Source organism: Pseudomonas sp. KU43P, from assembly GCF_033095865.1.
Taxonomy (GTDB): Bacteria; Pseudomonadota; Gammaproteobacteria; order Pseudomonadales; family Pseudomonadaceae; genus Aquipseudomonas.
The window spans coordinates 943,877-1,059,219 of sequence record NZ_AP019365.1; the positions used below are offsets into that span (position 1 = coordinate 943,877).

Sequence of the window (115,343 nt, forward strand, 5' to 3'; positions counted from 1 at the left end):
AGGTGCCCAGTTGCAACTGACGCGAATCGGCCGGGCGCGCCTGCAGGGTGTCGAACACGCCTTGCAGCAGCACATAGGAGGTGGTCACCAGGGCATCCGGCAGCCCGCCCAGTTCGTCGATCAGTTGCTGCATCAGGCGCTGGCCGCATTCACGGCTGAAGGCTTCGCCCTGGTAGCGCCGCACGTCACCGGAAAAACCTTGCAGTGCCTCGTCGAAACCACCGGCGCGGGCCTGGCTGACCGACAGTTCGGGGCGTGCGCCGATCAGGGCGATGCTGTGTGGGGCAGTGGACAGCAGGCTGTCGGCGAGCTGGCGGCTGGCATCGCGATCATCACTGATGACCGAGCAGAAGTGTGCCGGGTCCAGGCGCCGGTCGATGGCGATCACCGGTAGGCCTTTGTCTTGAAGCTCGCGGTAGCTGTCGTCTTCTGGCGGCAGGCAGCTGGCAACGAACAGCGCATCGCAGCGTCGGGCACGGAACAGTTGCTGCAGTTGGCGCTCGCTGTCTGGCTGGTCGTCGCTGCTGGCAATCAGCAACTGGTAACCACGGGCGCGGGCGCCTTGTTCCAGTTGTTTGGCGATGCGGGCGTAGCTGGGGTTCTCCAGATCCGGGAGAATGAAGCCCAGGGTCCGGGTGTGCCGACTACGCAGGCCGGCGGCCTGCGGATTGGGGGTGAAGCCGTGGGCCTCGACCACCGCGCGCACGCGCTCGACAGTGCTGTTGCTGATGCGCTGCTGTTCGGCCTTGCCATTGATGACGTAACTGGCTGTGGTCACGGACACACCGGCCAGACGGGCGATATCGCTGAGTTTCACCGAATTTTCCTTGTTATTACCGGGGCTGGTCGTGGGGCAGGACCGGTTAGTTTGACCCGCTCAGGCTGCCACGCGCAGACGACCATTGTCGCAATTGTCCGACAGGATGGGGCTTTTTCCCCGGAAGATTATCGAGTAACGTGGCCGCTTGGTCAGGTTAAACGTTTCAGCTAGCTATTTTTCTGCCGCGGCTACCGCCCATGCGGGGCTGTTGAACTGGCTGAAATCGTGAATTTCACAACAATACCTCAGTACCCGGCACTTATCGCAAGGGGCTGCAAAAGGAGAAGGTCATGCTCGAGCTCGCCAAAGAGCAGATAGCCATGGGCCAGACGGCCGTCGACAAGCCCCAGGCGTTGCGCCTGCTGGCGCAGCGGCTGGTCGCCGATGGGCTGGTCGCCGAAGGCTACCTGCAAGGCCTCGAGGCGCGTGAGGCACAAGGTTCCACCTTCCTTGGCCAGGGCATCGCCATCCCCCACGGCACCCCGCAGACCCGTGACCTGGTGTTCGCTACCGGCGTGCGCCTGCTGCAGTTTCCCGAAGGCGTCGATTGGGGCGACGGCCAGATCGTCTACCTGGCCATCGGCATCGCCGCCCGCTCCGACGAGCACCTGCGCCTGCTGCAATTGCTGACCCGTGCCCTGGGCGAAACCGACCTGGCCGAAGCCCTGCGCCGCGCCAGCTCCGCCGAAGCGCTGCTCAAGCTGCTGCAAAGCGCACCGCAGGAGCTGGCGCTGGACGCGCAACTGGTCGGCCTGAACCTGCCAGCCGACGACTTCGACGAGCTGGCCTGGCGTGGCGCGCGTCTGCTGCAACGTGCCGGGTGCGTGGACAGCGGTTTTGCCGCTGTGCTGCAGCAGGCCGCCCCCTTGCCCTTGGGCGAGGGCCTGTGGTGGCTGCACAGCGAGCGCCAGGTGCGCCAGCCGGGCCTGGCCTTCGTCACCCCTCAACAACCACTGCGCTATCGCGACCAGCCGCTCAATGGGCTGTTCTGCCTGGCCAGCCTCGGTGCGGCGCACCAGGCGTTGCTCGAACGCCTTTGCGAGGTGCTGATCGAGGGCCGTGGGCAGACGCTGTACCAGGCCACCAGCAGCCGCGCGGTGCTCGAAGTGCTGGGTGGCGAGGCGCCGATGGACTGGCCCAGTGCCCGCATCGCCCTTGCCAACCCCCACGGCCTGCATGCCCGCCCGGCGAAGATCCTGGCGCAGTTGGCCAAAGGCTTCGAAGGCGAAATTCACCTGCGCATGGTGGACAGCGCGCAGCCGGCAGTGTCGGTCAAAAGCCTCAGCAAGCTGCTCAGTTTGGGGGCTCGGCGTGGGCAGATGCTGGAGCTGATCGCCGAGCCGTCCATCGCCGGCGATGCCTTGCCGATACTGCTGGCAGCTATCGAAGAAGGTCTGGGCGAGGAGGTGGAGCCACTGCCCGCTACCGCCAGTCAGGCTTCGTCGATGCCGCCCGAACGCCTCCAGCCACCGGCAGCCGGCACCCGCATCCAGGCGGTGGGCGCGGCACCTGGTATCGCCAGCGGGCCGGCGCATGTCTGCGTCGAACGTGAAATCGACTACCCGTTGCGAGGCGAATCGCCCACCCAAGAGCGGCTGAAGCTGCAGCAGGCCGTGGCAGCGGTAAATGCAGACTTGCAGACGCTGGTGCGGCGCAGCGACAAAGCCATTGGCGAAATATTCGTTACCCACCAGGAAATGCTCGCCGACCCGGCCCTGACCGACGATGTCGAGCTGCGCCTGGCCCAGGGCGAGAGCGCACCGGCTGCGTGGATGGCGGTGATCGATGCCGCCGCACGCCAGCAGGAGGCACTGCACGATGCACTGCTCGCCGAGCGTGCTGCTGACCTGCGGGATGTCGGTCGTCGCGTATTGGCGCAGCTGTGTGGTGTGCAGACCCAGGCCGAGCCCGAGCAAGCTTATGTCCTGGTGATGGCCGAAGTGGGCCCCTCCGATGTCGCTCGCCTGGATCCGTCGCGGGTCGCCGGCATCGTGACCGCCTACGGCGGCGCCACCGCCCACAGCGCGATCGTCGCCAGAGCGCTGGGCATTCCAGCAGTGGTCGGTGTGGGGGCAGCGATCCTGCAGCTCGAAGCCGGCACCTCGCTGCTGCTCGATGGCCAGCGCGGCACCCTCAGCGTGGCGCCCCCTGCCGATGAGTTGCAACGTGCGCTGGCCGAACGCGACCAGCGCGAGCAGCGCCTGCGTGCGGCCTGGGCCGATCGCCACGCCCCGGCAGTCACCCGCGACGGCCATGCGGTCGAGGTATTCGCCAACATCGGCGAGAGCAGCGGTATCGACAAGGTGGTGGAGCAGGGCGCCGAAGGCATCGGCTTGCTGCGCACCGAACTGCTGTTCATGGCCCACCCACAGGCGCCGGACATCGTCACCCAGGAAGCCGAGTATCGCCGCGTGCTCGACGGCCTGGGCGGCCGGCCACTGGTGGTGCGCACCCTCGATGTGGGCGGCGACAAGCCGTTGCCCTATTGGCCGATCCCAGCCGAGGACAACCCGTTCCTCGGTGTGCGCGGGGTGCGCCTGACCCTGCAGCGGCCACAGATCATGGAAGACCAGTTGCGCGCCCTGCTGCGCGCCGCCGATCAACGCCCGCTGCGGATCATGTTCCCCATGGTCGGGCAGGTGCACGAATGGCGCGAGGCGCGGGCGATGGTCGAACGCCTGCGCGTGGAAATCCCGGTCGCCGACCTGCAGCTCGGGATCATGGTCGAGGTGCCGTCCGCAGCGTTGCTGGCGCCACAGCTCGCGCGCGAAGTGGACTTCTTCAGCATTGGTACCAACGACCTGACCCAGTACACCCTGGCCATTGACCGTGGCCACCCAAGCCTGTCGGCCCAGGCCGACGGCCTGCACCCGGCGGTGCTGAGCCTGATCGACATGACCGTGCGCGCCGCCCATGCCGAGGGCAAGTGGGTAGGGGTGTGCGGAGAGCTGGCCGCCGACCCGCAGGCCGTGGCAGTGCTGCTGGGGCTGGATGTCGACGAGCTGAGCGTGGCGGCGCGCAGCGTTGCCGAAGTCAAGGCACTGGTTCGCCAGGCCGATCACCAGACGGCCCGAGCACTGGCGCGCGAGGCCCTGCAACAAGACAGCGCCGCGGCGGTTCGCGCGCTGGTGGAGCGTTACTGAATGGCCAAGATCCTCACCCTGACCCTGAACCCGGCGCTGGACATCACCGTCAGCCTCGACACCCTGCGCCCGGGGCTCGTCAACCGTGCCCAGGACCAGCACAGCCATGCCGCCGGGAAAGGGCTGAACGTCGCCCAGGTGCTTGCCGACCTGGGGCACAGCGTGACCGTGGGTGGTTTCCTTGGCCAGGACAACCTGCAGCCGTTCGAGGCGTTGATCGAACGCCGTGGCTTCGTCGACTGCTTCGTCCGTGTACCGGGCGAAACCCGCAGCAACCTCAAGTTGGTCGAGGCCGATGGCCGCGTTACCGATATCAATGGCCAGGGGCCGCAGGTCGATGATGCGGCCTGCGCGGCCTTGTTACGTCGACTGGAGGCGGTGGCGCCGGGGCATGATGCGGTGGTGGTAGCCGGCAGCCTGCCGCGTGGCATCAGCCCCGAGTGGTTTCGCCTGTTGCTTGAGCAACTGAAGGCGCAAGGGCTGAAGGTCGCCCTCGACAGCAGCGGCGAAGCCCTGCGCGCCGGGTTGCAGAGTGCCCCGTGGCTGGTCAAGCCCAATACCGAAGAGCTTGGCGAGGTGCTGGGCGTCGGGGTGCACAGTGACGCCGAACAGCGTGCTGCTGCCAAGCAGCTGCTGGCCAGTGGTGTCGAGCATGTGGTGGTGTCGGCGGGTGAGCAGGGGGTCAGTTGGTTCGCCGCTGGCCTGGCGCTGCATGCCCAGCCACCACAGGTACGTGTGGCCAGCACCGTGGGTGCGGGTGACTCGCTGGTGGCGGGCATGGTGCATGGCCTGCTGCTTGGCGAGGCCACGGCGCAGACCCTGCGCCGCGCCACGGCCATTGCCGCCCAGGCGGTGACCCAAGTCGGCTTCGGGATCGGCGACCACGATCAACTGGCGCGCCTGCAAGCCGCCGTGCAACTGACAGAACAACAAGAGGGTTGCCGATGAACATTGCCATTGTCACCGCCTGCCCCAACGGCCAGGTGTCCAGCGTGCTCAGTGCGCGCCTGCTGGCGGCCGCCGCCCAGCGTCGCGGATGGAAAACCTGCGTCGAAGTGGTGGATGCCGAGCATCCAGAGCGGCAGTTGAGCGCCGCGCAGATCGCTGAGGCTGATTGGGTACTGGTGGTCAGCACCGGCCCGGTTGACCTGGCTCGGTTCAACGGCAAACGTTTGTACCAGAGCACGCCGGCCCAAGCGCTGGCCGACCGAGAAGGCTTTCTCGACCAGGCGGCCGCAAAGGCTCAGCTTCAGGTTGATGCGCCCGCTGCTGCGCAAACGTCGGGGGGCGTGCGCTTGGTTGCCGTTACCGCCTGCCCGACGGGCGTCGCGCACACCTTCATGGCTGCCGAGGCCCTGCAACAGGCTGCGCAGCAGCTTGGCTACTCGCTGACCGTGGAAACCCAGGGCTCGGTCGGTGCGCGCAACCCGCTTTCGGCCCAGGCCATCGCCGAGGCGGATGTGGTGCTGTTGGCCGCCGACATCGAGGTGCCCACTGACCGGTTTGCGGGTAAGCGGATCTACCGCTGCGGCACCGGTATTGCGCTCAAGCAGGCCCAGGCCACACTGGACAAGGCCCTGGCAGAGGCCAAGGTGGAAAGCGCAGGCGATGCCGCATCCGCGGTGGCCAAGGCCGAAAAGACAGGGGTGTACAAGCACCTGCTGACCGGCGTGTCGTTCATGCTGCCGATGGTGGTGGCCGGCGGCTTGTTGATCGCCTTGTCATTCGTGTTCGGTATCGAGGCATACAAGGAGCCAGGCACGCTCCCGGCTGCCTTGATGCAGATTGGCGGCGAGGCAGCATTCAAGCTGATGGTGCCGCTGCTGGCGGGCTATATCGCCTGGTCCATCGCCGACCGCCCGGGCCTTGCACCCGGCATGATCGGCGGCCTGCTGGCCAGCACCCTGGGCGCCGGTTTCATCGGCGGTATCGTTGCCGGTTTTCTTGCCGGCTACAGCGCCAAGGCCATCGCCCGCTGGGCACGGCTGCCGAGCAGCCTGGATGCGCTCAAGCCGATCCTGATCATTCCGCTGCTGGCCAGCCTGTTCACCGGCCTGGTGATGATCTATGTGGTGGGCCAGCCGGTAGCGGCCATGCTCGAAGGGCTGACGCACTTTCTCGACAGCATGGGCACTACCAATGCCATCCTGCTTGGCCTGTTGCTGGGCGGCATGATGTGCGTCGACCTGGGTGGGCCGATCAACAAGGCGGCCTATGCCTTCTCGGTGGGGCTACTGGCTTCGTCGAGCTACGCGCCGATGGCGGCGACCATGGCCGCTGGCATGGTGCCCCCGATCGGCCTGGGCATCGCCACCTTCCTGGCCCGGCGCAAGTTTGCGCAGAGCGAGCGCGAGGCGGGCAAGGCGGCGCTGGCGCTGGGCCTGTGCTTCATCTCCGAAGGGGCGATTCCGTTCGCGGCCAAGGATCCGTTACGGGTGATCCCGGCGAGCGTGGCGGGTGGAGCGTTGACCGGTGCGCTGTCGATGTATTTCGGCTGCAAGCTGATGGCGCCGCATGGCGGGCTGTTCGTGTTGCTGATCCCCAATGCGATCAACCATGCGTTGTTGTATCTGCTGGCGATCGTGGCGGGAAGCCTGCTGACGGCGGTGGTGTATGCCGTGATCAAGAAGAGTGAGCGGGTGGAGCTGGCAGTGGCGCCGGTCAAGGGCTGAGCCCTCGGCTGTTGCGACGGGCCTCATCGCCGGCAAGCCGGCTCCCACAGGAGTGCCACTGGCTGCAGGGCAGTGCAGATCCCTGTGGGAGCCGACTTGCCGGCGATAGGGCCTGCGCAGGCTAGCGCCGATGTTTCTGCCGCAACGGCACCAGCAAATCCCCTAGGCCGTTATGGTCGACTTCGTGCATCAACGCCAACAACCCACCCAATTCCCCTGCCGGGAAACCCTTGCGCGCAAACCACGCCAGGTAATCACCTGGCAGGTCGGCAATGATCCGACCCTGGTATTTACCAAACGGCATCGTGCGCGTGACCAGCAGTTCGAGGGTTTCCGGTTTCATGGTGATGCCTGCAAGTAGAGTGCGCCGACGATACTGCAATCTGCACGAGCGCCCAAGCGGCAATCATGCATAACGCCGTTTAACGTGTTTCTTGATCTAAGCCTAATTACTTGATTTTATTGGCTTTTATTTTAGAAGAAAGCTTGGCACGAAGGCTGCTCCTGTTTACATGACTATCACCTGCCAAGGAGTTCTGCCATGAGCAACCCCAACAAAGACGTGATCGACGTACTCAACGACCTGATCGAGTACAGCAAGGACGGCGAAAAGGGTTTCAAGACCTCGGCCGATGATGTGAAGAACCCGGAACTGAGGGCTTTCTTCGTGCAGCGTGCGGGTGAATGCGCCAGTGCTGCGGCTGAACTGCAAAGCGAAGTCCGCCGCCTGGGTGGCGACCCGGAAACCTCCACCAGCATCAGCGGTGACATGCATCGCGGCTGGGTCAATCTCAAGTCGATGGTCACTGGCAAGGACGAAGAAGCCGTGCTCAACGAAGTCGAGCGTGGCGAAGACCATGCCCTCAAGGCCTACAAGGAAGCCCGTGAAAAACTGGTCAAACTGGGCCGTGCTGCCAGCGACGAGAGCTACGCACTGGTCGAGAAGCAGCTGCAAGGCGTGCAACGCAACCATGACCAGGTGAAAGCCCTGCGTAACGCCGCACGCGCCCGCTCCTAAGCGACAGGCCCCTCTACTCGGTTACGGCCATTGGCCTTGGCCCGGTAGAGGGCTTCGTCCGCATCGCCCAACACCTGGGTAAGGTCGTGCTGGGTGCCTGGGATGTAGACGCCGATGCCGATGCTGACCGTCACCGAGCGCAGATCATCGGCAAACGGCGCCAACTCTTCCACGCAAGTTCGAATCCGTTCTGCCAACAGCAGCGCACCTGGCAGCTCGGTCTCTGGCAAGATCACCTGAAACTCCTCCCCCCCATAGCGTGCTGCCAGATCGGCAGGGCGCCTCAGGCATTGCTCGATGGCCTTGGCCACCTCGCGTAGCGCGTGGTCGCCGCCGGCATGGCCATGGCGCTGGTTGAATGCCTTGAAGTGGTCCACATCCACCATCATCACGGCCAGGGGCCTGCGATTGCGCTGAGCCCGCGCCCACTCCAGGCGCAGCACCTGGTCCAGCCGGCGACGGTTGGCAAGCCCGGTAAGGCTATCGGTGGCGGCGAGGGTCGCCAGGCTCTGTTCTGCCTCATGACGGCGCTGCAGCTCGCGGCCGAGCAGCAAGGTCAACCACAAGATGCCGACGCACAGTACGCCGGTGGCCACACTGACCAATATTGCCGTGCGTCGCCAGGACTCGAACACCTCGTCGGCCGAGTGCACCACCATCACGATCAAGGGCAGATCGGCCACCCGAGCGAAGGTGTACATGCGCTGCGCACCAGTAGTGCCCGAGCGGGCGGTGAAGCTGCCGCTGTGTTCACCGAGCACGCGCTTGAAGTTGGGCCGATCGCTGTAATTGCTGCCGATCAGCGGGTCCTGCGGGCGCGAAGGTTGCCGAGCGAGCAGCTGGCCGTGGGTATTGAACAGGTTGATGCTGCTGTCGTCGCCGATATCCAGGCGTTGGAACAGTTCGTTGAAATAGGAAAGGCGCAAGGCGCCAGCGGCCAATCCGGCGAACTCGCCGTCGGGCCCGGAGATGCGCCGGCTGAAACTGATGCACCAGTCCAGGTCGCCCAGGCGGGCCTTGAACGGCGGGCCTACCAGCAGGCCGAGGTTAGGGTTGTGCAGGTGGGCCTGGAACACGCCGGTGTCGGCGAAGTTGGCCTTGCGCGGCACCATGCTGGTGGAATCGCCCACCACATTGCCGGCTTTGTCGAGCCACAGCACATCGCCGCGTTTCTTGTCGACGAAGGCTTCGTTGAACAGCAGGCGCTGGCGCAGGGGGCCAGGGATCCCGGGCAGTTCCTTGCGATTGACCGCCCAGATCAGGCCCTGCAGGGACTGGTCGTACAGTTCGGCGTTGCGCAGGATGTCGCTTTCGATCAGTTGCACGATGTTGTTCGAGGCGCGGATGGCCGATTGCTCGACGCTGTCGCGCTCGCGGGCCAGCAGATAGCTGACGATGGCCACGATGGCGAGCACGGCAAGGCAACTGCCCAGGTTGAGGATCAGCTCGGGGTGCGACCTGTAGAGTGCGAGACGCGGTAATCGAGTGGGCATGCGCGCTACTGCTGAGGCAGGGCCATTTGCGGCGGCGACATTTTAGGGAAGCATGGATTGTCGGACAAGATTTGTCCGACGGAATCTGCCGTGCGGCCTATCGCCGGCAAGCCGGCTCCCACAGGTATCTCACCGTTTTCCGCTCGGTGGGGTACCTGTAGGAGCCGGCTTGCCGGCGAAACGGGGGCAAAGCCCCCGCCTGCGGTCCTGGATCAGAACACGTTCAATGGATAATCCACGATCACCCGCAGTTCGTCGTTGTCGCTGTTGTCGTCGATCGACGCATAGCCCTGGCTGCCGCGGTGGGTGGCGTAGCGCACCAGCACCGACAGGTCCTTGAAGTCGCCTTCCTGGAACACATACTTCACGTCCAGGTCACGCTCCCAGTGCGTGGCGTTCTTGCCATCGGCGCGGTAGTAGTCGTAGTGGCTGCGGTCCTGGGTGGCCTTGGTCAGGTCCGCCTCGCCGCGCGAGTACGATACGGTGGTGCTCAGGCCAGGGATGCCGACGCCGGCAAAGTTGTAGCCGTACTGCAACTTCCACGAACGCTCGTTGGGGGCGTTGAAGTCGGAATACATGCGCGAGTTGTCCAGGTACACGCTGTCGCCCAGGTTGATGTAGTCGAACGGGGTGTTGCCGTTGACCCGCTGGTAGGCGGCCGTGACGCTGTGGTAACCGGCGTTGACCGTGAAGTGCAGGCTGTAGGTGTTGTTGTCGATCTTGCCCAGCAGCGCCTGGCCAGTGTCCTGGGTGTGGTAGAAGTGCACGCCTGGGTTCAGGCTGACCAGGTCGTTGACCACGTAGGTGTAGTCGAAGTCGGCGTAGTACTGGTTCCAGATGTCCTTCAGCTCGGCGGCGTAAAGGTTGGCGGTGATGTTTTCGGTACCGCTCCAGGAAGCGCCGGCCCAGTTCAGGTGCTTGCTCTTGTCGTGCTCGTCCAGCGCACCGTAGTAGGTGTCGATGCGGCGGTGGCCGCTCTGGTTGTACGGGTGGGTGAAGCTGACTTGGCCACCTTCGAGCAGCAGCCCGTCGATGCTGGTGTTGGTCAGGCTCACGCCGCGGAAGGTCTGCGGCAGCATGCGAGTTTCGCCGCCGGCGATCACCGGGTTGGTGAGGAACAGGTCACCGGCCTTGAGCTCGGTATCGAACGCCTTGAGCTTGACCGCTGCGCCCGCCGTGGAGAAGGAGTGCGGCGCTGCGCCCAGCTCTCCGTCATCCTTGACGTGCGTAGGCAGGATGCTGGTGCCGGCATGGCCGCCACCGCCGTCGAGCTTCAGGCCCAGCATGGCATGGGCGTCGAGGCCGAAGCCGACCACCCCAGGGGTATAGCCGGACTCGAAGCGGGCGACTGCGCCCTGGCCCCACTCGCGCTTGTCGCGCACGCCTGGGTTGAGGTTGTTGCGGTTGAAGTAGGCATTACGAAAATGCAGGTTGAACGACGAGCCTTCGATGAAGCCATCAGCCTTGTCTTCATTTGCCTGGGCGGCGAGAGGCATCGTTGCAGTCAATGCAATGAACAGCGGGGTGAAACGAAACGCGGAAGGCACCGGTACTAGCTCCTTTGGTCTGACGGTGGGGCAGTTTTTATTTTTGAATGTGCAACTTTCTTGTTAGGGACATAACAACCGGGCTGATCGTTAAAGCACATAAAAAAAGCCGCTGATTGGCAGCGGCTTTAAAAGGCTAACATATCGGCACCGGTGGTGCCCATGGCGTAGCCGAGGGAAATCTGGGGCGTTAGCGAACAGCGATCAGCTGTCGGCGTTGGTATCGATGGAAACTTTCGAGGCTGTCTGTTCCGAGGCTTTTACGGCGTCTGCCTGGTGGGCAACGGCTTCGCGGGCGTCTTGGTGAACAGCGGCAAGTTCTGCTTTACGGGCGACGAAGGCCTGGGATTCTTCAGCCATGGCCAGGGGCGACAACAACAGGGAAGACAGAACGAAAACGCTGGCAATACCCATACTGTTGGACATTTGAAACTACCTTCTTGCGGTGCAAGTGCTAATGAGGACAGGGCTAAAGTTAGTCGTTTAATAGCCTGGGAAACAGCGTCCACGCTGATAAGCACTGTTGCGCAAAAGGTAACGATGATGCTGAAAAGCAATTAGACTTTCGCCCCAAACCCGCGTGGTTGAGCGGCTGGGAGGCGAATGCCGAAGGTGTTGGCGCCGGCCTCGCTCTGCACGAAAACGTCGCCGCCATGCATCAGTGCAATGGCCTTGACGATCGCCAGCCCCAAGCCGTGGTTGCCACCGCCACTGTTGCTGCGCGCCGCGTCCACCCGGTAGAAGCGCTCGAACAGCAGCGGCAGGTGGGTATCCTCGATCGCCGGCCCCGGGTTGCTCACGGCGATGCTCACCTGTTCCTGCCCGCCCTCGATATGCACACGGATCACCTCATCCGGCGCGGTGTGCTGCACGGCATTGTTCAGCAGGTTGATCAGCGCCCGACGCAACTGGGCTTTCTCGATGGGGGCCTGCGCATCGCCGCTGACCTGCACGCTGACCTGGGCGTCTTCGAGGATGTAGTCCAGGTAATCGAGTGTGGTGGCGACCTCTTCGGCCAGCGACACCTGGGTCAGGGCCGTGGCCTTGCTGCCCTGGTCGGCGCTGGCGAGGAACAGCATGTCGTTGATGATGCTGCGCAGGCGTTCGAGCTCTTCGAGGTTCGATTGCAGCACCTCGAAGTAATGCTCGGCGCTGCGCCCGCGAGTGAGTGCGACCTGGGTCTGGCCGATCAGGTTGGTCAGTGGCGAGCGCAGTTCGTGGGCCACGTCGGCGTTGAATGCCTCCAGCCGTGAGTAGGCCTGGCTTACTCGGTCGAGGGCTGCATTGAACGCGCCGGCAAACTGCGCCAGTTCTGGGGCAAGGTCGCTGGTTTGCAGGCGACCATCCAGGCGTGGCGGCGCCAGTGCCTGGGCCTCGTTGGACAGCGCCAGCAGCGGACGCAGGCCGATACGCGCTACCCAGTAACCGAGCACCGAGGCCAGCAGAACGCCCAGCACTGCCAGGCCGACGATGGCCACCAGCAGGCTGTGCTGGGCTTGCCAGAAGGTTTCCGTGTCGATGGCGATCAGAAAGCGCAGCGGCGGGCGGTCGGCCAGGGCCGGCATTTCGCTGACCAGCACCTTGTACGGGTAGGGGCGGTCTGGCAGGCGCAGGTCGCGCATGCCTTGCGCGCCCTCGGCGAACGCGCGCACCAGCTCGCTGGGGTGGCCGTATTCGAATGCAGGGTTGCTGCTCACCACCCAGAAGCGGATGCGTTTGTCTTCCTCGCTGAGCAGGTTGAGCTTGTTGCTGATCTTGGCCCAGTGCTCGGGTGTTCCGAAGCGGTTGAGGGTGGATTCGAGCACGCTGTAGCGGGCGTCCAGCTCGGCCGCCGGCAGCAGGTCGAGGCTGCGGTCGACCTGGCGATACAGCGCCGAGCCGATCAGCACGAACACACCCAGGGCCACCAGGATGAACAGCCCCGACAGGCGCAGTGCGATGGAATTAAACGGCACGGTTTTCCAGGACATAACCCATGCCTCGGATGGTATGCAGCAGCTTGTTGTCGAATGGCCCGTCGAGCTTGGCGCGCAGGCGCTTGATCGCCACTTCGACGACGTTGGCATCGCTGTCGAAGTTGATGTCCCAGACCAGCTCGGCGATGGCGGTCTTGGACAGAATTTCGCCTTGGCGCCGGGCCAGCACGCTGAGCAGCGAGAACTCCTTGGCGGTAAGGTCCAGGCGCTGGCCTGCGCGGCTGGCCTTGCGCGCCATCAGGTCGATCCACAGGTCGCCAACCTGTACCTGCAACGGCTCGTGGCTACTGCTGCGGCGGGTCAGGGCCTGCAGGCGGGCCACCAGTTCGAGAAACGAGAAGGGTTTGCCCAGGTAGTCGTCGGCACCCTCGCGCAGGCCATGGATGCGGTCCTCGACACGTTCGCGGGCCGTGAGCATGATCACCGGCGTCTGCTTGCGTGCGCGCAAGGCGCGCAGCACCCCGTAGCCATCCAGGCCCGGCAGCATCACGTCGAGCACGATAACCGCGTAGTCGCCTTCCAGGGCCATGTGCAGCCCGTCGATGCCGTCCCGCGCAAGGTCGACGGTGAAGCCTTGTTCGCTCAGGCCGCGATGCAGGTAGTCGGCGGTTTTTTCTTCGTCTTCGATGATCAGCACACGCATGGTCTTGTCTCAGCTGGCACTCGGCGCGGCCGCGGGGGCCGCCTGGCGGCGATGGAACAGGCGCTCCAGGGCCAAGTATATGACCGGGGTGGTAAACAGCGTCAGCGCCTGGCTCACCAACAGGCCGCCGACCACGGCGATGCCCAGCGGCTGGCGCAGCTCGGCGCCGGTGCCGAAGCCGAACATCAGCGGTAGCGCACCGAGCAGGGCCGCCAGGGTAGTCATGATGATCGGGCGAAAGCGCACCAGGCAGGCCTGGCGGATCGCCTGCTCCGGTGTCATGCCCTGGTGGCGCTGGGCCTCGAGGGCAAAGTCGATGAGCAGGATGCCGTTCTTCTTGACGATGCCGATCAGCAGCACCACGCCGATCAGGCCCATGATGCTGAAGTCCTGCCCGCTGCCCCAGAGCAGGATGATCGCGCCTAGGCCTGCCGAAGGCAGCGTGGAGATGATGGTCAGCGGGTGGACGAAGCTCTCGTAGAGCACCCCGAGGATGATGTACACCGCCACCAGCGCGGCGAGGATCAGGTAGGGCTGGCTCGACAGCGAACTCTGGAACGCCTGGGCGGCGCCCTGGAAGTTGCCGGCGATGGAGTCGGGCATGCCCAGTTCGCGCTGGGTGCGTTCGAGGATCTGCACCGCATCGCCCAGGGCCACCCCAGGCGCCAGGTTGAACGACAGGTTGGCGGCCGGGAACAGGCCGTCATGGCTGATCGACAGTGGCCCGGTACTGGGCGGCGCAACGTGCGCCAGGGCTGACAACGGCACCATCTCGTTGGTCAGCGGCGAGCGCAGGTAGAAGAAGTTGAGGCTCTCGGCCTTGCCACGGTGGCGGGCATCCAGCTCCAGGATCACTTTGTACTGGTTGGTCTCGGTCTGGAATTCGCTGATCTGCCGTTGGCCGAAGGCATCGTACAGCGCCTGGTCGACGTCGGTGGTGGTCAGGCCGAAGCGCGCTGCGGCCTGGCGGTCGATGTCGATGCGGGTGACGCTGGCGCCCAGTTGCAGGTCGTTGGACAGGTCGCGCAACGCCGGGTTTTCCTTCAGGCGATCAGTCAGGCGCTGGGTCCACAGGTTGAGGGCGACCCCGTCATTGCTCTTGAGCACGTACTGGTACTGGGTACGGGACGGGCCCGAGCTGAGGTTGATGTCCTGGCCGGCGCGCATGTACAGGACGATGCCCGGCACCTGGGCGAGTTTCGGGCGAATCCGGTCGATCCATTCGCTGGCCGACACGTCGCGCTCGCCGCGGGGCTTGAGCGAGATCCAGAAGCGGCCGTTGGCGATGGTCTGGTTGCTGCCGGTGACCCCGACCGAGTGCGAAAAGGCGCGTACGGCCGGGTCATCGCCGATGATCTTCGCCAACGCCAGGTGCTTTTCGATCATCGAGGGATAGGACACGTCCGCTGCCGCTTCGGTGGTGCCGAGGATGAAACCGGTATCCTGCAGCGGGAAGAAGCCTTTCGGAATGCCGACATAACCGGCAACTGCCAACGCCAGGGTGATGCCGAATACGCCGAGGGTGAGGCGCCGATGAGCCAACGCCCGGTCCAGGCCTTTTTCGTACCAGCACAGCAGGCGCGGGCCGAATCCGCCAGCATGCTCGCCGGGGGGGCGGCGCATGAGCATAGCTGCCAGGGTCGGGGCGAGGGTCAGCGACACCACCACCGAAATCAGGATGGTGGCCGTGGCGGTGAGGGCGAACTCCTTGAACAACCTCCCGACCACGCCGCCCATGAACAGCAACGGGATAAAGGCGGCGATCAGCGAGAAGCTGATCGACACCACGGTGAAGCCAATCTCGCCGGCGCCCTTGAGCGCCGCGGTGCGGCTGTCATCGCCGGCCTCCAGGTGGCGGTGGATGTTCTCCACCACGACGATGGCGTCATCGACCACGAAGCCCACGGCGATGACGATGGCTACCAGCGTCAGGTTGTTGAGGCTGAAACCCAATACATACATCAGTGCGCAACTGGCGATCAGCGACACCCCGAGCACGCTGGAGACGATGAAGGTGGCCGACCACTGACGCAGGAACAGCGCCATTACCCCGATCACCAGCGCCACGGCGATCATCAGGGTCAGTTCCACCTCGTGCAGCGAGGCGCGGATGGTCTGGGTGCGGTCCTGCAGTACCGACACCTCGACCGAGGCCGGCAGCATTTCCTGCAGGCGGGGCAGGGCGTCGAGCACGCGGTCCACGGTGTCGACGATGTTGGCCCCGGGTTGGCGGAAGATCACCAGGTTCAGCCCCGGCTGGTCGCCGGACCAGGCCTTGACGTAGGCGTTCTCGGCGCCGTTGATCACCTTGGCCACATCGGCCAGGTGCACGGGCGCGCCATTACGGTAGCTGACGATCAGCTTGGCGTAGTCCTCAGGGTGGAACAGCTGGTCGTTGGCGGCGATGGTCGACACGCTGTGCTCGCCATACAGCGCCCCCTTGGCCAGGTTGAGGCTGGTCTGCTGGATGGCCAGGCGCACATCGGCCAAGGTCAGGCCGATGGCCGCGAGCTTCTCCGGCTGCGCCTGGACCCGGATTGCCGGGCGCAGTTGCCCGGTGATGTTGATCAGGCCGACGCCGTCGATCTGGCTGAGCTGGCGGGCGAGCAGGGTTTCGGCGTAGTCGCTGAGCTCGTTGCCGGGCATCTGCGCCGAGCTGACGGTGAGGATCAGCACCGGGCTGTCGGCCGGGTTGACCTTGCGCCAAGTAGGCGGGCTGGGCAGGTCCTGGGGCAGGCGTGCGGTGGCGGTGTTGATCGCTGCCTGGACTTCCTGGGCGGCGGTGTCGATGTTCTTGTCGAGGGTGAACTGCAGGATCAGCGTGGTCGAGCCCAGGGCGCTGCTGCTGGTCATCTGGGTCATGCCGGGGATGGCGCTGAACTGCACCTCCAGGGGCGTTGCCACCGACGAGGCCATGGTTTCGGGGCTGGCGCCGGGCAACTGGGCGGTGACCTGGATGGTCGGGAAGTCGGCTTCGGGCAGCGGTGCCACAGGGAGGCGCGGGAAGGCGATGGCGCCCAGCAGCACCAGGGCGAAGGTCAGTAGCAGGGTGGCGATGGGGTGGTCGATGCACCAGGCCGAGACGCCGTTGCGGGTGTTCATGGCTGGCTCCTGCGGTCGGCCATCTCGGCCGGTGCCGGTGCATCCGGGGTGATCTCGATGCGCGCGCCCGGCTTGAGGCGTGACTGGCCGTCGAGCACCAGACGGTCACCGGCTTTGACCCCGGCGACGATATTCAGCGTGCTGTCCTGGTACAGCACCTTGACCGGCACGTTGGTGACCTTGTCGCCGTCGACGCGGTAGACGAAGTGGCCATCGATGCTGCGCTGCACCACCGGCGGCGGCACCACCAGGGCGTTTTCGTCCAGCGCCGTGCGCAAGCGCACGGTGACCAGTTGCCCTGGCCACAGTCGGCCGTCCTTGTTGTCGAACTCGGCTTTCACCCGCACGGTGCCGGTGTTGGCGGAAACCTGGTTGTCGATCAGGGCCAGGTGGCCTTCGCCAAGCAGGCCGCGTTCGCCGTCGGCATCCATGTAGGCCTCCACCAACGCGGGTGAGGGTGCCTTGAGCAGGGTTTGCAGGGTCGGCAGCATCTGTTGCGGCAGGGAAAACTCCACAGCGATCGGGTCGATCTGGGTAACGCTGAACAGGCCCTGGGTATCGGTGGTACGCACCAGGTTGCCGGGGTCGACATTGCGGATGCCTACGCGTCCTGTCACCGGGGAACGGATTTGAGTGTAGGAAAGCTGCACTTGTGCATTGGCGATGGCCGCCTGGTTGCCCTTGACCGTGGCCTGTAGCTGGTTGACCAGCGCCTGTTGCTGGTCGAGGGTCTGCTTGGACACACCGTCGTCGGTGCTAAGCAGCTTGTAGCGCTTGAGGTCGACCCCGGCCACTTGGATCTGTGCCTGGCTCTGGCCGAGCTGGGCACGGGCCTGGTCGAGCGAGGCGCGGATGCTGCGATCATCCAGGGTGGCGAGCAGGTCGCCTTCCTTGACCCACTGGCCTTCCTTGACCAGCACCTGGGTCAGCACGCCCTCGACTTGTGGCCTGATCTCGACACTGTGCAACGACAGCACCGAACCGATGGCGCTGGCGTAGCGCGGTACGTCCTGCTGGGCGACGTTGACCACCCGCACCGGGATGGCGGTTTGCGCGCGATTGGCTGGCGCCTCGTGCCGCTGGCCGTACCAGATGCCCAGGGCTGCCAGGGCAAGCAATGCGGTGGTGGCCAGGAGGAGAGAGCGGGAAGGACGTCGCATCGGTGCGGGCACCTTGGCCAAGAGGATGGGAAACGGTTGTCTGTACTGAAGCTTATAGCCCCACAACCCGGTCGGCAGCGTGACGGCTGGCTGACAGCGCTGACAGTTTCGCAGGGTGGAGTGTCAGGAGCGGCCCTATCGCCGGCAAGCCGGCTCCCCCAGGTACACCACAGTTCTCGACATTGTGGGAGCCGGCTTGCCGGCGATAGGGCCGGCCCTGGCTCCCTAGAATCCGATGAAGGCGTAATAGACCGGTGTTTCGCCAGTCGTCCGCATGCCAAGCGCATGCAGCGCCCCTGCCAAGCCTTCATCGCTCACGTGCAAGGTCCACGCTGCACCGTCGCCCACTGGCATCTGCTGCAACGCCGTCGCGAACGCCGCCATCTCCGGCAGGTAAGCGGTAAACCCATTGCCCTTGAGCGCGCTGCAGGTCATCCCCAACGCCTCACATATCGCCACCTTGGCCGCGATGTCGTCACGGTCGGCCTGGCGCGAGGCCTGTACCAAGGCCGCCAGCTGCGGGTCGACTGGTTGTGCGCCGTGAATCAGCTCAGGGCCTTGTTCCCAAGCTTCAGGCGGGCAGTCCTTGTTCTCCGGCCGCAGTGGAATGTGCGGGTTGATCTCCACGGGATAAATACGACAGACCAACGGCCGAGTTTCGTAGATGGTGCACAGGTCGTTATCGTCGAGGTTGCGGCAGCGCCCGGGGTTGAACGCGGCAAAGGTCACCGCGACCCGCACCTCGCCGTCACCGCAAGGCACCGGGTGAGAGCGGCGCAACACATGCTCGCGCTGGTCAGCCGGCATGCCTGGGCCATCGACCACGAACGCCTCGATCAATACCACCACCTGGCCACCGGAGGCTGCCCACTGGCGCGCCTCGTCTAGCGTCAGTGGCACATGGTGGCCGGTGCAGCACTTACCGCAACCGGTACAGGCAAAGCGCAGGTTTTCGCTCACTTGGCGTCCGGGTTCCATTCGCTGACGAAGGCGCGCTGCTGCTGGCGGTCGTACAGGCACAACTCGGTGCCGGTGCGTTGCTGCATGTGCTTCTGCGGGTATACGCCTTCGACCAGCAGGGCGCTGAAGCCGACCTGGTCATCGAACTCTGCGGGTTTGCCGCGGGCGTGGGCATCCTTGAACTGGCTGGCTGCAAGGCATGCCTTGAGCATCTGTTGACGCTGCTCGTTCCAGGCCTGGCTGCTCGAGGCCTGAGCAATTGTGCTGAAGAGGGTGCAAGCGATCAGGAGGGAGCTGAAGTACTTCATGACACGGTTCCGACGAAGATCCGAGGGGCGCGAATTATGCCCGAGTCATCCCTGGCCATGGGCCAGGGAGTTTGTCGCTGAATATAACAACACGGATTTTCAGCGCTCGGCAAATACCACGGTGCGGGCGGCGACCACCAGGCAGTCGGTGAGCTCGGGCGAAGAGAACTTGGTGAGGATCGCATTGGCCCCGGCCAGTCTCGCCTTCTCGGCGCTCATCACGCTGTCCAGCGAGGTGTGCAGCAGGATGTAGAGGTGCTGGAAGTCCGGGGTCTCGCGCAGGGTGCGGGTGAAGGCGTAGCCGTCCATCTCCGACATCTCGATGTCGGACACGATGATGTTGATTTCCTGGGCGGTGCCCTGCAGCTCCAGCAGCACGTTGATCGCATCCTTGGCGCTGCGTGCGGTGTGGCACTCGATACCGAGGTTGCGCAAGGTGTGCACCGACTGTTGCAGCGCCACCTGGCTGTCGTCCACCACCAGGATGTTGGCGGCGGCCAGCAGGCTGGCGTCTTCTTCGTTGAGTTCGCCAGGGTGCGCCACCGGTTCTGGCGGGGCGATGGCGTGGATGACCTTTTCGATGTCCAGCACCTGCACCAGGTTGTCGTCCACCCGGGTTACACCGGTGATGTACGAGCGGTTGCCTGAGCCGTAGGGCGGCGGTTTGATGTCGGTGCTCAGGCAGTGGACGATGCGGCTCACGGCCTGGACATGCAGGCCCTGGCGCGAACGGCTGATCTCGGTGACGATCAGACAGCCGCCGTCGGGGTCGGCCAGCGGCCGTTCGCCGATGGCGCGGGACAGGTCGATCACCGACAGCGAGTTGCCGCGCAGGGTGGCCACGCCTTTCACATGGGGGTGCGATTCGGGCAGCTTGGTCAGCGGCGGGCAGGGGATGATCTCGCTGACCTTGAGCAGGTTGATTGCCATCAGCTTGCCGCTGCGCAGGGTGAACAGCAGCAGGGACAGCGAGTCCGCGCGAGCGTTTTGCGTGGCCATGGGGACCTTCGTGGGAAACGGGGGATGACAGGCTATCGGCCTCGGCGGGCCAGGCTTTAGGCAAAAAGAAGGGGCCTTGCGGCCCCTCAAATGTCAGAAGTTGTAACGTACGCCAAGATTCACACCCCAGGGCTGTTCGATGTTGTTGCCTTTCATGTAATCGAAACCGGCATTGATCTGCACGGTGTCGGTCACCTGCGCGGCGACCCCTGCGCCGAGCTCCATGCGGCTGCCCGACAGGTCGTTGTCGAACGTGTTGCCGTTGACCTTGACCTGGTTGTTGCGGGCGAACTCATGGGCTGCGGCCACCTTCACGTAGGGCTGCACGAAGCCGCCATCACGCAATGGGAAGGTGCGACCGACATGGGTCCCGACCTTGCCCAGCATCGAATCGGCACTGTGGCTGCTGGCACGCATGCCGTTGTCCAGGCTGTAGCTGGCGCCGTCCACCCACAGCACGGAGGCTTGGGCGAACGGTTCGACGAACCACTGATCGTCGAGCTTGATGTGCTTGCCCACTTCGACCGAGGCGCCGATACCGTTGTTGCTGTAGTCGCCTTTGGCCTTGCGACCATCGCTCATGCGCACATCCGACTTGTTCTGGAAGCGGTTGGCCTTGATCAGCGCGTCGATGTACAGGCCGTCGTCCGCCAGCCAGGTGGTGTAGGCACCCAGGTAGAAGCTGTCGACCTTGCCGGTGGTTCCGCCCGAGAGATCGAGGTCCGAACGGCTGTAACCGCCCATCACGCCTACCAGCCACTGACCATTACCCGAAGGCATCGGTGCATCGGCACCAAAGGCGATGCCTTGCTGGACCTGGTCATAGGCCGCGCCGGCACCCGCCGCCACCTTGTATTTGTTGCCGTAGCTACGCAGCCAGCCGCCACCTTGCTCCTGACCATTGCGCAACTCACCCATGCGCCCGCGCAAGGTGGTCGATTCGCCGTACCATACGGTCGGCGCGGCGCTGAACAGGCCGGTGACCGAGCGGGCGCCGGGGGTGGTGGTGTTGCCCTTGCGCACCAGGAACCAGTCATCGCCGCGCTGCTCCAGTTCATAGGCGAAGGTGCCGAAGTCCACCTGCCCGCCGATCAGGCCGAATTGCGAGGTACTGCCTTCGCCGGTGTGCACCACCTGGTGGGCGGCCACGTCTGTGCTCGGGTCGGTACCGGTGTTGGCCACCAGCAGTTGGTGATTACCGCTGGCCTTGCCGGTGACATCGAGGAAGTCGCCTTGCTGGCTGGCCAGGTCAGTGCCGAGCATGAAGGTGCCGTTGCCGGACAGCTCGCCCAGTTGCAGGCGGCTGAAGCCGGTGCTGCCCTCGGTACCGCGCAGGTTCACTGTGCCCCGGCGAGGTTCAGGCTGTCGATGCTGGAGTCGCCGGTCATGATCCATGAAGAACTGCCGTCGATGGACAAGGAGTGAGCGTTCTCGATGCTGCCGGTCAGGCTGGACTGATTGGCGAAGCTCAGGTCGAGGCTGGCACCTTGCTCGGCGACGATGTTGCCGGTCAGGTGGCTGTTGTTGACGAGGGCATTGGCGCTGGCGCCTTCGGCCACTTCCAGGATGACGCCATTACCGGCCGAGAGCGTCGAGCCGTTGTTGATCTCGATGTAGGCGGTCTCGTTATTGGTAGCGGGTTGTATGACCTTGATGGCACTGCCCTGACGTCCCACCACGGCAGATTGATCGAGCACCAGCGTCGCACCCTGCTCTTTAGACCCGGTGAAACTCGAGAAAAGCACCACGCCGTTGTTGTCGCCCGATACCACGCTACCGTTGCGCACGAAAGCAGTGGCGCCTGCCACTACCACCCCGGCGCCGCCCGTCACTGCGCCGCTGCCAGGCCCTCCGGCGTATCCGTCGACCTGGGTGTTGCTCAGGTCCAGTATCGCGCTGCTGGTCACATTGATGCCGCGGCCAACGCCTGACACGGTACTGTTGCTGATGCGCGCCGTGGAGGCCTCTGCCCCGATGAGGGTGATGCCGAACGCTGTGGCATCGGGTTTTGAGGGGTCGACGGTGGCAACGATGGTGCTGCCATCGATGACGGCGTGGCTGTTGCTCAGGGTGAGGGCATGAATACCGACCGAGTCGATCCTGCCCTGCTGCATGTTCACGCGGGAACCCTGAGCGGCAAAGATCCTGTTGGTCCTGCCGCCTGGCAATACATTGAGGGTGGCCCTTCTTTCCAGTTCGTAGCGCGTGACGGGGCTGCCTTCACGTACGGTGTAGGAACTGTTAGGTGGAAGGATGATGGTTTGGTTGGCCAGTACGGGAGACACTGAAGCAATCCCGAAGGCAACCAACGTGCAGGCTTTCACAGGGTTCATGGGCGTTCTCGGTTAAAAAATCGAGGCGCCATTTGACCGGAAAGAGTTACGAGATCCCGCAGGAAAACACTGATTAGGTTGTAAGAAAAGCCCTCAATAATGTACGCGTGGTTGCATCTTCAGCGGATCACCAGGCGAACTGAAGCCCAACATTCACGCCCCACGGTTGTTCGATGTTCTTGCCGTCGCTGTAATCGATGTCGGCGTGCAGCTGCAGTACGTCAGTGAGTTGTGCGGCAACCCCGGCACCGACTTCCCCTCGGCTCCCGGACAGGTCGTCATGGAAAGTCGTGCGATTCACGTTGACCTCATTGTTGCGCGCGAACTCGCGGGCCACTGCCAGCTTCACATAGGGTTGCACGAACCCCCCTTTGTCCAGTGGCAGCGTTCGACCGATGTGCGTACCGAATTTCCCAAGCAATGAATCGGCGCGATTGCTGTCGGCCTGCAGGCCATTGTCCAGTTCATAGTGCTCACCCTCTACCCACAGCGCCGATACTTGCAGGTAAGGCTCGATGAACCAGCCGTCATCGAGCGTGAAGTGTCGACCGGCTTCGATCGATCCGCCCACGCCATAGTTGTCATAGTTGCCCTTGGACTTTTCCCCATCGCTCATTCGCGCATCGGCCTTGTTGTCGAAGCGGTTGGCTTTGAGGATTGCATCCAGGTAGTAGCCGTTGTCTGCGAGCCAGGTCGTGTAGAGGCCTACGTAGTAACTATCGACACGGCCGTTGCTGCCCTGCTGCATGTTCAACTCAGAGTTGCTGTAGCCAGCCAGCAGGCCGCCCAGCCATTTGCCCTGTTGGCTTGGCAGCGTGGTATCGACACCCAATGACACACCCTGCTGGATCTGTTCGTAGTTGACCTGGTCGTCGGCCGAGACGCGATACTTGTTGCCATAGGTGCGTGCCCAGAATCCACCCTGGCCGTAACCTTTCCTCAATTCACCCATCCGGCTGCGCAGCGTGCTGAGTTCGCCATACCAGACCGTCGGCGCTGCACTGAACAGGGCAATGGCAGTTTGCGTGCCAGGAGAAATGATTGGAATTGAATGCTGCGCTAGATACCAATCGGTACCTTGTTGCTCCAGCTCGTAGGAAAAGGTGCCGAGGTCTACCAGCCCATTGCTGCCGAGCAGGGCGAAGCGGGCGTTGCCGCCTTCGGTATGCACCACCCGTTGCGCAAAATCATTGGCCGGTTCCACCCCGGTATTGACGATTGCCAGGCGATGGTTGCCTTCGGCCTGGCCTTCGATGTTCACCAGGTCGCCTTGGCCTTGTGCCAAGTTGGTACCCAGCACGAAGGTGCCGCTGCCTTCGAGTCCTGAAGCGGTGAAGGTACGGAATGCACCGTTACCACCGCGTAAATTGACGGTACCGCCATCGAGGCGCAAACCAGCCACCTTGGAATCGCCGACCATGTCGAAGGTCGACCCTGTCTGGATGACCGTATTGCCAACCTGATCGAGCGTGCCGGTCAGGTGCGAGCCATTGCTCAGGCTCAGGGTGCCCGGTGTGTTCACATCCTGGGTCATGTCCCCGGTCATACGGCTGTTGTCCAACGCCAGGCTTCCCACGTTGATGACCGAGCCAGTAAGGTTCGAACCCTGGTCAAGCGTCACCGCCGTGCTGCTACCGGACGCCGAGACCACATTGCCGCTCAGGCTGCTGGCGTCCAGGTGCAGGCTGCCGATGTTTTGCACATTGCCGCTCAGCGTCGAACCTGCCCGCAGGGTTGCCGTGGCAGTCGAACCTTCGGCTTGAATGAGGTTGCCGCTCACGTGGCTGGCATCCAGTGTCAGATTGCGAACATTGTTCAGATTACCGGTCAGGGAGGCGTTGTTGCTCATCAGCACATCCGCCACTGCACCATTGGCCACCTGGATATTGCCCACCAGGGTACTGGCATCGACCGTCAATTGCGCCTGTGCCACTCGATCGGGCAAGTCGCCGGGCAGGCCGACTTCCACCAGCGTGCCGTTGGCGGTCTGCAAGGATGACCCGTCACGGATTTCTATCGTGGCGAGCATGGGTTCACGGCCAAGATTGCTGACCACGATCGTGCTCCCGGTTTTCGATTCCAGGCTGGCGTGTTCCAGCACCAGATGCGGGTTTGCAGTGCCGGGTGAATTGGAAAACAGCCCTGCCGCCCAATTGCTGCCGGTGGCGGTGGTATCACGCAAGACAGCTTCGCCGCCAACCAGTGTTACGCCTAGTCCGCTGCCGGCAATGGAGCCGCCTACGGCACCGGTACCGGTGATGCGCGAGCCAATGACGGTTGCGCTGCTGCCGCCAGCGACATTCAGGCCACGGCCTGCTCCGCTGATCGTGGTGTTCTCCACGAGTACCGTCGAGCCCGGGATTGAATCGTCCACCCCTCTGACCACTGACAACGCCGTGTTTCTGTCGGAGATCACGGTGGAGTTGCGGACTGTGCCTTGGCTTTCCGTCAACACCACCGCGCGCAGGTTGCCGCCATTCACCGTGGCGCCGTCGAGCGTGAGGTTCGAGCCGGGGTTGGCGAGGATCCCAAGCGACTGGCCACCGGGCTCGATGGTCAGGCTGGCTGCATCCAGCGTCCAGCGCTCGACCGGGTCACCGGGGCGAACCGTGACGTTGCTACCGGGCGGCAGGTCGGCTGCGTACAAGGTGCCGGGAAAACCGATGCACAGGAGAAGTAAAAGAAATCGTTGTGAGGGTTCGCGGTCAATAACGTCCATGCTGGTTTCCCCATAAGCTCGTTGTTATACAGCCAAGACCTGGGTTACGTGTGGCCCATTCAATACCTTGATATTTACCCGCATTAGAGGCCGTGGGCTACCTGGTAAAAATGCTAGGTTACAGGCAAGTCGATGCGAACTAGCATCATCCTAAGCGTTACCCGTGGGGTATCGCCGATCTTCCGCCAATACCCGACTGGGTCATTACACGTCGCGTGATGCATGGCGCTTGAATATTAACGTCTCACCTTAAAGGATGGTGTCAGATGAACGCTCCAATTCGACTTTCAAAAAGTAGTGCGCCACGACATAGTGGGATCTCACCCTTAATGTTGGACAGCCTTGTTGTCCCGGACCGTGATCCGATTCGTGGGATCATTCCAATCGAAAAGTTGGCCGCTGATTTGCTGGTAGAGGTGCCCAAGGGGGCAGAATTCAGGAACTCGTTATCTATTCAACTATTCATCAATAATGATTTCGGAGATCCGGATAACCATATTGGTGAACCGGTTAATCTTGAGTCGTATGATTTGAGCGACCCCACCCTTATCAAGTTTGATCTTTATTACAAGACTACCGAATTCCCTGGACAGGGTATGAATACCACAGTTTCATTGAACTATTACCTTTTCGACACGGACTCGGAGCATGGCGAGGCGGCCGGCGTACCTGTCATGGTACGCTTCGATCGCCAATTTGCAGGCGGCGACGAGCTACCGCCGATTGCCTTTACTGATGATCAACTCAGTGGCATCACCGCCAGCGATCTCGATGACGATGGTAAATTGAACGTGATCATCGATCCTTACCACCTTGGCGAAGAATCTGACGTCGTTGAATTGTGGCTCGGCGACAGCGCGGCCAGTGGCAGCTACCTGGCACCGACTTACACCGTGACTGATCCGAAAATGCAGCTTCCGGTCAGTTTCACGCGGGAACAATTAGACGCCGTTGGCGATGCTCAGGCGATGTACTTCGGTTATCGCGTGACCGACTTTGCGGGTAATGAGAGCCCGCTGTCCAACGTGACGGCGATCGATGTCTTCATCAACTTGCCGTCCCTCGAAGCACCCGTGGTACCTGAGGCAGCAGACGGCCTGGTGACTTACAACGATGCTATCCCCAGTGTGGCCGTGGAGATTCCGCGTTACGACGGTGCAGCGCTTAATGACAGGATCGTCGTAGTCTGGGGGGGCTTGCCGATTGACCACTATGAGTTGACCCAAGCCGATATTGATCGTGACCCAGACTTGCCCGTGGCCTTCATCGAAGTGCCCTATGCCACCGTGGCTACGGCGGGTGATGGTGCGGCCATCCCAGTGCTCTATCAGATGACTCGGGGCGTTAATCCAATGCAGGAATCGCCGCCAGTCGATGTGCCGGTTAACCTGAGAACACCTGGCGGCCCGGATCCCGATCCCAATCCAGAACTCCCAGAGCACGGCAATATCAGGTTGCCGTCTATTCTATGTGGAGCCAGCCCGGTCAATACCATCGAGCCGACGGATTTTGGCAAAGACGCAGTCGCTACAGCATACCGTCAAGGTACGGACAACAGTCCAATCTGGCTGGTGGGCGATGTTATCCAGATGCATTGGGGGACTATCTCGAACCCAGAGATCGCTTCGATCACGGTGATAGACTCCAATGAAGGCGCGAATATTCCGATTCCGATCCCCTTCACCGATGTGATAGAGGCCATTGGCGTAGGGAGCGTGGAGACTTGGTTCACGTTGACCCGCCAACTGCCTGTCGAGGGCGGGGGCAGCGTGCCAGTAACGGTCAGATCGCCCATCCAGAAAGTGCAGGTTACGTCATCAAATGCTTTGCCGGGTGATGGTAACCAGCTGGCGGCGGGTGATTTCTGGGAAAAAAGCGCCAGAAATATCATCAACGCGGAGGTTGGTGGTAGAGGTACCAGCGTGCGTATTCCGTTGACGGATGTTTCCAATATCGGCTTGGCCCTCAATCCAACGATCAGCTACAACTTCGTGGGGGTTGAAAGTGGGGATCAGAGTGGCCCTCCCACGCCTCCTGGTGCCGAGATCGAACAGTCCAGGATCACGGCAACCGATGTACCACTGGAGCAGTCGCATATTGACGATGGTTTCTTCGAGGTGGCGCTGCCTTATGCGATAACCTACTACATCTGTCGTAACGGTGCGAAGCTGAATTATTCCCTTGCCAACGACTTTGGTCGCAACAGCAATCATGTCGAAGCCTTCGTCCGATTCGCAATGAATGCGGCGGGCGGTCTTTGCAAGGTACCGACTTTCGCCAAAGCATCGGGTGTTATGGCGAGCATGACAGGCGCCCCTCCAAAGCACGCACTTCCGGACTCCGATAACAGCCTCCCTCCGATTGCCTTCACTGAGGAACAACGCAGCGGGATCAGTGAAGATGATCTGGAACAAGGTGTGCTGGTCGCTGCTGTCAACCCCTACTTCGGGGTCGCCAAGGGCGATGTCATCGAGCCTTGGGTCGGGACCAGCGAGGCGGAAAGCTCCGGCATTTATCTGAGCTCCAGTACGGTGGAAGATCCGGACAAGAAGACGCCGATCAACTTCGCCGGCGAGCGCATTCTGGCGGTGGGCAACAATCAGCGGCTTTACTTCGGCTATCGCGTGACTGACAAGGACGGCGAGGTCAGTGGGTTGTCGCGTTTGGTCGGGATCCAGGTGAACATCGAGTCCAAGTAGAAACTGAGTGTGAAAAAAGAGAGGGGCGAAAGCCCCTCTCCGTTTTTATCGATGTATGGACTAGCGCTCCCTCAAGGCTTCCCTCGTCCTTTCCATGGGCTTGATCAAGTAGTCCAGGATGGGGTTCTCGCCTGTTCTGATATCTAACGTGGCAATCATCCCCGGTACGATCGCAAAACGCTTGCCGGCCTTGTTCTGCAGGCTGTCCTGCTCGGTACGGATGAACCCCCGGTAATAGTAGACTGCCGGTCCCCGTTACTTTCCTGCAGCTGTAACTTCGATAACTCAGGCTTTACCCCATACGGCAGTAATCGAAACGTAAACCAGCTGATGATAAATACAACCTTGGTTTACCTGATGGAAGCGCTCGGTTTCGGTAACGGGCAGTGGGCGGGCGACCTTAGACGAAATCGGGTAGGAAATACTCATTTCAGGACTTTTTTCGACAGAGGTGGGCAATAAGCGTATTGCCAAGGGTTGTGGTTGTGAACTAGTAAAAATGCCAGGTTACGAAGTGCCCATTACTGGATAGATTTGAGGTACGCCACTGGGATGTGAAAGATCGTTGTTCTCCCAGTCGCCAATGCCGCACGCATGGGCCGCGCGGTCGTTTTTTTCACCCATGAAGAAGACCCACCATGAGCGCAGAAGAAAAGTTTCTTGATCAACTCAAGATTGCCGAAAAAAATGTGAGTTTCGACACGGACTCACCAGGCAACGAACGCAGTGGAAATCAACTCGAGAATGACTTGAACCCACTTGTGATCTCCGACATGGATTCACCGGGCAACGAACGCAAGGGCCTCGGTTGGAACGAGCTTTTCGATCCGACACGTCCCGTGCCGATGAGCGCACGTCTGCCAGAAGTCGTTCGCAAGGGCGACCACATCAGTTTGTTCTGGACCCTTACAAAGCCGCCCACCCCACCGCAGGAAGGCCCTGAGGAGGATCGGATTCAATTTTATGAATTGGATGAGGCCACTGTCGAGAGGGGATGGCTGAGTTTCGCCGCAACGCGTGAACTCATGAAAATCCCAGATGACCTCGTACTTGAACTTGTACGTAAACTGGAACCCGAGCATCACCCCAGGTTCCTGCAGGCTCTCAAACTTGAACGCCTGCCTGAACCCCCGGCAGTGCGTGAGTTTCCTGAACCGTTCTTTGGTTACTTCTACTATTCCATTTACGATCCAGAATCCGATGACCTCCGCTTTTCAAACTATCGTGAGGTACTGATCGACCTGCAAGTGCCTGGCGGTCTGGACCCCAGGCCTGAGACGCCGATCAATGAGTTCCTGAGTGCCCCTTTCATAGACCCTTCGAAAATCGAATCACCCGAAACGGAGGTAATGGTCACAGTAGAAGCGTGGGAGTTCATGCAAACTGGCGATGAACTGACGCTGGTCTGGAACGGGGTGCGCTCCAAGCGCGACCCACTTAAAGAGGGAGATGCCATCGGTGATCCAGTGGTCTTCAGAGTGCCTGCAGATATCATCGAGAGCGGCGGCAGCGGCGATAATTTGCTGGTTTATTACGAGATCCGTGACGAGGTACGGAACTACTCGCGCCCTTCGCCTCCTGCTTACGTAACGGTCGAAGACCCGAATGCCCTTGAGGCACCTGAGGTCGAAGGTGCAGAAAACCCTCCCTACCGGTTGGACCTGGATGCGTTGGATGGCGCTGATGTGGTCATTTTTCTCCCAGTCTATGACGGCTATGTGCGGGGTGATACGGTCACCATGCACTGGATCGGATTGACTGCCGATGCCGATGCCATGCCAGTGCCTTATGATTGGCCGGCCAGGATCATCAATAACACTCGCGACATGCTTTTCGAACTGCCCTTCGCACTGGCTGCCCTGGTGGTCAATGGTTCGGCAAACGTCTTCTACGAGTCGCAACCCGCCGCAGGGGGAGCGGCCAGGCCATCGAAAAGACGCTCTATCTCGATCGTCGGTAAATCCTTTGAATTGCTGCCACCTGTGCTGCAGGAGGCCGTTGGCGACATCATCGACCTCGCTGAGCTGACCGAAGAAGTGGTGCATGTACGCATTCCGTTGTATTCAGGTCAGCGGGAGGCCGATGAGGTTACCTTGTTCTGGACGGGGCAAGTGGGCGATGGCGAGGGCATGACCTGGAGTACAGAGCTGATAGTCCCGCCGGGCGGTGAAGAAACGGAGCTTGTGTTTGACGTCAGCTTGCCCTTCCTGGAGCCGCTGGTGACTGGCACGCTGACCTTGAGTTATTCGGTGTTCACCCCCGAATTTGATCTGCGGCGCTTGTCGAGTGAGGTCGTCTACAACGTGGTCGATAGCGGCGAGGTGCACTACCCAGCCCCAACCTGCGCCCAGTTGGAGGGCACTGGCGACGATGCCTTCTTGCCTTCCGACACGGCCATTGCGGTGTTCGATATACCCAATACCGCGCCGCTTCGCGATGGGGATCTGGTCACGCTTCATTTCGCAGCAGCGTCTGGTACGCCGCCGGCACCCGATATTCCAACCCAGGAATTCAAGGCGTTCCCGTTCCAATTCAGCGTGGCCAATGAAGACATTCTGCCTTTCGAAGAGGTGGACATGTCGGTGACTTACTCTGTCGAGCGCGGCAAGGGTTGAGAGGGCACTGTCGTTCGTCTCCCACAGGAACAGCACAGGCTCTGCCAATGTGCTCGTCCTGTGGGAGACGGCTTGCCGGCGATGGCCGCGCAGCGGCCCCTAGCGCTCGCGCAACGCCTCCCTGGCACGATTCAACGGCTTGATCAGGTAATCGAGAATGGTCTTCTCGCCGGTGCGGATATCCACCGTGGCGATCATCCCTGGCACGATGGCAAAGCGCTTGCCGGCCTTGTTCTGCAGGCTGTCCTGCTCGGTGCGGATGAACACCCGGTAGTAGTAGATTTCCGGCTTCACCTCATCCTGCAGGGTGTCTGGCGAAATACCCACCACCTTGCCATCCAACCCGCCATACACCGAGTAGTCGTAGGCGCTGATCTTCACCTTGGCCGCCTGGTCGGGGTGAATGAAGGCGATGTCCCGTGGTGCAATGCGGGTTTCGATCAGCAGTCGTTCGTCCATCGGTACGATCTTCATCACTTGCCCACCCGGCTGCACCACTCCGCCAAGTGTGTTGACCTCGATGTCCTTGACGATGCCGCGCACTGGCGAGCGCAGGGTCAGGCGCGACAACGAATCGCTGCGCCCGCGGATCACTTCCGACAGGCTGTCGGCCTCGGCGCTGGCCTTGGCTAGTTCTTCCCGGGCGCGCACCAGGTAGTCGGAGCGCGCTTCGTTGGCCTTGAGCTCAAGCTCAGAGCGCTGGCGGTTCAGGCGGATAACCTCGACGCGGCTGGAGGCGCCCATCTTGGCCAGGTTCTCGGTGATCTTCAGTTCGCTGCGCACCAGCCGCAGCGAGTCCTCGATGCCAGCGAGGGTCTGCTCCAGGCCGCGACGGCGGGTTTCATAAAGGGCGGTTTCGGCGTCGATCAGCTCGGGTGAGTCGCGCAGGCTGTCGGGGAAGCTCAACGGCTTGCCGGTGACCTCGGCGCGCAGCCGCGCCACGCTGGCTTTGGCCGCACGGTACTTGGCCTCGCTCTCGCCGACGCTGGAGGCGGTCTTGGTTGGGTCGAGCTGGGCCAGCACCTGGCCGCGCTCGACCAGGTCGCCCTCGGCCACGTTCATCTCGGCGACGATGCCGCCTTCGAACGACTGAATCACCTGCTCGCGCGAACTGGGAATCACCTTGCCGGTGCCGGTGGACACTTCGGTCACCTCGAACCAGGCAGCCCAGCCCAGGAATACGGCGAGCATCAGCGCACATAGGGTGATGATGCGGCCGGCGCGCAGCACCGCCTGGTCGTCCTGGCCGTCCAGGTAGGACGCGGGAAGTTCATGGTTGCTCATGCCTGGCCTCCTTGCAGTTTCGCCAGGGCGGCGTCACGGCTGTCGTCGACGACGATGCGCCCGCCATCCAGCACGATGATCCGTTCGACCCGCTGCAGCACGCTCAAGCGGTGGGTGGCGATTACCAGTGTGCGGCCTTGGCAGAAACGGTCGAGGTTGTCGAGCAGCTTGCGTTCGGTCATGTCGTCCAGCGAGGCGGTGGGTTCGTCCAGCAGCAGCACCTGTGGCTGGCGCACCAGCAGGCGTGACAGCACCAGGGCCTGGCGTTGCCCGCCCGACAGGCCCAGGCCGCCTTCGAGAATCAGGTGGTCCATGCCCTTGGGCAGGCGCCGGACAAAGTCCAGGGCGCCGGTGGCGGCCAGTGCGGCGACCAGCTCCTGATCACTGGCCTGGCCGGCACCGAGGGTGAGGTTCTCCCGCAGGGTGCCGTGGAACAACCGCGCGTACTGGGGCAGCAGGCCGACGTCACGGCGCAGGTCGGCCGGGTCGAGGTGGGCCAGGGCGATGCCGTCCAGGGTGATTTCGCCTTGCACCAGGTCCATGGCCCCGCCCAAGGCCTGCAGCAAGGTCGATTTACCCGCGCCATTACGCCCAAGTACAGCGATGCGCTCGCCCGGCTGGATGTCGAGCTGGCCGATGCTCAGCACCGGCGCAGCTTCGGCTTCATAGCGGAAGTTGGCCTGGCGCAGCTTGTATTCGCCGCGAATGGCAGGCAGGTGCACGCGGGCTTCGCCCTCGGGGTGGTCGACCGGCGACTGCATCAGCTTGTCCAGGCCCTGCAGCGCTACCTTGGCTTGCTGCCAGCGGGTGAGCACATGGGTGAGCTGGGCCAGTGGCGCCATCATCCGCGACGACAGCATCGACGCCGCCACCAGGCTACCGGTGGTGAGGTCGCCGGCAATCACCATGGGCGCACCGATGACGATGACCACCGCGAACACTGCGCCCTGCACGTTCTGGGTCCAGGTCACCAGCCCGTTGGTCAGGGTGCGCAGGTGCAGGCTGGTGTGGGCGCAGGCGGCGTTGTACTGGTTCCACTGCCGTTCGAAGCGTGCCTCGGCCTGCAGCGCCTTGATTTCGTCCAGGCCCTGGATGCTTTCCACCAGCATGGCATTGCGCAGGGACGATTCGCGCATCGAGGCGTTGGCCATGCGTGCCAGCCGGCGTTGGGCCAGCAGCCCCGGCAGTACCATTGCCAGCAGCGCCACCAGCGGAATGAGCACCAGTACCCCGCCGATCAGCCAGAACACGAACAGGAACAGCAGGAAGAACGGCAGGTCGGCCAGGGCCGTGGCGGTGCTGGAAGTTATCAGGTCGCGAATCGACTCCAGTTCGCGCAATTGCGAGATGAACGAGCCCGTGGACTTCGGCCGGGCCGAGTTGCGCAGGCGCAGGGCGTGGCCGTAGACCAGGTCCGATACGCGCAGGTCGGCGCGCTTGCCGAGCAGGTCGGTGACCTTCAGCCGCAGCAGGCGCATGCTGAAATCGAACACCAGCGCCAGCACCACGCCACCGAACAGCACGTACAGGGTCGGCAACGATTCCGCCGGGATCACCCGGTCGTACACCTGCATGGAAAACAGCACCCCGGCAAGGGCCAGCACGTTGGCCACCAATGAGGCGACCATCACCTGCCCATAGGGGCGCAGGTCTCGCAGCACGATGCGGGCGAACCAGTGGCGGTCATAGGGCGCGGTGTAGTCATCGGTGCGCACATCGCGCAAGGGCCGTGCCGGGCGCATCAGCGCCACCCGGTTGATCCGCCCGTCGAGCGCTGAACGCGGCAGGCGCGAGGTCAGGCGCTGGTCACCGGCGAACACCACGGCCAGTTCGTTTTCCTCGGTCACCGCTTCGACCACGGCCAGTTGGCCATCGTCGAGGTCCAGCACCAGCGGTGTGCGCCATTGCTTCAGACCCTTGGCGTCGAAGCGCACGAAGCGCAGCGCCAGGCCCGCCTGGCGTGCCATGTGGCGAAGAATCTCATCCAGTGGCCGGGCATCTTCAACCGCCGCTAGGCGGATGCGCTGGGGCGAGACGTCCAGGCGGTAGTGGTGGGCGACTTGGAGCATCACCTCCAGCCACGGCCCGAGGTCGGGGCGGTGGGCCGTCGCCTGCTCGGGGGGCTGCTGACTGGCCTGGCTCAGATTGACGGTATCGTTCATGGCTCGATCTCCACCCCTTGCAGGTTGCGCCCTTCCAGGCCAAAGGCGCTGCGCAGGGCGCCGGTGTTGTACAGGCAGTCGACATCCAGGCGCAGCAGGTCGGAGCGTGTGCCGGCGAGGTCGAAGCGTGACTGATAGATTTCCTGCTCGGCGTTGAGCAGGTCGAGCAGTGGTCGTGTGCCCAGGTCCAGGTACTGCCGACCGTAAAGCATACGGGCTTCCTGGATGCTGACCTGGCGTGCTTCCAGGGAACTGAGCCGGCGGCCCAATCCGGAGGTCTGCGCCATGGCTTCGGCCAGGCCTCGGCGTGCCTGCAGGCGCGCGGCGTCCTCGGCCGAGTCGGCGGACGTCAGCGCATGACCGGCGGCGCGGGTGCGGGCGCTGATGGCGCCACCCTGGTAGATGGGCACTTCGAGGTTCAGGTAGATGCCGGCCTGGGTCCGGTCGAGGCTGCGGTTGTCGCGGTTGTAATCGTTGTCCAGGTAGTGGTTGACCTGCGGTTGCAGCGAAAGGGTCGGATAGGCCTCGGCCTTGGCCTGGGCCAGTTCGGCCTTGGATTGCGCACGCAAGGCCAGGGCCATCAGCACGGCGGGCAGGCGGTCATCGCCATTGCCCGGGCGCTTGCAGGCCTGGTTCAGCTCCGGCGGCGTTTCTTCGGCCAGGGCCGGTGGCGACGCGCGGCCAAGCAGGGCAGCCAGTATCGAGCGCCAGCGCTGGTACTGCGCCTGGTATTCCTCCAGGGTGGCCCGTGCGCCTTCAACCCGCGATTCGGCCTGGACCACATCGGAGCGGGTACTGGCGCCCATGTCGCTGCGCTGGCGTGCCATGCCGGCAATGTCGTCGACACCGCGGATCTGGTCGCGGGCAATGACCATGAGTTGCTCGTAGCGGCGAGTTTCGATCCAGGCGTAGGCGGTATCGCGGGCGAGGTCATCGACCACCAGCAGGATGTTGGCCTGGGCCCTGGCAGCGGCGGCCTGGGCTGCGTCGACGGCGCTGTCGACCTTGCCGAAGTCGTACAGCATCTGTTTGAGCGACAGGTTCAGCGCCTGGCTGTTGCGGTCGCCGCCGTAGCCGCTGTCGTAACCGGTGCGGATACCGCCTGAAATCTGCGGGTAGTAGCCGGCGCGGGCAACGTTGATGCCTTCGCCCTGCTTGTACAGGTTGCCTATGGCCTCGGCGATGCTCGGGTGCCACTGCGCGGCAGCCAGTACCGCCTCGGCCAGCCCCAGGCGGTCCCCCTGGCCTGGAGCCAGGCCAGAGGGCGGGCGGGCAGGAATGGCGTCGGGAGCATCGCGCAACAGCGATGGCCCGATGGTACGCAATGCTGGGTCTATGTCGTCGGCTGCCGTGGCAACCGGGTGAGTGATCAGTAGCAGGAGCCCGAAGGCGCCCGGCAATAGCGGTGACAGCAGACTGCGTCGCTTCACGAAATTCCCTTACTGCCCGTTCGTCCTTGCCGCCGGGCGCGGTGCGCCCGGCGGGTTACTGCGGCCTCAGACGACATGGATGCCGTTTTGTACCCACAGGTGATGGCTCGGATCCTCCTGGGCCGTGTATTGGTTATAGTCGATGCCATCCGCGACCTGGTTGCCGGTCAGGGTCCAGCTGTCCGTGAGGTGCACCGAGTCCTTGTCGTCGCCCTTGATGATCAGCGTGTCCTTGCCGGTTTCGGTGATGGCCACCACGTCCGCAAGGTTCAGGGTCAACGCCACCGAGCTGGTGTCGTTGAGGTCGATGACTTCGATGTTGTGCACCCGCCCGACCAGGTTACCCAGGTCGATGCTGGTATCGCCGCCGCCCCACAGCAGAGTGTCTGTGCCGGTGCCACCGTCGACGCTGGCGAACTGCTGGTCGACCACCACCAGGGTGTCGTCCCCCGCGCCCCCTTGCAGGGTGATGTGGCCACCCTGGCTGCCCACCAGATGATCGTTGCCGGCGGTGCCGGCGATAACCTCGCTGGACGCCGCAGCCGCCGCCAGGGCCACGCCGTCGTCGAGGCTGTCGGCGAGCATCGAGGTGGTGGCGGTGAAGCCGGCAGCGTTGTCCAGGTTGATGGTCAGGGTGGCGGTGTCGGTGGTGCCGTTGGGGTGGGTAAGCTCGTAGGTGAAGGTGTCGTGCTGGCCGATCACTGCAGACGTCAGCCCCGAGTTGAGGGTGTAGGTGTAGCTGCCGTCGGCATGCACCAGCAGCGTGCCGTAGGTGCCGGCCACGCTGATGCCGTTGTAGCCGGGGATGGCGAAGGTATTGCCCGCGACCAGTACGCTCAGCACGGTAAGCGATGAACCCAGGTTGTCGGCACCGGTAGGGTCGGTGATCAGGTTGCCGTTCACGGCGGTGTAGCCACCGACCACGAATTCGGTGAGGTGCGTGGTGGTGGCGTTGAGGCTGGTGGTGATCGAACTGAGCAGCCCGATACCGCTGGAGCTGACGCGGACCTGATAGCTGCCGGCACCCTGGCCGGTGAAGGTATAGCCGGCGCCTCCTCCCAGCAGGGTCAGCAGTGAGCTGCCCGGTACCGACTGCACCAGGACGTATTGGCCGGTGCTGGTATTGAGCTTGTACAGGGCGATGGTGGTGTTGCCGAGCAGGGTCAGCAGGTTGGTGGAGTTGACCACCACTTGCAGGTCGGCGCTGGTGTTGGCGGCGACCGTGGTGGTGTAGATGGCCTGGCGCGAACCGATCACCGGCAGGCTCAGCGTGCCCAGGGTGGAACTGCTGCTGTCCACTCGGTTGGCCAGGGTGATGTGGGTGCTGTCGATATCGTTGACCGCATCCACCACCGTGGCCGGTGCGCCGAGGTTGCTGTTGCTCCAGATTTCCGTGGCTTGCGGGCTGTCGATGCGCACATACAGGGTGGCGGTATCGGTCAGGCCGTTGCTGTGCACCAGTTGGTAGTTGAACACATCCACCTTGCCGACGCTGGACGGGGTACCGGTCGGCGTATAGGTGTAGGTGCCGTCGCCGCGAATCACCAAGGTGCCGTACAGGCCTTGCACCGTGGTGGCACTGCCGGCGCTGACGTAGCTGCCGTTCTTCAGCACCTGCAACACGGCGCCGCTGTCAGGGCCTAGGGCGTCGGTGGTGCCGTCGGTCCCAGGGTCGGTGATGACGTTGCCGGTGGTCGGGGTGCCGCTACCTGTGAACTGGGTGAGGCTGGTGCTCTCGATGTCCAGCGTGGTGGTGACGTTGGTGACCAGGCCGATGCCGCCGCTGGCGACGGTGAGGCGATAGTCGCCGGCCTGCAGCTTGCCGATGTCCACCTGCAGGCCCAGCGGCAGCACGATCAGGTCAAGCAGCCCTTGCGTGTTGCCGGTGGCGATGGTCACCCAGGCGCCGCTGGCATCTTTCACCTGCAGGGTGAACGTGGAGTTGTTGAGCAACGCCAGCACGCTGTTGGTGGTCAGGGTCAGCGTCGGGTCCACGGTGGTGCCGGCCGCGACCGTCCAGGTGTAGGTCTTGCTGAAACCCGACAGCAGGGTAGTGAAGCTGTCGTTGTAGGTCTGGTGGCTGACCACCGGCGCCAGGTTGACCGTGGCGGTTGCCAGGTTGTCGCTGGCGATCACCGGCGCATTGGCATCGATGTCCGGCGCGGTGATGTTGACGTTGCCGGAGACGTTGTTGCGTGGGTCGGTGAGGGTGATCGACAGTACTTGGCCGTTGTCCTGGGCAGGGCTCAGGGTGACGGTGAAGGTGCCGTTAGGCTGCACGGTCGCGGTTTGCAGTACCGTGCCGCCGGCACCGCGCACGGTGACGGTGGCGCCGGGCTCGCCGCTGCCGGTGAGGGTGCTGCCATCGGCGCTGATCACCAGGTTGCTGGCGACCGCCGGTGGCGTCAGGTCCGGGGCGGTCAGTCCGGTGCTGGTCGAGACATTGCCGGTTGGATCGGTGAGGGTGACGCTCAGGGCCTGGTTGTCGATCTGTGCGGCGGTAAGGCTGACCACGAACAGGCCGTTGCTGCCCACGACGGCGGTGCCGATGACGGTACCGGCGCCGTTGCGCACGGTGACCGTGCTGCCGACCTGGCCTGAGCCGGTCACTGTGGTGCCGTTGGCGTTGATTGCCGCCACGGGAGCAGCAGGCGGCGTGGTGTCCGGGGCGGTGATGGTCACGCTGCCAGACGGGTTGCCAGCCGCGTCGGATTGGCGAACGGTTAGCAGTTGGCCGTCATTCTGTGGGCTGCTGAGGGTGAGGCTGAAACTGCCGTTGGCTTGCACCACGGCCGTTCCGAGCGCACCGCCAGGGCCCGTTACGGTGACGGTTGCGCCGGGTTCGCCGGTACCGGTGAGCGTCGTGCCGCCCCCCGCGACAATCAGATTGCTGGGTGGGATAGGTGCCTGAACGTCCAGGGCGGTGTAGCTGGTGCTGCCGGAAACGTTCAGCGCGGCATCGGCCTGGTTCACGCTCAGCACCTGGCCGTTGAGCTGGGCACTGGCCAGGTTGATGCTGAATACACCGTTTGCATTGACCAGGCCCGTGCCCAGCACATTGCCGCTGGCATCGCGCACCGTGACCGTGGCGCCTGCCTCACCAGTACCGGTCAGTACCAAGCCGTTGGCGGACAGTGCCGTGACGACCGGGTTGGCCGGTGGGGTGACGTCGGTAGCCTGCAGGAACACCGGCTGCGATTCGCCGGCGAGCGGAACCTGCGCGGTTACCGAAAGGTGTTGGCCATTGAGCTGGGCAGTGCCGAGCGGGACGGTGAAGGCGCCACCGACCCCGGCCACGGTAATGCCGATCTGGTTGCCAGCCGCATCATAGACGCGGACCGTTGCGCCAAGCACGGCGGTGCCCGTCACACTCAGGCCATCGGCGGCCAGCACTACGCCGGTGGGAGGCTCGGGTGCTGGTACCAGAGGCGTTTCGAAGGTGGCATCCAACGATGTGTTGGAGGCTGCATCGGTCTGGTTCACGGTCAATGTCGCCAGTGCGCCCGGTGGTGGGGCCAGGGTGACCGAGAAGTTGCCAGCTGCGTCGACCAGGGCAGTACCGAGCGTCACGCCGCCTAGGATGACCTTGACGGTCGCACCGGCCTCGCCACGGCCGGTAAGCGTGCCGTTGTCGGCACTGATGGCGAGGTTGGTGACACGCTCCGGCGCGGCCGTGTCTGCTGTCTGGTAGGTTGCGGGCAGCGACGTATTGCCGGCCGCGTCGGTCGAAACCACGGTCAGCAGCTGGCCATTGTTCTGTGCCGGATTCAGGGTCACGGTGAATTCGCCACCTGCCGGCACCGTGACGGTACCGACCAATATCCCGGAAGGGCCGAGCACGGTGATGGTGCTGCCAACCTCGCCGGTACCGCTCAGCAACGTGCCGCCACCGGTCAAGGTCAGGTCGGTGGGTTGCGGGGGCGGGGTGAGGTCCGGTGCGGTCAACTGGAACGGTGCAGAAGGATTACCCGAATTGTCCTGGGCAATGATGGTCAGGGCCTGGCCATTGATCTGCGCGGTGGTGAGGTTGAGCACGAAGGTGCCGTCGGCATCGACCACGCCTTGGCCGACAACGTCGCCACGACTGTTCATCACGGTGATGCGAGCGCCCGCTTCAGCTTGCCCCATGATCTGCGTGCCGCTGCCGTTGAGCCCGGCAAGCAGGACGATTGGCGGGGTGATATCCGCGGCTGTGATCGTGCTGATCGGCGAGACGTTGCCGCTGGTATCGGCAAGGCTCACCTGCAGCAGCTGACCGTTGAGCTGCGGTGGGGCGAGGTTGACCACGAAGTTGCCGCTGGCGTCGACCGTGGCGGTACCGACCTCCAGGCTGCCGACAAAGACGCGCACGGTGGTGCCTGCTTCGCCGGTGCCGCTGAGCTGATCGCCGCTGGCGTTCAGGTGCAGCCCCACTGCCGCCGCTGGCGGCGTCAGGTCCGGCGCATCGACCGTGACCGGCAGGCTGATGTTGCCGGGTGGGTCGGCCTGTTGCACCGACAGCACCTGCTGGTTGATCTGCGGGGGGGTCAGCTGGACGCTGAAGCTGCCGTCGGCGAGCACCACGGTGGTGCCCAGGACCACGCCGGCGGCGTTGGCCACGGTGACGGTCGCACCCACTTCGCCGCGCCCGGTCACCACGCTGCCGTCGGCATTGATCTGCACATTGGTGAGGATGGCAGGCGGCGTGAAATCGGGCGTCTGCAAGGTAGCCACGGCCGACACGTTGCCGGCAGCGTCGGTCTGGGTGAAGCTCAGGATTTCAGAGTTGCCCAGTGCCGGGTTGAGGGTGATGGTGAAGTGTCCGCTGGCATCGACCAGCGCCGTGCCGATCGCTACACCGGCCGGATCGCGAACAGTCACCTGTGCGCCGGCCTCGCCGCGGCCGGTCAAGGTAATGCCATCGCTCGAGATCGCCAATGCAGTCACTGCGGCGGGTGGCGTGGTGTCTGGCGCCGTGATCGGGCTTGGGTTGGACTGATTACCGGCGGCGTCGGTCAACACCACCTGGACCTGCTGGCCGTTGGCCTGGGGTGTGCTGAGGCTGACCTGGAAGGTGCCGTCACCGCGGACCACCGCAGTACCCAGCACGCTGCCATCGGCGGCCAGCACCTTCACCGTGCTGCCGGCTTCGCCGGTGCCGTTGAGCAGGCTGCCGCCGCCACTGAACGCGAGGTTTGCAGCGGCGTCGGGGGCGACGCGGTCTGGCGCGGTGAGGCTGACACTGTTCGACTCGTTGCCCGCCGCATCCGTCTGGCTGGCACTCAGATGCTCGCCGTTGATCTGCGCGGCCCCCAGGCTGATGCTGAAATTGCCATTGGCATCGACCACGCCGGTGCCCAGGTCGACCCCGCCCTCACCGATCACGGTGACGGTGGCGCCCGGTTCGCCTCGGCCGCTCAGGGTCATGCCATCGTTGGCCAGCACCAGGTTGGTGAGCGGTTGGGGGGCTGTGGTGTCCGGCGCTTGTAAGGTGCCTGGCAACGAGGCGCTGCCGTCGGTGCCCACGGCACTGACCTGCAGAACTTCGCCGTTGGCCTGTGCGCTGCCGAGGTTGACGCTGAAGGTACCGTCGTTGCCGACCGGTGCTGTCCCCAGCAGCACGCCGCCGGGGCCATACACGCTCACCGTGCTGCCTGGCGTTCCGGTGCCAGTGACTACCAGGCCGTTGGCGGAAAGCACCAGATTGTCGGGTATGTCTGGCGCCAGGATGCCGGGTGCAGTGACTGTCTGGGGCGGCGATACGTTTTGCGCGGCGTCGGCCTGGGTGACGCTGAGGTGTTCTCCGGCAAATGCCGCCGGGGACAGGGTGACGCTGAAGCGGCCATCGCTGCCGACCGTGGCGGTGCCAAGGGCGGTGCCGTCTGGAGCACGCACGGTCACCGTGGCGCCCGCTTCGCCGGTACCGGTCAGTGTGGCGCCATTGGCCGAAACCGCCAGGTTGGCCACTGCGGCAGGTGGCGTGGTATCGGCGGCAGTGTACGGTGTGCTGGTCGATACGTTGCCCGCCGCGTCGGTAGCGCTAACCTGCAGGGTCTGGCCGTTGGTCTGGGCACTGTTGAGCGTGACCTGGAAGGTGCCGTTGCTGTTGGCCACGGCGGTGCCCAGCAGGTTGCCCGCCGCGTCGCGCACGGTGACCGTGCTGCCTGCTTCGGCCTGGCCGCTCAGTTGCAGGCCGCTGCCGGCCAGGGCCAGTGCGCTGGGTGGCGCCGGAGGGGTGAGGTCCGGTGCGGTGACGGCGACGGCGACCGAGGTGTTGTTGCCCGCGTCGGTCTGGGTCACGCTCAGGTGCTGGGCATTGAGCTGGGCGCTGTTGAGGGTGAGGGTGAAGCTGCCGTTGGCCGCCACTAGGCCGGTGCCGAGGATGGTGCCGTCGGGGCCGCGCACGGTCACGGTGGCACCGGCTTCACCCAGCCCGGTCAGGGTCAGGCCATTGTTGTTGAGCACTACGTTGGTCAATGCGGCCGGTGGCGTCAGGTCTGGTGTGGTGAGGGTAAATGCTGGCGAGGTATTGCCGGCCGCATCCACCTGGCTGACGCCGATCGACTGGCCGTTGGTCTGTGGCGTATCGAAGGTCACTGTGAAGCGGCCATCGGCGCCCACGGTGGTGGTGCCGACCACGTTGCCGGCTGCATCGCGCACCTGCACGGTGGCGCCGATTTCGCCGCTGCCGGACAACTGCTTGCCATCGGCGCTGAGCGCGACGTTGCTGACCGCCGCCGGTGGCGTGCGGTCGGGGGTCGCCACGCTGGCAGGGCCAGACACGTTGCCAGCGGCGTCGCTGAGGGTCACCTGCAAGGGGCTGCCGGTGGTTTGCGCATTGGGCAGGGTGATCTGGAACTGGCCGCTCTGGTTGACGGTGCCGGTGGCCAGAATGTTGCCACTGGCATCGCGAACGGTGACTGTCGCTCCTGCTTCGCCCTGGCCGCTGACCACGGTGGCAGCGCTGTTCAGGCTCAGGCCGGTGGCCGCGTTCGGCGCTTGCAGATCGAACGCCTGCTGGGTGGCCGCGAGCGAGGTATTGCCGGCGGTGTCGGTCTGGGTAACGGTGAGTGCCTGACCATTGGCCTGGGAAGGGACCAGGCTGACACTGAACAGCCCATTGCTGCCCACGATCGCGGTGCCCAGCACCGTGCCTTGCGCATCCACCACGCGCACGGTGGCGCCCACCTCGCCGTGGCCGGTGAGGGTAGTGCCGCTGCGGTCGAGGTTGAGCTGATCCGGCGCATTCGGCGCAGTGGTGTCTTCGGCCACGATGGTTGCCGGTACAGAAGGCTTGCCGCTCTGCGCGTCACGTGCGCTGACCTGCAGCGTCTGTGCATTGAGCTGGGCGCTGCTGAAGAACACGCGGAAGGTGCCATCGCTACCGACCGTGGCCGTGCCCAGGGTCACGCCGCCCGACGTTACGGTGATGAGCGAGCCCTCGGTACCTTCGCCGCTGAGCACGAAACCGTCGGCGCTGATCTGCAGGTCGCTCGGCGTGGCCACTTCATTGCCGTCAGGGCCGTTCAGGGTGGTCGAGGACGTCAGCCCGGCGCCATCGGTTACCACGACCTGTGCGACGTCGCCGCTGGCCAGCGGCGGGGTAAGCGTGATCACGAAGGTGCCGTCTGGCCCTGCAGTCCCGGTACCCAGCGTGGTTCCGCCTTCACTCACGGTGACCGTGCTGCCAGGTTCGGCGGTGCCGCCGACAGTCTTGCCATCGGAACTCACGGTGAGGTCGGAGGCAGGCGCGGGCGGGGTGGTGTCCGGTGCGTTGATGTTCGTCGTGGTGTCGTTGCCCGCCGCGTCCGAAACCACGACGGTCACGGGCTCACCATTGGTGAGTGGCGGGGTCAGCGTGACACTGAAGCTGCCATCGGGATTCACCTGGCCGCTGCTCACGGTGCCGTCCGGGGCGGTAACCGTCACCGTGGTTGCGCCAGGTGCGTTGCCGGTCACGGCGGTGCCGCCCGGGCCGACAACGACATCGATCACTGCCGGTGGGGTGAGGTCAGGGGCGGTGGCCTGGCCTGGCGTGGATTCATTGCCGGCGGCGTCGGTCAGCGTGACCTGGAGCGCCTGGCCGTCCAGCTGGGCTGGCGAAAGCGATACGCTGAAGTTGCCGCCTGCTGGAACCACCACGGTGCCCAGCAAGTCGCCATTGGCATTGCGTACCTCCACCGTCGAACCGACTTCGCCGCTACCGTGCAGGGTGGTGCCATCGTTGCTGACCTGCAGGCCGGTCGCAGTGGCAGGCGCAGTGCTGTCGCCAGCGGTGATGGTGGCGGATGGCGATGCATGGCCTGCACCGTCTGCCAGCACCACCGACAGCACTTGGCCGTTGGCCTGGGCTGGGGTGAGGGTAAGGGTGAAGGTGCCGTCTGTGCCTACCTGGCCACTGCCCAGCAATTGCCCAGCCGCGTTGCGTACTTCCACGGTGGCGCCGGCTTCACCCTGGCCGCTGAGCTGCGTGCCGCCACCGGTCAGGGTCAGGTCGTGGGCCATCTCGGGGGCCTGCAGGTCGCTGGCGGTCACGGTAGCGGCGCCGGAGGCATTGCCCGCCGCGTCGGTCTGGCTGACCGACACGGTCTGGCCGTTGAGCTGTGGCGCGGTGAGGGTCACGTGGAAGCTGCCGTCGGCTGCCACCACGGCGGTGCCCAGCACCACACCGCCTGCGCCGGTAACCTTTACCTGGGCACCGGGTTCGCCTGTACCCGAGATAACCGTGCCATCGGCAGACAAGCTCAGGCCGCTGGGGGTGCCGGGCGCCACAGTGTCTGGCGCGGTCAGGCCGACCGATGCGGAAACGTTGCCGGTAGGGTCGCGCTGTTCGACGGTCAATGCCTGGCCGTTGGTTTGTGTTGAAGTGAGGGTGACTTCGAAGGTGCCGTCGCCGCTCACCACCGCACTGCCCAGTACGCTGCCATCCGCGCCGCGCACGATGACCGTGGCGCCGGGTTCGCCGGAGCCGCTCACGGTGTTTCCGGTACCGTCGATGCTTGGGTTAGCGACAGCTTGCGGGGGTGTGCTGTCCGGTGCGGTAAAACTGACCGGGCCGGCGCTGTGGCCGAGGCTGTCGGTTGCCTCGACCCGCAGGCTTTCGCCGTTGCGCTGAGGTTGGTTGAGGGTAACGTCGAAGCGCCCGTCGGCGCCCACCAGTGCAGTGCCCAGCACAGTGCCGTCGGCGGCTCGCACGGTCACGCTCGAGCCCGCCTGGCCGAAACCGGTCAGGTGCAGGCCGGTGCTGTCGATGGCCAGTGCCGAAGGTTGCAGCGGGCCGTCCAGGTCAGGGGCGGTGAGGGTTGCGGTCGAACTGTTGCCTGCGCTGTCACGTAGCACCACATCCAGTAGTTGGCCGTCGGTCTGAGACGCGCTCAGTAGGATGGTGAAGACGCCGTTGGCGCCGACCACGCCCGTTCCCAGCACCGTTCCCTGGGCATTGGTGACCTGCACGGTGGAGCCAGGTTCGCCGCGCCCGGTAAGCGTCACACCATCGGCCGCGAGCTGAAGGTCGCTGGCGGCATTGGGGGGGGTGATGTCAGGTGCCGTGACCGGTGTCGGCAACGAGCTGTTGCCGTTGGCGTCGATGGCGACCACGTCGAGCAATTCGCCATTGGCTTGTGGCGGGTTGAGGGGGAGCGTGAAGGTGCCGTCGTTACCCACCTGCACACTACCCACCACGTTACCGTTGGCATCATGCACTTCGACCAGGCTGCCGGGAGGGGCGCTACCGGTGATTGACGAGCCGTCGGCGGCCACCACCAGTTGGCTGGGCGCATCCGGTACGGCGGTCGACGGCACGATGATATTCAGGCCTGGCGAAGGGTTGCCGGCGGCATCGGTCTGGCTCAGCACGATAGTCTCGCCGGCGCTGACCGGGCCATCCAATGTGACCAGGAAGGTGCCGTTGCTGGCGATCGTGCCTTGGCCGATGACGTTGCCATTGGCATCGCGTATCAGCACTGTGGCGCCGGCTTCGCCGCGCCCGGACACCACCAGGCTGCCGTCGCCGACGACCACATTGCTGATGAGCCCGGGCGGGGTGATGTCGGGTGCGGTGAAGCTCAGGGGCGGTGAGCTGTTGCCGGCGCCATCGGTCACCCGGATGGACAAGTGCTCACCGTTGGCCTGAACGGGGTCGAGGGTGAAGCTGAAGGTACCATTGGGCCCGACGATACCGCTGCCGATCAGTACGCCATTGGCGTCACGCACTTCCACCCGGGCGCCTGGCTCGGCGCGGCCGGTCAAGGTTTCACCCTCGGTAAGGCTGAGATTGGTAGGTTGCGTGGGGGCGACAAGGTCAGGGGCGGTCAGCGGGGCCGGCGCGGAGACATTGCCGGCAGCATCGGTGAGGGTCACCTGGAGTGACGCACCATCGACTATCGGCCTCGTGAGCTGCAGGGTGAAGCTGCCATCGGCTTGCACGATACCCGTGCCCACCAGCTGGCCTTGATCATTGAATACCTTGACCGTGGCACCCGCCTCGCCACGACCCGAGACGGTACGACCGTCACCGCTGATCGCCAGCCCGCTGGCCGGTGCGGGGGGAGTGGTATCGCCACCACCGGTGTCGATGTCGGGTGCCGTGACATTGCCGGCCGTTGAGGTGTTGCCAGCGGCATCGGTGGCCGTCACCCGCAAATGCTGGCCGTCGACCTGCGGCGGGTCGAGGGTGATGCTGAAAGCGCCGTTGGCACCGACCACGGCGCTGCCCAGCAGGGTGGTGCCATCGGCGGCGAATACCCGCACGGTACTACCCGGTTCTGCGCGGCCGCTGACCACGCTGCCATCGGCATTGACCGCAAGCCCGGCTGGCGCCGTTGGCGCGGTGATATCGGGTGCTACCACGTGCCCTGGCACAGAGATGTTGCCCGCACTGTCGACCAGGCGAACGTTGAGTGCTTCGCCATTGGCTTGAGCCGGGTTCAAGGTAAGGGTGAATGTGCCGTCGGCACCGACCACACCGCTACCGATCAGGTGCCCCTCGGCATCGCGTACCTGTACCTGGGTGCCCACTTCGCCACGGCCCTTGAGCTGGTGACCGGCCTGGCCGACCACAAGGGCTGTGGGCGCATTGGGCGGCGTGGTATCGGGCGGGTTGCCCGTACTGTCGTCCGGCGCGCTGATAGCGGCGGCGGGTGAGGTGTTGCCGGCCGCGTCCTTGGCTGTCACCTGCAGGGCCTGCCCGTCGGTTTGCGGGGGTTGCAAGGTGATGCTGAACTCGCCGTTGGCACCCGCCACCGCGCTTCCCAGCAGAGCGCCGCCAGGACCGCGTACTTGCACGGTGGAACCGGGTTCGGCACGGCCAGTGAGGGTGGTGCCTTGTTCATTGATCGCCAGTTCGCTGGGCGCCACTGGCGCCGTAGTGTCAGGCGCGGTGACCGTGCTGGGTTGGGAGCTGTTGCCGGCGCCATCGGTGAGGGTGACACCCAGGTGTTCGCCGTTGACCTGGGGCGTGCTCAACGGCACGTTGAAGGTACCGTCGGCCCCCACCTTACCGGTGCCGATCACATTGCCCGCAGCATCTCGAATGGTTACCGTGGCGCCTGCTTCGCCACGGCCGCTGAGGTGCAGGCCGTCGGGCGAAACCAGCAGGTCGATGGCACTGGCCGGCGGGGTGGTGTCGGTTGCACCGCCGCCACCCCCACTACTACCGCCACCACCCTTGTGGTCCGCAGCAGCGGCCGCGCCGCCGACGCCAAGTAAGCTAAGGCCGGCTATCGCCCAGGTGGGCGTGGCGCTGCCGGCAACCCCGATACCGGCCACCAGCTCATCGAGCGACGCCACTTCGTCGAAGGTAAAACCGGTGAAGGCCGAGGCGTCATAATTGGCGTGCCACAGGGTGCCGTCTTCGCCGACGAACACCATGTCGCTGCCGACACCGGCCTGATCCACGGCGAAGAAGTTGCCGACCGTGACTTTTTCGCCCGATTTGAGCGTGACGATCAGGTCCTGGCCCCGCCGGGTGACGGTGGCCACCTGGTCTGGGGCCACCGGCATCTGCACCACCCCCGGGCTATTGAGCGATATGTTGCCCCAGGCGCTCTGGGTGGCTACGGCGGATTGCTTGTCGGCGACGACGATGTTGTCCATGGATGCTCCCTGCTGGTGTGCGGTACGGATCGCTTCTGCGACCCTCGGCTGGCGCAACCTGCCCTGCGTATGCGAACGGCTGCGCGCAGCTTGGCCGTGTAACGGCCCTGTTACCGGTGTTTAGGGAGATATAGCAGTCCAGTGGGAAGCAACCAGAGGCTTTAAGGGTTAATCCTTTGGTACAAACGCTCTAGCGCAGGCCCAGGCGACGCGCCAGGCGACTGAGGTTGGCGCGGTCCAGACCCAGCTCGCGCGCGGCTGCCGCCCAATTGTCCTGGTGGCGTTGCAGGCAGGCGTCGATCACCTGCCGCTGGTAGCTGTCGATGGCTTCGCGCAGGCCGCCCTCGGGCACTGTGGGTGGTGGCAGGAGCGCGGGGGAGGGCGCAGTGGCGATGGCGGGCATGCCACGCAGGTCGAGGTCGCTGGCTTCCAAGGTGAGGATGCGCGGGCGCTGCGGGTGTTGGCCCATGGCCTTGAGTGCCGAACGGCCGATCAAGTGCTCCAGTTCACGTACATTACCGGGCCAATCGTAGGCCAGCAGCGCCGCCTGGGCTTCGCTGCTCAGCCGCAGGCTGTTCAAACCTAGGCGCGATCGGTTTTGTTCGAGGAAGTAACCGGCCAGAAGCAGTACGTCACGCCCACGTTCGCGTAATGGCGGCACCTGCAGCGGATACACGCTCAAGCGGTGATAGAAGTCGGCGCGGTAGTTGCCGTTGCGCACTTCGGCGGCAAGGTCGCGGTTGGTAGCGGCGATCAAGCGCACATCGACCCGGTGCTCGCGGTCCGAGCCCAGGCGCTGCAGTTGCCCGCTCTGTAGCACCCGCAGCAGCTTGGCCTGCACGTTCAACGGCAGTTCTCCGACTTCATCGAGAAACAGCGTGCCGCCGTTGGCCAACTCGAACTTGCCCCGTCTCTCGCCATGAGCGCCGGTGAATGCGCCGCGTACGTGGCCGAACAACTCGCTTTCCACCAGCGTGTCGGGCAGCGCGGCGCAGTTCAGGCTGATCAGCGGTTTGTCGGCACGGCTGCTGGCCTGATGCAGCGCCTGGGCGACCAGTTCCTTGCCCACGCCGGTCTCGCCGGTGATCAGCACGGTCAGGTCGCTGCTGCCTACCAGGCGAATTTCTTCGACCAGCTGCTTATGGGCCTTGCTCTGACCGATCAACTCCCGATCCTGGCCGCTGGCCTGGCGGTAGATCTCGGCGCGGTGGTGTTCGTCTTCGGCGCGCAGGGCCAGGTGTTCGATGCGTTCGGCCACGGTCACGGTGGCAGCAGCGAGGCTGGCGAAGGCCTGCAGGGCGTCCAACTCCAGGGTCTGGAACTGGCCGGGGGTGAGCGCGTCGAGGGTCACCAGGCCCCAGGCGCGTTCATCGACCATCAGCGGGCAGCCCATGCAGTCGTGCACTTCCAGGTCGGCGTCAGGGGCGTTGACCAGGCCATCATAAGGGTCGGGTAGCTTGGAGTCGCTGGCGAAGCGGGTAGGCTCGGCACGGCTGAGCAGAATCTGGAAGCGTGGGTGTTCACTGACCTTGAAGCGCCGCCCGAGGGTGTCGGTGCTAAGGCCATCCACGGCCAGTGGCACCAGCCATTCGCCGTCCAGGCGCAGCAGCGCAGCGGCGTCACACGGAAGCAGGCTGCGCATGGCCTGGAGCAGGCGCCGGTAGCGCTCCTGGTCGGGCAAGTCGCGGGAAAGGTCGCTGACCAGGGGCAGCAGCGCGGTGAGTAAGGGCTTTGCGGTCATAAAGACTCCTGTTGGTCAATATGACTATACGTTGGCCAAGGTCTTTTTGACATGATCGGCGTCAATCCCCTGATTTCATTGGTCGAAAAAGTTGGCACGGTTGATGAAGTAGTCAATGCAACCTTTTCAAGCCTCAGGCTCAGGAGTCGTTGCAAATGCTCAATGCCGAACAACGTGCAATCATCAAGGCCACCGTCCCCCTGCTGGAAACGGGCGGCGAAACGCTGACCACCCACTTTTACAAGATGATGCTCACCGAGTACCCAGAGGTGCGCCCGCTGTTCAACCAGGCCCATCAGGCCAGCGGTGACCAACCTCGCGCCTTGGCCAACGGCGTGCTGATGTATGCCCGTCACATCGACCAACTGGAGCAGCTGGGCGGTCTGGTTGGTCAGATCATCAACAAGCATGTGGCCTTGCAGATTCTGCCGGAGCATTACCCGATCGTCGGTAGCTGCCTGTTGCGCGCCATCGAAGAAGTGCTCGGCAAGGAAATCGCTACCCCCGACGTAATCGCTGCCTGGGGCGCTGCTTACGGCCAGCTGGCCGACATTCTGATCGGTGCCGAGGAAAGCCTTTATAAACAGAAGGAAGAGGCCACGGGTGGCTGGCGCGGTAGCCGAGAATTCCGCCTGGTACGCCGTGAGCAGGAAAGCAGCGAGATCGTTTCCTTCTATTTCGCTCCGGTCGATGGCCAGCCGGTGCTCAAGGCTGAGCCGGGTCAGTACATCGGCTTGCGGCTCTTCATCGACGGTGCCGAGCAGCGCCGCAACTATTCGCTGTCGGCCCTGTGCGATGGCCAGCTTTACCGCATCAGCGTGAAGCGCGAGGCGGATGGCAAGGTGTCCAATTACCTGCATGACCACCTGATGGTCGGCGAAACGTTGCAGCTCTTCCCGCCTTCCGGTGACTTTACCCTCACCGCCAGTGACAAGCCGCTGGTACTGATCAGTGGCGGCGTGGGCATCACCCCGACCCTTGCAATGCTCGAGGCCGCGCTCAAGACCCAACGCCCGGTGCATTTCATTCACTGTGCGCGCAATGGCGCCGTGCACGCGTTTCGCGACTGGGTCGATGAACTGGCCCAGCGTCATCCGCAGCTCAAGCGCTTCTATTGCTATGCCGAGCAGGAAGGTTCGCAGGGGGCCGATGCCGTGGGCTTGCTGAATGAGACGCTGCTGGCCGAGTGGTTGCCGCGGGAGCGTGATGTAGATGCCTACTTCCTTGGGCCCAAGGGGTTCATGGCAGTGATCAAGCGGCAACTGAAGGGCTTGGGTGTGCCTGAGGCGCAAAGCCGTTATGAGTTCTTCGGGCCGGCCGCAGCCCTGGAGTGATGTGCTGACTGGGCTGCCCTATCGCCGGCAAGCCGGCTCCCACATCGAGGTCTGTGCACCTCCCGCGGGAGCCGGCTTGCCGGCGATAGGGCCGTTACGGCTTCCTCTATATAGAAGGAAAGATAAAACGCAACGGCCATCCTTCACTTTAATCCTCCTTTAATCACTGTATCCTTCACTCCCGGGTGTCGAGGGGCCTGCTCCTGCGCGACACCTGGGCAGTCGCTTTTTTACCGGCCGATGTTGAACCGACGTCCCGGCTGCCGGTCAGAAGCCATCTCCGGATAGCCCTGCGCAGTGCTGTCTTGCCGCTGCCTCGACACGCAACAAGGCCCTGCCTGCGTGTAGACTTGCGCCAGGCAGGCAAAGCACGCTGCCCCCTATCCATCGAAGGAATCGGCAATGAACGAACAAACATCGCGCCTGAATCGGGAACGGCGCTTTCTGGTGCTGCTGGGGCTGATCTGCCTGTCCCTGATCGGCGGCGCTTTGTACATGCAGGTTGTGCTGGGTGAGGCGCCTTGCCCACTGTGTATCCTGCAGCGTTATGCACTGCTGTTCATCGCGATCTTTGCCTTCATCGCCGCTGCAATGCCCGGCAAGCGCAGCCTGACCTTCTTCGAATGCCTGGTCGTGGCCAGCGCGATAGGTGGAATCGTTGCGGCCGGAAACCATGTGTATATACTCGCCAACCCCATGGTCAGCTGCGGTATCGACACCCTCCAGCCGATCGTCGACGATCTGCCCCTGGCCAAGCTTTGGCCGCTGGCCTTCCAGGTCGACGGCTTCTGCAGCACGCCCTACCCACCGCTGCTCGGCTTGTCGCTGGCGCAATGGGCTTTGGTTGCATTCGTGCTGACGGCCATCCTGGTACCGCTCGGTATCTATCGCAATCGTCGGCAGGGTTAGACATTAGTCCCGATTTCAGTGGGGGCTTTTGCACCCACTGAGAAGAGGGGAAAGTGCCCTCCCGCTTGATCCAGATCAATCACAAAGCCTTGTGGCGTGCGGGTTTCAGAGCTAGCAAGCGGGGTGCGACAAACTGTCGCGAAGTTGATTTTCAGGTCTGGATTGTTACGCATTCTGTAAAAGACTGTTGCTCAATAAGTCATAGTCAAGGGTTGGCGACCTAACTACAATCGCCCCCAATTTCCGTTCGGCACTGCTTGCGAGTCGCAGGATTGAAGGAAGCCCCAGCGCTTTCTTTTGCTGACTTCGTCAAGTTTCGCCCAGCGGCGATACCGGGCGGATACCCCTCCGCGTTTTCCCGCACCAAATGGACTTGGTCTGAAGTACAGGCCTGTTGCCTACGAAACCATAAGCACCGCTAACCCGCTTGAGCCAAGGTCCTGCAGTCAGACCCCAGGCAGGAGCGAGTACGGGCGTGAATTGCCTCACTTGGCAGGACGAAGTGTTGGCTACCAAAACACAAATTGCATTGAAGCAAGCTGATCTAGAGGTCGTGAGATGAGTAAAAAGCGTTACCCCAGACTGTTTGGCATATTGCCCTTTTTAGGCATGCTTTTACTCAGTGGGTGCAACTGGACCCTGCTCGACCCGAAAGGTCAGGTCGGCATTGAGCAAAAGAACCTCATCCTCATCGCTACCGGCCTGATGCTGCTGGTGGTGATCCCGGTCATCATCATGACCGTGGCGTTCGCCTGGAAGTACCGTGCTTCCAACAAGGCGGCCACCTACACCCCCGATTGGTCGCACTCGACCAAGATCGAGGCTGCGGTGTGGATCATCCCGATCATCATCATCATCGCCCTGGGTTACGTCACCTACCACTCCACCCACAAGCTGGACCCGTACCGTCCACTGGATTCCGATGTGAAGCCGGTGCAGATCGACGTGGTCGCGCTGGACTGGAAGTGGCTATTCATCTACCCGGAGCAGGGCATTGCCACGGTCAACAAGATCGTCTTCCCGGCTAACACCCCGGTCAACTTCCGCGTCACTTCCGACGCCGTGATGAACTCGTTCTTCATCCCGGGCCTGGGCGGCCAGATCTACGCCATGGCCGGTATGACCACCAAGCTGCACCTGATCGCCAACGAAAACGGCGAGTTCGACGGTATCAGTGCCAACTACAGCGGCGCTGGCTTCACCGGCATGAAATTCAAGGCCACTGCAACCTCCCAGGAAGACTTCGACAAGTGGGTCGCCGAGGTCAAGCAGTCGCCGAAGAAGCTGGACAAGGCCGAATACGATGCCTTGGCCAAACCAAGCGAAAACAACCCAGTCGCGCTGTATAGCGAGGCCTCGCCTGACCAGTTCCAGCTGATCGTCGACAAGTACGAAGGCATGAACCGCGGTCGTCCGAGCCACGAAGAAGCAGGCAGCAAAGATCTGGCCACAACCAAGGGTGTGGAATCGAGTATGCAACCAGCTGCCGGTGCAGAGGAGTAAGAGATGTTCGGTAAATTAAGCCTGGAGGCGATACCCTATCACGAGCCGATAGTCATGGTGACGCTTGCCATGATCGCGCTCGGTGGTATCGCTGTCGTCGGTCTTATCACCTATTTCCGCAAGTGGACCTACTTGTGGACCGAGTGGCTGACCACGGTCGACCACAAGAAAATCGGGGTGATGTACATCATCGTCGCGATGGTCATGCTGCTGCGCGGTTTTGCCGACGCCATCATGATGCGTACACAGCTGGCTGCTGCTACCGGCGGCTCCGAAGGCTACCTGCCGCCTGAACACTATGACCAGATCTTCACCGCCCACGGTGTGATCATGATCATCTTCATGGCGATGCCGTTCTTCACCGGCCTGATGAACCTTGCGGTTCCTCTGCAGATCGGTGCACGTGACGTTGCCTTCCCGTTCCTGAACTCCCTGAGCTTCTACCTGCTGCTGGCAGGCGTGCTGCTGGTCAACATCTCCCTGGGCGTCGGCGAATTCGCCAAGACCGGTTGGGTTGCCTATCCGCCGCTCGCGGGTATCCAGTACAGCCCTGGGGTGGGTGTCGACTACTACATCTGGGCGCTACAGCTATCCGGATTGGGTACGACGCTTACCGGCGTGAACTTCCTCGTCACCGTGATGAAGATGCGCGCACCTGGCATGAAACTGATGGACATGCCGATCTTCACCTGGACCTGCACCTGGGCCAACGTTCTGATCGTTGCCTCGTTCCCGATCCTGACCGCTGCACTCGCACTGCTGACTGTTGACCGTTATCTGGACTTCCACATCTTCACCAACGAGCTTGGTGGGAACCCGATGATGTACGTCAACCTGTTCTGGGCGTGGGGTCACCCTGAGGTCTACATCCTGATCCTGCCGGCCTTCGGCGTGTTCTCGGAAGTGACTTCGACCTTCTCCGGCAAGCGTCTGTTCGGCCACCACTCGATGATCTACGCATCGGGCGCCATCGCCGTTCTGGGCTTCGCCGTATGGCTGCACCACTTCTTCACCATGGGTGCCGGCGCCAGCGTCAACACCTTCTTCGGCCTGGCGACGATGCTGATCTCCATTCCGACCGGTGTGAAACTGTTCAACTGGCTGTTCACCATGTACCAGGGCCGTGTGCGCTTCACCGCGCCAATGCTCTGGACCCTGGGCTTCATGATCACCTTCTCCATCGGTGGCATGACTGGTGTTCTGCTGGCCGTTCCAGGTGCTGACTTCGTTCTGCACAACAGCCTGTTCGTAATCGCTCACTTCCACAACGTGATCATCGGTGGTGCGGTATTCGGCTACATCGCCGGCTTCGCCTACTGGTTCCCGAAAGCCTTCGGCTTCACGCTGAACGAGAAGTGGGGCAAAGCTGCCTTCTGGTTCTGGATCTCGGGCTTCTACGTTGCGTTCATGCCGCTGTATGCCCTGGGCTTCATGGGCATGACCCGTCGTCTGAACCACTCCGACAACCCGCTGTGGGAACCCTACCTGTACGTTGCCGTCGCCGGCGCCGTGCTGATCCTGTTCGGTATCGCTTGCCAGCTGATCCAGCTCTACGTTTCGGTCCGCGACCGCAACCAGAACCTGGACGTGACCGGCGACCCATGGGGCGGCCGTACCCTGGAATGGTCGACTTCGTCGCCACCTCCGTTCTACAACTTCGCCCACATGCCTGAGCAGGTTGGCCTGGATGCCTGGCACGAAACCAAGGAAACCGGTAACGCCTACAAGCCAGCGAAGAAGTTCGACGCGATCCACATGCCGAGCAACACCTCTACCGGTTTGTTCATGGGCCTGTTCCTGACCGTCTTCGGCTTTGCCTTCATCTGGCACATCTGGTGGCTGGTCGGCGCAAGCCTGGTTGCAACCATCGCTGTCTTCGTTCGCCACGCTGCGCGTGACGACCAGGGCTACATGGTTCCGGCCGAAGAAGTGGCGCGCATCGAAGGCGAGCGCATGAAAGCGCTGGCCAAAGCAGGTGCTCTGCCTGCCGGCGCACGTGTCGAATCGTTTGAGCGGGTGTAATCAATGTCCAGTCAAGTAATGCACGGTGCTGCTCATGGTCACGACCATGGGCATGACGACCACCACCACGACTCGGGCCAGATGACCGTACTGGGCTTCTGGCTGTACCTGATGACCGACTGCATCCTGTTTGCGTCGCTCTTCGCCACTTACGCGGTGCTGTCCGGCAGTTTTGCCGGCGGCCCGTCGGGTCACGACATCTTCCAGCTCGACTTCGTGCTGGTTGAAACCGCGTTCCTGCTGCTGTCCTCGATCACCTTCGGCTTCGCCATGCTGAAGATGTTCTCCGGTAGCAAGGCAGGTGTACTGGGCTGGTTGGCTGTGACCTTCCTGTTCGGTGCAGGCTTCATCGCGATGGAAATCTATGAATTCCATCACCTGATCGGTGAGGGCTTCGGCCCGCAGCGCAGTGGCTTCCTGTCGGGCTTCTTCGCCCTGGTAGGTACCCACGGCCTGCACGTGACCGCCGGCCTGATCTGGATGGCGATCATGATGTTCCAGATCAACAAGCACGGCATCACGCCGACTGCCAAGACCCGCATGAGCTGCCTGAGCCTGTTCTGGCACTTCCTGGACGTGGTCTGGATCTGCGTATTCACCGTCGTCTACCTGCTGGGGGTTCTGTAATGGCTAACGCACACGACACTCATCACGAAGGTAACCACGGCAGCGTCAAGTCGTACATGATCGGCTTCGTACTGTCGATCATCCTGACCGCGATCCCGTTCGGCCTGGTGATGTTCCCAAGCCTGCCGAAGAACCTGACCGTTCTGGTCGTAGTGGCCATGGCCGTCATCCAGGTAGTCGTGCACCTCGTGTACTTCCTGCACATGGACCGCTCGAAAGAGCAGCGTACCAACGTGACGACGTTCCTGTTCACCGGTCTGGTCATTGCACTGCTGGTCGGCCTGTCGCTGTGGATCATGTTCAGCATCCACTACGAAATGTTGGCCAAGTGAGGTAAGACTGCATGTCCGTTAAGCACTTTATCCAAATCACCAAACCGGGGATCATTTTCGGTAACGTGCTTTCCGTGGCAGGCGGTTTCTTCCTTGCCGCGAAGGGCCATGTGGACTTCGCCCTGTTCCTGGCGGTGGTGGTAGGTACGTCCCTGGTGGTTGCGTCCGGTTGCGTGTTCAACAACTGCATCGACCGTGATATCGACATCAAGATGGAACGTACCAAGAACCGTGTCATGGTTCAGGGTGGCATGTCGCTGCCCCTCGCGCTGGTCTACGCCACCCTCCTCGGGGTGGCAGGCTTCAGCCTGCTGTATGTCCAGGCCAACCCGCTGTCGGCGTTCTGTGCGCTGATCGGCTTCATCGTCTACGTCGGTTTCTACAGCCTCTGGCTGAAGCGCAAATCGGTGCACGGCACCTTGGTCGGCAGCCTGTCCGGTGCCATGCCTCCGGTGATCGGCTACTGCGCCGTTAGCAACAGCTTCGACCTGGCTGCCGTGACCCTGTTGGTGATGTTCAGCCTGTGGCAGATGCCGCACAGCTTCGCCATCGCGATTTTCCGCTTCAAGGATTACAGCGCTGCCAACATCCCGGTCCTGCCGGTGGCGCGCGGCATCCTCGCGGCGAAGAAGCAGATCGTGCTGTACGTGCTGGCCTTCGTGCTCGCTACCCTGATGCTCACCCTCGGCGGTTACGCCGGCCTCGGCTACCTGGCCGTGGCTGCGGCCATGGGCCTGTACTGGTTGTACATGGCCTGGGGTGGCTACAAGGCCGAGGACGACAGCAAGTGGGCGCGCAAGGTGTTCGGCTTCTCCATCCTCACCGTCACTGCCCTGAGCGTGATGATGTCGGTGGACAGCCAGACGGCTGCGGACGTGCTGATGACGTACGCGCGCTGATACAGTCGCCTGTTACACGAAAACCCCGGCCATGTGCCGGGGTTTTTTTTGCCTGTTCTGCCCTATCGCCGGCAAGCCGGCTCCCACACGGGCTCCACTGTCCTTGAGGGGGGTGGTGTATCAGTGGGAGCCGGCTTGCCGGCGATAGGGCCAGACGAGAAAGCATAAAATTCGAATTTTCAATCAATTCATCTGAAAAGTTCTATCGAAACAGGAAATTGTCATTTACAAGTAAGATGTTTCGGCATTATCTTCTGATTCGGCCGCCGCAGCGGCCAGCGTCGCTCGGACGGTTCCGGGCGCTTACGTACTCAGAGGTAACCATGGCCAACCCAGGTTCGCCGCGCCGCTTCGCGCGCATCGATCGTCTCCCCCCTTACGTCTTCAACATCACCGCCGAGCTCAAGATGGCAGCCCGCCGCCGCGGCGAGGACATCATCGACCTGAGCATGGGCAACCCCGACGGGGCCACGCCGCCGCACATCGTCGAGAAGCTGGTGCAGGTCGCCCAGCGCGAGGACACCCACGGTTACTCCACGTCCCGCGGCATTCCGCGCCTGCGCCGTGCCATCTCCAATTGGTACAAGGAACGCTACGACGTCGCCATCGACCCGGAAAGCGAAGCCATCGTCACCATCGGCTCCAAAGAGGGCCTGGCGCACTTGATGCTCGGCACCCTCGACCATGGCGACACCGTGCTGGTGCCTAACCCGAGCTACCCGATCCACATCTACGGTGCGGTCATCGCCGGTGCCCAGGTGCGTTCGGTACCGTTGGTGCCGGGCGTGGACTTCTTCAACGAACTCGAGCGAGCGATCCGCGAGTCGATCCCCAAGCCGAAGATGATGATCCTTGGCTTCCCCTCCAACCCCACCGCCCAGTGTGTCGAACTGGACTTCTTCGAACGTGTGGTAGCCCTCGCCAAGCAATACGATGTGCTGGTAGTGCACGACCTGGCCTACGCCGACATCGTCTACGACGGCTGGAAGGCCCCATCGATCATGCAGGTGCCAGGCGCGAAGGACATCGCGGTGGAATTCTTCACCCTGTCCAAAAGCTACAACATGGCCGGCTGGCGGATCGGCTTCATGGTCGGCAACCCCGAGCTGGTGAGCGCGCTGGCCCGCATCAAGAGCTATCACGACTACGGCACCTTCACCCCGCTGCAGGTGGCGGCAATCGCCGCGCTGGAAGGTGACCAACAGTGTGTGCGTGACATCGCCGAGCAGTACCGCCAGCGCCGCAATCTGCTGGTCAAGGGCCTGCACGAGCTGGGTTGGATGGTCGAGAACCCCAAGGCGTCGATGTACGTCTGGGCCAAGATCCCGGAACAGTACGCCCATCTGGGCTCGCTGGAGTTTTCCAAGAAGCTGCTGGCCGAGGCCAAGGTGTGCGTGTCGCCGGGGATCGGTTTCGGTGACTATGGCGACGATCACGTGCGCTTCGCCCTGATCGAGAACCAGGACCGCATTCGCCAGGCTATTCGGGGCATCCGGCAAATGTTCCGGGCTGACGGCCTGGTACGCAAGTAATGCTGGATCAGGGGTCGCGAAGCGGCCCCTGATGCTGTCGGATCGGCGGCAAACTATTTTTCATTACCCCTCTTCTCAGCCGACCTGGCTTCGATTACAAATGGCGCCGCGGGCCTCGCCCCGATAACAACAACCTTTCCCCCCCGTGCCATCATGTCCGAATACAACCCTTGCCTTGACTGCGGCGCCTGCTGCGGGTATTTCCGTGTGTCCTTCTTCTGGGGCGAATGCCAGTCTGCCGGCGGCCTCGTGCCTGATGACCTGGTGGTGCAGATCAACCCGACCCGCGTTGCGATGATCGGTACCGACGCCAAACCCTGCCGCTGCGTGAGCTTGCAGGGCGAGATCGGTAAAGAGGTGGCGTGCACCATCTACGCCAACCGTTCCAGCCCGTGCCGAGAGTTCGAGGCGTCGTGGGAGGGTGGAGTGCATAACCCTAGCTGCGATGATGCGCGTGCAGCCTATGGTCTGCCACCGCTGACGCCGCCGGGGGCCAACGAGCCGCACTGGCCCGATGAGGGGGCCGAGGTGGCCTGATCCATCATGAAATACAAATGGCTGGTGGGTGCAAGGCGAACAACCTTGACCAGATTGGCGTAAGTACGTTGCAACCCATGTGGGGTGGCGCTCGATTTTCGCGCCACCACAACACCCAAGCCAGGCACCCTAAAGCACCACATGACGGTAGACTGTCATCTCCCCAGCAATGGACAGGAGATCCGGCGTGACCCCACCCCGCAGTTTCCCCAGCGACCTGTGCCTCGACAGCCCGCGCCTGCAACTTCGGCCCATGCGCCACGGCGACGCCGCGCAGTGGTTGGCGATCATGGCCGACCCCGAGGTCATGCGCTATTGGCACCACGCGCCCTGGCAGAACCTGGCCGAGGCCGAAAGCGCTCTGGCCGCCGACCGTGAGGCCTATGCCAGCGGCGAGCAGCTCAAGCTGGGCATGTACCGTCGCGACAATGGCGAACTGATCGGCATGGTTCAGCTTTTCAACATCGATGACGTCTCCCGGCGAGGTGAAATCGGCTATTGCCTGGCCAGTGCGGTGCAGGGCAGGGGCTACATGGACGAGGCGCTGACCTGTTTCATCGACTACCTCGCCCACACCCTGCACATGCGCCGCCTGGAAGGCGAGATCGACCCCCGCAACCAGGGTTCGGCGCGCACGCTCGAACGCCAAGGCTTCGTCCTCGAAGGCACCTTGCGTGCCCGCTGGTGTGTGGCGGGCGAGCTTTCCGACTCCGGCATCTACGGTCTGCTGCTCGAGCCACCTGTGGCATGACGGCTTTCTACCTGACCTGCAGCCTTGCCCTGTACTTGCTGGCCCTGTGTTTCGACGGCGCGTTGATGGGGGCTGGTAGGCACATGCCGGCCTTGCAGATGTTGCTGTACGGGCCCTGGGGTGTGCCGTTCGGGCTGTTTCAGTGGTTTGCCAATCCTCTGCTGGCCCTGGCCGTCCTAGCGCATCGGCGCTATCGACGGCTGGCGTTGGTGGCGGGATTGTGTGCGTTGTACCTGGCGGCCAGCAGCTTTGGTATCGAACGGCTGCCGGATAACATCAGCTATGCATTTCAGACGCGCACAGGCTTTGGTGCAGGTTTTTATCTCTGGTTGACGTCAATTGCCCTATTTTGCGCAGGGCAGGCTTGGTATTGCTGGAAAGCACGCAGCAGTGCCGACATGCCGGGTTGGCATTGGCTGGATGTGGCACTGATCGCGGCGCTGGCGGTCGCTTTGTATGCCGCCACGCAGATGCCTTCGCTGCGCTTCGAGCCGGGCAAGGTGCTGATGCCGCCCGAGCAGCTGCAAGCATTTTGACGTTCGCCAAGGAGAATCGAGATGAACAAGCAGTATCTGATGGGGTTGAGCCTGGCCATTTGCATGCCGCTGGCGATGGCTGATGACAACTCCCAGGCCTATACCCAGTGCATGGACAAGGCGTCCAGTACGGTAGCCATGAGCGCTTGTATCCAGGCCGAGACAAAGTTGCAGGACGCGCGGCTGAACCGCGTCTACAAGCAGTTGCTGGGCAGGCTGGATAGCGGGCAGCAGAAAAGCTTGCGTGAGGTGCAACGGCAGTGGATCGGCTATCGCGATGCCAACTGCCGGTTCCATGTGCAGGCCAGTGGCGGGACCATGGCTCAGCTAGAAGGGGGGATGTGTGTGCTGGACATGACACGGGAGCGGGCGGCGGAACTGGAGCGGGTGCTCAGCCCTGGGCAGTGATGTGTCCTGCGATGCCCCATCGCCGGCAAGCCGGCTCCCACAGTATCAGCGGCTGTGGGAGCCGGCTTGCCGGCGATGGTCCGCAATGCGGCCCTCAGCGTCTACGAGCCTTGAGGTACTCGCGCACTTCCACGGCATCCCCGGCAAACTCGATCCGCTCGGCCTTGGCCGCGCGCTGATAGGCATACATCGGGTCGTAGTACTCCTGCAGCAAGCCCTCGATCCAACCCCGGTGCAAATCCACCGTACCACTTCGCGCCTGCTCTTGCAGTGCGTCACGCAGGATCTCGTGCAAGCGCTTGAAGCGCTCGCCCCCCAGCCGCTTGTGGATATTGGCCATGCTCTGTAACAAGCGCTCGGCGAACAGCCGGCGACCATCCTCCTCGCCATGCAGCGCGACGAACTCGGCGCACAGGTTGATCACATAGTCGCGCAGGATACGTTGCACACGGTTTTCGAAGCTGTCCTCCAGCCACACCATCGGGTACTGCTGCATGCCTTGGTACAGCGCCAGGGGCACCGTGCAACTGCCGACGATTCGACCTTCATCTTCCAACACGAACTGTTCGATGCCGCGGGCGCGCTTTTTCAGCACGTCGATCGCCAGCTTGTTCTCGAAATCGATCTGCGCCGGCTGAGCGGTGACGCGTTTACCGAAACTCGAGCCGCGGTGGTTGGCGTGGCCTTCGAGGTCGATCACATTGTTCAACTGGTGCAGCACATCGGTCTTGCCAGTGCCGGTCAGGCCGCCCACCAGCACGAAATCGCACTGCTCGACAGCCGCTTGGGTGGTCTCCAGCAGGAAGGTACGCATGGCCTTGTAGCCACCCTTGATGCGGGGGTACTCGATGCCGGCCTCATCGCGCAGCCATTGCTGGACGATCAGCGAGCGCAGGCCGCCGCGGAAGCAATACAGGTAGCCGTTGGGGTGGGCCTTGGCGAAGCTGGCCCAGGCATGCAGGCGCTCGCGCTTGATGGCACCGCTGACCAGTTGATGGCCGAGGGTGATGGCGGCGGCCTGGCCTTGCTGCTTGTAGCAGGTGCCCACCCTCTGCCGCTCCTGGTCGGTCATCAGCGGCAGGTTGACGGCGGTGGGGAAGGCGCCTTTGACAAACTCGATGGGCGCGCGCATGTCCATCATCGGCGCGTCATCGAGAAACAGCTGGCGCAAGTCGGTGCAGTCGGGGCGCATCAGCTCACCTCGACCGCGTGGCTCTGTCGCTCGACCAGCGTGCCGATCGGCGACAGTTGCAGGCCCAGTTCGGTGGCCAGCGCGAGGAATTCGGTTTCGCCATCTGGGCTGACGGCAACCAGTAATCCGCCGCTGGTCTGCGGGTCACACAGCAGGTGCTTCTGCTCGTCGCTCAGCGTGCCGATCTTGTGACCATAGCTTTCGAAGTTGCGCAGGGTACCGCCAGGGATGCAGCCCTCGGCCAGGTAATGGTCGACGCTCGGCAGACGCGGAACGGCGGCGTAGTCCAGCAGGGCGGTGAGGCCGCTGCCCTCGGCCAGTTCGACCAGGTGGCCGAGCAGGCCGAAACCGGTCACGTCGGTCATCGCCTTGACCCCGTCGAGCTTGCCGAAGCGGCTGCCCGGGGTATTGAGGGTGCACATCCAGTCACGCGCCAGGCCCTGGTCCTGTTCGCGCAGCTTGGCCTTTTTCTCGGCGGTGGTGAGGATGCCGATACCCAGGGGCTTGGTCAGGTACAGCCGGCAACCCACGGTGGCGGTGTCATTGCGCTTGAGGTGGCGTTTGCTGACCACGCCGGTCACGGCCAGGCCGAAGATCGGCTCGGGTGCGTCGATGGAGTGGCCGCCGGCCAGGGGAATGCCGGCCTCGGCGCATACTGCGCGGCCGCCGCGGATCACTTCGCGGGCCACTTCAGGCGGCAGCACGTTGACCGGCCAGCCGAGGATGGCGATGGCCATCAGCGGGTCACCGCCCATGGCGTAGATGTCACTGATGGCGTTGGTTGCGGCGATACGGCCGAAGTCATACGGGTCGTCGACGATGGGCATGAAGAAATCGGTGGTAGAGACAACGCCACGTTCGTCATCCAGGGCATAGACGGCGGCATCGTCGCGCGAAGCATTACCGACCCACAGTTTCGGGTCCAGGGCCTGGGCGCCGCTTTCGGCCAGGATCACATCCAGCACCTTGGGGGAAATCTTGCAACCACAGCCGGCGCCGTGGCTGTACTGGGTCAGGCGAATCGGCTCGCTCATACGCACCTCAAGATCAAATTGTTGCGCGATTGTAGCAAAGCTGGCCTTTGCGCCTGTGGCTCTTATACTTCCCACGGTCGGCAGGTTGCCGCAATTTTCCCCGCTATCGAACCGGAGAACCCCCATGCTCAAACGCCCATTGGCGCTCGCCGCCGGCCTCGTGCTGTCCTGCTGTGCCGTTGTCGCCCAGGCCGCTGACACCTTGCGCGTCAGTGCCATCCCTGATGAGGCGCCGACCGAACTGCTGCGCAAGTTCAAGCCGCTGGGCGATTACCTGTCCAAGCAACTGGGCATGGAGGTGAAATTCGTACCGGTGGCCGACTACCCGGCGGTGGTCGAAGCGCTGGCCAGCAACCGCCTGGACCTGGCTTGGTTGGGCGGCTTCACCTTCGTTCAGGTGCACCTCAAAGATCCTAACGCCACGCCGCTGGTGCAGCGTGAGCAAGATGCCCAGTTTACTTCCAAGTTCATCACCGCAGACCCGAACGTGAAGAGCCTGGCAGATCTCAAGGGCAAGTCGTTCGCCTTCGGTTCGATCTCGTCCACTTCCGGCAGCCTGATGCCGCGCTACTTCATGAACAAGGAATACGGCATCAAAGAGCCCGATAAGTACTTCAGCCGCGTGGCCTATTCCGGCGCCCATGACGCCACCGTAGCCTGGGTGCAGGCCGACAAGGTCGACGGCGGCGTGCTCAATGCCAGCGTCTGGCAGAAGCTGGTCGATGCGGGCAAGGTCGATACCGACAAGGTCAAGGTATTCGCCACCACCCCGGCCTACTACGACTACAACTGGACCGTGAGCGGCAACATGGACGCGGCGCTGAAAGAGCGAATCAAGAAAGCCTTCCTCGACCTTGACCCGGCCAACCCGGAGCACAAGGCGATCCTCGACCTGCAGGCGGCCAGCCGCTTCATCGAGACCAAGCCTGAGAACTACAAGGGTACCGAGCAGGCTGCTCGTGAGGCTGGCCTGCTCAAGTGACCATCCATGTACACGGCGCCGGCCTGAGCCACGGCCAGGTCCGTGCGCTGGAGTCGATAAGCTTGCGCATCGACAAGGGTGAACGAGTGGCGATCATCGGCCCTTCAGGGGCCGGCAAGTCCAGCTTGCTGCACCTGATAGCGACTGCCGTGCACCCCAGCAGTGGGCGTCTGGAATTGTTCGGCGAACAGCCTTGGGCACTGTCTGCCCGTGCGCGCCAGCGCTTGCGTGCACGGATTGGCCTGGTGCATCAGGCGCCGCCCTTGCCGCCGCGCCAGCGGGTGGTGACGGCGGTGCTGGCCGGTCGTCTGGGGCAGTGGGGCACGTTGCGCGGCCTGCTCAACTTGATATGGCCAACCGACGTGCCGGGCGCGCGCCAGGTGCTGGCGGAGCTGGGCCTGGCCGACAAGTTGTTCGTCCAGTGCGGGCAGTTGTCCGGTGGCCAGTTGCAGCGGGTCGGTATCGCCAGGGCGCTATATCAGCGTCCTGAAGTGCTGCTGACCGATGAACCGGTATCGGCCATGGACCCGGTGCTGGCCGAGCACAGCCTGGCGCTGCTCAACCGCCATGCCCAGGCCAACGGCGTCACCCTGGTCGCCAGCCTGCATGCGGTCGAGTTGGCCCTGGCGCATTTCCCCCGGGTGATTGGCATTCGCGAAGGCCGGGTGGTGTTCGATTGCGCGGCCGAAGCGGTGAGCGAGCAGATGCTCGATGCCCTTTATGCCAACGAGCAACTGGGCTCGCCAGTTGTTCAGGGGCCGACCCTGACCGTGCAGATCCCCCGATGCTGACGGCCGACGCTCGCGACCCGGCATTACGGCCACGGTTGATGTTCACCTTGCTTGCCCTGGTCGTGTTGTGGCCTGGGTTGCAGCTGAGTGAGCTCAACCCTGGGGTATTGCTGCAGGTGGAAAACCGTCAGCAGATCGCGAGTTTTACCCGTGCTTTTTGGCCGCCGGCGCACGATGCAGCGTTTCTCGAACTGTTGTACAGCGCCACCCTGCAGACGCTGGCCGTTGCCACTGCCGGCATGGCTTTCGCGCTGCTTCTGGCGATTCCGGCCAGCCTTATGGCCAGCCGTGCCTTGTCGTTGCGTGCAGCGTCCCGGGGCGGTCGAGCCGGTGGGTGGTCGCGGCTGGTACGGATGCCGGTTCGCGGGTTGCTGATCTTTTTGCGCAGCGTGCCGGAAATCGTCTGGGCGCTGTTGTTCGTCCGTGTCGTGGGCCTGGGGCCGACTGCCGGTGTGCTGGCTATCGCCATCACTTACAGCGGCATGCTCGGCAAGGTCTATGCGGAAATCTTCGAATCGGTCGACCAGCGCCCCGCACATGCATTGCTGCAGGCCGGCAGTGGTCGGCTGGCGGCCTTCTGCTACGGCATCTTGCCGAGTGCAGGGTCAGAGTTGGTGTCGTACACCGTGTATCGCTGGGAGTGCGCAGTGCGGGCATCGGTAGTGATGGGCTTTGTCGGTGCAGGCGGGCTGGGGCAGCAGATCGACCTGTCGATGCGCATGTTCGCCGGCGGGGAAGTGGCGAGCATGTTGCTCGCGTTCTTCGGGCTGGTGCTACTGGCTGATCTGTTGAGCCGCTTCTTGCGCGGGAGGTTGGCATGAGCCGGGTGGCCAATGTGCTGGTCATCGGTGCCATCGTCGCTGCGGTGGTCGCGTCGTTCAGCTACCTGCAGATGGATCTGCATGCGATGGTTGGCGATGGTGGTTTGGGGCAGATGGGCGAGTATGCGCGGCGCTTCCTGCATCCGGACTTATCCACAGAGCACCTGCGTGCAGTGGGGCAGGGTGCACTGGAAACCTTGGCCATGTCGGGGTTGGGGACGCTGCTGGCGATGGTGCTCGGTATGCTCCTGGCCTTGCCAGCAGCGGGGCGATTCGGTTGGCCACTGCAAGCGGCGGCGCGCTTGCTGCTCAATGCCTTGCGGGCGATCCCAGAGCTGGTGTGGGCGGCGCTGACGGTGCTGGCCGCCGGGTTGGGGCCCAATGCCGGCACCCTGGCCCTGGCGCTGCACACGGCAGGTGTGTTGGGGCGACTGTTCGCCGAGGCGCTGGAAAATGCACCGGTGGAGCCGGCGGCGGCGATTCGCCTTCAGGGAGGCGGGCAGGTGGCGGCGTTCTGCTTTGGCACGTTGCCCAATTTGTGGCCACAGTTACTGGCTTACAGCTTGTACCGCTGGGAAAACAACATCCGCATGGCCAGCGTGCTGGGTTTTGTCGGAGCCGGCGGGCTGGGGCAGATGCTGTATACCACCCTGAGCCTGTTTCAGGAGGCGCAGGCCAGCACCGTGATCCTGGCGATGCTGCTGCTGGTGTTGCTGGTGGATGCCTTCAGTGACGTGTTGCGCCAGCGGTATGTGCGGGCCTGACAGCTAGCTGGGACTGCAAGCAGCCCTTACCGCTGCAACTCCCCGCATTGTGCTTCCCGTTGCATCGACTCCAGGTTGCGCTCGATGGTTTCGCAAATAGTGTCCATTTGAATCTGGTGCTCGCTGAAGCGAAACGGGCTCTGCAGGTCGGTGCCGATCCGCTCGATCGCCAGCAGCATGAAGCCGACCACCGTGGACGCCAGCGGGGTAAACCAACCCAGCGACTCCACCAGCCCCACCGGCACGATCAGGCAGAACAGCGTGATGAACAGCCGCGGAAAATACACATAAGGGTAGGGCAGCGGTGTATTGGCGATCCGCTCCATACCGCCCTGGGCGTTGGACAGGTCGACCAGCGTCGACTCCAACCGCGCCAGGCGAATGCTGTCCAGTCGCCCGGCCTGGTATTCGCGCGCCAGCAGTGCGGCCGAGCCGCCAAGAATGTCATTGGCAAAGTTGTTCGAGCGGTTGCGCCGTTCGAACTCGGCCGGCGGGATGAATGCCATCAGCTCGTCGGGGCAGGCTTCGCCCTTGAGATGCGCCGCCAGGCAGTTCACGTAGGCGATATGCCGACGCAGCAGCGTGGCCTTCACCGGGTTCAGTCCTTCATCCGTGTCGTCGATCAGTGTCAGTGTCTGTCGGGCGAAACTGCGCGAACTGTTCACCAGCGCACCCCACAGCGTTCGCGCCTCCCACCAGCGGTTGTAGGCGCTGCTGTTGCGAAAGCTCACCAACACCACCAGCGCCGAGCCCAGAAGGGTCAGCGGGATCAGCGGCAAGGTGAACTTGCTGTTGAAGAACAGCATGAAGTCGATGGTGACCAGCACGTCCCATATCAGCAGCCAGAACAGCGACCAGCCGATGTAGCCGAAGGTCTTCACCACCAGGCGGTACTTGCGGGCGATGATGTCTTTCACGCGGGGGGCCTCGAGATGGGGCAATGCAGGATCGGACGTCGAGGGGGCGGCAAGGTTCGCTGTCATTCGTCGAGGGGTGTTACAGGGAGTGACACGATAACGCGGGTAACTGGACTACACCCATTGAGGAATGCGTTGTTCAGGCCAATGCTTGCTTCATCTGTACCAACGCCACCCGCTTGCCATCAGGCGCCTGCCGTTCCTCTATTCCAAACGGAACAAAACCCAACTGTGGATAAAGCAGCAACCCCGCCGTGTTGTGATTGAAGCACGACACCCAGACCTCGCTCGCCGCGTACTGCTCGCGGGCCAGTTCGACCATGCGTTGCACCAGGTAACGCGCTACGCCTTGGCCGCGTGCGGCTGGGGCTACCACCACGTTGCCCAAGGCGCAGATGCCGCCGTGTTCGGCTTTGTAGAAATTGGCGAAACCGAGCACCACACCTTCGGCTTCCACTACCGTGGAACCGCTGCGCTGGGCAATGGCGTCGGTCAGTTGCGCGGGGGTGAGGGGGTAGGTGGCCTTGGGGAACATGTAGAACAGCTCGTCCGGGCCTTGGGGGAAGCAGCAGACGGCAGGGATGTCGCTGGGCTGGACGGGGCGATGGGTGAGGAACATGGCAGGTCCTTCTAGCGTTGACTGAGTTCTGCGTGTGCGGCTCTGGCCTCGCACACGCCCTGCCCAGTGTAATGGCGCTAGCAAGGGAGCGGGGGAAAGCCCTGTGCCGTGACAGGGCCTCTTGAGGTTTCCAGGCAAGGTTACGAGTGATTGCTCAGTGCCACGTCGTTGAACTTGAGTGCCTGTTCGTCATTACCGCGTGTGCGGAAAATGAGTTTGATTGACGGCGAGCGCTCAATTTTTCTGTCGGCCTCCTGGAACTGCAACGTCACCGAAGTCGTGACGTTGCGGATCAACTGGAAGTCGTTCCAGACGTTATTGGGTTGCTGGCCTACGCGCATTTGATTGATCTTCAGTGGGGCCCCGGCTTCGTCGAACATGCGTGAGTTGCCGTTGAAGCTGAACGAGCGGTCCATCCCCAGGTTGGTCAACTGGAAGGTGCAGGTAGGAAAGCGCCCGATGTTCTCGCATTCGACCAGTTCGACGCGTATGTCATCGACCACTTCGATGCGCTTGCCCAACAGGTTGCTGCCATCGTTTTCAATGATGGTCGACTGGACCTTGGCAAACTCGAAACTTGGCTTTGCATACTCGGTGCCCAGCGTGAAAAAGGCGAATGACAGCACCACGATCAAGGCCGTGGTCAGCGTACCGCGCATCATCTTGGGCAAGTTGCGAATCTGCCAGCAGATCGACAGGCTCGATAGCAACAGGAACGTACTGACCAGCAAAACGATGTTTCGCCAGTTGATGAAACCGAATCCGAAGACGCTGGGATCAGGTACCAGGTAGGTGATGATGGCCCACATGCCCCCCAGTACGACACCTACCCCGGTCATGATCTTCGCTATCAGCGTGGTGATCCGATTACTGCGCGTAGCGGGCAGCGCTTGCTCCATTTGGGACATACCAACTCCATGTCAGCCCCTCACGTCTGTCGGGGCGATGATTTCAAAGTGACATTATCGGTGCTGGTGTCCGCAGGGGTAAAGCGCTGATGCGCAGATAACGCTGCAATTCTGGTGGCCCGCAAAATGATGGCGATCAGGCGGAATGCTCCGCCTGATCCAGTAGGGCTCAGGGTTTGGTTGCCACGGCCACGTAGCCTTTGACCGCAGCAGGTGCGCCCGCAGGGCGGGGCTTGTGCGCCAGGTACTGGAAGCGCCGCCATTCCTTGTCGATCTCGCTGTACGACATGAACACGCTGACCCGCGCCTTGTCGGCCAGGTCGGGCCGGTTGCGGCTGTCGATCTCATCCTTGGGAATGAACGCCACATTGATCCCGACCACCTTGCCGTCTTCGGCAAACACCGGCCCTCCGGACATGCCTTTGACCATCGGGCCGTCATGTACCGAATAGAAGACGCTGCCGGGTGTGCCTTCCAGGCGCACCAGTGAGTCCAGTGTGTGGCCTTTGCCCTGTACCGGCATCATCAGGCTGTTGAAACCGACCGCGGTCACTGATTCGCCCGGCACGTATTGGCGCCAGAGCGGAACCTGGGTGGCCTTGTGCTTGAAGAACACCACGTCACCGAGGCCTTCGTGGACCACGTTGCGCAGGAAGGGCGTGTGTTTGGCGGTGACGGCGTAGTCCTCGTTCCACTGGATAGCGGTGGCCATCAGCAGCATTGGCAGCGGGGCGCCCGAGGTGACGACGAAAGCCTGGTCGTAGACAGGGTCCGAGACATAGGTGGTCGGCATTCCATTGCACCCACTCAGCAACATCATTGTTGCCAGACAGGGCACGGTAGATTTCATGATTTGCACATGGGCCAAGAATTGGGAGCGCAACTATGGCTAAGAGCCATCATCGCGGCAATACTTTATGCATACATCTGACGAATGACATCTTAAGTAGAGGGTGGGGTGCTGGCCAATAGATTGCAGCCATGCCCAGGAGGTGGGCGGTCATCGTGGTGGCGTCAAAATTGAGGGGTACAGGTGCGGTATGCCCAAATCCCAGGCACAAAAAAACCGACCATAAGGTCGGCTTTTTCTGGATTTGGTGCCCCGAGGGAGACTCGAACTCCCACTCCTTTCGAAAACGGATTTTGAATCCGCCGCGTCTACCAATTCCGCCATCAGGGCGTGTGGCGCGCAGTATAGAGAGCTACCTCTGGTCGGTCAATCGGCTTTCATGGTCAATTTTCACACATTGGGCTAAACTTCCCGGCCCTGCCGAACCCGAACATCATCATGCGCGTCGCCGATTTTTCCTTCGAACTTCCCGATTCCCTGATCGCCCGCCACCCACTGGCCGAGCGCCATGGCAGCCGACTGCTGGTCCTCGATGGGCCGAGCGGGGCGCTGGCGCACAAGCAGTTCACCGATCTGCTCGACTATTTGCGCCCTGGCGACCTGATGGTGTTCAACAACACCCGGGTGATCCCTGCGCGGCTGTTTGGCCAGAAAGCCTCCGGCGGCAAGCTGGAAGTGCTGGTCGAGCGCGTGCTCGACAGCCACCGCGTGCTCGCCCACGTGCGCGCCAGCAAGGCGCCCAAGGAGGGTGCGGTGATCCTCATCGATGGCGGTGGCGAGGCCGAAATGGTCGCGCGCCACGAGACGCTGTTCGAGCTGCGCTTCACCGAAGAGGTGCTGCCACTGCTCGAGCGTGTCGGCCACATGCCGCTGCCGCCGTACATCGACCGCCCCGACGAGGGCGCCGACCGTGAGCGCTATCAGACCGTCTACGCCGAGCGCGCGGGCGCCGTGGCCGCTCCGACTGCCGGCCTGCATTTCGACGAGGCGCTGCTGGAGAAGATCGCCGCCAAGGGCGTCGAGCGCGCCTTCGTCACCCTGCACGTGGGCGCCGGCACCTTCCAGCCGGTGCGGGTCGACAAGATCGAAGACCACCACATGCACAAGGAATGGCTCGAAGTGAGCCAGGACGTGGTCGATGCCATTGCCGCCTGCCGTGCCCGTGGCGGCCGCGTGGTCGCGGTCGGCACCACCAGCGTGCGCTCGCTGGAGAGCGCGGCGCGCGATGGCGTGCTGAAGGCCTTTAGTGGCGACACCGACATCTTCATCTACCCGGGCCGGCCATTCCACGTGGTCGATGCCCTGGTCACCAACTTCCACCTGCCGGAGTCCACGCTGCTGATGCTGGTCTCGGCCTTCGCCGGTTACCCCGAAACCATGGCTGCCTACGCGGCGGCGGTCGAGAACGGTTACCGCTTCTTCAGTTACGGTGATGCCATGTTCATCACCCGCAATCCGGCGCCGCGCGGCCCCGAGGATCAAGCATGAGTCGCACCTGTCGAATGTCCTTCGAACTGCTGGCCACCGACGGCAAGGCCCGTCGTGGCCGTCTGACCTTCCCCCGTGGCACGGTCGAGACCCCGGCGTTCATGCCGGTAGGTACCTATGGCACGGTCAAGGGCATGCTGCCGCGTGACATCGAGGCCATCGGCGCCGAGATCATCCTCGGCAACACCTTCCACCTGTGGCTGCGCCCGGGCACCGAGGTGATCAAGAAGCACAACGGCCTGCACGATTTCATGCAGTGGAAAGGCCCGATCCTCACCGACTCCGGTGGTTTCCAGGTGTTCAGCCTGGGCGCCATGCGCAAGATCAAGGAAGAGGGCGTGACCTTCGCCTCGCCGGTCGACGGCTCCAAGGTGTTCATGGGCCCCGAAGAGTCCATGCAGGTGCAGCGCGACCTGGGTTCGGACATCGTGATGATCTTCGACGAATGCACGCCGTACCCGGCCGAGCACGACGTGGCGCGTACGTCCATGGAGCTGTCGCTGCGCTGGGCCCAGCGTTCGAAGAACGCCCACGGTGACAACACCGCGGCGCTGTTCGGTATCGTCCAGGGTGGCATGTACCAGGACCTGCGCATGCGCTCGCTGGAGGCGCTGGTCAACATCGACTTCGACGGCCTGGCCATCGGCGGCCTGTCGGTGGGCGAACCCAAGCACGAAATGATCAAGGTGCTGGATTACCTGCCCGCGCAGATGCCCGCTGACAAACCTCGTTACCTTATGGGGGTAGGCAAACCGGAAGATCTCGTTGAGGGTGTGCGCCGCGGCGTCGACATGTTCGACTGCGTGATGCCCACGCGCAATGCGCGCAACGGCCATCTGTTCGTCGATACAGGGGTGATCAAGATCCGCAACGCGTTCCATCGCCACGATGATTCGCCGCTGGATCCGACCTGTGATTGCTACACCTGCACCAACTTCTCCCGCGCGTATCTGCACCACCTGGACAAGTGCGGCGAAATGCTGAGCAGCATGCTGAATACCATCCACAACTTGCGCCATTACCAGCGCTTGATGGCCGGTTTACGCGAGGCTATTCAACAGGGTAAATTGGCCGCCTTTGTCGACGCCTTCTACGCCAAGCGCGGGCTTCCCGTCCCGCCTTTGGACTGACTGTTCGCACTAACTTATTAGAACTTTACAACTGGAGTGCCCAATGAGCTTCTTGATCCCCGCCGCCTATGCGGACGCTGCTGCACCCGCCGCTGGCCCAGCCGGCACCGGCTTCGAGTGGATTTTCCTGGTAGGTTTCCTGGTCATCTTCTACTTGATGATCTGGCGCCCACAGGCCAAACGTGCCAAAGAGCAGAAGAACCTGCTGAGCAACTTGCAAAAAGGTGACGAAGTTGTCACCAACGGCGGCATCGCTGGCAAGATCGTCAAGGTCTCGGATGATTTCGTGGTGCTGGAAGTGTCCGACACTGTCGAGCTGAAGTTCCAGAAGGGCGCCATTGCCGCGACCCTGCCAAAAGGTACGCTCAAGGCTATCTGAGTTACCGGTTTTTCTTTCCAGTCGGGGCGCGCAACGCGCCCCGCGTCTTGAACGGGCGGCGTGATGCTGAACAAATACCCTCTGTGGAAATACGCACTGATCGTGTTGGTACTGGCGATCGGTTTTATTTATTCCGCTCCCAACCTCTACCCGGATGACCCGGCGGTGCAGATCAGCGGTGCCAGCTCGGCGCTGCACGTGAACCAGGCCGAACTCGATCGCGTCACCAAGGCGCTGACCGAAGCCGGTATCACCGTCAAGGGTGCGAGCCTGGGCGAGAAGGGCAGCGGCCTGGTACGCCTGACCAACCAGGAAGACCAGCTGCCAGCCAAGGATGTAGTGCGCAAGGCACTGGGCGATGATTACGTCGTGGCCCTGAACCTGGCCCAGACCACTCCGCAATGGCTGCGCAACCTGGGTGCGAGCCCGATGAAGCTGGGCCTGGACCTGTCCGGTGGTGTGCACTTCCTGCTGGAAGTGGACATGGACAAGGCCATGAGCGCCCGCATGAAAGTCTACGAAGGCGAGGTCAAGACCTTGCTGCGCAAAGAGCGCGTCCGCTACCGCAGCCTGCCTCAGCAGGATGGCGGCATCATGCTGGGCTTCGCTGACGATGCTACCCGTGAACAGGCACGTGCCCTGATCCGCAAGAATTTCAATGATTTCGACCTGACCACCACCGAGCGCAATGACGTCGCGGTGCTGCGTCTGGCGCTGACCCAGGCGAAAGTCGCCGAGATCCGCGAATACTCGATCAAGCAGAACCTCACCACCGTGCGCAACCGGGTCAACGAGCTGGGCGTAGCCGAGCCGCTGGTACAGCGCCAGGGCGCCAACCGCATCGTGGTCGAGCTGCCAGGCGTGCAGGACACTGCCGAAGCCAAGCGTATCCTCGGCAAGACCGCCAACCTGGAGTTCCGCTTCGGTGCCGAACCGGGTGCATCCAAGGCCACTACCGAGGTCTTCGAGTTCCGTGAAGGCGGCCGTTCCGCTCCGGTCGAGCGTGGCCTGATCATCACTGGTGACCAGGTCACCGACGCCCAGGCCAGCTTTGACGAGCACGGTCGCCCGCAGGTGAACATCCGCCTCGACGGCCACGGTGGCGAGCTGATGAGCCGCGCCACGCGCAGCAACGTCGGCCGCAGCATGGCGGTGATCTTCATCGAGCAGAAGCCGGTTACCCGCTACGTCAAGCAGACTGTCGACGGCGTCGAGAAGGAAGTGCCGGTACAGAGCTTCCAGGAAGAGAAGAAGATCATCAGCCTGGCGACCATCCAGTCGCCGCTGGGTAGCCAGTTCCGCATCACCGGCCTGAACGGCCAGGGCGAGTCGTCCGAATTGGCCCTGCTGCTGCGTGCCGGTGGTCTGGCCGCGCCGATGTACTTCGCCGAGGAACGTACCATCGGTCCAAGCCTGGGTGCCGACAACATCACCAAGGGTATCGATGCATCGCTGTGGGGCATGCTGTTCGTCTCGCTGTTCATCATCGCCATCTATCGTGGCTTCGGCGTACTGGCAACCATAGCCCTGGCGGGCAACATGGTGCTGCTGCTGGCGTTGATGTCGCTGTTGGGTGCGACACTGACCCTGCCAGGTATCGCCGGTATCGTACTGACCATGGGTATGGCGGTAGACGCCAACGTGCTGATCTTCTCGCGTATCCGCGAAGAGCTGGCCGCAGGCATGTCGGTACAGCGCGCCATCCACGAAGGCTTCAATCGCGCCTATTCGGCGATTGTCGATGCCAACCTGACCACCTTGCTGGTGGGGGGTATCCTGTTCGCGATGGGTACCGGGCCAGTCAAAGGCTTCGCGGTGACCATGTCCCTCGGGATTTTCACATCGATGTTCACTGCCGTGATGGTGACCCGTGCCTTGGTCAACCTGACCTGCGGCGGGCGTGACATCAAGAAGCTGTGGGTTTGAGGGAGCTACGATGAAAACCATCAATTTCATGGGCGTGCGCAATGTCGCGTTCGCCGTTACCGTGCTCCTTACCGTGCTGGCGCTGTTCAGCTGGTGGCACAAGGGTCTGAACTTCGGCCTGGACTTCACCGGCGGTACGCTGATCGAGCTGACCTACGAGCACCCGGCCGATCTGCAGACCGTGCGCACCGAGCTGGCCAATTCCGGCTTCCATGAAGCTGTGGTGCAGAGCTTCGGCGCCACCACCGACCTGCTGGTGCGCATGCCGGGTGATGACCCGCAGTTGGGCAACAAGGTGGCTGAAGCCTTGCAGAAGATCGGCGGTGACAACCCGGCCACGCTCAAGCGAGTCGAGTTCGTCGGGCCGCAGGTCGGTGAAGAGCTGCGTGACCAGGGTGGTCTCGGCATGCTGCTGGCGCTGGGCGGCATCCTCATCTACCTGGCCTTCCGCTTCCAGTGGAAGTTCGCGGTCGGCGCCATCGTGTCGCTGATCCACGACGTGGTGGTGACCCTGGGTATCCTGTCGTTCTTCCAGATCACCTTCGACCTGACGGTGCTGGCGGCGGTGCTGGCGATCATCGGCTACTCGCTGAACGACACCATCGTCGTGTTCGACCGGGTGCGTGAGAACTTCCGCGTGATGCGCAAGGCTTCGCTGATCGAGAACATCAACGTCTCCACCACCCAGACCCTGCTGCGTACCGTCGCCACCTCGGTTTCGACCTTGCTGGCAATCGCTGCGCTGCTGTTCTTCGGGGGTGACAACCTGTTCGGCTTCTCCCTGGCACTGTTCATCGGTGTCATGGCCGGTACCTACTCGTCGATCTATATCGCCAACGTGGTGCTGATCTGGCTGAACCTGAACAGTGAAGACCTGATCCCGCCGGCCAAGAACGAGGGTGTGGATGACCGTCCATAAGGGCTGACTCCACGCCGTTCGGCGGTCAAAAAGGCGCGAGTGTTGAACTCGCGCCTTTTTTTTCGCTCCAAGGCTGGGAGAAGGCGGGCTAACCCCCGCGGGTACGATCAGGAGGTTCAAGTGAACAAATCAATGCTGGTGGGTGCGGTACTGGGTGCTGTCGGTGTAACTGCCGGAGGTGCTGTGGCGACCTACAGCTTGGTGAACAAAGGGCCTGAGTACGCCCAGGTCACCGACGTGCAGCCAATCAAGCAGCAGGTGAAGACACCGCGCGAAGTTTGCAAGGATGTCGCCGTGACCCGTCAGGCGCCGGTCAAGGACCAGCACCAGATCGCGGGTACCGTGGTCGGTGCCATCGCCGGCGGCTTGCTGGGTAACCAGATCGGCGGCGGCACGGGCAAGAAGATCGCTACCGTGGCCGGTGCGGTCGGTGGTGGTTATGCCGGTAACAAGGTGCAGGAAGGCATGCAGCAGCGTGACACCTACACCACCACGCAAACCCGCTGCAACACGGTCAACGACATCAGCGAGAAGGTGGTCGGGTATAACGTCACCTATTCCATCGGCGACCAGGTTGGCCGAGTCAAGATGGATCGCGAGCCGGGTTCGACCATTCCTCTGGACAAGAATGGCAAGCTGATCTTGAGCGAAGCTGGGCAGTGATTTGATGTTGCCTGCTCTGGCTCCATCGCCGGCAAACCGGCTCCCACATTGAGTGCTGTGCAGCGCCTGTGGGAGCTGGCTTGCCAGCGATAGGGCCAGCAAGGGCGGTACAAAATGCAGGTATAAAAAAAGCACCCTCGGCGGGTGCTTTTTTATGCCTGCAATCAGCGCTTAGCGCTTCATGTGCTCGGGCAGGTGTGGCTGGATAGCGGTCAGAACGGCCTTGAAGCATTTGATGTTGCCGGCGACGATATGGCCTTTGTCGAGGAAGTCGTGGCCACCGTTGAAGTCGCTCACCAGGCCACCCGCTTCCTGGATCAGCAGCACGCCGGCTGCCATGTCCCACTCGGACAGGCCCGACTCCCAGAAGGCGTCGAAACGGCCGGCGGCCACGTAGGCCAGGTCCAGGCTGGCAGAGCCGGCGCGGCGGATGCCGGCGGTCTGGCCGGTCAGGGCGCGGAACATGCCCAGGTAGTTGTCCATGTCGGCCATCTGGTTGTCACGGAACGGGAAGCCGGTGCCCAGCAGGGCGCCGTCCAGGCTGGTGCGCGAGCTGACGCGCAGGCGACGGCCGTTGAGCTGGGCGCCACGGCCGCGGCTGGCGGTGAATTCTTCCTGGCGTACCGGGTCGACGATCACGGCGTGCTCGAGACGGCCGCGGTATTTGCAGGCGATGCTGACCGCGAAGTGAGGGATGCCGCGCAGGAAGTTAGTGGTGCCGTCCAGTGGATCGATGATCCACAGGTAGTCCTTGCCTTCTTCGCCGGTGCCCGCGTGCAGGCCGGTTTCCTCGCCCTGGATGGAGTGGTTCGGGTAGGCCTTGCGCAGGGCGTTGACGATGCTCTGTTCGGCGGCGCGATCAACCTCGGAGACGTAGTCCTTGGCCTCTTTCTCGTCGACCTTGATGCTATCCAGGCGTTCGATGGAGCGGAAGATCAGTTCACTGGCGCTGCGAGCGGCGCGCAGGGCGATATTCAGCATAGGCTGCATGGGCGGGTCACCTGGAGATGTTAAAGAAGAAAGCCGAACATTCTAGCAGAAAAGTTTGGCGGCAGAAGTGTCACATTTGCTTTCATGGCGTTACGCTGGTCGGTTCTGTAAGATCGATCCCTCAAAACCCGCATCTGTGAGCACAACACCTTGCTGCAAAATATTCGTGTTGTTCTGGTCAATACCAGCCACCCCGGCAACATCGGCGGCGCTGCGCGTGCCATGAAAAACATGGGCTTGTCGCGTCTGGTGCTGGTGCAGCCAAAAGAGTTTCCGGCCGCTGACGCCAGTGCGCGCGCCTCCGGTGCCGACGACGTGCTGGCCAACGCCCAAGTGGTAGGCAGCCTCGAAGACGCGCTGGTCGGCTGTAGCCTGGTGATGGGCACCAGTGCCCGCGAGCGCAGCATCCCCTGGCCGCTGATCGACCCCCGTGAATGTGGGGCCAAGGCCGTGGAGCACGCCATCGGCGGCGAAGAGATCGCCCTGGTGTTCGGGCGCGAGCACGCCGGCCTGACCAACGAAGAACTGCAGCGATGTCACTTCCACGTGCACATTCCCTCGAACCCCGACTTCAGCTCGCTGAATTTGGCTGCTGCCGTCCAGGTGCTCTCGTATGAGGTGCGCATGGCCTGGCTGGCAGTTGAAGGCTGCGCGCCGCAAGCCGAGAAGGTCGACGCCAGCGAGCTGGCGACCATGGACGAAATGGAGCTGTTTTATGAACACCTGGAGAAAACCCTGGTGGACATCGGCTTCCTCGATCCCGAGAAACCCAAGCACCTGATGGCGCGCTTGCGCCGGCTGTATGGGCGAAGCTCGGTCGAGCGTCCGGAAATGAGCATTTTGCGCGGCATCCTCACCGAGACCCAGAAGGTCGCCCGGGGCGAGCCGCATAAGCGGAAGGACTGACAGATGTTCGAGCGTCTGCGTGAAGATATCCAGAGCGTTTTTCATCGTGACCCGGCGGCGCGCAACGCCTTCGAGGTATTGACCTGCTACCCGGGCATGCACGCGATCTGGCTGCACCGTCTGGGCAATGCCCTGTGGAAACGCGACTTCAAATGGCTGGCCCGCCTGGTGTCCAACTTCGGGCGCTGGATGACCGGCATCGAGATCCATCCCGGAGCGACTATCGGTCGGCGCTTCTTCATCGACCACGGCATGGGCATCGTCATCGGTGAAACCGCCGAAATCGGCGACGATGTCACCCTTTATCAGGGTGTGACCCTGGGCGGCACCAGCTGGAACAAGGGCAAGCGCCACCCGACCCTGGAAAACGGTGTGGTGGTCGGCGCCGGGGCCAAGGTGCTGGGGCCGTTTACCGTGGGTGCCGGGGCCAAGATCGGCTCCAACGCGGTGGTTACCAAGGCGGTGCCGGCCGGCGCCACGGCGGTGGGCATTCCGGGGCGGATCATCGTCAAGAGCGAAGATGGCGAGCTCGAGGCCAGGCGCAAGGCCATGGCCGAGAAGATCGGTTTCGATGCCTATGGCGTCAGTGGCGACATGCCTGACCCGGTGGCCCGCGCCATTGGCCAGATGCTCGATCACCTGCAGGCGGTGGACGAGCGCCTGGAGGGGATGTGCGGCGCATTGACCAAGATGGGCAGTGACTACTGTGCCAAGGAGTTGCCGGCGCTGCCGGAAGACGACTTCAGTGAAGTGGCCCAGGCTGCCCAGCGCGACACTCAGTCGCATTGATAACGCCGCGCTGACCGCGTGCTGACATATGGGGCGTGTGCTCACGCCCCTTTGCTGCTACAATCGCGCCCGCCTCCCAGATGCCAAACCCGACTAAAGCAGTAGGTCTAATAGTTGACTTAAATGCTCGGGAATCGCATACTCGCACACATCCTGTAACTCCCGTGGTACCCATTAGCCATGCGACTGACTACCAAAGGCCGATACGCCGTGACCGCCATGCTTGACCTGGCGTTGCACGCGCAGCATGGGCCTGTGTCTTTGGCCGACATTTCCGAGCGCCAGGGCATCTCCCTCTCTTATCTGGAACAGCTGTTCGCCAAGCTGCGCCGCAGCAGTCTGGTCTCCAGCGTGCGCGGCCCGGGCGGTGGCTACCAGCTGTCGCGCGGCATGGAAACCATCCAGGTGGCCCAGGTCATCGACGCGGTCAACGAGTCGGTCGATGCCACCCGTTGCCAGGGCCTCGGGGATTGCCATGCCGGTGACACCTGCCTGACCCACCACCTGTGGTGTGACCTCAGCCAGCAGATCCATGAATTCCTCAGCGGCATCAGCCTGGCCGACCTCGTCATGCGCCGTGAGGTGCAGGAAGTCGCCCAGCGCCAGGACCTGCGTCGTGTCGCAGGTCGTACTGCCCAGCTGGACAAGATTGAGACGTCCGCCGTCGATTGACCTTTTGCAATAGCCGTGACGACGAGCGACGCCACCGCCTGATAGGAGATACTCAATGAAGTTGCCGATCTACCTCGATTACTCCGCGACCACTCCGGTCGATCCCCGCGTCGCCCAGAAGATGGCCGACTGCCTGCTGGTCGACGGAAACTTCGGTAACCCGGCCTCGCGTTCCCACGTGTTCGGCTGGAAGGCTGAAGAAGCGGTCGAGAATGGCCGTCGCCAGGTGGCCGAGCTGATCAACGCCGACCCGCGCGAGATCGTCTGGACCAGCGGTGCCACCGAGTCCGACAACCTCGCCCTGAAAGGCGTAGCGCACTTCTATCAGACCAAGGGCAAGCACATCATCACCTCCAAGATCGAGCACAAGGCGGTCCTGGATACCGCTCGCCAGCTCGAGCGTGAAGGTTTCGAAGTCACTTACCTCGAGCCAGGCGAAGACGGCATCGTCACCCCGGCCCAGGTCGAGGCAGTGCTGCGCGACGACACCATCCTGGTCTCGCTGATGCACGTGAACAACGAAGTCGGCTCGATCAACGACATCGCCGCCATCGGTGAACTGACCCGCTCGCGCGGCGTGCTGTTCCACGTTGACGCCGCCCAGTCGGCCGGCAAGGTCGAAATCGACCTGCAAAAACTGAAAGTCGACCTGATGTCGTTCTCGGCGCATAAGGTCTACGGCCCGAAAGGCATCGGCGCGCTGTACGTCAGCCGCAAGCCGCGAGTGCGCCTGGAAGCGATCATCCACGGCGGTGGCCATGAGCGCGGCATGCGTTCGGGTACCTTGCCGACCCACCAGATCGTCGGCATGGGCGAAGCCTTCGCCATCGCCAAGCAGGAAATGGCCGCTGAAAACGTACGCATCAAGGCCCTGAGCGACCGCTTCTTCAAGCAGGTCTCGGACCTCGAAGAGCTCTACGTCAACGGCAGCCAGACTGCTCGCGTGCCGCACAACCTGAACCTGAGCTTCAACTACGTCGAAGGCGAGTCGCTGCTGATGTCGCTGAAAGACATCGCCGTATCGTCCGGCTCGGCCTGCACCTCCGCCTCGCTCGAGCCGTCGTATGTACTGCGCGCGCTGGGCCGTAACGACGAGCTGGCGCACAGCTCGATCCGCTTCTCCTTCGGCCGCTTCACCACCGAAGAAGAAGTCGACTACGCCGCGCAGAAAGTCTGCGAGGCGGTCAACAAACTGCGTGAGTTGTCGCCGCTGTGGGACATGTACAAAGACGGCGTCGATATCTCCAAGATCGAGTGGGCCGCCCACTAAGCAGTCGCCGGCAAGAGCGGCTCCCTGATGAGGAAGGAATTGCACCATGGCATACAGTGAAAAGGTCATCGACCACTACGAAAACCCACGCAACGTCGGCAAGATGAATGCCGAGGATCCGGATGTCGGTACCGGCATGGTCGGCGCCCCTGCGTGTGGTGACGTGATGCGTCTGCAGATCAAGGTCAACGAGCAAGGCATCATCGAAGACGCCAAGTTCAAGACCTATGGCTGCGGTTCGGCCATCGCTTCCAGCTCCCTCGCCACCGAGTGGATGAAGGGCAAGACCCTGGACGAAGCCGAAACCATCAAGAACACCCAGCTGGCGGAAGAACTGGCGTTGCCGCCGGTGAAGATCCACTGCTCGGTACTCGCCGAGGATGCCATCAAGGCAGCCGTTCGCGATTACAAGCAGAAGAAAGGCTTGATCTAAGCCGCCAGCAGGCAAGACGTAAGGAGTTCCGATGGCTATCAGCATGACAGAAGCCGCCGCCAACCACGTGCGGCGTTCCCTCGAAGGGCGCGGCAAGGGCGAGGGCATCCGCCTGGGCGTGCGTACCACCGGTTGCTCGGGCCTGGCCTACGTGCTGGAGTTCGTCGATGAACTGGCGGACGAAGACACCGTGTTCGAGAACCATGGCGTCAAGGTGATCATCGATCCCAAGAGCCTGGTCTACCTCGATGGCACCGAGCTGGATTTCGTCAAGGAAGGGTTGAACGAAGGCTTCAAGTTCAACAACCCCAACGTGCGCGGTGAGTGTGGCTGCGGCGAAAGCTTCAACGTCTGAGGCTGGCTGTGGGTACTCCTTGTCATTTCGCTCTGTTTGATCTCCAGCCGTGCTTCCGTCTGGACCTCGACAAGCTGGCCACGCGTTACCGCGAGCTGGCCCGCGAGGTCCATCCGGACCGTTTTGCCGACGCCTCCGAGCGTGAGCAACGGGTAGCCCTGGAGAAGTCCGCGGCCCTCAACGACGCCTACCAGACCCTGCGCAGTGCGCCACGCCGTGCCCGCTATTTGCTGGCCATTGGTGGCCATGAAGTGCCTCAGGAAGTCACGGTCCATGACCCTGATTTCCTGCTGCAGCAGATGCAGTGGCGCGAAGAGCTCGAAGAGTTGCAGGACGAAGCCGACCTCGACGGTGTCGCCGTGTTCAAGAAGCGCCTCAAGGCTGCCCAGGACACGCTGAACGAGGATTTCGCCGCCTGCTGGGATGTGCCTGCCGAGCGCGAACAGGCCGAGCGCCTGATGCGCCGCATGCAATTCCTCGACAAGCTCGCCCAAGAAGTGCGCCAACTGGAAGAGCGCCTCGACGATTAACCCGGCGCCGCCCGTGATGACGCCTAAGGTAATTAGATAAGCATGGCCCTACTGCAGATCGCCGAACCCGGTCAAAGCCCTCAGCCGCACCAGCGTCGCCTGGCGGTGGGTATCGACCTGGGTACCACCAATTCTCTGGTCGCTGCCGTGCGCAGCGGTCGCAGCGAACCCCTGCCTGATGCGCAGGGTAGCGTCATTCTGCCTTCGGCAGTGCGCTACCTGGCCGGCCACAGTGAAGTCGGCCTCGCCGCGCGCGAGGCTGCATCCAGCGACCCGCTGAACACCGTGCTGTCGGTCAAGCGCCTGATGGGGCGCGGCCTGGCCGACGTCAAGCAGCTCGGCGAGCAACTGCCGTATCGCTTCGTCGGCGGTGAGTCGCACATGCCGTTCATCGACACGGTGCAGGGCCCGAAAAGCCCGGTGGAAGTGTCTGCCGACATTCTCAAGGTGTTGCGCGAGCGCGCCGAGCAGACCCTGGGTGGTGAGCTGGTAGGGGCGGTCATCACCGTGCCGGCCTACTTCGACGATGCCCAGCGCCAGGCGACCAAGGATGCGGCCAAGCTGGCCGGCCTGAACGTGCTGCGCCTGCTCAACGAACCGACTGCTGCTGCCGTGGCCTACGGCCTTGACCAGAATGCCGAAGGCCTGGTGGCCATCTATGACCTGGGTGGCGGTACCTTCGACATTTCGATCCTGCGCTTGACTGCAGGTGTATTCGAAGTGCTGGCCACCGGCGGTGACACCGCCTTGGGTGGCGACGATTTCGACCACGCCATTGCCGGCTGGATCATCGAGCAGGCGGGCCTGTCCGCCGACCTCGATCCGGCCACCCAGCGCCAGTTGCTGCAAACTGCCTGTGCCGCCAAGGAAGCCCTGACCGACGCCGACGTGGTCAGCGTCAGTCATGGTGCCTGGCAGGGCGAACTCAGCCGTGCTGCCTTCGAAGCCATGATCGAGCCGATGATCGCTCGTAGCCTCAAGGCTTGCCGTCGCGCCGTGCGCGACAGCGGTATCGAGCTAGAAGAGGTCGGTGCGGTGGTCATGGTAGGTGGTTCGACCCGCGTCCCACGCGTGCGCGAGGCTGTCGGCGCGCTGTTTGGGCGCACCCCGCTGACCTCGATCGATCCTGATCAGGTCGTGGCCATCGGTGCTGCGATCCAGGCCGATACCCTGGCCGGTAACCGCCGTGAAGGCGGCGAACTGCTGCTGCTCGATGTAATCCCGCTGTCCCTGGGGCTCGAGACCATGGGCGGGCTGATGGAGAAGGTGATTCCGCGCAATACCACCATTCCGGTGGCCCGTGCCCAGGAATTCACGACCTACAAAGACGGCCAGTCGGCCATGATGATTCACGTCCTGCAGGGCGAGCGCGAGCTGATCAGCGACTGCCGCTCCCTGGCGCGCTTCGAGCTGCGCGGTATTCCGGCCATGGTCGCCGGTGCGGCGAAGATCCGCGTTACCTTCCAGGTCGATGCCGACGGCCTGCTCAGCGTTGCGGCCCGCGAGCTGGGCTCGGGCGTGGAGGCCAGCATCCAGGTCAAGCCGTCCTACGGACTGACTGACGGCGAGATCGCCCGCATGCTCAAAGACTCGTTCGAGCACGCCGGCTCCGATAAGCACGCACGCCAGCTGCGCGAGCACCAGGTCGACGGCGAGCGCTTGCTCGAAGCGGTACAGGGCGCCCTGGACGCCGACGGCGAGCGACTGCTGAGCAGCGAAGAGCGCGAAGCCATCGAATTCCAGATGCAAGAACTACGTGATTTGCTAACCGGCACCGATGGCCCAGCCATCGAGCAACAGACCAAGCGTTTGTCGCAGGTGACCGATGCATTTGCCGCCCGTCGCCTTGATTCGACGGTCAAAGCCGCACTGGCCGGGCGCAACCTGAATGAGATCGAGGAGTAACCGATGCCGCTGGTGACATTCCTGCCGCACGAGAAGTTCTGCCCGGAAGGGCTGACCGTGGAAGTCGAGCCCGGGACCAACATCCTGGAGCTGGCCCATGACCATCATATCGAGATGGAAAGCGCCTGCGGCGGCGTCAAGGCCTGCACCACGTGCCACTGCATCGTGCGCAAGGGCTTCGACTCGCTTGAAGAAGCCGATGAGCTGGAAGAAGACATGCTGGACAAGGCCTGGGGCCTGGAGGCTCAATCGCGCCTCGGTTGCCAGGTGGTGGTCGCTGATGAAGACCTGACCATCGAGATCCCGAAGTATTCGCTCAACCACGCTGCCGAAGCGCCGCACTGAGGTCTGCCGCATGAGCTTGAAATGGATTGATGTACTTGAGATCGCCATCCAGCTTGCAGAAAGCAAGCCGGACGTCGATCCTCGTTATGTGAATTTCGTCGATCTGCACCGCTGGGTGCTGGCGTTGCCAGAATTCAGCGACGATCCGTCACGTGGCGGTGAGAAAGTGCTGGAGGCCATCCAGGCGGCCTGGATTGATGAAGCCGACTAAGCGCGACGCTGCAGGTTAGGCAATCCCCCGGAACCCGCGTATAATTCGCGGGTTTAATTTTTCGCAACACTCATATTCTGGAGTTTTCCATGGCTGTTCAACGTACTTTCTCCATCATCAAGCCTGACGCCGTTGCCAAGAACGTGATCGGCAAGATCACCACTCGCTTCGAAGAAGCCGGCCTGAAAATCGTTGCTTCGAAAATCAAGCAACTGTCCAAAGCCGAAGCCGAAGGCTTCTACGCCGAGCACAAAGAGCGCGGCTTCTTCGGTGACCTGGTTGCCTTCATGACTTCCGGCCCGGTTGTCGTTCAGGTTCTGGAAGGCGAAAACGCCATCGCTCTGAACCGTGAGCTGATGGGCGCTACCAACCCTAAAGAAGCTGCTGCCGGCACCATCCGCGCTGACTTCGCCGAGTCGATCGACGCCAACGCCGTTCACGGTTCGGACTCCGAAGCTGCTGCTGCTCGCGAAATCGCGTACTTCTTCGCTGCTACCGAGGTAACCACTCGCTAAGCGAAAGCTTACGGGTGAGGGTGAATCCATGACGACATCTACTGGCAAAATCAACCTGTTGGGTCTGACCCAGCCGGAAATGGAACAATTCTTCGACTCTATCGGGGAGAAACGCTTCCGTGCCGGCCAGGTGATGAAATGGATTCACCATTTTGGCGTCGATGATTTCGCCGCCATGACCAATGTCGGCAAGGCCTTGCGCGAAAAGCTCGAGGCTGTTGCCGAGATTCGGGCGCCGGAAGTGGTCAGCGAAGACATTTCCGCTGACGGTACCCGCAAGTGGGTGGTCCGCGTTGCCTCCGGCAGCTGCGTCGAAACCGTCTACATCCCTACCGACGACCGCGGCACCCTGTGTGTCTCGTCGCAGGCCGGCTGCGCCCTGGACTGCAGTTTCTGCTCCACCGGCAAGCAAGGCTTCAACAGCAACCTCACCGCCGCCGAAGTGATCGGTCAGGTGTGGCTTGCGAACAAATCCTTCGGCACTGTCCCGGCCAAGATCGACCGCGCGATTACCAACGTGGTGATGATGGGCATGGGCGAGCCGCTGCTCAATTTCGATAATGTCATCGCCGCCATGAAGATCATGATGGATGATCTGGGTTATGGCATTTCCAAGCGCCGCGTCACCCTGTCCACTTCGGGCGTGGTGCCGATGATCGACGAACTGGCCAAGCATATCGACGTGTCGCTTGCGTTGTCGCTGCATGCGCCGAACGACGAACTGCGTAACCAGCTGGTACCGATCAACAGAAAGTACCCGCTGAAGATGCTGCTGGAATCGTGCATGGGCTACATGTCCACCCTGGGTGGCAAGCGCGTGCTGACCGTCGAATACACCTTGCTCAAGGACGTAAACGACCAGCCTGAACATGCCGCACAGATGATCGAGCTGCTGCGCGACATTCCCTGCAAGATCAACCTGATTCCGTTCAACCCGTTCCCGCATTCGGGTTACGAGCGGCCTAGCAACAATGCTATCCGTCGCTTCCAGGACCTGCTGCACCACGGTGGCTTCAACGTCACCACCCGCACCACCCGTGGCGAAGATATCGACGCTGCCTGTGGTCAGCTGGTCGGCCAGGTCAATGACCGTACCCGCCGCAGCGAACGCTACATCGCAGTACGCCAGCTCTCTGCCGACGCTGAGCTCCCAGACAGCGCCGCGCGCCACTGAGACCGGCCCCATGAGCCTGCGCGCCGCGCTGTCGACCCTTGCGCTTGTGCTGCTGGCCGGCTGCGTGTCGGGCGGCGCGAGCGACCCTTTGGCCAATCGGCAGGGCAGGGCGGAGGCAGGGCGGGCATACGTACAGCTTGGGCTTGGCTATTTGCAACAAGGTTTGCCCGAACAGGCCAAGGCGCCGTTAGGCAAGGCGCTGGCCCTGGACACCCGCAACGCTGATGCTCGCGCGGCCTTGGCACTGGTATTTCAGGCCGAAGGCGAGCCAGCGCTGGCCGAGACCCAGTTCAAAAAGGCACTGGCAGCACGTCCGGGCGATACGCGAATTCGCAACAACTACGGCAGTTTCCTATATGCTCAGCAACGTTTTGCCGAAGCCGAGCAGATGTTTCGCCTAGCCAGCGCCGATAGCCTGTATCCTGAGCGCTCACGGGTGTATGAAAACCTTGGCCTGACGGCGCTGAAGCTGGAAAATCGCGACCAGGCGCACGCTTATCTGTCCAAGGCCCTGCAGCTCAACCAGCGGCAGCCCAGGGCGTTGCTGGAAATGGCTGAGTTGTCCTACGAAAACAGGCATTATGTGCCGTCCCGGGACTACTACGATCGTTTCAGCCAGCTGAGCGATCAAAGCGCCCGCAGCCTCCTGCTGGGCAGCCGTCTTGCCCGGGTGTTCGACGAGCAGGGCACACTGGCCGAGCTGGGCCAGCAATTACAACGACTTTATCCCGGTACGCCGGAATATCAGCAATACCTGTCGGAGCAACGATGAAAGCCGCGCATCCCGAAGTAGCAGCAGCGACTGGCCAGAACCCCGGTGAGCTGTTGCGCCAGGCCCGCGAAAAACGGGAGTGGTCGCAAGCCGAGGTGGCCCGCAAGCTCAACCTCACCGTAAGTTCGCTGAACCACGTGGAAACCGGCGCCTTCGACAAGCTGCCAGGACATACCTTCGCCCGTGGCTACATCCGCGCCTACGCCAAGCTCATGGATCTGGATCAGGCTCCTCTGGTCGAGGCCTTCGACCAGTACACCGGTACCCATGCCAAGGGCAGCGAAGTGCATTCGCTGGGCCGCATCGAAGAGCCGGTGCGCCTGTCGCACAACATCCTGCGCGGTGTCAGCCTGCTGCTGCTGGTCGCCGTGGTGGGCGGCAGCTTCATCTGGTGGCAGGACCAGGGCAGCCTGCGTGGCAAGGACCTGGCCAAAATCGCCCTGGAGCATGTCGAGGTCGAAAGTGCCGACGGCACCACCCAGATTCACCCCCTGGACGAGCCTGAAGACCAGGCCGTGACCGCCAGTCAGCAGGCCGAGGGCGCACCGTTGCCGCTGGAGCCGGCTCCGGCCGAACAGGCCGCGCAGACCGCAGCAGAGGCTACGCCGGCAGCCCCGGCGCCTGCCCAACCCGTTCAGCAAGTACCTGCAACACCGACACCTGCTCCGGTTGTGCCAGACGCGCCTGCAGCGCCGGCTACCCCTGCAGCGCCGGTAGCCAGCGTGCCAGCGGCCGCCGCCGAGTCTGCCGCCGTACCGGCGGGTAGCGCGAAGGTCGCCATCCAATTCACCGCCGATTGCTGGACCCAGGTTACCGATGGCAACGGCAAGGTGCTGTTCAGCGCCGTCAAGCGCAAGGGCGACAACCTGGAACTGACTGGCAAGCCGCCGTTCGCGTTGCACCTGGGCTTTGCCCGCGGCGCCCAGGTCAGCTTCAACGGCCAGGCCGTCGATGTTGCCCCGTTCACCAGTGGCGAGACCGCTCGCCTGAAGTTGGGACAGTAAGTCATGCACGGCGAATCTCCGATCAAACGTCGCGAATCCCGCAAAATCTGGGTCGGCAATGTGCCGGTGGGTGGTGATGCCCCCATCGCGGTGCAGAGCATGACCAACACCGACACCAACGACGTCGCCGCCACCGTGGCGCAGATCCAGCGCCTGGTCGATGCCGGCGTCGACATCGTGCGCGTCTCGGTGCCCGACATGGACGCCGCCGAAGCGTTCGGCAAGATCAAGCAGCTGGTCAGCGTGCCGCTGGTCGCCGATATCCACTTCGACTACAAGATCGCCCTGCGCGTGGCCGAACTGGGCGTCGACTGCCTGCGAATCAACCCAGGCAACATCGGCCGTGAAGACCGTGTGCGCGCCGTGGTCGATGCCGCACGCGATCGGGGCATTCCGATCCGTATCGGTGTCAACGCAGGGTCCCTGGAAAAGGACTTGCAGAAGAAATACGGCGAGCCGACCCCGGCCGCACTGGTCGAATCTGCCCTGCGCCACGTGGAGCACCTGGACCGTCTGGACTTCCAGGACTTCAAAGTCAGCGTCAAGGCATCCGACGTCTTCATGGCCGTCGAGGCCTACCGTCTGTTGGCCAAGCAGATCATCCAGCCGCTGCACCTGGGCATCACCGAAGCCGGTGGCCTGCGCTCGGGCACGGTGAAATCCGCCGTCGGCCTCGGTATGCTGCTGGCCGAAGGCATTGGCGATACCATCCGCATCTCGCTTGCGGCCGACCCGGTCGAGGAAGTGAAGGTCGGCTACGACATCCTCAAGTCGCTGCACCTGCGTTCGCGTGGCATCAACTTCATCGCCTGCCCGAGCTGCTCGCGGCAGAACTTCGATGTGGTCAAGACCATGAACGAGCTGGAAGGGCGCCTTGAAGACCTGCTGGTACCGCTGGACGTGGCGGTGATCGGCTGTGTGGTCAACGGCCCCGGCGAAGCCAAGGAAGCCCACGTGGGGCTGACCGGCGGCACGCCGAACCTGATCTACATCGACGGCAAGCCTGCGCAGAAGCTGACCAATGACAACCTGGTCGATGAGCTGGAAAAACTCATCCGCCAGAAAGCGGCCGAAAAGGTCGAGGCTGACGCGGCGCTGATCGCCCGAAGCTGACACACAGATTCGTAAGGACTTTTCGTGAGCAAATCGCTGCAAGCCATTCGTGGCATGAACGACATCCTGCCGGAGCAGTCGCCGCTGTGGCGCTACTTCGAAGGCACCGTGGCCGGCCTGCTGGACACCTATGGGTACAGCCAGATCCGCACGCCGATCGTCGAGTTCACCGAGCTGTTCAAGCGCTCAATCGGTGAAGTGACCGACATCGTCGAGAAAGAGATGTACACCTTCGAGGACCGCAACGGCGATTCGCTGACGCTGCGTCCCGAAGGCACCGCCGCCTGCGTGCGTGCCGTGCTCGAGCACGGCATCACCGGCAACGGCCAGGTGCAGAAGCTCTGGTACATCGGCCAGATGTTCCGCCACGAACGCCCTCAGAAAGGCCGCTATCGCCAGTTCCACCAGATTGGCGTCGAAGTGTTCAACCTGGACGGTCCGGACATCGATGCCGAGCTGATCATGCTGACCTGGCGCCTGTGGGGCCTGCTGGGCATCCAGGATGCGGTCAAGCTCGAACTGAACAGCCTTGGCACCAGCGAAGCCCGTGCCCGCTACCGTGACGCCCTGGTCGAGTTCCTCTCGGCGCGCCTGGAGCAGCTTGACGAAGACAGCCAGCGTCGCCTCAAGAGCAACCCGCTGCGTATCCTCGACAGCAAGGACCAGGGCACTCAGGCTGTGCTGGTTGGTGCGCCGAAGCTGGAAGACTACCTGGACGAGGATTCCCGCGTGCACTTCGAGGGCCTGAAGGCACGCCTCGACGCAGCGGGTATTCCGTTCGTGATCAACACCAAGCTGGTACGTGGCCTGGACTACTACAGCAAGACCGTATTCGAGTGGGTCACCGACAAGCTTGGCGCCCAGGGCACGGTCTGCGCCGGTGGCCGATACGATGGCCTGGTCGAGCAGATGGGCGGCAAGCCGACCACGGGCGTGGGCTTTGCCATGGGCATCGAACGCCTGATCCTGTTGCTGGAGACCCTCGGCAAGGTGCCGGAGTCGATCAGCCGCCAGATCGACGTCTACCTCTGCGCTTTCGGCGAGCAGGCCGAACTGGCTGGCCTGCGCCTGTCCGAAAGCCTGCGCGATCGTCTGCCGGGCCTGCGCCTGGCGGTCAACGCCGGCGGTGGCAGCTTCAAGAGCCAGTTCAAGAAGGCCGACAAGAGCGGGGCGCTGTATGCCCTCATCCTCGGTGACGATGAGCTTGCACAGCAGGTCATCGGTCTCAAGCCCCTGCGTGGCCAGGGCGAACAACAGAACATTGCCTGGGATGCTCTGGCAGAGCACCTGGAAGCCGCTGTCGCGCAGGCGTGACAGGGTCAAACCGCCGAATTGCTGAAAAGGAGTATTGGGGTGTCGAGTACCGATGATGAAGGCCTGGCCGCAGCCAAGGACTGGTGGAACCGCAACGGCAAGCCGCTGCTGACCGGTGCCCTGCTGGCCGGTGTGGTGGTGCTGGGCTGGAATACCTGGCACAAGTACCAGAGCAACCAGTCGCAAGGCGCCTCGCAGCTGTATCAGGCATTGCTGGAAACCAGCCTAACGCCAACTGGCCAGCCTGACCCGACCAAGGTCGCCGAACTGGCCGGCAAGCTCAAGAGCGAATTCGGCGGTACGGCTTACGCCCAGTACGGCAGCCTGTTCGTAGCCAAGGTCGCAGTCGACAGCGGCAAGCTCGACGATGCGGCTGCCGAGCTCAAGGGCGTGCTGGACAAGCCGGCCGACGTGACCCTGGGCGAAATCGCACGCCAGCGCCTGGCGCGCGTGCTGGCTGCCCAGAACAAGGCCGAAGATGCCCTGAAACTGCTCGACGGCGACGCCGATAAGGCGTTCCTGGCCAGCCGTGAAGAATTGAAGGGCGACCTGCTGGTACAGCTCGGTCGCGCCGACGATGCCCACGGTGCATACGAAAAAGCCAAGGCCGCGCTGTCCGATGACGCAGCGGTCGGTGGCCTGCAACTGAAGCTGGATGATCTGGCCAAAGGGGACGCGTGACGTGATCGGTTGGAAACAAGCAGCAGTGCTGACCCTGGCCGTACTGGCCGCAGGTTGCAGCAGCAACAGCAAGAAGGAACTGCCTCCGGCCGAGCTGACCAAGTTCACCGAAGAAGTGGTGCTGAAGAAGCAGTGGAGCCGTTCGATCGGTGACGGCCAGGGTGAAACCTACAACACCCTGGTACCGGCCATCGAGAACGACCGTATCTACGCCTCCGACGTCAATGGCGAAGTCTTCGCCCTCGACCGCATCACCGGTGACGTGGTGTGGAAGAAGGAACTGGACAAGCCGGTTTCCGGCGCTGTCGGTGTTGGCTATGGCCTGGTCATGCTCGGCACTCTCAAGGGTGAAGTGATTGCCCTGGACTCGAGCACGGGTGAGGAGCGCTGGAAAGCGCGCGTGACCAGCGAAGTGCTGGCTCCGCCTGCCAACAACGGTGACGTTGTGGTGGTGCAGACCCAGGATGACCGCCTCATCGGCCTGGATGCCGCCACTGGCGACCGTCGCTGGATCTACGAGAACACCCCGGCCGTACTGACCCTGCGTGGCACCGGTGCACCGATCGCCACCAACCGCCTGGCCGTTGCGGGCCTCTCCACCGGCAAGGTGGTAGCGGTGGACATCAACAACGGCGTGCCCGTGTGGGAAAGCCGTGTGGCCATTCCGCAAGGGCGTTCCGAGTTGGACCGCGTGGTCGATATCGACGGCGGCCTGCTGCTGTCCGGTGGTACCCTGTACGTCAGCACCTACCAGGGTCGCGTTGCCGGCCTGGACCTGGAAAGCGGCCGCGTGCTGTGGCAGCGTGATGCCTCGAGCTACGTCGGTGTCGCCCAGGGCTACGGCAACGTCTACGTCAGCGAGGCTTCGGGTACTGTCGAGAGCGTCGACGAGCGCTCCTCCAGCGCCTTGTGGACCAATGACTCGATGGCACGCCGTCAACTGTCGGCTCCGGAAGTGTTTTCCAGCTACGTGGCCGTGGGTGATTTCGAGGGTTACCTGCACCTGCTCAGCCAGGTCGATGGCCGTTTCGTCGGCCGTGAACGTATCGACAGCGATGGCCTGCGTGCCCGGCCCCTGGTGGTCGGCGACACCATCTACGTCTTTGGCAACAGCGGCAAGCTCGAGGCACTGACCATCCGCTGAAGCTATGCTCAAGACCGCTAAGGGTCTTGAGTTGCGGCGTAGGACACGCCGCCCGAACTCCGGCCGCTGCCTTGCAGCGGCCTTTGCATTTTCAAGAATTCAAGAGTGGAGAGCCGCATGGTTCCCGTAATCGCCCTGGTGGGCCGGCCGAACGTCGGCAAATCCACCATGTTCAACCGCCTGACCAAGACCCGCGATGCCATCGTCGGTGACCTGTCGGGCCTGACCCGTGACCGCCAGTATGGTGATGCCAGCTGGCAGGGTCGTTCGTACATCCTGATCGACACCGGTGGTATCACCGGTGACGAAGTGGGCATGGACGAGAAGATGGCCGAGCAGTCGCTGATGGCCATTGAAGAAGCCGACTATGTGCTGTTCCTGGTCGATGCCCGCGCCGGCATGACCGCCGCCGACCAGATGATTGCCGAGCACCTGCGCAAGCGCAACAAGTCGGCCATCCTGGTGGCCAACAAGATCGACAACATCGACGCCGACGTCGCCCGCGCCGAATTTTCGCCGCTGGGCATGGGCAACGCCATTCCGGTGGCGGGCTCCCAGGGCCGTGGCATCAACCAGCTGATGGAGTCGGTGCTGGGCCATATTCCTCGCGATGCCGAGGAAGAAGCCCTTGACCAGGAAGTAGCCGAAGGCGAGGAAGCGGTCCGTATTCCGGGCCCGAGCGAAAAGGATGGCATCAAGATCGCCATCATCGGCCGCCCCAACGTTGGCAAGTCGACCCTGGTCAACCGCATGCTCGGCGAAGAGCGCGTGGTGGTCTACGACCAGCCTGGCACTACCCGTGACAGTATCTACATCCCGTTCGAGCGCGATGACGAGAAGTACACCTTCATCGACACCGCCGGGGTGCGCAAGCGCGGCAAGATCCACGAGGAAGTCGAGAAATTCTCGGTGGTGAAGACCCTGCAGGCGATCAAAGACGCCAACGTGGTGATCTTCGTCATGGACGCCCGCGAAGGCGTGGTCGACCACGACCTCAACCTGCTGGGCTTCGCCCTCGAAGCCGGCCGTGCCATCGTCATCGCCCTGAACAAATGGGATGGCATGGAGCCGGGTGAACGCGACTACGTGAAGACCGAGCTGGAGCGCCGGCTGTTCTTCGTCGACTTCGCCGACATCCACTTCATCTCGGCGCTGCACGGCACTGGTGTGGGCCACCTGTACAAGTCGGTACAGGCCGCATTCAAGTCGGCGGTGACCCGCTGGCCGACCAGCCGCCTGACGCAGATCCTCGAAGACGCCGTCAGCGAGCACCAGCCGCCGCTGGTCAACGGTCGCCGCATCAAGTTGCGCTATGCCCACCTGGGCGGTGCCAACCCGCCGCTGATCGTGATCCACGGTAACCAGACCGAGAAGATTCCCAAGTCGTACTCGCGTTACCTGGAAAACACCTACCGCCGTGTGCTCAAGCTGGTCGGTACGCCGATTCGCATCGAGTACAAGGGCGGTGAGAACCCGTACGAGGGCAAGAAGAACACCCTCACCGACCGCCAGGTCAACAAGAAGCGCCGCTTGATGTCGCACCACAAGAAGGCCGAGAAGAAACGCCGCGACAAGCGCTGATAGCCGGCTGGCTTCATCGCCGGCGAGCCGGCTACCACAGGAAAAGCACAGGCCTCTAGGGCTGTGGGGTATCTGTGGGAGCCGGTTTGCCGGCGCTTAGGCCCTTTGATCCAAGGCAATCCCCCTATTGTTTCAACCTTTTTCCTGACTGCTTGATCCGCTATGCTCGGGTTCCACCCCGTGCCGGATACACCCCAGGAAAGAGGGCTCCATGATCCGCAGCAAACTGCCGAATGTCGGCACGACCATCTTCACCACCATGTCCCAGCTCGCCGTGCAGACCGGTGCGCTCAACCTCTCCCAAGGTTTCCCCGACTTCAATGGCCCGCAGGCATTGCTCGATGCAGTCGGCCGCCATGTGGCCGCGGGGCATAACCAGTACGCACCGATGACCGGCTTGCCCGCCTTGCGTCAGCAAGTGGCGGCCAAGGTCGAGCGGCTGTACGGCGCCAGGGTTGATGCCGACCAGGAAGTGACCATCACCCCCGGTGCCACCGAAGCGATTTTCTGTGCCATCCAGGCAGTCATCCAGGCGGGTGACGAGGTGATCGTTTTCGACCCCTGCTACGACAGCTACGAGCCTTCCGTGGAGTTGGCCGGTGGCCGTTGCGTGCACGTGCAGCTCAGCGACGGTGACTTCCGTATCGACTGGCAGACGTTCAGCGATGCCCTGAGCCCGCGCACGCGCATGGTCATCCTCAATTCACCGCACAACCCCAGCGGTGCCCTGATCACCCGCGACGACCTCGACCAGTTAGCGCACCTGATCGCCGAGCGTGATATCTATTTGGTCAGTGACGAAGTCTACGAGCACCTGGTCTACGACGGCGTGCACCACGCCAGCGTACTGGCCCATGACGAGTTGTATGCGCGTGCCTTCGTGGTCAGCTCGTTCGGCAAGACATATCACGTGACCGGTTGGAAAACCGGCTATGTGATCGCCCCTCCGGCACTGAGCGCGGAGCTGCGCAAGGTGCACCAGTACGTCAACTTCTGTGGCGTCACGCCGTTGCAGTGCGCGTTGGCCGACTTCATGGCCGAGCACCCGCAGCACCTTGATGAGCTGCCGGGCTTCTACCAGGCCAAGCGCGACCTGTTCTGCGACCTGCTCGAAGGCTCGCGATTCAGCTTTACCCGCACCGCCGGTACCTACTTCCAGTTGGTGGACTACTCGCAGATCCGCCCCGACCTGAATGACGTCGACATGGCCCTGTGGCTGACCCGTGAGCACGGCGTGGCGACCATCCCTGTATCGGTGTTCTACCAGCAACCTATCCCCGAGCAACGCCTGGTACGCCTGTGCTTTGCCAAACGTGAGGAGACGCTGCGTCAGGCAGCGGAAAAACTATGCGCGATCTGAGTGCACTGCCCAACTTGAAAATCGCCTTGGTCCAGACCACCCTGGCCTGGCACGACCGCGAAGCGAACTACGCGCATTTCGAGGTGCTGCTGGACCAGGCTGGCGATGCCGACCTGGTGATCCTGCCGGAGATGTTCACCACCGGCTTTTCCATGGAATCGGAGCGCTTGGCCGAGCCCGAGAACGGTTCGACCTACAAGTGGCTGAAGGCCCAGGCCAAGCGGATCGATGCGGTGATTACCGGCAGCGTGATCATTCAAGCCGCCGACGGCAGCCACCGCAACCGCCTGCTGTGGGCGAGGCCTGATGGCGAGATTCTGCACTATGACAAGCGCCACCTGTTCCGCATGGCTGGGGAGCACAAGCACTACACCCCAGGTGAGCGCCAGGTGCAGTTCGAGATCAAGGGATGGCGGGTGCGCCCGCTGATCTGCTACGACCTTCGCTTCCCGGTGTGGAGCCGTGATGCACAGGACACCGACCTGCTGCTGTACACCGCCAACTGGCCGGCCGCACGCCGCCAGCACTGGAACCGCTTGCTGCCGGCTCGGGGTATCGAGAACCTGTGCTACGTGGCGGCGGTGAACCGGGTGGGAACTGACGGCAAGGGCTTTGCCTATTCCGGCGACAGCCAGGTGCTGGACTTCCAGGGCGAGAGCCTGCTCAGTGCAGGGGAGGCGGACGGTGTGTTCACCGCCGTATTGAGTGCGGCGGAGCTGGCGGCCTACCGGACCAAGTTCCCGGCCAACCTGGATGCCGATACCTTCGAGTTGCACTGACGTCACCCAAGGCATGGAGCCCTCGTGCTGATCGGGAAGCGCTTCGAACTGATGATGCGAAGTCATCAATACGAATATGCGAACTCACCCGATCATTGGCGAGGCGCTCCATGTTCCACAGAGACTTCACAGCAGAACTTTTTTGCAGCACTGCAAATCACCAAGGCGTTATTAGCGTCACGATGCATGAGCACGAAAGGCTGCTTTCGGTTTCGGATGACGGCTGGCTGTGCATCGATACAGGTGACCGGCCTGAAATTCTGCATCCCATTCGCTTTTCATTCCGCTATCTAGCGCACACGGAGGATCGAGTTCATTACAACGTAGGCTGCGCTTCAACTTCACCCACCGCTGACAGACGCGGCAAAATCGAGGACGGCAAGCTCGGTTACAGCGTGAATGCTTATGTCGGTTTTTATGAATTCACCATGATAGACAAAGTGCTCGGTGTTTCGGCTCCGTGGTACATGTTGCTTGATGCCCAAGCCACTACGTCCTTCTGGAAAATCGAGGTGCTCGGTGAGTGGGACGGATCGTTGGAAAGCGCGCAGGAAATGGATATCCACCTGCGTGATCACAGTGGGCGACGCATCGCGGCCTATCGTGAGTCGCCTTGCTACCCTGTGTTCCTGAATGTGGAAAAAGGCGAGATTCTCACCTTCCAGTTGCGCAACATCATCCTGCTCTAGACGTGTATTGAGCCGCTACTTGGCAGTGCCTGGCGTCGGGCACTGCCAGAAAAGGAAGCGGTAAGCCGTTAGTACACATCCCGCCGATACCGCCCATCTTCGATCAGCTGCTGTACTGCAGCCTCTCCCAGAATACCGTTCAGTGCAGCATCCACCCCCGCAGCCATCCCTTGCAGGCTGCCGCAGACGTAGACACAGGCCCCATCAGCCACCCAGCGCTTGACCGCATCGGCCTGCTGCAGCAAGACATCCTGCACATAGACCTTCTCGGCCTGATCCCGCGAAAACGCCAGGTCCAGTCTCGCCAAGTCGCCGTTCTGCAGCCAACCTTGCAGCTCATCGCCGCACAGTAGGTCATGTGCCCGGTTGCGCTCACCGAACAGCAGCCAGTTGCGCTGTTCGCCAGCAGCGATCCGCGCCTTCAGCAAGCTACGCAGGCCTGCCAGGCCGGTGCCGTTGCCAATCAGGATCATCGGCGCCGCAGTGTCAGGCAAATGGAACGCGCTATTGCGGCGCAACCGCAGGCTCAGGGTACCGCCAAGCGGCAGGTACTCTGTCAGCCAGCCGGACCCCAGGCCCAGGTGACCGTCGCCGTGGCGCTCCTGGCGTACGATCAGTTCCAGTACGCCGTCGTTGGCGATCGATGCGATCGAGTATTCACGGCTGCCGATCGGTACCAGTGCGTTGACCAGCGCTTGCGGATGCAGGCCGACCAGGTGCTCACGGTGGGTCGGCAGCTGACGGCCGGCCAGAGCCTGGGCGAGGGTTTCCTGCAGGCCGTCGAGCTTGACTGGCGTGCTGGCATCCAGCGCCATGCCGCGCAGGAACGTTTCGATCCGTGGTTGTCCATTGAGCGGCAGGATTTCCACCAGGTCGCCGGCCTCCCAGCGGACAGGTTGTTCAGGGCGCAGACCGAGCATGTATACCGGCTGGCCTTGGCTACCAGGGTTGAGCAATTCGCGGCGCTCAAGGGTCCAGTTGCCATAGCTGGGCGCCTGCCAGGCAGTGACTGGCTGGGCGCCGGTGAGCTGCGCCAGGGATTGTTGCCACTGTTGCAGCGCTGACGGGTCGGCGTTGTCCACTTCCACCGGGCTGAACGCACTGCTTGCACCGCGTTCGCCAAGCCAGGCCTGCAGGCGCCGGGCAAAGCCGCAGAAATGGGGATACTGGCGATCACCCAGGGCCAGCAGGGCATAGCTCAGGTTGTTCAGCGCCCAAGGTTGGCCCAGCACCTTGCGTTCGAACGCGCGCGCGCTGTCGGGGGCTTCGCCGTCGCCGAAGGTGCTGACCACGAACAGCGCGCGGCGAGCCTGACGCAGGTCATCTTCACCCAGCTCGGCCAGGGCGCGTACCTGCACGGGCAGGCCGGCAGCCTGCAGTTGCCCGGCGCTTTGCCACGCCAGTTGCTCGGCCATGCCGCTCTGGCTGGCGAAACCGATCAGCCAGCTGCCGGCACCGGCGTTGCCACTGTCGACATTGCCACGGGCGGCGCGCACCTGGCGCTTCTTGCGCCGGCGGTCGAGGTACAGCAGCCAGCCGGTGACGAAGAACAGCGGCATGGTCAGGCTGGCGAGGGTGACGATGATACGTCCCGGCAACCCGAAGTACTCGCCAACATGCAGGGCGTAGACGCTTTGCAGCAGCTGTGCCTTGAATGACTTGTCGAGGTAGCGCTCGTGTCTTTTCACCTGGCCGGTGGCCGGGTCCAGCACCAGGGTGTTGAAGGCGCGCGGATGCGCGGCGGTGTCTTGCAGGTAGAACAAGTTGGCCGGCTGTCCGCCAGCGGGTGGCAAGCGCAGGTTATAGGAGGCAAGGCCCGGGCCGGCGGCTTGCTTGAGATTGGCCCAGATGGCGTCGTAGTCGACCACCAGCGCGGGTGCATTCTTGTCGACCCTCTGCGGCCCATGGCGGCCACGGCCTTCACCGCGCTTTTGCTGCTGGCCTGCAGCAGGGGCGTCGCCCAGCAGCCTGTTCAGGCCTTCGCGATACCACTCATACGACCAGAACAGCCCGGTCAGGGCGAACAGCAGGTAGAACAGCAGGCACCAGGTGCCGGCCACGGCGTGCAAGTCCCAGTTGAAGGCACGGCCTTTCTTGGCCCAGTCGAAGGTCAGCCAGGTACGCCAGTTCAGCGCCTTGCGCGGCCAGCGCAGATACAGGCCGGAGAGGCAGAAGAAGACCAGCATCAGGGTGCAGGCGCCGGTGATCTGCCGGCCGCTGTCGCCCATGGCCAGGAAACGGTGCAGTTGCAGCATCAGGTTGAAGAAGCCCTGGCCGGCCACTTCACCCTTGAGCTCGCCAGTGTATGGGTCGGCGTAGCGCAGCTCGCCACGGCGTTCGCCGGGCGCCGGGGTGAAGAAGATGCGCGCGGCATTGCCTTCGCGGACATCGACCCACAGCATCGAGACCTTGTCGCCTCGCTCGGCCTCGACCCGGCGCACCAGCTCGGCCGGCGGCAACACGCCCTCGTGGCGTACCTCGACCTTCAGCACGTCGGCGTTGAACGCCCGCAGCAGTTCTTCCTGGAATGAATAGAGCGCCCCGGTAATGCCCATCAAGGCCAGCACCAGGCCAGCGGTGATGCCAAAGAACCAGTGCAATTGGAACAGCGTCTTCTTCACCACATCGATCACCTTGTCTTGCTACCGCTCGCTGCGCGGGGTGCATTATGCCTTGGTACGCAAAAGCCCCGCTCATGGTAGTGAACGGGGCTCGGCGATGTTTCGTTAGAAGTGGAAGCTGGTGGTCAGCAGCGCCGTGCGTCCTGCCGCCTGGTTGGCGTAGTGGGCGGCATAGGCCTTGTCGTAATAGACCTCGTTGGTCAGGTTCTGCACGTTCAGCTGCAGGTCGACGTTCTTGGTCAGCTTGTAGCTGGCCATGGCGTCGTAGCGCCAGTACGAGTCGACCATCACGCTGTTGGTGGTGTTGCCGAAGACATCATCGACGTAGAAGGCGCCGCCACCGATGGTCAGCTTCGGCGTGACATTGTAAGTGGTCCACAAGGTCAGGCTGTTGTTCGGGGTGTTGGGCAGCTGGTTGCCATCGTTGTAACCATCGACGAATACCGTACCGACGCGTTGCGATCCACCGTCGACGAGCTTGGCGTCCATGTAGGTGTAGCCCGCGAACACTTGCCAGGCTTCGGTCAGCTTGCCGGTGGCGCTCAGCTCCAGGCCATCGACGCGGGTCTTGCCGACGTTCTGGTAGGTGTTGTTATCCACCAGTACACGGGCGTTTTCCTTCTCGGTACGGAAAATCGCGGCGGTCAATGCCAGGCGTTCATTGAGCAGGTCCCACTTGGTACCGATCTCGTAGTTGCTGGTCTCTTCCGGTTTCAGCTCGCTGGTGGTGGTGGCGGTCACCAGTGCGTTGCCGTCGGAGCCTTCGCCGAGCGAAGCGCCAGGCGGGGTGGCGGAGGTGGCGTAGGACACGTAGATGCTGCCGTTTTCAGCAGGCTTCCAGGTCAGGCCCAGCTGGCCGGTGACGAATTCGCTGGTGTCTTTTGTCTTGAATGCGGTCGAACCGTTGGCCAGCTTGGTCTTGGCTTTTGTGTCGAAGTGGTCGTAGCGCAGGCCCATGGTCAGCAACCAGGCCGGATCGAGCTCCAGGGTATCGGTGAAGTAGATGGCGCGTGTGTTGCCTGCGGTGTCGGCGCCGGCTTCGGTGCGGCTGATGGTGCCGTCCCACTCTTCGTGCGGGTTGGGGTTCGGGAATGAGGTACAGACGCCGGAGATCTGGCCGGTTGCGCTCGAGCAGTTGCCGGAGCTGAAACCAGTGACGTTGTAACCGGACTTCACCGAAGTTTCACGGCTCAGTTCGATACCGGTGGAGAAACTGTTCTTCATGCCGCCGACATAGAAATCACCATACAGGTCGGTCTGGTTGGTGGTCGTGCGGGTGTTGGCCACGCGGTTGTTCGGGCGACGCCAGACTTCACCATTGAGGATGTTGCCCTTGCTGTCGTCTGGCTGGCTGTAGATGTAGTCCTGCAGCGTGTTGCCGTGACGCAAGGTGTTCTTGATGGTCAGCGAGTCGCTCAGGTCGTGCTCGATACTGATGGTCGAGATATCGGCACGGCTCTTGGAGAAGTCGCGGCCGACCAGGCCGTAATAGTTGCTGCTGCTACCACCGCCATGGGTCGGTTTGTCCGGGTTGGCCGAGGTGCGACCGGCCGAACTGCCGGAACGCAGGCTGTAGGGAATGCCCGAATCCGGCAGGTCGTCACTTTCCATGTGGTAGTAGTCGAGGCTCAGGCGGGTATCGGTGCCCAGGCCGAATACCAGCGAAGGCGCCACGCCCCAACGGTCGTAGTTGACTTCGTCGCGGCCGGCGACATTGCTCTTGTGGGTCATCAGGTTGAGGCGGCCGGCAACGCTGTCGCTGAACTGGTAGTTGCCATCGAGGGTGTAGCGCTGGGTCTGATCGCTGCCCCAGGTCCAGGCGCCATCGAGCGAGTTGCCCAGATGCGCACGCTTGCTGACCATGTTGATGGTGCCACCGGCAGCGCCACGGCCACCGATCGAGGAGTTCGGGCCCTTGGCTACCTCCACCGATTCGATGGCGAAGATTTCGCGGGTTTGCGAGCCGGTATCACGCACGCCGTCCAGGTACATCGAGCTTTGGCTGTCGAAGCCACGAATGAACGGGCGGTCGCCGGATGGGTTGCCACCTTCGCCAGCGCCCATGGTGATGCCTGGTACGGTGCGTAATGCGTCCTGCAGGGTCAGGGCACTGGTGTCCTTGATCACTTGCTGTGGGATCACGGTGATCGAGCGCGGCGTATCCACCAACGGTGCAGTGTACTTCTGCGAGGAAGCCTTCTCGACCTTGTAGTCGGTGCTGGCCTGTTCGGCTTTACCGTTGACGCTGGTGGCATCAAGGGTCACGGCATTGTTGGCAGCCGGGTCGGCGGCATAGGCGCTAGATGCGCTAAGGGCGACGCCGATGGCGGACACGATCAGGCGTGGTGAGCTCACTGCAGATGGTACGTGACGCATTGTTATGGACCTTCCCCAAGGTGTGAAGGCCGCGGATCATAATGTAAGCGATTGTAACTCACAATTGAGAGTCGTTACCATTCGCTATGAATTTACAATCTTTACAAATTCTCTTTACGTTTTGTGCCAGCTGAAACGTCTTAAGCGGCGAAAGGGCTTGTGCGACGTAAAAGGGAATCAATATCATTGGCGCCTTTACAGTTTCTGACGGTGCCGTCGCCATGCTGCTTCACATTCCCGGTTTGTTCGACCGCGATGAACTCGCCCGTATTCGCGAAGCCCTGGAGCAGGCCGACTGGGCGGACGGCAAGGTCACTGCTGGGTACCAGTCGGCGAAGGCCAAGCACAACCTGCAATTGCCGGAAGGGCATGCGCTGGCCCAAGAAATCGGCAGTGCACTGATCGACCGACTGTGGCAGACGCCGCGCTTCATGTCAGCGGCGCTGCCGCACAAGGTGTTCCCGCCGCTGATCAACTGCTACCGCGAAGGCGGCAACTTCGGCTTTCATATCGACAACGCCCTGCGCCAGCCCAAAGGCAGCCCGGAGCGGGTGCGTACCGACCTGTCCTCGACCCTATTCCTCAGCGACCCGGACAGCTACGACGGTGGTGAGCTGGTGATCCAGGACACCTTCGGCATTCAAGAGGTGAAGCTGGCCGCCGGCGACCTGGTGCTGTACCCCGGCACCAGCCTGCACAAGGTCAACCCGGTGACCCGCGGCGTGCGTTACGCAGCCTTCTTCTGGACCCAGAGCCTGGTGCGCGAGGACAGCCAGCGGGCGTTGCTGTTCGAGATGGACAATGCCATCCAGCAACTGACCGCCGATGTGCCGGAGCACCCCTCGCTGCTGCAGCTGACCGGCACCTACCACAACCTGCTGCGCCGCTGGGCCGAGGTCTGAGCCGTGTCTTATCAGTTGCGGCGTGATGAGGTGGTGGATGTCGCTGGCCTGAAGGCCATGCTCGCGCACAGCCCCGGCCAGGCGGCCCAGGCCATCCTGGCGGCGGCCGGGGAGGGCGTGGTCGAGGCGCAGTTGCTGCTTGGGCAGATCCTGCTCGACGGGCGTGGCATCGAGGCGGATGAGGTAGTGGCGCGGCGCTGGTTCGGTATCGCCGTCCAGGGCGGCAGTGCCATGGCGCACAACATGCTCGGCCGTTGCCTGGAGCATGGCTGGGGTGGCGATCAGGATCTGGCCCAGGCGGCTATTCACTATGCGCGCGCCGCCGACGCTGGCCTGGACTGGGGCCTCTACAACCTGGGCAACCTGTTGGCCACGGGGCGTGGCGTGCCTGCCAACCAGGCCCAGGCCTTGCTCTGTTACGAGAAGGCTGCGCAGATGGGCCATGCCAAGTCAATGAACCTGTACGGGCGCTACCTGGAGCAGGGCATCGCCACGGCCCCGAGCCCGGTGAGGGCGGTGCGCTGGTACCGGCGCTCGGCAGAAGCGGGGGATTTTCGCGGCATGTTCAGCTTGGCGCTGGTGCTGGTCGAGCGTGGGCAGGTGGCGGAGGCGGGGCCTTGGTTTGAGCGGGCACGGCTCGAGGGGAACGTGAATTTTCTGCGCAGTGCGTTGGTGACGTTGCAGGGGGCGGGGCCGATGCTGATGGCCTTTGCAGCGCGGTATGCCGAAGAGTTAGAACAACGCGAGACTTGAGGGTGACTGTACTGGCCCTATCGCCGGCAAGCCGGCTCCCACAAAGATCACACCGAACCCTGTGGGAGCCGGCTTGCCGGCGACAGGGCCGGTGCAGGCAAAACAAAACGGGGCCTTTCGGCCCCGTTCGGCATTACAGGTAGTAAGCCTTCAGCGGCGGGAAACCGTTGAATTCCACTGCGCTGTAGCTGGTGGTGTAGGCACCGGTCGACAGCCAGTACAGGCGGTCACCGATCGCCAGGTTCAGCGGCAGGCCGTACTTGTAGTTCTCGTACATGATGTCGGCGCTGTCGCAAGTCGGGCCGGCGATGACCACTTCTTCTGCCTCGCCTTTCTTTTCGGTCCAGATCGGGAACTTGATGGCTTCGTCCATGGTTTCGATCAGGCCAGAGAACTTGCCCACGTCGGTGTAGATCCAGCGCTCGACCGCAGTACGCGACTTGCGCGCCACCAGCACCACTTCGCTGACCAGGATACCGGCGTTGGCGATCAGCGAACGGCCCGGTTCCAGGATGATTTCCGGCAGGTCGTCACCGAAGTCTTCCTTGAGGAAGCGGATGATCTCTTCGGCGTAGGTCTCCAGGCTGTTGGTACGGGTGATGTAGTTGGCCGGGAAGCCGCCACCCATGTTGATCAGCTTGAGCTCGATGCCGTCTTCTTCCTTCAGGCGCTCGAAGATCACCTTGACCTTGGCAATGGCCGCGTCCCACACGCTGATGTCGCGCTGCTGCGAGCCTACGTGGAAGGAAATGCCGTATGGCACCAGGCCCAAATCGCGGGCGAGGATCAGCAGGTCCATGGCCATGTCGGTCTGGCAGCCGAACTTGCGCGACAGCGGCCAGTCAGCGGTGGTCGAGCCTTCGGTGAGGATACGTACGTACACCTTGGAGCCCGGCGCTGCCTTGGCGATGTTGCGCAGGTCGGCTTCCGAGTCGGTGGCATACAGGCGCACGCCCTTATCATAGAAGTAGCGGATGTCCTTGGACTTCTTGATGGTGTTGCCGTAGCTGATACGGTCAGCGCTGACGCCGCGGCCCAACACCTTGTCCAGCTCGTAGATCGAGGCGATGTCGAAGCTCGAACCCTTCTCTTTGAGCAGGTCGATGATCTCGACGGCCGGGTTGGCCTTGACCGCGTAGTAGACCTTGGCGAATTCGAACCCAGCGCGCAGGTCGTCGTAGGCCTGGCTGATCATCTGGGTGTCGATGAGTACGAACGGGGTTTCCTGCTTGTCGGCGAACGCCTTCATTTTCTGGAAGGTGTCACGCGCGAAATAGTCTTCGACCTGGATCGACATGCTCAGGGACTCCATGGGCAAACTGAAAAGATAAGTGGCTGCAAACTGAACGTCCTCCGTATCCCCACTTTGGTTCGCCTACTCAGTACTTGAGCCGGATGGATCGTTTCCAGCATGGACGTTCGGCGCGCACTTTAGGGCGTGAACACGGCAAGATCAACAGGCAATCCGGGCGCGTTCGTCGTGGATCTGGGCCCTATCGTTTGAATAACCGACTCGTGTGACCGGCAGATGTTCCCTGGGATGTTTCAAGCGTAAAAAATTGTGGAATAGACCGCAGGGAGGCCATCGCGGATGAATCCACTGCTACGGGCTTTTCCGGTTTTCTGCAGGAGCGGATTCATCCGCGATGCGGCTTCAGGTGTTCATATTTATGGCCACGCCAATTGGCACTTTGGTGCATGAAATTCCTCTTAAATTTTTTGTTACCGATCGGCGGAATTGCCGCAATTGATGAGAAACATTACTATTCGCACCCTCATCCGCCTCCCTGACGACCGAGACCGTGTCTGGACACAAAGGCTTCCTCGACCACTACCATGAGCTGATCGGCACCTGGACGCGCAAGCTACGCAGTCGACAGCATGCCGAGGACCTCACCCACGATGCGTTTGTGCGGGTACTGGAAAACCCGCGCGAGCAGGTCGAGCAGCCTCGTGCCTACCTGCATCAGACGGCGCGCAACATCGCGGTGGACAGTTTTCGCCGTGAGGACCGACGCCAGGCCCTGGAGCTGGAGGCCTTCGACGAGGGCGCCAGCGGCACCAGCGACCCGGAGGCTTATGTGCATGCCCTGGAACTGGCCGAGAGCGTCGAGCGGGCGCTGGCCGAGCTGCCGGTCAATTGCCGTCGGGTATTCATCTGGCAGAAGATCGAAGGCCTGACCCAGGCCGAGATCGCTGAGCGCATGGGTTTGACCAAGAACATGGTCGAAAAGTATATGATCCGCACGCTCCGACATCTGCGTGAGCACCTGGATGTGTCGGCACGATGAGTCAGGAGACCTTCCCCATGAAACAGCACGCTACCGATAGCGTCCGCGAGCAGGCGGCCAAATGGTTCGCCCGCGTGCAGGATGCGCCTCGCGATGCCGGGCTGCTGGCGCAGCTCGAGGCCTGGCTGGCGGTCGATCCGCAGCACCGTGAGGAATACCAGCAGCTCGTGCGGTTGTGGCAAGCCAGCGACTTCATTCCACGCCAGCGCCTGGAAGCGCTGTGTCAGGCCGAGCCGGTGCGGCAACTGCCGCGTCGACGCCTGTTGCAGCGGGCGTTGGCGGCCAGCGTGGCGGTGGTGGCTCTGGGGCTGGGCTGGGGCGGTTGGCAGTACCAGCAGCTGAATCATCAAGACACCTTGCAGACGGCGTTTGGTGAGCGTCGCCAGGTGGAGCTGCCGGACGGCTCGCACCTGGACCTCAACGGCGCTACCGACCTGCAGGTCGATTTCAGCCCGGGCCGGCGACACATCGTGCTGCGCACGGGCGAAGCGATGTTCAGTGTCGCCCATGACAGCGCCAGGCCATTCGTGGTCGATACCGCCCAGGGCAAGGTGACCGTCACCGGTACCCGTTTCGATGTGCGCCAGGACCCGGCAGCCACCCGCGTGGCCGTCGAGCAGGGCTCGGTGCGCGTACAGGGCAAGGGCAGCGCGCTGGCGCAACTGAGTGCCGGTCAAGGTTCGCATATAGATGTACAGGGCAACGTGGCCGCCCCCTACGCGGTCAATGCTGCTGAACTGACAGCCTGGCGCCAGGGCAAGCTGGTCTTCGACAACGCCACCCTGGCCGAGGTGGTCGCCGAAGCTTCGCGCTACCGCACCCAGCCGTTGCGGGTCGCGCCCGGCAAGGTGGCGCAGTTGCGGCTGTCCAGCACCTTCAGCATCGACGACACCGACGCCCTGCTGCGCGCCTTGCCGAGCATCCTGCCGGTGGCCATCAAGGACCACGAAGATGGTTCGCGCGAAATAATCGCGAAATAGATTCAGGTTTTTTTCCGTTCGTTCGTCTTCCCCGCCAGCTGCAACTGCCAAGCATTTCCATTTGCATGCGATTGGCGTTATCCCGACCTTCAGGATGTTTGACGACGTGAACAACAACAAGCCTTTTCCACGCTTCCGCGCCCTGGCGCTGGCCCTTGCGGTCAGTACCGTGGCTGTCAACGGCCAGGCTGCACAGGCTGGCGCCGCTATCCAGATCCAGGCACAACCATTGGCTTCGGCGCTGAGCCAGCTAGGCCAGCAGACCAACCTGCAACTGTTCTTCAGCTCGGAGCTGGTGGCCGGCAAGCAGGCGCCAGCGGTTTCCGGCCAGCTGACGCCGGTGGAGGCACTGCAACAGCTTTTGCAGGGCAGCGGGCTGACCTACGAGATGTCCCAGGACACCGTGGTGGTCAAGCCACTGCCGAGCACTGTCGACCTGGGCAGCGGCAGCCTGGAACTGGCACCCACCGACATCAAGGTGGTCGGTGACTGGCTGGGTGATGCCGATCAGGCCGTGGTGCAGAACCACCCCGGTGCACGCACGGTGGTACGCCGCGAAGCCATGGTGGAAAAGGGCGCGATGAACGTGCGCGACGTGCTGCGCGGCATCCCCGGGGTGCAGGTTCAGGATTCCAACGGCACCGGCGGCAGCGACCTGTCGCTCAACGTGGGTGTGCGCGGCCTGACCTCACGCCTGTCGCCACGCTCGACGGTATTGATCGATGGCATCCCAGCGGCCTTTGCACCTTATGGCCAGCCGCAGCTGTCGATGGCACCGATCTCCTCGGGCAACCTCGACAGCATCGACGTGGTCCGCGGCGCAGGTTCGGTGCGTTATGGTCCGCAAAACGTCGGCGGGGTCATCAACTTCGTCACCCGCGCGATTCCCGAAAAAGCCTCGGCAGAGCTGTCTACCACGCTGGAAACGTCGCAGCACGGTGGCTGGAAGCACACCGAGTCGGCCTTCGTTGGCGGGACCGCCGACAACGGCATGGGCGTTGCGCTGCTGTATACCGGGGTGAACGGCAACGGTTACCGTGAGAGCAACAACGGCAACGACATCGACGACGTGATCCTCAAGACTCACTGGGCGCCCACCGACGTCGACGAGTTCTGGCTCAACTTCCACTACTACGATGGCCGCGCCGACATGCCCGGTGGCCTGACCCAGGCGCAGTACGACAGCAACCCGTACCAGTCGCTGCGCGACTACGACTACTTCGCCGGGCGGCGCAAGGACGTGTCGTTCAAATGGCAGCGCCAGCTCGACGAGGCCACCCAGTTCGAAGTGCTGACCTACTACACCGACAGCTTCCGCGGCAGCGCCATCGCCTCGCGTGACATGAAGACCCTGTCGTCGTACCCGCGCAACTACCACACCTTCGCCATCGAGCCGCGGGTGTCGCGAATCTTCTTCACCGGCCCCGCTACCCAGGAAGTCAGCGTCGGCTACCGTTACCTGAAAGAAGCCATGCGCGAGCAGTCCACCCGCCTGGCCTTGATCGACAACGTGCCAACGCAGACCCCGACATCCGATGGCCATGTGTTCCAGGACCGCAGTGGCGGCACGGAGGCCAGCGCCTATTACATCGATGACAAGATCGATATCGGCAACTGGACCATCACCCCGGGCATCCGCTTCGAGCACATCAACACCGACTGGCGCGACCGCCCGGTGCTGGGCGCCAACAACAAACCGGTACCGGAGAAGAACCGCAGCATCACCAGCAACGAACCGTTGCCGGCGCTGAGCGTCATGTACCACATCTCCGATGCCTGGAAACTGTTCGCCAACTACGAGACCTCGTTCGGCAGCCTGCAGTACTTCCAGCTGGGCCAGGGCGGCACTGGCAACAGCACGGCCAATGGCCTGGAACCGGAAAAGGCCAAGACCTACGAAATCGGCACGCGCTATGACAACGGCGGCTTCGCGGGCGAGCTGACCGCGTTCTACATCGACTTCGATGACGAGCTGCAATACATCAGCAACGATGTGGGCTGGACCAACCTGGGTGCGACCAAGCACCAAGGGATCGAGGCGTCTGTGCGGTATGACCTGGTCGGGCTCGACCCACGCCTGGACGGCCTGTCGGTCAATGGGGGCTACACCTATACCCGCGCCACCTATGAAGGGGACATTCCTGGCTTCAAGGGCCGCGACCTGCCGTTCTACTCGCGCCAGGTGGCCACCGCAGGCGTGCGTTATGAAATCAATCGCTGGACCTGGAATCTGGATGCCTACGCCCAGTCCAAGCAGCGAGCGCCGGGTACCGGGATCAATGCCGATGGCAGCTTCAATGGCGACTACATCACCGAGCCGAGCGCAGATGGGCAGTATGGCGACATTCCGGGTTACGTGACCTGGCATGCCCGTGGCGGTTATGACTTCGGGCCGAAGCTGTCGAACCTGAAAGTGGCAGCGGGGGTGAAGAACCTGTTCGACAAGCAGTACTTCACCCGCTCCAGCGACAACAACGCCGGCATCTATGTGGGTGAGCCGCGCACCTTCTATGTGCAGGCCAGTGTAGGGTTCTGATACTGCGGCGGCCCAATCGCCGGCAAGCCGGCTCCCACAGGGAACTTACAGGCTCAAGCCTTTGTGGGAGCCGGCTCCCACAGGGAACTTACAGGCTCAAGCCTTTGTGGGAGCCGGCTTGCCGGCGTTGGGGGCGCAAAGCGCCCCCACGATCAGGACGCCACCGCCTCGGCCGGCGACACGATGCTGGTCTTGCCCCCTCGCGATCTGCCCGAACTCAGGTAAGCCGCAATCGACTCCTGCGTCACCTCCCCCAGGAACACCTGTTCCGCATCCAGCACCGGCAACCAGGCCCGATTGAACTCGTACATCCGCGACAACAGGATGCGCAGATGCTCATCGTGCGACGCCGTGGCATTGAACGGGCGCAGGAAGTCGCCGCACACCCCATGCTGGCGGTGCATGTCACGCCGGCGCACATAGCCCAGCGCCTTGTTCTGCCCGTCGGTCACAACCACGTAGCGCCGGTCGTGCTCGTCGAGCAGTTCCAGGGCATCGCTGACCGGCGTCTCGGGGCTCACCGACGGCGCGTTGTCTGCCGCATCCTCGGCACGTACCAGCAGCAGGCGCTTGAGGGTGCTGTCCTGGCCGACGAAGTTGCTGACGAAATCGTCCACCGGGTGCGCCAGCAAGGTATCCGGGTGATCCAGCTGTAGCAGCTTGCCGGCGCGGAAGATGGCGATCTTGTCGCCCAGCTTGATCGCTTCGTCGATATCGTGGCTGACCATGATCACGGTCTTGTTCAGCGCGCGTTGCATCTCGAAGAACTCGTTCTGGATCATCTCGCGGTTGATCGGATCGACCGCGCCGAACGGCTCGTCCATCAGCAGCACTGGCGCCTCGGCGGCAAGGGCGCGAATCACACCGATACGCTGCTGCTGGCCACCGGACAGCTCGCGCGGGTAGCGCTGCAGGTACTGCTTGGGTTCGAGCTTGATCATGCTCATCAGTTCGCGGGCACGGTCGTGGCAGCGCTGCTTGTCCCAGCCCAGCAGGCGTGGGACCACGGTGATGTTCTCTTCGATGGTCATGTTGGGGAACAGGCCGATCTGCTGGATCACGTAACCGATGTGGCGGCGCAGGGTCACTTCATCCAGGCCGCTGGTGTCTTCGCCGTTGATGAATACCTGGCCGGAAGTGGGCGTGATCAGGCGGTTGATCATCTTCAGCGTGGTGCTTTTGCCGCACCCCGAGGGGCCGAGGAATACGCAGATTTCGCCTTCGTTGACGGTGAGGCTGACCGAGTCGACGGCTTTGACGTCCTTGCCGTTGACGTTGAAGGTCTTGCTGAGGTTCTTGAGTTCGATCATGAGCGCAGTCCTTCTGGAGTCAGGGCACGTTGCAGGGTTTGCAGGAGCAGGTCGGCAATGATCGCCAGCAGGCTGACCAGCACGGCGCCGACCAGCAGCATCGACATGTCGCTGCGGCTGATGGACGTGAGGATGAGCACGCCGAGGCCGCCGGCGCCGATGGTGGCGGCGATGGTCATGACGCCGATGTTCATCACCACAGCGGTGCGCACGCCAGCGAGGATCACCGGCACCGCGATGGGTAGCTCGACCATGCGCAGGCGCTGGCCGAAAGTCATGCCGATGCCGCGAGCGGCTTCGCGGATGCCCGGCTCGACATTGGTCAGGGCGAGGTAGGTGTTGCGCAGGATCGGCAGCAGCGAATAGAGGAACACTGCCGTGATCGCCGGCAGCGGGCCGAGGCCCTGGCCGAACTTGGAATAGAACGGCAGCAGCAGGCCGAACAAGGCGATCGAGGGAATGGTGAGCAGCACCGTGGCGCTGGCCTGCAGGGGGCCGGCCAGGGCGGGGAAGCGGGTCATCAGGATGCCCAGTGGCACGCCGAAGAGGATCGCCAGGCCCACGGCGATGCCGACCAGCATGATGTGCTGCCAGGTCAGTTGCAGCACCAGGGCCCAGTCGAGGTGGGTGAAAGCGTCGAGCAGATTCATGGCTGTACCTCGCTCAGCGGGTGATCACGCAGGAACGCGGCGGCGACGGAGGTCGGGCTCTGGTGCTGCACGTCGACCTTGGCGTTGAGCTGGCGCATGGTTTCGTCGTCGAGTTGCTCGGCCAGCGGCTTGAGCAGGGCGACCAGTTGCGGGTGGGCGTCGAGCACGGCCTGGCGCACCACCGGGGCGGCGGTGTAATCGGGGAAGTAGTGCTTGTCGTCTTCCAGCAGCTTGAGGTTGAAGGCGTTGAGGCGGCCGTCGGTGGTGTACACCAAGCCGGCGAACACCTGGTTGTTGCTCATGGCCGTGTAGACCAGGCCGGCATCCATCTGGCGGATATTTGCGCGGCCCACCTGCAGGTCGTACATCTCCTTCAGGCCCACCAGGCCATCCGGGCGGTTGGCGAATTCGGTGTCCAACGCGATCAGATGATTGCGCCGGCTTTCGTCACGCAGCACCTGGTTGAGGTCGCTGATCGAGTTGACCTGTGGATAAGCCTCGGCCACTTGCTTGGGCAGGCCCAAAGCGTAGGTATTGCTGAATTTCGACGGAGTCAGCCAGATCAGGCCTTTCTTGGCATCCAATTGCTTGACCCGGGCGTAGGTGGCCTCGGCACTGGGCATGCGTTCGTCAATGTGGTTGTACGAAACCAGCGACACCCCGGTGTATTCCCACATCAGGTCGAGCTGGCCGGTTTCCTGGGCCTGGCGCGCCAGGCTGCTGCCCAGGCCCCCGGTGACACGCACGTCAAAGCCGTTGGCGCGCAGATACTGGGCGGTAATTTCGGCGAGCACGGTCTGTTCGGTGAACACCCGCGCGCCGATGCGGATCAGCGGTTTTTCCGCTGCCTGGGCAAAACCTGCGAACAGCAGGGCCGCGCCCAGGAGCAAGGCGATTCTCTTCTTCATACGTTCCCTCTTGTCAGTGGGCCAGGCCGCGTTCCAGCCAGCGCTTGCTGGAGAAACTCACCAGCGCATCGAGCAGCAAGGCCAGCAGCGCCGTGCAGGCGGCGCCCAGCAAAAGCTGCGGCTGGTTGTTCAGGGCGATGCCCGGGAAGATCAGGCTGCCCAGGCTGTTGGCGCCGATCAGGAACGCCAGGGGCGCGGTGCCGACATTGAGCGCCAGGGCCACACGCACACCGCCGACGATGATCGGCACGGCATTGGGCAGCTCCACCTGCCAGAGTTGCTGGCGCGGGGTCATGCCGATGCCGGTGGCGGCTTCCTTGAGCGAGGCGGGGACGTTCTTCAGGCCTTCGTAGGTGTTGCGCACGATCGGCAGGAGGGAGGCGAGGAACAGCGCGAAGATCGCGGGCCCGGCGCCGATGCCCAGGATACTCAGGGCGATGGCCAGAACGGCCAGGGGAGGGATGGTGTTGCCAACGTTGAAGAACTGCATGAAGCGCTCGGCTTTGTCGACCCGGTGCGGTCGACTCAAGGCAATGCCGGCGGGGATGCCCACGGCCAACGCCGCCGCCATCGAAGCCAGCACCAGAACCAGGTGCGCTTGCAGGTAGAACCCAAGATCGTCGCGATAATGCGCGATCGTGTCGATGCCGATCCAGTGGATCAGCAGGGCCAGGATGACGAGCACGGCGGCCCATCCCAACAGCCCTTTTCCGTAGCGTGTAGCCACAGGCGGACTCCTTGTGTTGTCGGCGAGCACACTCTTTTTTTGACCGACCATGGTGGGCGGCGAGTGGTGTGTTCGCGAGTAAGCAGCGTGAAGCAACCGAAGGCTGCGATCAGGCCATGAGCCGAACCCCGTCGGGCCCGAAAATGCTGATGAAACCAGTCCCCAAGCGAAGCGGGTTGCAGGGGAGTGGACGTCTCCGAGGGCGTAAAGGTTCCCATCTGAAGAGGCATTTGGCCAGTGCTAATCACTGGGGTGCTGGAATCTTGGCGAGAAAAAACAGCGGGTTATGGCGCTGTAGGCGTTGAAATAACTGCCCTGTGGCCATTTATCGTGATAAAGCGGTTGCAGGGTGAATTTATTGTGGCTGTGCGGGCCCTATCGCCGGCAAGCCGGCTCCCACGGGGGATCTTCACAAGCCTCAGGCCTTGTGCAGTACCTGTGGGAGCCGGCTTGCCGGCGATAGCGCCGGAACAGGCGCCACTCATTCGGCAGATTTTGGTCCGCGCCCAACTTCAGGTATGATATCGCCCCTTTTTAAATCCCCCATTCAGGCGATTTCCCATGACCAACCAGGCCGCCGAAGTCGCGAAGCGCCGCACTTTCGCAATCATTTCCCACCCCGACGCCGGTAAGACCACCATCACCGAGAAGCTCCTGCTGATGGGCAAGGCCATTGCCGTCGCCGGTACCGTGAAGTCGCGCAAGTCCGACCGCCACGCCACCTCCGACTGGATGGAAATGGAGAAGCAGCGCGGCATCTCCATCACCACCTCGGTGATGCAGTTCCCGTACCGCGAGCACATGATCAACCTGCTCGACACCCCCGGCCACGAAGACTTCTCCGAAGACACCTACCGCACCCTGACCGCGGTGGACTCGGCGCTGATGGTGCTCGACGGCGGTAAGGGTGTAGAGCCGCGTACCATTGCTCTGATGGACGTCTGCCGCCTGCGCGACACGCCCATCGTCAGCTTCATCAACAAACTCGACCGTGACATCCGCGACCCGATCGAACTGCTCGACGAGATCGAGGCAGTCCTGAAGATCAAGGCCGCGCCGATCACCTGGCCGATCGGTTGCTACCGCGACTTCAAGGGCGTGTACCACCTGACCGGCGACTACATCGTGGTCTACACCCCCGGCCACGGCCACGAACGCACCGAAGCCAAGATCATCCAGAACCTGGACTCGGACGAGGCCCGTGCTCACTTGGGCGACCAGTACGATTCGTTCGTCGAACAGCTCGAACTGGTGCAGGGCGCCTGCCATGAGTTCAACCAGGAAGAGTTCATCAACGGCCAGCTGACCCCGGTGTTCTTCGGTACCGCACTTGGCAACTTCGGTGTCGACCACGTGCTCGACGCGGTCGTCGATTGGGCGCCGCGCCCGCTCGGCCGTGTGGCCCACGAGCGCACCGTGGAGCCGGTCGAGGAGAAGTTCACCGGCTTCGTGTTCAAGATCCAGGCGAACATGGACCCGAAACACCGCGACCGTATCGCCTTCATGCGCATCTGCTCGGGCAAGTACGAGAAAGGCATGAAGATGCGCCATGTGCGTATCAACAAGGACCTGCGCGTGGGCGATGCGCTGACCTTCTTCTCCTCCGAGCGCGAGCAGCTGGAAGAGGCGTATGCCGGCGATATCATCGGCCTGCACAACCACGGCACCATCCAGATCGGCGACACCTTCACCGAAGGCGAGGCGCTGGGCTTCACCGGTATCCCGCACTTCGCCCCGGAGCTGTTCCGCCGCGTGCGCCTGAAGGACCCGCTGAAATCCAAGCAGCTGCGCCAGGGCCTGCAGCAGCTGGCCGAAGAGGGCGCGACCCAGGTGTTCTTCCCCGAGCGCAGCAACGACATCATCCTGGGTGCGGTCGGTGTGCTGCAGTTCGACGTGGTCGCCAGCCGGCTGAAGGAAGAGTACAAGGTCGAGTGCGCCTATGAGCCGATCACCGTGTGGTCGGCGCGCTGGATCGCCTGCGATGACAAGAAGAAGCTCGAAGACTTCCAGAACAAGGCCATGGAGAACCTGGCGATCGACGGCGGTGGGCACCTGACCTACCTGGCGCCGACCCGAGTCAACCTGGCGCTGATGGAAGAGCGCTGGCCGGATATCAAGTTCCGCGCGACTCGCGAACACCATTGATCGGCACAGTGGCCCTATCGCCGGCAAACCGGCTCCCACAGGGATATCTACAGGCCTCAAGCCTTGTACGGTGCCTGTGGGAGCCGGCTTGCCGGCGATAGGGCCGGTGCGGAAAAGCTAGTTCCCCGCCTTGATACTGGTCCAGATCCGCGTCCTGATGCGGTCGATCTTCGCCGGCATCGCCTCCAGCGCATACAGCTTGCCCATCACCTCGTCATTGGGGTAGATCATCGTGTTGCCTTTCATCGCCGGGTCCACCAGCCCGTCAGCCTTGAGGTTGCCGTTGGCGTACTGCACGTGGTTACTGATGTTGGCCATCACTTCTGGCTGTAGCAGGTAGTTCATGTAGGCATAGCCCGCCTTCTCGTCCGGCGCATCAGCCGGCATGGCGACCATGTCGAACCACATCGGCGCGCCTTCCTTGGGTATCGAATAGCCCACCTTGACCCCGTTCTTCGCCTCGTCGGCGCGGTTCTTCGCCTGCAGCACGTCACCCGAGAAGCCTACTACCACGCAAATGTCGCCATTGGCCAGGTCGCCGGTGTACTTGGAGGAGTGGAAGTAGCTGATGTACGGGCGCACCTTCATCAGCAGCGCCTTGGCCTTCTCGTAATCCTGCGGATCCTGGCTGTGGTGCGGCAGGCCCAGGTAGTGCAGGGCGATCGGCAGCAGCTCCGGGCCGTTGTCGAGCACGGCGACGCCGCAGCTTTTCAGTTTGCTCATGTACTCGGGCTTGAAGATCAGGTCCCAGGAATCGACCGGGGCGTTGTCGCCGAGCACCGCCTTGACCTTGTCGATGTTGTAGCCGATGCCCGTGCTGCCCCACAGATAAGGGAAACCGTACTGGTTGCCCGGGTCGTTGACCTCCAGCGCCTTGAGCAGCACCGGGTTCAGGTTTTGCCAGTTGGGCAGCTGCGTCTTGTCGAGTTTCTTCAGGGCCTTG

The 115,343-nt window shown here is 62.9% G+C and carries 91 protein-coding genes, 1 tRNA gene and 1 pseudogene (2 of these 93 running past the window's edge); 56 read left to right on the forward strand and 37 right to left on the reverse strand.

Annotated features, from left to right (window positions below):
• Positions 1-817: the 5' portion of a catabolite repressor/activator gene (gene cra / locus KU43P_RS04290; RefSeq protein WP_317661201.1), read on the reverse strand. The gene continues 179 nt to the left of window position 1, outside the view; 817 of the gene's 996 nt are visible here — the first part of the coding sequence; its start codon is at positions 815-817; its stop codon lies beyond the left edge, outside the window.
• 293 nt (positions 818-1,110) lie between these two features.
• On the opposite strand from cra, the gene ptsP reads away from it, so the two are divergent.
• From ptsP to KU43P_RS04305, 3 genes are read left to right on the forward strand one after another with little or no spacing between them, the layout of a single operon-like run.
• A complete protein-coding gene (gene ptsP, locus KU43P_RS04295) occupies positions 1,111-3,963 on the forward strand; it encodes a phosphoenolpyruvate--protein phosphotransferase (RefSeq protein WP_317661202.1) in 2,853 nt (950 codons plus the stop codon).
• Positions 3,964-4,911: a 1-phosphofructokinase gene (gene pfkB / locus KU43P_RS04300; protein ID WP_317661203.1), complete on the forward strand. Its 948-nt coding sequence runs from the start codon at positions 3,964-3,966 to the stop codon at positions 4,909-4,911. It begins immediately after the preceding gene.
• Complete coding sequence (locus KU43P_RS04305; RefSeq protein ID WP_317661204.1) at positions 4,908-6,635, forward strand: PTS fructose-like transporter subunit IIB; 1,728 nt, start codon at positions 4,908-4,910, stop codon at positions 6,633-6,635. The genes pfkB and KU43P_RS04305 overlap by 4 nt, the downstream gene beginning before the upstream one ends.
• A 121-nt stretch (positions 6,636-6,756) precedes the next feature.
• On the opposite strand, the gene KU43P_RS04310 is transcribed toward KU43P_RS04305, so the two are convergent.
• Positions 6,757-6,978 carry a DUF3820 family protein gene (locus KU43P_RS04310; protein ID WP_016393933.1) on the reverse strand — a complete coding sequence of 74 codons (222 nt, stop codon included), beginning with the start codon at positions 6,976-6,978 and terminating at the stop codon, positions 6,757-6,759.
• A gap of 198 nt (positions 6,979-7,176) precedes the next feature.
• On the opposite strand from KU43P_RS04310, the gene KU43P_RS04315 reads away from it, so the two are divergent.
• On the forward strand, positions 7,177-7,653 hold the full coding sequence (locus KU43P_RS04315) for a ferritin-like domain-containing protein (protein ID WP_317661205.1): 477 nt from the start codon (positions 7,177-7,179) through the stop codon (positions 7,651-7,653).
• Here the strand turns inward: KU43P_RS04315 and KU43P_RS04320 are convergent.
• From KU43P_RS04320 to KU43P_RS04380, 13 genes are all read right to left on the reverse strand, one after another.
• Complete coding sequence (locus KU43P_RS04320) at positions 7,650-9,146, reverse strand: sensor domain-containing diguanylate cyclase (RefSeq protein ID WP_317661206.1); 1,497 nt, start codon at positions 9,144-9,146, stop codon at positions 7,650-7,652. The genes KU43P_RS04315 and KU43P_RS04320 overlap by 4 nt on opposite strands.
• 212 nt (positions 9,147-9,358) lie before the next feature.
• On the reverse strand, positions 9,359-10,693 hold the full coding sequence (locus tag KU43P_RS04325) for an OprD family porin (RefSeq protein ID WP_317661207.1): 1,335 nt from the start codon (positions 10,691-10,693) through the stop codon (positions 9,359-9,361).
• Positions 10,694-10,897: 204 nt separating this feature from the next.
• Positions 10,898-11,119 carry a hypothetical protein gene (locus KU43P_RS04330; RefSeq protein WP_317661208.1) on the reverse strand — a complete coding sequence of 74 codons (222 nt, stop codon included), beginning with the start codon at positions 11,117-11,119 and terminating at the stop codon, positions 10,898-10,900.
• A gap of 131 nt (positions 11,120-11,250) precedes the next feature.
• The gene (locus KU43P_RS04335; RefSeq protein ID WP_317661209.1) at positions 11,251-12,663 is read right to left on the reverse strand and encodes a heavy metal sensor histidine kinase; all 1,413 of its coding nucleotides are present in this window, start codon (positions 12,661-12,663) and stop codon (positions 11,251-11,253) included.
• Complete coding sequence (locus KU43P_RS04340) at positions 12,638-13,312, reverse strand: heavy metal response regulator transcription factor (protein ID WP_317661210.1); 675 nt, start codon at positions 13,310-13,312, stop codon at positions 12,638-12,640. Before KU43P_RS04340 ends, KU43P_RS04335 begins: the two co-directional genes overlap by 26 nt.
• Before the next feature lie 9 nt (positions 13,313-13,321).
• The gene (locus KU43P_RS04345) at positions 13,322-16,414 is read right to left on the reverse strand and encodes a multidrug efflux RND transporter permease subunit (protein WP_317661211.1); all 3,093 of its coding nucleotides are present in this window, start codon (positions 16,412-16,414) and stop codon (positions 13,322-13,324) included.
• Positions 16,411-17,574: an efflux RND transporter periplasmic adaptor subunit gene (locus KU43P_RS04350; RefSeq protein WP_317661212.1), complete on the reverse strand. Its 1,164-nt coding sequence runs from the start codon at positions 17,572-17,574 to the stop codon at positions 16,411-16,413. Before KU43P_RS04350 ends, KU43P_RS04345 begins: the two co-directional genes overlap by 4 nt.
• Before the next feature lie 225 nt (positions 17,575-17,799).
• Positions 17,800-18,534: a YkgJ family cysteine cluster protein gene (locus tag KU43P_RS04355; protein ID WP_317661213.1), complete on the reverse strand. Its 735-nt coding sequence runs from the start codon at positions 18,532-18,534 to the stop codon at positions 17,800-17,802.
• Entirely contained in the window at positions 18,531-18,842 is a 312-nt protein-coding gene (locus KU43P_RS04360; RefSeq protein WP_317661214.1) for a hypothetical protein, read from the reverse strand. Before KU43P_RS04360 ends, KU43P_RS04355 begins: the two co-directional genes overlap by 4 nt.
• 99 nt (positions 18,843-18,941) lie before the next feature.
• Positions 18,942-19,841, reverse strand: coding sequence for a chemotaxis protein (locus KU43P_RS04365; RefSeq protein ID WP_317661215.1), 900 nt, complete (start codon positions 19,839-19,841; stop codon positions 18,942-18,944).
• Between the two features lie 93 nt (positions 19,842-19,934).
• Positions 19,935-21,182: an autotransporter outer membrane beta-barrel domain-containing protein gene (locus KU43P_RS04370; protein ID WP_317661216.1), complete on the reverse strand. Its 1,248-nt coding sequence runs from the start codon at positions 21,180-21,182 to the stop codon at positions 19,935-19,937.
• Positions 21,179-22,174: a hypothetical protein gene (locus KU43P_RS04375; protein ID WP_317661217.1), complete on the reverse strand. Its 996-nt coding sequence runs from the start codon at positions 22,172-22,174 to the stop codon at positions 21,179-21,181. The genes KU43P_RS04370 and KU43P_RS04375 overlap by 4 nt, the downstream gene beginning before the upstream one ends.
• Positions 22,175-22,301: 127 nt before the next feature.
• The gene (locus KU43P_RS04380; protein ID WP_317661218.1) at positions 22,302-24,893 is read right to left on the reverse strand and encodes an autotransporter outer membrane beta-barrel domain-containing protein; all 2,592 of its coding nucleotides are present in this window, start codon (positions 24,891-24,893) and stop codon (positions 22,302-22,304) included.
• A gap of 329 nt (positions 24,894-25,222) precedes the next feature.
• Here KU43P_RS04380 and KU43P_RS04385 point away from each other — a divergent pair, with 329 nt between their 5' ends.
• Positions 25,223-27,592: a hypothetical protein gene (locus KU43P_RS04385; protein ID WP_317661219.1), complete on the forward strand. Its 2,370-nt coding sequence runs from the start codon at positions 25,223-25,225 to the stop codon at positions 27,590-27,592.
• 60 nt (positions 27,593-27,652) lie between these two features.
• Here KU43P_RS04385 and KU43P_RS04390 read toward each other — a convergent pair.
• Positions 27,653-27,841: pseudogene (locus KU43P_RS04390) on the reverse strand (secretion protein HlyD); the annotation flags it as partial.
• 389 nt (positions 27,842-28,230) lie between these two features.
• On the opposite strand from KU43P_RS04390, the gene KU43P_RS04395 reads away from it, so the two are divergent.
• Positions 28,231-30,207 carry a hypothetical protein gene (locus tag KU43P_RS04395; protein WP_317661220.1) on the forward strand — a complete coding sequence of 659 codons (1,977 nt, stop codon included), beginning with the start codon at positions 28,231-28,233 and terminating at the stop codon, positions 30,205-30,207.
• Positions 30,208-30,306: 99 nt separating this feature from the next.
• Here the strand turns inward: KU43P_RS04395 and KU43P_RS04400 are convergent, their stop codons facing one another.
• From KU43P_RS04400 to norR, 5 genes are all read right to left on the reverse strand, one after another.
• A complete protein-coding gene (locus tag KU43P_RS04400; protein WP_317661221.1) occupies positions 30,307-31,491 on the reverse strand; it encodes an HlyD family type I secretion periplasmic adaptor subunit in 1,185 nt (394 codons plus the stop codon).
• Positions 31,488-33,653, reverse strand: coding sequence for a type I secretion system permease/ATPase (locus tag KU43P_RS04405; protein WP_317661222.1), 2,166 nt, complete (start codon positions 33,651-33,653; stop codon positions 31,488-31,490). Before KU43P_RS04405 ends, KU43P_RS04400 begins: the two co-directional genes overlap by 4 nt.
• Complete coding sequence (locus KU43P_RS04410) at positions 33,650-35,083, reverse strand: TolC family outer membrane protein (RefSeq protein ID WP_317661223.1); 1,434 nt, start codon at positions 35,081-35,083, stop codon at positions 33,650-33,652. The genes KU43P_RS04405 and KU43P_RS04410 overlap by 4 nt, the downstream gene beginning before the upstream one ends.
• Positions 35,084-35,149: 66 nt before the next feature.
• Complete coding sequence (locus KU43P_RS04415) at positions 35,150-47,155, reverse strand: BapA/Bap/LapF family large adhesin (protein ID WP_317661224.1); 12,006 nt, start codon at positions 47,153-47,155, stop codon at positions 35,150-35,152.
• A gap of 190 nt (positions 47,156-47,345) precedes the next feature.
• The gene (gene norR, locus KU43P_RS04420) at positions 47,346-48,896 is read right to left on the reverse strand and encodes a nitric oxide reductase transcriptional regulator NorR (protein WP_317661225.1); all 1,551 of its coding nucleotides are present in this window, start codon (positions 48,894-48,896) and stop codon (positions 47,346-47,348) included.
• 155 nt (positions 48,897-49,051) lie between these two features.
• Here norR and hmpA point away from each other — a divergent pair, with 155 nt between their 5' ends.
• The 12 genes from hmpA to KU43P_RS04480 all read left to right on the forward strand — a co-directional run bounded on the left by hmpA (position 49,052) and on the right by KU43P_RS04480 (position 60,286).
• Positions 49,052-50,230: an NO-inducible flavohemoprotein gene (gene hmpA, locus KU43P_RS04425; protein ID WP_317661226.1), complete on the forward strand. Its 1,179-nt coding sequence runs from the start codon at positions 49,052-49,054 to the stop codon at positions 50,228-50,230.
• A gap of 402 nt (positions 50,231-50,632) precedes the next feature.
• Entirely contained in the window at positions 50,633-51,139 is a 507-nt protein-coding gene (locus KU43P_RS04430; protein WP_317661227.1) for a disulfide bond formation protein B, read from the forward strand.
• A 558-nt stretch (positions 51,140-51,697) separates the two neighbouring features.
• Positions 51,698-52,642, forward strand: a complete 945-nt coding sequence (gene cyoA, locus KU43P_RS04435; RefSeq protein WP_317661228.1) for a ubiquinol oxidase subunit II — start codon at positions 51,698-51,700, stop codon at positions 52,640-52,642.
• A gap of 3 nt (positions 52,643-52,645) precedes the next feature.
• Positions 52,646-54,664: a cytochrome o ubiquinol oxidase subunit I gene (gene cyoB, locus KU43P_RS04440; protein WP_317661229.1), complete on the forward strand. Its 2,019-nt coding sequence runs from the start codon at positions 52,646-52,648 to the stop codon at positions 54,662-54,664.
• Between the two features lie 3 nt (positions 54,665-54,667).
• Complete coding sequence (gene cyoC / locus KU43P_RS04445; RefSeq protein WP_317661230.1) at positions 54,668-55,291, forward strand: cytochrome o ubiquinol oxidase subunit III; 624 nt, start codon at positions 54,668-54,670, stop codon at positions 55,289-55,291.
• Positions 55,291-55,623, forward strand: coding sequence for a cytochrome o ubiquinol oxidase subunit IV (cyoD, locus tag KU43P_RS04450; RefSeq protein WP_317661231.1), 333 nt, complete (start codon positions 55,291-55,293; stop codon positions 55,621-55,623). The genes cyoC and cyoD overlap by 1 nt, the downstream gene beginning before the upstream one ends.
• 11 nt (positions 55,624-55,634) lie before the next feature.
• Positions 55,635-56,522: a heme o synthase gene (cyoE, locus tag KU43P_RS04455; RefSeq protein ID WP_317661232.1), complete on the forward strand. Its 888-nt coding sequence runs from the start codon at positions 55,635-55,637 to the stop codon at positions 56,520-56,522.
• 323 nt (positions 56,523-56,845) lie between these two features.
• Positions 56,846-58,054 (forward strand): alanine transaminase, encoded by a 1,209-nt coding sequence (alaC, locus tag KU43P_RS04460; protein WP_317661233.1) that lies wholly within the window; start codon positions 56,846-56,848, stop codon positions 58,052-58,054.
• Between the two features lie 153 nt (positions 58,055-58,207).
• A complete protein-coding gene (locus KU43P_RS04465) occupies positions 58,208-58,591 on the forward strand; it encodes a YkgJ family cysteine cluster protein (RefSeq protein ID WP_317661234.1) in 384 nt (127 codons plus the stop codon).
• A gap of 187 nt (positions 58,592-58,778) precedes the next feature.
• Complete coding sequence (locus KU43P_RS04470) at positions 58,779-59,342, forward strand: GNAT family N-acetyltransferase (RefSeq protein ID WP_317661235.1); 564 nt, start codon at positions 58,779-58,781, stop codon at positions 59,340-59,342.
• Complete coding sequence (locus KU43P_RS04475; protein WP_317661236.1) at positions 59,339-59,878, forward strand: hypothetical protein; 540 nt, start codon at positions 59,339-59,341, stop codon at positions 59,876-59,878. The genes KU43P_RS04470 and KU43P_RS04475 overlap by 4 nt, the downstream gene beginning before the upstream one ends.
• 21 nt (positions 59,879-59,899) lie before the next feature.
• The gene (locus tag KU43P_RS04480; RefSeq protein ID WP_317661237.1) at positions 59,900-60,286 is read left to right on the forward strand and encodes a lysozyme inhibitor LprI family protein; all 387 of its coding nucleotides are present in this window, start codon (positions 59,900-59,902) and stop codon (positions 60,284-60,286) included.
• A 94-nt stretch (positions 60,287-60,380) separates the two neighbouring features.
• Here the strand turns inward: KU43P_RS04480 and mnmH are convergent, their stop codons facing one another.
• The gene (gene mnmH / locus KU43P_RS04485) at positions 60,381-61,478 is read right to left on the reverse strand and encodes a tRNA 2-selenouridine(34) synthase MnmH (protein ID WP_317661238.1); all 1,098 of its coding nucleotides are present in this window, start codon (positions 61,476-61,478) and stop codon (positions 60,381-60,383) included.
• On the reverse strand, positions 61,478-62,512 hold the full coding sequence (selD, locus tag KU43P_RS04490; RefSeq protein ID WP_317661239.1) for a selenide, water dikinase SelD: 1,035 nt from the start codon (positions 62,510-62,512) through the stop codon (positions 61,478-61,480). The genes mnmH and selD overlap by 1 nt, the downstream gene beginning before the upstream one ends.
• A 124-nt stretch (positions 62,513-62,636) precedes the next feature.
• Between selD and KU43P_RS04495 the strand changes: the two genes are divergently transcribed.
• The 4 genes from KU43P_RS04495 to phnE are packed head-to-tail and all read left to right on the forward strand — an operon-like array spanning position 62,637 to position 65,870.
• Positions 62,637-63,494 (forward strand): putative selenate ABC transporter substrate-binding protein, encoded by an 858-nt coding sequence (locus tag KU43P_RS04495; RefSeq protein ID WP_317661240.1) that lies wholly within the window; start codon positions 62,637-62,639, stop codon positions 63,492-63,494.
• Positions 63,491-64,285: a phosphonate ABC transporter ATP-binding protein gene (locus KU43P_RS04500; protein ID WP_317661241.1), complete on the forward strand. Its 795-nt coding sequence runs from the start codon at positions 63,491-63,493 to the stop codon at positions 64,283-64,285. Before KU43P_RS04495 ends, KU43P_RS04500 begins: the two co-directional genes overlap by 4 nt.
• The gene (locus tag KU43P_RS04505; protein WP_317661242.1) at positions 64,279-65,106 is read left to right on the forward strand and encodes a PhnE/PtxC family ABC transporter permease; all 828 of its coding nucleotides are present in this window, start codon (positions 64,279-64,281) and stop codon (positions 65,104-65,106) included. Before KU43P_RS04500 ends, KU43P_RS04505 begins: the two co-directional genes overlap by 7 nt.
• Complete coding sequence (gene phnE, locus KU43P_RS04510; protein WP_317661243.1) at positions 65,103-65,870, forward strand: phosphonate ABC transporter, permease protein PhnE; 768 nt, start codon at positions 65,103-65,105, stop codon at positions 65,868-65,870. Before KU43P_RS04505 ends, phnE begins: the two co-directional genes overlap by 4 nt.
• 26 nt (positions 65,871-65,896) lie before the next feature.
• Here phnE and KU43P_RS04515 read toward each other — a convergent pair whose 3' ends face one another.
• From KU43P_RS04515 to KU43P_RS04535, 5 genes are all read right to left on the reverse strand, one after another.
• Positions 65,897-66,787 carry a bestrophin family protein gene (locus KU43P_RS04515; protein WP_317661244.1) on the reverse strand — a complete coding sequence of 297 codons (891 nt, stop codon included), beginning with the start codon at positions 66,785-66,787 and terminating at the stop codon, positions 65,897-65,899.
• 139 nt (positions 66,788-66,926) lie between these two features.
• On the reverse strand, positions 66,927-67,406 hold the full coding sequence (locus KU43P_RS04520; protein ID WP_317661245.1) for a GNAT family N-acetyltransferase: 480 nt from the start codon (positions 67,404-67,406) through the stop codon (positions 66,927-66,929).
• Between the two features lie 140 nt (positions 67,407-67,546).
• On the reverse strand, positions 67,547-68,314 hold the full coding sequence (locus KU43P_RS04525; protein WP_317661246.1) for a hypothetical protein: 768 nt from the start codon (positions 68,312-68,314) through the stop codon (positions 67,547-67,549).
• Positions 68,315-68,483: 169 nt separating this feature from the next.
• A complete protein-coding gene (locus KU43P_RS04530; RefSeq protein WP_317661247.1) occupies positions 68,484-69,131 on the reverse strand; it encodes a trypsin-like peptidase domain-containing protein in 648 nt (215 codons plus the stop codon).
• A 278-nt stretch (positions 69,132-69,409) separates the two neighbouring features.
• Positions 69,410-69,494, reverse strand: a tRNA-Leu gene (locus KU43P_RS04535).
• A gap of 108 nt (positions 69,495-69,602) precedes the next feature.
• Between KU43P_RS04535 and queA the strand changes: the two genes are divergently transcribed.
• The 6 genes from queA (at position 69,603) to KU43P_RS04565 (ending at position 75,669) form a co-directional block, all read left to right on the forward strand.
• Positions 69,603-70,652: a tRNA preQ1(34) S-adenosylmethionine ribosyltransferase-isomerase QueA gene (gene queA / locus KU43P_RS04540; protein WP_317661248.1), complete on the forward strand. Its 1,050-nt coding sequence runs from the start codon at positions 69,603-69,605 to the stop codon at positions 70,650-70,652.
• Between the two features lie 14 nt (positions 70,653-70,666).
• Positions 70,667-71,782 (forward strand): tRNA guanosine(34) transglycosylase Tgt, encoded by a 1,116-nt coding sequence (gene tgt / locus KU43P_RS04545; protein ID WP_162144435.1) that lies wholly within the window; start codon positions 70,667-70,669, stop codon positions 71,780-71,782.
• 43 nt (positions 71,783-71,825) lie between these two features.
• On the forward strand, positions 71,826-72,161 hold the full coding sequence (gene yajC / locus KU43P_RS04550) for a preprotein translocase subunit YajC (RefSeq protein ID WP_008092587.1): 336 nt from the start codon (positions 71,826-71,828) through the stop codon (positions 72,159-72,161).
• A gap of 63 nt (positions 72,162-72,224) precedes the next feature.
• Entirely contained in the window at positions 72,225-74,087 is a 1,863-nt protein-coding gene (gene secD / locus KU43P_RS04555; RefSeq protein ID WP_317661249.1) for a protein translocase subunit SecD, read from the forward strand.
• Positions 74,088-74,097: 10 nt separating this feature from the next.
• Complete coding sequence (secF, locus tag KU43P_RS04560) at positions 74,098-75,006, forward strand: protein translocase subunit SecF (protein ID WP_317661250.1); 909 nt, start codon at positions 74,098-74,100, stop codon at positions 75,004-75,006.
• Between the two features lie 120 nt (positions 75,007-75,126).
• Positions 75,127-75,669, forward strand: coding sequence for a glycine zipper 2TM domain-containing protein (locus KU43P_RS04565; protein ID WP_317661251.1), 543 nt, complete (start codon positions 75,127-75,129; stop codon positions 75,667-75,669).
• Positions 75,670-75,840: 171 nt separating this feature from the next.
• Here KU43P_RS04565 and suhB read toward each other — a convergent pair whose 3' ends face one another.
• Positions 75,841-76,659, reverse strand: coding sequence for an inositol-phosphate phosphatase (suhB, locus tag KU43P_RS04570; RefSeq protein WP_016393981.1), 819 nt, complete (start codon positions 76,657-76,659; stop codon positions 75,841-75,843).
• Positions 76,660-76,809: 150 nt separating this feature from the next.
• Here suhB and trmJ point away from each other — a divergent pair, with 150 nt between their 5' ends.
• From trmJ to KU43P_RS04680, 22 genes are all read left to right on the forward strand, one after another.
• Positions 76,810-77,565 carry a tRNA (cytosine(32)/uridine(32)-2'-O)-methyltransferase TrmJ gene (trmJ, locus tag KU43P_RS04575; RefSeq protein ID WP_317661252.1) on the forward strand — a complete coding sequence of 252 codons (756 nt, stop codon included), beginning with the start codon at positions 76,810-76,812 and terminating at the stop codon, positions 77,563-77,565.
• 3 nt (positions 77,566-77,568) lie between these two features.
• Complete coding sequence (gene cysE / locus KU43P_RS04580; RefSeq protein WP_317661253.1) at positions 77,569-78,354, forward strand: serine O-acetyltransferase; 786 nt, start codon at positions 77,569-77,571, stop codon at positions 78,352-78,354.
• Between the two features lie 180 nt (positions 78,355-78,534).
• Positions 78,535-79,026 (forward strand): Fe-S cluster assembly transcriptional regulator IscR, encoded by a 492-nt coding sequence (gene iscR / locus KU43P_RS04585; RefSeq protein WP_008092572.1) that lies wholly within the window; start codon positions 78,535-78,537, stop codon positions 79,024-79,026.
• A 55-nt stretch (positions 79,027-79,081) separates the two neighbouring features.
• On the forward strand, positions 79,082-80,296 hold the full coding sequence (locus KU43P_RS04590) for an IscS subfamily cysteine desulfurase (RefSeq protein ID WP_317661254.1): 1,215 nt from the start codon (positions 79,082-79,084) through the stop codon (positions 80,294-80,296).
• A gap of 46 nt (positions 80,297-80,342) precedes the next feature.
• Positions 80,343-80,729: a Fe-S cluster assembly scaffold IscU gene (gene iscU, locus KU43P_RS04595; protein WP_007929523.1), complete on the forward strand. Its 387-nt coding sequence runs from the start codon at positions 80,343-80,345 to the stop codon at positions 80,727-80,729.
• Positions 80,730-80,760: 31 nt separating this feature from the next.
• Positions 80,761-81,084, forward strand: a complete 324-nt coding sequence (gene iscA, locus KU43P_RS04600; protein ID WP_008092567.1) for an iron-sulfur cluster assembly protein IscA — start codon at positions 80,761-80,763, stop codon at positions 81,082-81,084.
• 8 nt (positions 81,085-81,092) lie between these two features.
• A complete protein-coding gene (gene hscB, locus KU43P_RS04605) occupies positions 81,093-81,614 on the forward strand; it encodes a co-chaperone HscB (RefSeq protein WP_313395538.1) in 522 nt (173 codons plus the stop codon).
• 42 nt (positions 81,615-81,656) lie between these two features.
• Complete coding sequence (gene hscA / locus KU43P_RS04610; RefSeq protein ID WP_317661255.1) at positions 81,657-83,519, forward strand: Fe-S protein assembly chaperone HscA; 1,863 nt, start codon at positions 81,657-81,659, stop codon at positions 83,517-83,519.
• A gap of 3 nt (positions 83,520-83,522) precedes the next feature.
• Complete coding sequence (gene fdx / locus KU43P_RS04615; RefSeq protein ID WP_021781772.1) at positions 83,523-83,864, forward strand: ISC system 2Fe-2S type ferredoxin; 342 nt, start codon at positions 83,523-83,525, stop codon at positions 83,862-83,864.
• A gap of 10 nt (positions 83,865-83,874) precedes the next feature.
• Positions 83,875-84,075 (forward strand): Fe-S cluster assembly protein IscX, encoded by a 201-nt coding sequence (gene iscX, locus KU43P_RS04620; RefSeq protein ID WP_110699949.1) that lies wholly within the window; start codon positions 83,875-83,877, stop codon positions 84,073-84,075.
• Positions 84,076-84,164: 89 nt separating this feature from the next.
• Positions 84,165-84,590, forward strand: coding sequence for a nucleoside-diphosphate kinase (gene ndk, locus KU43P_RS04625; protein WP_317661256.1), 426 nt, complete (start codon positions 84,165-84,167; stop codon positions 84,588-84,590).
• Positions 84,591-84,618: 28 nt separating this feature from the next.
• On the forward strand, positions 84,619-85,764 hold the full coding sequence (rlmN, locus tag KU43P_RS04630; RefSeq protein WP_317661257.1) for a 23S rRNA (adenine(2503)-C(2))-methyltransferase RlmN: 1,146 nt from the start codon (positions 84,619-84,621) through the stop codon (positions 85,762-85,764).
• Positions 85,765-85,774: 10 nt separating this feature from the next.
• Entirely contained in the window at positions 85,775-86,536 is a 762-nt protein-coding gene (gene pilW, locus KU43P_RS04635) for a type IV pilus biogenesis/stability protein PilW (RefSeq protein WP_317661258.1), read from the forward strand.
• Positions 86,533-87,540 (forward strand): RodZ domain-containing protein, encoded by a 1,008-nt coding sequence (locus KU43P_RS04640; RefSeq protein ID WP_317661259.1) that lies wholly within the window; start codon positions 86,533-86,535, stop codon positions 87,538-87,540. Before pilW ends, KU43P_RS04640 begins: the two co-directional genes overlap by 4 nt.
• Positions 87,541-87,543: 3 nt before the next feature.
• On the forward strand, positions 87,544-88,653 hold the full coding sequence (gene ispG, locus KU43P_RS04645; protein WP_008092556.1) for a flavodoxin-dependent (E)-4-hydroxy-3-methylbut-2-enyl-diphosphate synthase: 1,110 nt from the start codon (positions 87,544-87,546) through the stop codon (positions 88,651-88,653).
• Positions 88,654-88,677: 24 nt separating this feature from the next.
• Positions 88,678-89,967: a histidine--tRNA ligase gene (gene hisS / locus KU43P_RS04650; protein WP_317661260.1), complete on the forward strand. Its 1,290-nt coding sequence runs from the start codon at positions 88,678-88,680 to the stop codon at positions 89,965-89,967.
• A gap of 39 nt (positions 89,968-90,006) precedes the next feature.
• Positions 90,007-90,648, forward strand: coding sequence for a YfgM family protein (locus KU43P_RS04655; protein WP_317661261.1), 642 nt, complete (start codon positions 90,007-90,009; stop codon positions 90,646-90,648).
• A 1-nt stretch (position 90,649) separates the two neighbouring features.
• Positions 90,650-91,792, forward strand: a complete 1,143-nt coding sequence (gene bamB / locus KU43P_RS04660; protein WP_317663729.1) for an outer membrane protein assembly factor BamB — start codon at positions 90,650-90,652, stop codon at positions 91,790-91,792.
• 117 nt (positions 91,793-91,909) lie between these two features.
• Positions 91,910-93,373, forward strand: a complete 1,464-nt coding sequence (gene der, locus KU43P_RS04665; RefSeq protein WP_317661262.1) for a ribosome biogenesis GTPase Der — start codon at positions 91,910-91,912, stop codon at positions 93,371-93,373.
• 211 nt (positions 93,374-93,584) lie between these two features.
• A complete protein-coding gene (locus tag KU43P_RS04670) occupies positions 93,585-94,733 on the forward strand; it encodes a pyridoxal phosphate-dependent aminotransferase (protein WP_317661263.1) in 1,149 nt (382 codons plus the stop codon).
• Entirely contained in the window at positions 94,721-95,512 is a 792-nt protein-coding gene (locus tag KU43P_RS04675) for an amidohydrolase (RefSeq protein WP_317661264.1), read from the forward strand. Before KU43P_RS04670 ends, KU43P_RS04675 begins: the two co-directional genes overlap by 13 nt.
• Before the next feature lie 110 nt (positions 95,513-95,622).
• The gene (locus KU43P_RS04680; RefSeq protein ID WP_317661265.1) at positions 95,623-96,201 is read left to right on the forward strand and encodes a hypothetical protein; all 579 of its coding nucleotides are present in this window, start codon (positions 95,623-95,625) and stop codon (positions 96,199-96,201) included.
• A 68-nt stretch (positions 96,202-96,269) separates the two neighbouring features.
• On the opposite strand, the gene KU43P_RS04685 is transcribed toward KU43P_RS04680, so the two are convergent.
• Complete coding sequence (locus tag KU43P_RS04685; protein WP_317661266.1) at positions 96,270-98,825, reverse strand: sulfite reductase flavoprotein subunit alpha; 2,556 nt, start codon at positions 98,823-98,825, stop codon at positions 96,270-96,272.
• 102 nt (positions 98,826-98,927) lie between these two features.
• A complete protein-coding gene (locus KU43P_RS04690) occupies positions 98,928-101,198 on the reverse strand; it encodes a TonB-dependent receptor (protein ID WP_317661267.1) in 2,271 nt (756 codons plus the stop codon).
• A 221-nt stretch (positions 101,199-101,419) separates the two neighbouring features.
• Here KU43P_RS04690 and KU43P_RS04695 point away from each other — a divergent pair, with 221 nt between their 5' ends.
• Together KU43P_RS04695 and KU43P_RS04700 are read left to right on the forward strand one after the other, a co-directional pair.
• Positions 101,420-102,100, forward strand: coding sequence for a Fe2+-dependent dioxygenase (locus tag KU43P_RS04695; RefSeq protein WP_317661268.1), 681 nt, complete (start codon positions 101,420-101,422; stop codon positions 102,098-102,100).
• A 3-nt stretch (positions 102,101-102,103) separates the two neighbouring features.
• On the forward strand, positions 102,104-102,853 hold the full coding sequence (locus KU43P_RS04700) for a tetratricopeptide repeat protein (protein ID WP_317661269.1): 750 nt from the start codon (positions 102,104-102,106) through the stop codon (positions 102,851-102,853).
• Positions 102,854-102,986: 133 nt separating this feature from the next.
• Here the strand turns inward: KU43P_RS04700 and KU43P_RS04705 are convergent, their stop codons facing one another.
• Positions 102,987-104,150, reverse strand: a complete 1,164-nt coding sequence (locus tag KU43P_RS04705; RefSeq protein ID WP_317661270.1) for a type III PLP-dependent enzyme — start codon at positions 104,148-104,150, stop codon at positions 102,987-102,989.
• 505 nt (positions 104,151-104,655) lie between these two features.
• On the opposite strand from KU43P_RS04705, the gene KU43P_RS04710 reads away from it, so the two are divergent.
• The 3 genes from KU43P_RS04710 to KU43P_RS04720 all read left to right on the forward strand — a co-directional run bounded on the left by KU43P_RS04710 (position 104,656) and on the right by KU43P_RS04720 (position 108,660).
• Entirely contained in the window at positions 104,656-105,144 is a 489-nt protein-coding gene (locus tag KU43P_RS04710; protein WP_317661271.1) for an RNA polymerase sigma factor, read from the forward strand.
• Positions 105,145-105,161: 17 nt separating this feature from the next.
• A complete protein-coding gene (locus KU43P_RS04715; RefSeq protein ID WP_317661272.1) occupies positions 105,162-106,124 on the forward strand; it encodes a FecR family protein in 963 nt (320 codons plus the stop codon).
• Between the two features lie 106 nt (positions 106,125-106,230).
• Positions 106,231-108,660 carry a TonB-dependent siderophore receptor gene (locus tag KU43P_RS04720; RefSeq protein ID WP_317661273.1) on the forward strand — a complete coding sequence of 810 codons (2,430 nt, stop codon included), beginning with the start codon at positions 106,231-106,233 and terminating at the stop codon, positions 108,658-108,660.
• 152 nt (positions 108,661-108,812) lie between these two features.
• Here the strand turns inward: KU43P_RS04720 and KU43P_RS04725 are convergent, their stop codons facing one another.
• Genes KU43P_RS04725 through KU43P_RS04740 form a run of 4 tightly spaced genes read right to left on the reverse strand, consistent with a single transcriptional unit; the run spans position 108,813 to position 112,255 of the window.
• Positions 108,813-109,970: a betaine/proline/choline family ABC transporter ATP-binding protein gene (locus KU43P_RS04725; protein WP_317661274.1), complete on the reverse strand. Its 1,158-nt coding sequence runs from the start codon at positions 109,968-109,970 to the stop codon at positions 108,813-108,815.
• Entirely contained in the window at positions 109,967-110,620 is a 654-nt protein-coding gene (locus KU43P_RS04730) for an ABC transporter permease (protein ID WP_176515377.1), read from the reverse strand. Before KU43P_RS04730 ends, KU43P_RS04725 begins: the two co-directional genes overlap by 4 nt.
• Entirely contained in the window at positions 110,617-111,528 is a 912-nt protein-coding gene (locus tag KU43P_RS04735; protein ID WP_317661275.1) for a glycine betaine ABC transporter substrate-binding protein, read from the reverse strand. The genes KU43P_RS04730 and KU43P_RS04735 overlap by 4 nt, the downstream gene beginning before the upstream one ends.
• Positions 111,529-111,541: 13 nt before the next feature.
• Complete coding sequence (locus KU43P_RS04740; RefSeq protein WP_317661276.1) at positions 111,542-112,255, reverse strand: ABC transporter permease; 714 nt, start codon at positions 112,253-112,255, stop codon at positions 111,542-111,544.
• 561 nt (positions 112,256-112,816) lie between these two features.
• Between KU43P_RS04740 and KU43P_RS04745 the strand changes: the two genes are divergently transcribed.
• The gene (locus KU43P_RS04745) at positions 112,817-114,400 is read left to right on the forward strand and encodes a peptide chain release factor 3 (protein WP_317661277.1); all 1,584 of its coding nucleotides are present in this window, start codon (positions 112,817-112,819) and stop codon (positions 114,398-114,400) included.
• 117 nt (positions 114,401-114,517) lie between these two features.
• Here the strand turns inward: KU43P_RS04745 and KU43P_RS04750 are convergent, their stop codons facing one another.
• Positions 114,518-115,343: the 3' portion of a polyamine ABC transporter substrate-binding protein gene (locus tag KU43P_RS04750; RefSeq protein WP_317661278.1), read on the reverse strand. The gene runs 254 nt beyond the window's last position; 826 of the gene's 1,080 nt are visible here — the last part of the coding sequence; the start codon falls outside the window, past its right edge — the gene reads right to left on this strand; the stop codon is at positions 114,518-114,520.

Excerpts from the sequence above, each read along its gene's own strand:
- ptsP (WP_317661202.1), top strand. The coding sequence starts at position 1,111 with ATGCTCGAGCTCGCCAAAGAGCAGATAGCCATGGGCCAGACGGCCGTC.
- pfkB (WP_317661203.1), top strand. The coding sequence starts at position 3,964 with ATGGCCAAGATCCTCACCCTGACCCTGAACCCGGCGCTGGACATCACC.
- KU43P_RS04305 (WP_317661204.1), top strand. The coding sequence starts at position 4,908 with ATGAACATTGCCATTGTCACCGCCTGCCCCAACGGCCAGGTGTCCAGC.
- KU43P_RS04310 (WP_016393933.1), bottom strand. The coding sequence starts at position 6,978 with ATGAAACCGGAAACCCTCGAACTGCTGGTCACGCGCACGATGCCGTTT.
- KU43P_RS04315 (WP_317661205.1), top strand. The coding sequence starts at position 7,177 with ATGAGCAACCCCAACAAAGACGTGATCGACGTACTCAACGACCTGATC.
- KU43P_RS04320 (WP_317661206.1), bottom strand. The coding sequence starts at position 9,146 with ATGCCCACTCGATTACCGCGTCTCGCACTCTACAGGTCGCACCCCGAG.
- KU43P_RS04330 (WP_317661208.1), bottom strand. The coding sequence starts at position 11,119 with ATGTCCAACAGTATGGGTATTGCCAGCGTTTTCGTTCTGTCTTCCCTG.
- KU43P_RS04335 (WP_317661209.1), bottom strand. The coding sequence starts at position 12,663 with ATGTCCTGGAAAACCGTGCCGTTTAATTCCATCGCACTGCGCCTGTCG.
- KU43P_RS04340 (WP_317661210.1), bottom strand. The coding sequence starts at position 13,312 with ATGCGTGTGCTGATCATCGAAGACGAAGAAAAAACCGCCGACTACCTG.
- KU43P_RS04345 (WP_317661211.1), bottom strand. The coding sequence starts at position 16,414 with ATGAACACCCGCAACGGCGTCTCGGCCTGGTGCATCGACCACCCCATC.
- KU43P_RS04350 (WP_317661212.1), bottom strand. The coding sequence starts at position 17,574 with ATGCGACGTCCTTCCCGCTCTCTCCTCCTGGCCACCACCGCATTGCTT.
- KU43P_RS04360 (WP_317661214.1), bottom strand. The coding sequence starts at position 18,842 with ATGAAGTACTTCAGCTCCCTCCTGATCGCTTGCACCCTCTTCAGCACA.
- KU43P_RS04365 (WP_317661215.1), bottom strand. The coding sequence starts at position 19,841 with ATGGCCACGCAAAACGCTCGCGCGGACTCGCTGTCCCTGCTGCTGTTC.
- KU43P_RS04375 (WP_317661217.1), bottom strand. The coding sequence starts at position 22,174 with ATGAACCCTGTGAAAGCCTGCACGTTGGTTGCCTTCGGGATTGCTTCA.
- KU43P_RS04380 (WP_317661218.1), bottom strand. The coding sequence starts at position 24,893 with ATGGACGTTATTGACCGCGAACCCTCACAACGATTTCTTTTACTTCTC.
- KU43P_RS04385 (WP_317661219.1), top strand. The coding sequence starts at position 25,223 with ATGTTGGACAGCCTTGTTGTCCCGGACCGTGATCCGATTCGTGGGATC.
- KU43P_RS04395 (WP_317661220.1), top strand. The coding sequence starts at position 28,231 with ATGAGCGCAGAAGAAAAGTTTCTTGATCAACTCAAGATTGCCGAAAAA.
- KU43P_RS04400 (WP_317661221.1), bottom strand. The coding sequence starts at position 31,491 with ATGAGCAACCATGAACTTCCCGCGTCCTACCTGGACGGCCAGGACGAC.
- KU43P_RS04405 (WP_317661222.1), bottom strand. The coding sequence starts at position 33,653 with ATGAACGATACCGTCAATCTGAGCCAGGCCAGTCAGCAGCCCCCCGAG.
- KU43P_RS04415 (WP_317661224.1), bottom strand. The coding sequence starts at position 47,155 with ATGGACAACATCGTCGTCGCCGACAAGCAATCCGCCGTAGCCACCCAG.
- norR (WP_317661225.1), bottom strand. The coding sequence starts at position 48,896 with ATGACCGCAAAGCCCTTACTCACCGCGCTGCTGCCCCTGGTCAGCGAC.
- hmpA (WP_317661226.1), top strand. The coding sequence starts at position 49,052 with ATGCTCAATGCCGAACAACGTGCAATCATCAAGGCCACCGTCCCCCTG.
- KU43P_RS04430 (WP_317661227.1), top strand. The coding sequence starts at position 50,633 with ATGAACGAACAAACATCGCGCCTGAATCGGGAACGGCGCTTTCTGGTG.
- cyoA (WP_317661228.1), top strand. The coding sequence starts at position 51,698 with ATGAGTAAAAAGCGTTACCCCAGACTGTTTGGCATATTGCCCTTTTTA.
- cyoB (WP_317661229.1), top strand. The coding sequence starts at position 52,646 with ATGTTCGGTAAATTAAGCCTGGAGGCGATACCCTATCACGAGCCGATA.
- cyoC (WP_317661230.1), top strand. The coding sequence starts at position 54,668 with ATGTCCAGTCAAGTAATGCACGGTGCTGCTCATGGTCACGACCATGGG.
- cyoD (WP_317661231.1), top strand. The coding sequence starts at position 55,291 with ATGGCTAACGCACACGACACTCATCACGAAGGTAACCACGGCAGCGTC.
- cyoE (WP_317661232.1), top strand. The coding sequence starts at position 55,635 with ATGTCCGTTAAGCACTTTATCCAAATCACCAAACCGGGGATCATTTTC.
- alaC (WP_317661233.1), top strand. The coding sequence starts at position 56,846 with ATGGCCAACCCAGGTTCGCCGCGCCGCTTCGCGCGCATCGATCGTCTC.
- KU43P_RS04465 (WP_317661234.1), top strand. The coding sequence starts at position 58,208 with ATGTCCGAATACAACCCTTGCCTTGACTGCGGCGCCTGCTGCGGGTAT.
- KU43P_RS04475 (WP_317661236.1), top strand. The coding sequence starts at position 59,339 with ATGACGGCTTTCTACCTGACCTGCAGCCTTGCCCTGTACTTGCTGGCC.
- KU43P_RS04480 (WP_317661237.1), top strand. The coding sequence starts at position 59,900 with ATGAACAAGCAGTATCTGATGGGGTTGAGCCTGGCCATTTGCATGCCG.
- mnmH (WP_317661238.1), bottom strand. The coding sequence starts at position 61,478 with ATGCGCCCCGACTGCACCGACTTGCGCCAGCTGTTTCTCGATGACGCG.
- selD (WP_317661239.1), bottom strand. The coding sequence starts at position 62,512 with ATGAGCGAGCCGATTCGCCTGACCCAGTACAGCCACGGCGCCGGCTGT.
- KU43P_RS04495 (WP_317661240.1), top strand. The coding sequence starts at position 62,637 with ATGCTCAAACGCCCATTGGCGCTCGCCGCCGGCCTCGTGCTGTCCTGC.
- KU43P_RS04505 (WP_317661242.1), top strand. The coding sequence starts at position 64,279 with ATGCTGACGGCCGACGCTCGCGACCCGGCATTACGGCCACGGTTGATG.
- phnE (WP_317661243.1), top strand. The coding sequence starts at position 65,103 with ATGAGCCGGGTGGCCAATGTGCTGGTCATCGGTGCCATCGTCGCTGCG.
- KU43P_RS04520 (WP_317661245.1), bottom strand. The coding sequence starts at position 67,406 with ATGTTCCTCACCCATCGCCCCGTCCAGCCCAGCGACATCCCTGCCGTC.
- KU43P_RS04525 (WP_317661246.1), bottom strand. The coding sequence starts at position 68,314 with ATGTCCCAAATGGAGCAAGCGCTGCCCGCTACGCGCAGTAATCGGATC.
- KU43P_RS04530 (WP_317661247.1), bottom strand. The coding sequence starts at position 69,131 with ATGTTGCTGAGTGGGTGCAATGGAATGCCGACCACCTATGTCTCGGAC.
- queA (WP_317661248.1), top strand. The coding sequence starts at position 69,603 with ATGCGCGTCGCCGATTTTTCCTTCGAACTTCCCGATTCCCTGATCGCC.
- tgt (WP_162144435.1), top strand. The coding sequence starts at position 70,667 with ATGTCCTTCGAACTGCTGGCCACCGACGGCAAGGCCCGTCGTGGCCGT.
- yajC (WP_008092587.1), top strand. The coding sequence starts at position 71,826 with ATGAGCTTCTTGATCCCCGCCGCCTATGCGGACGCTGCTGCACCCGCC.
- secD (WP_317661249.1), top strand. The coding sequence starts at position 72,225 with ATGCTGAACAAATACCCTCTGTGGAAATACGCACTGATCGTGTTGGTA.
- secF (WP_317661250.1), top strand. The coding sequence starts at position 74,098 with ATGAAAACCATCAATTTCATGGGCGTGCGCAATGTCGCGTTCGCCGTT.
- suhB (WP_016393981.1), bottom strand. The coding sequence starts at position 76,659 with ATGCAGCCTATGCTGAATATCGCCCTGCGCGCCGCTCGCAGCGCCAGT.
- cysE (WP_317661253.1), top strand. The coding sequence starts at position 77,569 with ATGTTCGAGCGTCTGCGTGAAGATATCCAGAGCGTTTTTCATCGTGAC.
- iscR (WP_008092572.1), top strand. The coding sequence starts at position 78,535 with ATGCGACTGACTACCAAAGGCCGATACGCCGTGACCGCCATGCTTGAC.
- KU43P_RS04590 (WP_317661254.1), top strand. The coding sequence starts at position 79,082 with ATGAAGTTGCCGATCTACCTCGATTACTCCGCGACCACTCCGGTCGAT.
- iscU (WP_007929523.1), top strand. The coding sequence starts at position 80,343 with ATGGCATACAGTGAAAAGGTCATCGACCACTACGAAAACCCACGCAAC.
- iscA (WP_008092567.1), top strand. The coding sequence starts at position 80,761 with ATGGCTATCAGCATGACAGAAGCCGCCGCCAACCACGTGCGGCGTTCC.
- hscA (WP_317661255.1), top strand. The coding sequence starts at position 81,657 with ATGGCCCTACTGCAGATCGCCGAACCCGGTCAAAGCCCTCAGCCGCAC.
- fdx (WP_021781772.1), top strand. The coding sequence starts at position 83,523 with ATGCCGCTGGTGACATTCCTGCCGCACGAGAAGTTCTGCCCGGAAGGG.
- iscX (WP_110699949.1), top strand. The coding sequence starts at position 83,875 with ATGAGCTTGAAATGGATTGATGTACTTGAGATCGCCATCCAGCTTGCA.
- ndk (WP_317661256.1), top strand. The coding sequence starts at position 84,165 with ATGGCTGTTCAACGTACTTTCTCCATCATCAAGCCTGACGCCGTTGCC.
- rlmN (WP_317661257.1), top strand. The coding sequence starts at position 84,619 with ATGACGACATCTACTGGCAAAATCAACCTGTTGGGTCTGACCCAGCCG.
- pilW (WP_317661258.1), top strand. The coding sequence starts at position 85,775 with ATGAGCCTGCGCGCCGCGCTGTCGACCCTTGCGCTTGTGCTGCTGGCC.
- KU43P_RS04640 (WP_317661259.1), top strand. The coding sequence starts at position 86,533 with ATGAAAGCCGCGCATCCCGAAGTAGCAGCAGCGACTGGCCAGAACCCC.
- ispG (WP_008092556.1), top strand. The coding sequence starts at position 87,544 with ATGCACGGCGAATCTCCGATCAAACGTCGCGAATCCCGCAAAATCTGG.
- der (WP_317661262.1), top strand. The coding sequence starts at position 91,910 with ATGGTTCCCGTAATCGCCCTGGTGGGCCGGCCGAACGTCGGCAAATCC.
- KU43P_RS04670 (WP_317661263.1), top strand. The coding sequence starts at position 93,585 with ATGATCCGCAGCAAACTGCCGAATGTCGGCACGACCATCTTCACCACC.
- KU43P_RS04675 (WP_317661264.1), top strand. The coding sequence starts at position 94,721 with ATGCGCGATCTGAGTGCACTGCCCAACTTGAAAATCGCCTTGGTCCAG.
- KU43P_RS04680 (WP_317661265.1), top strand. The coding sequence starts at position 95,623 with ATGTTCCACAGAGACTTCACAGCAGAACTTTTTTGCAGCACTGCAAAT.
- KU43P_RS04690 (WP_317661267.1), bottom strand. The coding sequence starts at position 101,198 with ATGCGTCACGTACCATCTGCAGTGAGCTCACCACGCCTGATCGTGTCC.
- KU43P_RS04695 (WP_317661268.1), top strand. The coding sequence starts at position 101,420 with ATGCTGCTTCACATTCCCGGTTTGTTCGACCGCGATGAACTCGCCCGT.
- KU43P_RS04705 (WP_317661270.1), bottom strand. The coding sequence starts at position 104,150 with ATGTCGATCCAGGTCGAAGACTATTTCGCGCGTGACACCTTCCAGAAA.
- KU43P_RS04715 (WP_317661272.1), top strand. The coding sequence starts at position 105,162 with ATGAAACAGCACGCTACCGATAGCGTCCGCGAGCAGGCGGCCAAATGG.
- KU43P_RS04725 (WP_317661274.1), bottom strand. The coding sequence starts at position 109,970 with ATGATCGAACTCAAGAACCTCAGCAAGACCTTCAACGTCAACGGCAAG.
- KU43P_RS04730 (WP_176515377.1), bottom strand. The coding sequence starts at position 110,620 with ATGAATCTGCTCGACGCTTTCACCCACCTCGACTGGGCCCTGGTGCTG.
- KU43P_RS04735 (WP_317661275.1), bottom strand. The coding sequence starts at position 111,528 with ATGAAGAAGAGAATCGCCTTGCTCCTGGGCGCGGCCCTGCTGTTCGCA.
- KU43P_RS04745 (WP_317661277.1), top strand. The coding sequence starts at position 112,817 with ATGACCAACCAGGCCGCCGAAGTCGCGAAGCGCCGCACTTTCGCAATC.